At 33.1% G+C, this 115,343-nt stretch carries 122 protein-coding genes (1 of these 122 running past the window's edge); 39 read left to right on the top strand and 83 right to left on the bottom strand.

Annotation, left to right across the window (positions count from 1 at the left end; genetic code table 11):
* Positions 1-243, bottom strand: the start of a protein-coding gene (locus MXE27_RS07470; protein ID WP_248611788.1) for a TrmB family transcriptional regulator. The gene continues 555 nt to the left of window position 1, outside the view; the window shows 243 of its 798 coding nt (coding positions 1-243); its start codon is at positions 241-243; the stop codon falls past the left edge of the window.
* Positions 244-442: 199 nt separating this feature from the next.
* A complete protein-coding gene (locus tag MXE27_RS07465; protein WP_248611787.1) occupies positions 443-994 on the bottom strand; it encodes an Hsp20/alpha crystallin family protein in 552 nt (183 codons plus the stop codon).
* 215 nt (positions 995-1,209) lie between these two features.
* Between MXE27_RS07465 and MXE27_RS07460 the strand changes: the two genes are divergently transcribed.
* A complete protein-coding gene (locus tag MXE27_RS07460) occupies positions 1,210-1,377 on the top strand; it encodes a DUF362 domain-containing protein (RefSeq protein WP_248611786.1) in 168 nt (55 codons plus the stop codon).
* 9 nt (positions 1,378-1,386) lie between these two features.
* Positions 1,387-2,571: an NAD(P)/FAD-dependent oxidoreductase gene (locus tag MXE27_RS07455; RefSeq protein ID WP_248611785.1), complete on the top strand. Its 1,185-nt coding sequence runs from the start codon at positions 1,387-1,389 to the stop codon at positions 2,569-2,571.
* Positions 2,572-2,680: 109 nt separating this feature from the next.
* Here MXE27_RS07455 and MXE27_RS07450 read toward each other — a convergent pair whose 3' ends face one another.
* Together MXE27_RS07450 and MXE27_RS07445 are read right to left on the bottom strand one after the other, a co-directional pair.
* Complete coding sequence (locus tag MXE27_RS07450) at positions 2,681-3,478, bottom strand: UbiA family prenyltransferase (RefSeq protein ID WP_248611784.1); 798 nt, start codon at positions 3,476-3,478, stop codon at positions 2,681-2,683.
* A 57-nt stretch (positions 3,479-3,535) separates the two neighbouring features.
* A complete protein-coding gene (locus MXE27_RS07445) occupies positions 3,536-4,330 on the bottom strand; it encodes an ATP-binding protein (protein WP_248611783.1) in 795 nt (264 codons plus the stop codon).
* Between the two features lie 178 nt (positions 4,331-4,508).
* On the opposite strand from MXE27_RS07445, the gene MXE27_RS07440 reads away from it, so the two are divergent.
* Positions 4,509-6,836, top strand: coding sequence for a glycosyltransferase family 39 protein (locus tag MXE27_RS07440; RefSeq protein WP_248611782.1), 2,328 nt, complete (start codon positions 4,509-4,511; stop codon positions 6,834-6,836).
* Positions 6,836-7,747, top strand: coding sequence for a lysylphosphatidylglycerol synthase transmembrane domain-containing protein (locus MXE27_RS07435; protein ID WP_248611781.1), 912 nt, complete (start codon positions 6,836-6,838; stop codon positions 7,745-7,747). The genes MXE27_RS07440 and MXE27_RS07435 overlap by 1 nt, the downstream gene beginning before the upstream one ends.
* 17 nt (positions 7,748-7,764) lie before the next feature.
* On the opposite strand, the gene MXE27_RS07430 is transcribed toward MXE27_RS07435, so the two are convergent.
* The 6 genes from MXE27_RS07430 to MXE27_RS07405 all read right to left on the bottom strand — a co-directional run bounded on the left by MXE27_RS07430 (position 7,765) and on the right by MXE27_RS07405 (position 13,222).
* Positions 7,765-8,709 carry a glycosyltransferase gene (locus tag MXE27_RS07430; protein ID WP_248611780.1) on the bottom strand — a complete coding sequence of 315 codons (945 nt, stop codon included), beginning with the start codon at positions 8,707-8,709 and terminating at the stop codon, positions 7,765-7,767.
* Between the two features lie 51 nt (positions 8,710-8,760).
* On the bottom strand, positions 8,761-9,699 hold the full coding sequence (locus MXE27_RS07425; protein ID WP_248611779.1) for a glycosyltransferase: 939 nt from the start codon (positions 9,697-9,699) through the stop codon (positions 8,761-8,763).
* 36 nt (positions 9,700-9,735) lie between these two features.
* A complete protein-coding gene (locus tag MXE27_RS07420; protein WP_248611778.1) occupies positions 9,736-10,347 on the bottom strand; it encodes an acyltransferase in 612 nt (203 codons plus the stop codon).
* Positions 10,348-11,862, bottom strand: coding sequence for a glycosyltransferase (locus tag MXE27_RS07415; protein ID WP_248611777.1), 1,515 nt, complete (start codon positions 11,860-11,862; stop codon positions 10,348-10,350).
* A gap of 12 nt (positions 11,863-11,874) precedes the next feature.
* The gene (locus MXE27_RS07410) at positions 11,875-12,480 is read right to left on the bottom strand and encodes an archaeosortase/exosortase family protein (protein ID WP_248611776.1); all 606 of its coding nucleotides are present in this window, start codon (positions 12,478-12,480) and stop codon (positions 11,875-11,877) included.
* A gap of 187 nt (positions 12,481-12,667) precedes the next feature.
* Positions 12,668-13,222, bottom strand: coding sequence for a hypothetical protein (locus MXE27_RS07405; protein ID WP_248611775.1), 555 nt, complete (start codon positions 13,220-13,222; stop codon positions 12,668-12,670).
* Between the two features lie 257 nt (positions 13,223-13,479).
* Between MXE27_RS07405 and MXE27_RS07400 the strand changes: the two genes are divergently transcribed.
* On the top strand, positions 13,480-14,526 hold the full coding sequence (locus tag MXE27_RS07400) for an ATPase (protein WP_248611774.1): 1,047 nt from the start codon (positions 13,480-13,482) through the stop codon (positions 14,524-14,526).
* 19 nt (positions 14,527-14,545) lie between these two features.
* Here MXE27_RS07400 and MXE27_RS07395 read toward each other — a convergent pair whose 3' ends face one another.
* Positions 14,546-14,686, bottom strand: a complete 141-nt coding sequence (locus tag MXE27_RS07395; RefSeq protein ID WP_248611773.1) for a hypothetical protein — start codon at positions 14,684-14,686, stop codon at positions 14,546-14,548.
* Positions 14,687-14,721: 35 nt separating this feature from the next.
* On the opposite strand from MXE27_RS07395, the gene MXE27_RS07390 reads away from it, so the two are divergent.
* A complete protein-coding gene (locus MXE27_RS07390) occupies positions 14,722-14,922 on the top strand; it encodes a hypothetical protein (RefSeq protein ID WP_248611772.1) in 201 nt (66 codons plus the stop codon).
* Positions 14,923-14,943: 21 nt separating this feature from the next.
* On the opposite strand, the gene argH is transcribed toward MXE27_RS07390, so the two are convergent.
* The 27 genes from argH to MXE27_RS07255 all read right to left on the bottom strand — a co-directional run bounded on the left by argH (position 14,944) and on the right by MXE27_RS07255 (position 35,775).
* Positions 14,944-16,362 (bottom strand): argininosuccinate lyase, encoded by a 1,419-nt coding sequence (gene argH / locus MXE27_RS07385; RefSeq protein WP_248611771.1) that lies wholly within the window; start codon positions 16,360-16,362, stop codon positions 14,944-14,946.
* Between the two features lie 96 nt (positions 16,363-16,458).
* On the bottom strand, positions 16,459-16,614 hold the full coding sequence (locus MXE27_RS07380) for a 30S ribosomal protein S27ae (protein WP_248611770.1): 156 nt from the start codon (positions 16,612-16,614) through the stop codon (positions 16,459-16,461).
* A gap of 2 nt (positions 16,615-16,616) precedes the next feature.
* Positions 16,617-16,925 (bottom strand): 30S ribosomal protein S24e, encoded by a 309-nt coding sequence (locus MXE27_RS07375; protein ID WP_248611769.1) that lies wholly within the window; start codon positions 16,923-16,925, stop codon positions 16,617-16,619.
* Positions 16,925-17,428 (bottom strand): GTP-dependent dephospho-CoA kinase family protein, encoded by a 504-nt coding sequence (locus tag MXE27_RS07370; protein ID WP_248611768.1) that lies wholly within the window; start codon positions 17,426-17,428, stop codon positions 16,925-16,927. Before MXE27_RS07370 ends, MXE27_RS07375 begins: the two co-directional genes overlap by 1 nt.
* A complete protein-coding gene (gene spt4, locus MXE27_RS07365; protein WP_248611813.1) occupies positions 17,428-17,610 on the bottom strand; it encodes a transcription elongation factor subunit Spt4 in 183 nt (60 codons plus the stop codon). The genes MXE27_RS07370 and spt4 overlap by 1 nt, the downstream gene beginning before the upstream one ends.
* Positions 17,607-18,164: a DNA-directed RNA polymerase gene (locus MXE27_RS07360; RefSeq protein WP_248611767.1), complete on the bottom strand. Its 558-nt coding sequence runs from the start codon at positions 18,162-18,164 to the stop codon at positions 17,607-17,609. Before MXE27_RS07360 ends, spt4 begins: the two co-directional genes overlap by 4 nt.
* A 57-nt stretch (positions 18,165-18,221) precedes the next feature.
* The gene (locus MXE27_RS07355; protein ID WP_248611766.1) at positions 18,222-18,749 is read right to left on the bottom strand and encodes an inorganic diphosphatase; all 528 of its coding nucleotides are present in this window, start codon (positions 18,747-18,749) and stop codon (positions 18,222-18,224) included.
* Positions 18,750-18,842: 93 nt separating this feature from the next.
* Positions 18,843-19,199 (bottom strand): type II toxin-antitoxin system VapC family toxin, encoded by a 357-nt coding sequence (locus MXE27_RS07350; RefSeq protein WP_248611765.1) that lies wholly within the window; start codon positions 19,197-19,199, stop codon positions 18,843-18,845.
* Between the two features lie 36 nt (positions 19,200-19,235).
* The gene (gene eif2g / locus MXE27_RS07345; protein ID WP_248611764.1) at positions 19,236-20,459 is read right to left on the bottom strand and encodes a translation initiation factor IF-2 subunit gamma; all 1,224 of its coding nucleotides are present in this window, start codon (positions 20,457-20,459) and stop codon (positions 19,236-19,238) included.
* Between the two features lie 90 nt (positions 20,460-20,549).
* Positions 20,550-20,930 carry a 30S ribosomal protein S6e gene (locus MXE27_RS07340; protein ID WP_248611763.1) on the bottom strand — a complete coding sequence of 127 codons (381 nt, stop codon included), beginning with the start codon at positions 20,928-20,930 and terminating at the stop codon, positions 20,550-20,552.
* A 70-nt stretch (positions 20,931-21,000) separates the two neighbouring features.
* Entirely contained in the window at positions 21,001-22,788 is a 1,788-nt protein-coding gene (infB, locus tag MXE27_RS07335; protein WP_248611762.1) for a translation initiation factor IF-2, read from the bottom strand.
* A gap of 154 nt (positions 22,789-22,942) precedes the next feature.
* On the bottom strand, positions 22,943-23,395 hold the full coding sequence (gene ndk, locus MXE27_RS07330) for a nucleoside-diphosphate kinase (protein ID WP_248611761.1): 453 nt from the start codon (positions 23,393-23,395) through the stop codon (positions 22,943-22,945).
* Complete coding sequence (locus MXE27_RS07325) at positions 23,392-23,553, bottom strand: 50S ribosomal protein L24e (protein WP_248611760.1); 162 nt, start codon at positions 23,551-23,553, stop codon at positions 23,392-23,394. The genes ndk and MXE27_RS07325 overlap by 4 nt, the downstream gene beginning before the upstream one ends.
* A gap of 21 nt (positions 23,554-23,574) precedes the next feature.
* The gene (locus tag MXE27_RS07320) at positions 23,575-23,781 is read right to left on the bottom strand and encodes a 30S ribosomal protein S28e (protein WP_248611759.1); all 207 of its coding nucleotides are present in this window, start codon (positions 23,779-23,781) and stop codon (positions 23,575-23,577) included.
* Between the two features lie 69 nt (positions 23,782-23,850).
* Positions 23,851-24,222 carry a 50S ribosomal protein L7Ae gene (gene rpl7ae / locus MXE27_RS07315; protein WP_248611812.1) on the bottom strand — a complete coding sequence of 124 codons (372 nt, stop codon included), beginning with the start codon at positions 24,220-24,222 and terminating at the stop codon, positions 23,851-23,853.
* A 490-nt stretch (positions 24,223-24,712) separates the two neighbouring features.
* Entirely contained in the window at positions 24,713-24,916 is a 204-nt protein-coding gene (locus MXE27_RS07310; protein ID WP_248611758.1) for a histone family protein, read from the bottom strand.
* A 228-nt stretch (positions 24,917-25,144) separates the two neighbouring features.
* Positions 25,145-26,341 (bottom strand): threonine synthase, encoded by a 1,197-nt coding sequence (thrC, locus tag MXE27_RS07305; RefSeq protein ID WP_248611757.1) that lies wholly within the window; start codon positions 26,339-26,341, stop codon positions 25,145-25,147.
* 135 nt (positions 26,342-26,476) lie between these two features.
* Positions 26,477-27,109 carry a stage II sporulation protein M gene (locus MXE27_RS07300; protein ID WP_248611756.1) on the bottom strand — a complete coding sequence of 211 codons (633 nt, stop codon included), beginning with the start codon at positions 27,107-27,109 and terminating at the stop codon, positions 26,477-26,479.
* Between the two features lie 144 nt (positions 27,110-27,253).
* Positions 27,254-28,348 (bottom strand): tryptophan--tRNA ligase, encoded by a 1,095-nt coding sequence (locus MXE27_RS07295; RefSeq protein ID WP_248611755.1) that lies wholly within the window; start codon positions 28,346-28,348, stop codon positions 27,254-27,256.
* Positions 28,349-28,458: 110 nt separating this feature from the next.
* Complete coding sequence (gene endA, locus MXE27_RS07290; RefSeq protein ID WP_248611754.1) at positions 28,459-28,962, bottom strand: tRNA-intron lyase; 504 nt, start codon at positions 28,960-28,962, stop codon at positions 28,459-28,461.
* A 77-nt stretch (positions 28,963-29,039) separates the two neighbouring features.
* Positions 29,040-29,624, bottom strand: a complete 585-nt coding sequence (hxlB, locus tag MXE27_RS07285) for a 6-phospho-3-hexuloisomerase (protein ID WP_248611753.1) — start codon at positions 29,622-29,624, stop codon at positions 29,040-29,042.
* Between the two features lie 54 nt (positions 29,625-29,678).
* Complete coding sequence (gene npdG, locus MXE27_RS07280; RefSeq protein ID WP_248611752.1) at positions 29,679-30,350, bottom strand: NADPH-dependent F420 reductase; 672 nt, start codon at positions 30,348-30,350, stop codon at positions 29,679-29,681.
* A 166-nt stretch (positions 30,351-30,516) separates the two neighbouring features.
* Positions 30,517-31,266, bottom strand: a complete 750-nt coding sequence (locus MXE27_RS07275) for a sugar phosphate isomerase/epimerase family protein (protein WP_248611751.1) — start codon at positions 31,264-31,266, stop codon at positions 30,517-30,519.
* 80 nt (positions 31,267-31,346) lie between these two features.
* On the bottom strand, positions 31,347-33,173 hold the full coding sequence (locus tag MXE27_RS07270; protein ID WP_248611750.1) for a PINc/VapC family ATPase: 1,827 nt from the start codon (positions 33,171-33,173) through the stop codon (positions 31,347-31,349).
* The gene (gene hisI, locus MXE27_RS07265) at positions 33,174-33,575 is read right to left on the bottom strand and encodes a phosphoribosyl-AMP cyclohydrolase (RefSeq protein WP_248611811.1); all 402 of its coding nucleotides are present in this window, start codon (positions 33,573-33,575) and stop codon (positions 33,174-33,176) included.
* A gap of 14 nt (positions 33,576-33,589) precedes the next feature.
* Positions 33,590-34,879 carry a histidine--tRNA ligase gene (gene hisS, locus MXE27_RS07260; RefSeq protein ID WP_248611749.1) on the bottom strand — a complete coding sequence of 430 codons (1,290 nt, stop codon included), beginning with the start codon at positions 34,877-34,879 and terminating at the stop codon, positions 33,590-33,592.
* A gap of 233 nt (positions 34,880-35,112) precedes the next feature.
* Positions 35,113-35,775: an RNA ligase partner protein gene (locus tag MXE27_RS07255; RefSeq protein ID WP_248611748.1), complete on the bottom strand. Its 663-nt coding sequence runs from the start codon at positions 35,773-35,775 to the stop codon at positions 35,113-35,115.
* A 331-nt stretch (positions 35,776-36,106) separates the two neighbouring features.
* Between MXE27_RS07255 and aroE the strand changes: the two genes are divergently transcribed.
* Positions 36,107-36,949, top strand: a complete 843-nt coding sequence (gene aroE, locus MXE27_RS07250; RefSeq protein WP_248611747.1) for a shikimate dehydrogenase — start codon at positions 36,107-36,109, stop codon at positions 36,947-36,949.
* Positions 36,950-36,974: 25 nt separating this feature from the next.
* Here the strand turns inward: aroE and MXE27_RS07245 are convergent, their stop codons facing one another.
* A complete protein-coding gene (locus MXE27_RS07245) occupies positions 36,975-37,451 on the bottom strand; it encodes a GNAT family N-acetyltransferase (protein ID WP_248611746.1) in 477 nt (158 codons plus the stop codon).
* Between the two features lie 90 nt (positions 37,452-37,541).
* Positions 37,542-38,252: a HEAT repeat domain-containing protein gene (locus tag MXE27_RS07240; protein WP_248611745.1), complete on the bottom strand. Its 711-nt coding sequence runs from the start codon at positions 38,250-38,252 to the stop codon at positions 37,542-37,544.
* Positions 38,253-38,542: 290 nt separating this feature from the next.
* Here MXE27_RS07240 and MXE27_RS07235 point away from each other — a divergent pair, with 290 nt between their 5' ends.
* Together MXE27_RS07235 and MXE27_RS07230 are read left to right on the top strand one after the other, a co-directional pair.
* Positions 38,543-39,505, top strand: a complete 963-nt coding sequence (locus tag MXE27_RS07235; RefSeq protein ID WP_248611744.1) for a replication factor C small subunit — start codon at positions 38,543-38,545, stop codon at positions 39,503-39,505.
* A gap of 34 nt (positions 39,506-39,539) precedes the next feature.
* Positions 39,540-40,985: a replication factor C large subunit gene (locus tag MXE27_RS07230; RefSeq protein WP_248611810.1), complete on the top strand. Its 1,446-nt coding sequence runs from the start codon at positions 39,540-39,542 to the stop codon at positions 40,983-40,985.
* Positions 40,986-40,993: 8 nt separating this feature from the next.
* Here the strand turns inward: MXE27_RS07230 and MXE27_RS07225 are convergent, their stop codons facing one another.
* The 4 genes from MXE27_RS07225 to MXE27_RS07210 form a co-directional block, all read right to left on the bottom strand.
* On the bottom strand, positions 40,994-42,121 hold the full coding sequence (locus tag MXE27_RS07225; RefSeq protein ID WP_248611743.1) for a sensor histidine kinase: 1,128 nt from the start codon (positions 42,119-42,121) through the stop codon (positions 40,994-40,996).
* The gene (locus MXE27_RS07220) at positions 42,114-42,533 is read right to left on the bottom strand and encodes a hypothetical protein (RefSeq protein ID WP_248611742.1); all 420 of its coding nucleotides are present in this window, start codon (positions 42,531-42,533) and stop codon (positions 42,114-42,116) included. The genes MXE27_RS07225 and MXE27_RS07220 overlap by 8 nt, the downstream gene beginning before the upstream one ends.
* An 11-nt stretch (positions 42,534-42,544) precedes the next feature.
* Positions 42,545-43,216 (bottom strand): cobalamin B12-binding domain-containing protein, encoded by a 672-nt coding sequence (locus MXE27_RS07215; protein ID WP_248611741.1) that lies wholly within the window; start codon positions 43,214-43,216, stop codon positions 42,545-42,547.
* Between the two features lie 87 nt (positions 43,217-43,303).
* Entirely contained in the window at positions 43,304-44,008 is a 705-nt protein-coding gene (locus MXE27_RS07210; protein ID WP_248611740.1) for an ATPase, read from the bottom strand.
* A gap of 332 nt (positions 44,009-44,340) precedes the next feature.
* On the opposite strand from MXE27_RS07210, the gene MXE27_RS07205 reads away from it, so the two are divergent.
* Entirely contained in the window at positions 44,341-45,267 is a 927-nt protein-coding gene (locus MXE27_RS07205) for a hypothetical protein (RefSeq protein ID WP_248611739.1), read from the top strand.
* A 174-nt stretch (positions 45,268-45,441) separates the two neighbouring features.
* Positions 45,442-46,404, top strand: coding sequence for a zinc metalloprotease HtpX (locus MXE27_RS07200; protein WP_248611738.1), 963 nt, complete (start codon positions 45,442-45,444; stop codon positions 46,402-46,404).
* A gap of 194 nt (positions 46,405-46,598) precedes the next feature.
* Here the strand turns inward: MXE27_RS07200 and MXE27_RS07195 are convergent, their stop codons facing one another.
* The gene (locus MXE27_RS07195) at positions 46,599-47,219 is read right to left on the bottom strand and encodes a S24/S26 family peptidase (protein WP_248611737.1); all 621 of its coding nucleotides are present in this window, start codon (positions 47,217-47,219) and stop codon (positions 46,599-46,601) included.
* A 123-nt stretch (positions 47,220-47,342) separates the two neighbouring features.
* The gene (gene aroD / locus MXE27_RS07190) at positions 47,343-48,020 is read right to left on the bottom strand and encodes a type I 3-dehydroquinate dehydratase (RefSeq protein ID WP_425438279.1); all 678 of its coding nucleotides are present in this window, start codon (positions 48,018-48,020) and stop codon (positions 47,343-47,345) included.
* 296 nt (positions 48,021-48,316) lie between these two features.
* Here aroD and MXE27_RS07185 point away from each other — a divergent pair, with 296 nt between their 5' ends.
* The 5 genes from MXE27_RS07185 to MXE27_RS07165 all read left to right on the top strand — a co-directional run bounded on the left by MXE27_RS07185 (position 48,317) and on the right by MXE27_RS07165 (position 52,673).
* On the top strand, positions 48,317-48,706 hold the full coding sequence (locus MXE27_RS07185) for a DUF5518 domain-containing protein (protein ID WP_248611735.1): 390 nt from the start codon (positions 48,317-48,319) through the stop codon (positions 48,704-48,706).
* A gap of 200 nt (positions 48,707-48,906) precedes the next feature.
* Complete coding sequence (locus MXE27_RS07180) at positions 48,907-49,635, top strand: hypothetical protein (RefSeq protein ID WP_248611734.1); 729 nt, start codon at positions 48,907-48,909, stop codon at positions 49,633-49,635.
* Between the two features lie 239 nt (positions 49,636-49,874).
* Positions 49,875-50,738, top strand: a complete 864-nt coding sequence (sucD, locus tag MXE27_RS07175) for a succinate--CoA ligase subunit alpha (RefSeq protein ID WP_248611733.1) — start codon at positions 49,875-49,877, stop codon at positions 50,736-50,738.
* A gap of 86 nt (positions 50,739-50,824) precedes the next feature.
* Complete coding sequence (gene hmgA / locus MXE27_RS07170; protein WP_248611809.1) at positions 50,825-52,030, top strand: hydroxymethylglutaryl-CoA reductase (NADPH); 1,206 nt, start codon at positions 50,825-50,827, stop codon at positions 52,028-52,030.
* A gap of 64 nt (positions 52,031-52,094) precedes the next feature.
* Entirely contained in the window at positions 52,095-52,673 is a 579-nt protein-coding gene (locus MXE27_RS07165; protein ID WP_248611732.1) for a TIGR00267 family protein, read from the top strand.
* 83 nt (positions 52,674-52,756) lie between these two features.
* Here the strand turns inward: MXE27_RS07165 and MXE27_RS07160 are convergent, their stop codons facing one another.
* The 5 genes from MXE27_RS07160 to MXE27_RS07140 form a co-directional block, all read right to left on the bottom strand.
* On the bottom strand, positions 52,757-53,593 hold the full coding sequence (locus MXE27_RS07160) for a TatD family hydrolase (protein ID WP_248611731.1): 837 nt from the start codon (positions 53,591-53,593) through the stop codon (positions 52,757-52,759).
* Positions 53,594-53,804: 211 nt separating this feature from the next.
* On the bottom strand, positions 53,805-54,512 hold the full coding sequence (locus tag MXE27_RS07155; protein ID WP_248611730.1) for a DUF116 domain-containing protein: 708 nt from the start codon (positions 54,510-54,512) through the stop codon (positions 53,805-53,807).
* A gap of 204 nt (positions 54,513-54,716) precedes the next feature.
* Positions 54,717-55,172 carry a HEAT repeat domain-containing protein gene (locus tag MXE27_RS07150; RefSeq protein WP_248611729.1) on the bottom strand — a complete coding sequence of 152 codons (456 nt, stop codon included), beginning with the start codon at positions 55,170-55,172 and terminating at the stop codon, positions 54,717-54,719.
* A gap of 105 nt (positions 55,173-55,277) precedes the next feature.
* On the bottom strand, positions 55,278-55,754 hold the full coding sequence (locus MXE27_RS07145; protein WP_248611728.1) for a hypothetical protein: 477 nt from the start codon (positions 55,752-55,754) through the stop codon (positions 55,278-55,280).
* The gene (locus MXE27_RS07140) at positions 55,721-55,876 is read right to left on the bottom strand and encodes a hydrogenase maturation nickel metallochaperone HypA (RefSeq protein WP_248611727.1); all 156 of its coding nucleotides are present in this window, start codon (positions 55,874-55,876) and stop codon (positions 55,721-55,723) included. The genes MXE27_RS07145 and MXE27_RS07140 overlap by 34 nt, the downstream gene beginning before the upstream one ends.
* A gap of 287 nt (positions 55,877-56,163) precedes the next feature.
* Between MXE27_RS07140 and MXE27_RS07135 the strand changes: the two genes are divergently transcribed.
* Positions 56,164-58,302 carry a VWA domain-containing protein gene (locus tag MXE27_RS07135; RefSeq protein WP_248611726.1) on the top strand — a complete coding sequence of 713 codons (2,139 nt, stop codon included), beginning with the start codon at positions 56,164-56,166 and terminating at the stop codon, positions 58,300-58,302.
* Positions 58,303-58,352: 50 nt separating this feature from the next.
* On the opposite strand, the gene MXE27_RS07130 is transcribed toward MXE27_RS07135, so the two are convergent.
* Positions 58,353-58,859, bottom strand: coding sequence for a hypothetical protein (locus tag MXE27_RS07130; RefSeq protein WP_248611725.1), 507 nt, complete (start codon positions 58,857-58,859; stop codon positions 58,353-58,355).
* Positions 58,860-59,009: 150 nt separating this feature from the next.
* Positions 59,010-59,387 carry a roadblock/LC7 domain-containing protein gene (locus MXE27_RS07125; RefSeq protein ID WP_248611724.1) on the bottom strand — a complete coding sequence of 126 codons (378 nt, stop codon included), beginning with the start codon at positions 59,385-59,387 and terminating at the stop codon, positions 59,010-59,012.
* 802 nt (positions 59,388-60,189) lie between these two features.
* Here MXE27_RS07125 and MXE27_RS07120 point away from each other — a divergent pair.
* The 4 genes from MXE27_RS07120 to polX all read left to right on the top strand — a co-directional run bounded on the left by MXE27_RS07120 (position 60,190) and on the right by polX (position 63,568).
* A complete protein-coding gene (locus tag MXE27_RS07120; protein ID WP_248611723.1) occupies positions 60,190-60,702 on the top strand; it encodes a DUF367 family protein in 513 nt (170 codons plus the stop codon).
* Positions 60,703-60,849, top strand: a complete 147-nt coding sequence (locus tag MXE27_RS07115; protein ID WP_248611722.1) for a 50S ribosomal protein L40e — start codon at positions 60,703-60,705, stop codon at positions 60,847-60,849.
* A 112-nt stretch (positions 60,850-60,961) separates the two neighbouring features.
* On the top strand, positions 60,962-61,699 hold the full coding sequence (locus tag MXE27_RS07110) for a phosphoglycerol geranylgeranyltransferase (RefSeq protein WP_248611721.1): 738 nt from the start codon (positions 60,962-60,964) through the stop codon (positions 61,697-61,699).
* Between the two features lie 162 nt (positions 61,700-61,861).
* On the top strand, positions 61,862-63,568 hold the full coding sequence (gene polX / locus MXE27_RS07105; protein ID WP_248611720.1) for a DNA polymerase/3'-5' exonuclease PolX: 1,707 nt from the start codon (positions 61,862-61,864) through the stop codon (positions 63,566-63,568).
* 23 nt (positions 63,569-63,591) lie between these two features.
* Here polX and MXE27_RS07100 read toward each other — a convergent pair whose 3' ends face one another.
* Together MXE27_RS07100 and MXE27_RS07095 are read right to left on the bottom strand one after the other, a co-directional pair.
* Positions 63,592-63,843 carry a cytochrome b/b6 domain-containing protein gene (locus tag MXE27_RS07100; protein WP_248611719.1) on the bottom strand — a complete coding sequence of 84 codons (252 nt, stop codon included), beginning with the start codon at positions 63,841-63,843 and terminating at the stop codon, positions 63,592-63,594.
* 21 nt (positions 63,844-63,864) lie between these two features.
* On the bottom strand, positions 63,865-64,527 hold the full coding sequence (locus MXE27_RS07095) for a molybdopterin-dependent oxidoreductase (protein ID WP_248611718.1): 663 nt from the start codon (positions 64,525-64,527) through the stop codon (positions 63,865-63,867).
* Positions 64,528-65,158: 631 nt separating this feature from the next.
* Between MXE27_RS07095 and MXE27_RS07090 the strand changes: the two genes are divergently transcribed.
* From MXE27_RS07090 to MXE27_RS07065, 6 genes are all read left to right on the top strand, one after another.
* Complete coding sequence (locus MXE27_RS07090) at positions 65,159-65,485, top strand: heavy metal-binding domain-containing protein (protein WP_248611808.1); 327 nt, start codon at positions 65,159-65,161, stop codon at positions 65,483-65,485.
* A 160-nt stretch (positions 65,486-65,645) separates the two neighbouring features.
* Entirely contained in the window at positions 65,646-66,719 is a 1,074-nt protein-coding gene (locus MXE27_RS07085; protein ID WP_248611717.1) for a DNA double-strand break repair nuclease NurA, read from the top strand.
* A complete protein-coding gene (locus MXE27_RS07080) occupies positions 66,688-68,244 on the top strand; it encodes a helicase HerA-like domain-containing protein (RefSeq protein ID WP_248611716.1) in 1,557 nt (518 codons plus the stop codon). The genes MXE27_RS07085 and MXE27_RS07080 overlap by 32 nt, the downstream gene beginning before the upstream one ends.
* Positions 68,245-69,384 carry a metallophosphoesterase family protein gene (locus MXE27_RS07075; RefSeq protein ID WP_248611715.1) on the top strand — a complete coding sequence of 380 codons (1,140 nt, stop codon included), beginning with the start codon at positions 68,245-68,247 and terminating at the stop codon, positions 69,382-69,384. It abuts the gene before it with no gap.
* Positions 69,371-72,085, top strand: a complete 2,715-nt coding sequence (locus MXE27_RS07070) for an AAA family ATPase (protein ID WP_248611714.1) — start codon at positions 69,371-69,373, stop codon at positions 72,083-72,085. Before MXE27_RS07075 ends, MXE27_RS07070 begins: the two co-directional genes overlap by 14 nt.
* A 346-nt stretch (positions 72,086-72,431) precedes the next feature.
* Entirely contained in the window at positions 72,432-72,884 is a 453-nt protein-coding gene (locus MXE27_RS07065; protein ID WP_248611713.1) for a hypothetical protein, read from the top strand.
* Positions 72,885-72,978: 94 nt separating this feature from the next.
* Here MXE27_RS07065 and MXE27_RS07060 read toward each other — a convergent pair whose 3' ends face one another.
* The 7 genes from MXE27_RS07060 to msrA all read right to left on the bottom strand — a co-directional run bounded on the left by MXE27_RS07060 (position 72,979) and on the right by msrA (position 79,129).
* A complete protein-coding gene (locus tag MXE27_RS07060) occupies positions 72,979-73,407 on the bottom strand; it encodes a TIR domain-containing protein (RefSeq protein ID WP_248611712.1) in 429 nt (142 codons plus the stop codon).
* Between the two features lie 96 nt (positions 73,408-73,503).
* Positions 73,504-74,139 (bottom strand): class I SAM-dependent methyltransferase, encoded by a 636-nt coding sequence (locus MXE27_RS07055; protein WP_248611711.1) that lies wholly within the window; start codon positions 74,137-74,139, stop codon positions 73,504-73,506.
* A gap of 74 nt (positions 74,140-74,213) precedes the next feature.
* Positions 74,214-74,984, bottom strand: coding sequence for an ATP-binding protein (locus MXE27_RS07050; RefSeq protein WP_248611710.1), 771 nt, complete (start codon positions 74,982-74,984; stop codon positions 74,214-74,216).
* A 406-nt stretch (positions 74,985-75,390) separates the two neighbouring features.
* Complete coding sequence (locus MXE27_RS07045; protein ID WP_248611709.1) at positions 75,391-75,870, bottom strand: PadR family transcriptional regulator; 480 nt, start codon at positions 75,868-75,870, stop codon at positions 75,391-75,393.
* Between the two features lie 101 nt (positions 75,871-75,971).
* Positions 75,972-76,850, bottom strand: coding sequence for a thiamine pyrophosphate-dependent enzyme (locus MXE27_RS07040; protein ID WP_248611708.1), 879 nt, complete (start codon positions 76,848-76,850; stop codon positions 75,972-75,974).
* Positions 76,851-78,581 (bottom strand): 2-oxoacid:acceptor oxidoreductase subunit alpha, encoded by a 1,731-nt coding sequence (locus tag MXE27_RS07035; protein ID WP_248611707.1) that lies wholly within the window; start codon positions 78,579-78,581, stop codon positions 76,851-76,853.
* Positions 78,582-78,658: 77 nt separating this feature from the next.
* Positions 78,659-79,129: a peptide-methionine (S)-S-oxide reductase MsrA gene (gene msrA, locus MXE27_RS07030; RefSeq protein ID WP_282731283.1), complete on the bottom strand. Its 471-nt coding sequence runs from the start codon at positions 79,127-79,129 to the stop codon at positions 78,659-78,661.
* 325 nt (positions 79,130-79,454) lie between these two features.
* Here msrA and MXE27_RS07025 point away from each other — a divergent pair, with 325 nt between their 5' ends.
* The 6 genes from MXE27_RS07025 (at position 79,455) to MXE27_RS07000 (ending at position 88,834) form a co-directional block, all read left to right on the top strand.
* A complete protein-coding gene (locus MXE27_RS07025; protein ID WP_248611705.1) occupies positions 79,455-79,934 on the top strand; it encodes a DUF308 domain-containing protein in 480 nt (159 codons plus the stop codon).
* A gap of 212 nt (positions 79,935-80,146) precedes the next feature.
* Positions 80,147-82,411 carry a phospholipase D-like domain-containing protein gene (locus MXE27_RS07020; protein ID WP_248611704.1) on the top strand — a complete coding sequence of 755 codons (2,265 nt, stop codon included), beginning with the start codon at positions 80,147-80,149 and terminating at the stop codon, positions 82,409-82,411.
* Positions 82,412-82,629: 218 nt separating this feature from the next.
* Entirely contained in the window at positions 82,630-83,853 is a 1,224-nt protein-coding gene (murD2, locus tag MXE27_RS07015; protein WP_248611703.1) for a pseudomurein biosynthesis peptide ligase pMurD2, read from the top strand.
* A 66-nt stretch (positions 83,854-83,919) separates the two neighbouring features.
* The gene (locus tag MXE27_RS07010) at positions 83,920-86,976 is read left to right on the top strand and encodes a Mur ligase family protein (protein WP_248611702.1); all 3,057 of its coding nucleotides are present in this window, start codon (positions 83,920-83,922) and stop codon (positions 86,974-86,976) included.
* A 19-nt stretch (positions 86,977-86,995) separates the two neighbouring features.
* On the top strand, positions 86,996-88,120 hold the full coding sequence (locus MXE27_RS07005; protein WP_248611701.1) for an Mfer335 family protein: 1,125 nt from the start codon (positions 86,996-86,998) through the stop codon (positions 88,118-88,120).
* Positions 88,121-88,153: 33 nt separating this feature from the next.
* Complete coding sequence (locus MXE27_RS07000; protein ID WP_248611700.1) at positions 88,154-88,834, top strand: Mfer334 family nucleotidyltransferase; 681 nt, start codon at positions 88,154-88,156, stop codon at positions 88,832-88,834.
* A 281-nt stretch (positions 88,835-89,115) separates the two neighbouring features.
* Here the strand turns inward: MXE27_RS07000 and MXE27_RS06995 are convergent, their stop codons facing one another.
* The 5 genes from MXE27_RS06995 to MXE27_RS06975 form a co-directional block, all read right to left on the bottom strand.
* On the bottom strand, positions 89,116-89,307 hold the full coding sequence (locus MXE27_RS06995) for a hypothetical protein (RefSeq protein WP_248611699.1): 192 nt from the start codon (positions 89,305-89,307) through the stop codon (positions 89,116-89,118).
* A gap of 410 nt (positions 89,308-89,717) precedes the next feature.
* Positions 89,718-90,401 (bottom strand): DUF169 domain-containing protein, encoded by a 684-nt coding sequence (locus MXE27_RS06990; RefSeq protein ID WP_248611698.1) that lies wholly within the window; start codon positions 90,399-90,401, stop codon positions 89,718-89,720.
* 120 nt (positions 90,402-90,521) lie between these two features.
* Positions 90,522-90,695 (bottom strand): hypothetical protein, encoded by a 174-nt coding sequence (locus MXE27_RS06985; protein WP_248611697.1) that lies wholly within the window; start codon positions 90,693-90,695, stop codon positions 90,522-90,524.
* 58 nt (positions 90,696-90,753) lie between these two features.
* On the bottom strand, positions 90,754-90,939 hold the full coding sequence (locus tag MXE27_RS06980; RefSeq protein WP_248611696.1) for a hypothetical protein: 186 nt from the start codon (positions 90,937-90,939) through the stop codon (positions 90,754-90,756).
* A 57-nt stretch (positions 90,940-90,996) separates the two neighbouring features.
* Positions 90,997-91,215: a hypothetical protein gene (locus MXE27_RS06975; protein ID WP_248611695.1), complete on the bottom strand. Its 219-nt coding sequence runs from the start codon at positions 91,213-91,215 to the stop codon at positions 90,997-90,999.
* Positions 91,216-91,308: 93 nt separating this feature from the next.
* On the opposite strand from MXE27_RS06975, the gene MXE27_RS06970 reads away from it, so the two are divergent.
* Positions 91,309-92,091: an alpha/beta fold hydrolase gene (locus MXE27_RS06970; protein ID WP_248611694.1), complete on the top strand. Its 783-nt coding sequence runs from the start codon at positions 91,309-91,311 to the stop codon at positions 92,089-92,091.
* A gap of 119 nt (positions 92,092-92,210) precedes the next feature.
* Here MXE27_RS06970 and MXE27_RS06965 read toward each other — a convergent pair whose 3' ends face one another.
* A complete protein-coding gene (locus MXE27_RS06965; protein WP_248611693.1) occupies positions 92,211-92,915 on the bottom strand; it encodes a hypothetical protein in 705 nt (234 codons plus the stop codon).
* A 90-nt stretch (positions 92,916-93,005) separates the two neighbouring features.
* Between MXE27_RS06965 and MXE27_RS06960 the strand changes: the two genes are divergently transcribed.
* Positions 93,006-93,266 (top strand): SemiSWEET family sugar transporter, encoded by a 261-nt coding sequence (locus tag MXE27_RS06960; protein WP_248611692.1) that lies wholly within the window; start codon positions 93,006-93,008, stop codon positions 93,264-93,266.
* A 121-nt stretch (positions 93,267-93,387) separates the two neighbouring features.
* On the opposite strand, the gene MXE27_RS06955 is transcribed toward MXE27_RS06960, so the two are convergent.
* Positions 93,388-94,095 (bottom strand): hypothetical protein, encoded by a 708-nt coding sequence (locus MXE27_RS06955; RefSeq protein ID WP_248611691.1) that lies wholly within the window; start codon positions 94,093-94,095, stop codon positions 93,388-93,390.
* A 700-nt stretch (positions 94,096-94,795) separates the two neighbouring features.
* On the opposite strand from MXE27_RS06955, the gene csa3 reads away from it, so the two are divergent.
* Positions 94,796-95,389, top strand: a complete 594-nt coding sequence (gene csa3, locus MXE27_RS06950; protein WP_248611690.1) for a CRISPR-associated CARF protein Csa3 — start codon at positions 94,796-94,798, stop codon at positions 95,387-95,389.
* Positions 95,390-95,628: 239 nt separating this feature from the next.
* Here the strand turns inward: csa3 and MXE27_RS06945 are convergent, their stop codons facing one another.
* From MXE27_RS06945 to MXE27_RS06925, 5 genes are read right to left on the bottom strand one after another with little or no spacing between them, the layout of a single operon-like run.
* Positions 95,629-96,012, bottom strand: a complete 384-nt coding sequence (locus tag MXE27_RS06945; RefSeq protein WP_248611689.1) for a roadblock/LC7 domain-containing protein — start codon at positions 96,010-96,012, stop codon at positions 95,629-95,631.
* Positions 96,013-96,060: 48 nt separating this feature from the next.
* Complete coding sequence (locus tag MXE27_RS06940; protein WP_248611688.1) at positions 96,061-96,396, bottom strand: roadblock/LC7 domain-containing protein; 336 nt, start codon at positions 96,394-96,396, stop codon at positions 96,061-96,063.
* A gap of 21 nt (positions 96,397-96,417) precedes the next feature.
* Positions 96,418-96,963, bottom strand: coding sequence for a GTP-binding protein (locus MXE27_RS06935; protein WP_248611687.1), 546 nt, complete (start codon positions 96,961-96,963; stop codon positions 96,418-96,420).
* Positions 96,964-97,000: 37 nt separating this feature from the next.
* Positions 97,001-97,507 carry a hypothetical protein gene (locus MXE27_RS06930; RefSeq protein WP_248611686.1) on the bottom strand — a complete coding sequence of 169 codons (507 nt, stop codon included), beginning with the start codon at positions 97,505-97,507 and terminating at the stop codon, positions 97,001-97,003.
* A gap of 14 nt (positions 97,508-97,521) precedes the next feature.
* Positions 97,522-97,896, bottom strand: a complete 375-nt coding sequence (locus MXE27_RS06925) for a roadblock/LC7 domain-containing protein (RefSeq protein ID WP_248611685.1) — start codon at positions 97,894-97,896, stop codon at positions 97,522-97,524.
* A 298-nt stretch (positions 97,897-98,194) separates the two neighbouring features.
* On the opposite strand from MXE27_RS06925, the gene MXE27_RS06920 reads away from it, so the two are divergent.
* Positions 98,195-98,743: a hypothetical protein gene (locus MXE27_RS06920; RefSeq protein ID WP_248611684.1), complete on the top strand. Its 549-nt coding sequence runs from the start codon at positions 98,195-98,197 to the stop codon at positions 98,741-98,743.
* A gap of 9 nt (positions 98,744-98,752) precedes the next feature.
* On the opposite strand, the gene MXE27_RS06915 is transcribed toward MXE27_RS06920, so the two are convergent.
* The 4 genes from MXE27_RS06915 to MXE27_RS06900 all read right to left on the bottom strand — a co-directional run bounded on the left by MXE27_RS06915 (position 98,753) and on the right by MXE27_RS06900 (position 105,653).
* Complete coding sequence (locus MXE27_RS06915) at positions 98,753-99,139, bottom strand: protease inhibitor I42 family protein (protein ID WP_248611683.1); 387 nt, start codon at positions 99,137-99,139, stop codon at positions 98,753-98,755.
* 384 nt (positions 99,140-99,523) lie between these two features.
* On the bottom strand, positions 99,524-100,810 hold the full coding sequence (locus tag MXE27_RS06910; RefSeq protein ID WP_248611682.1) for an ADP-ribosylglycohydrolase family protein: 1,287 nt from the start codon (positions 100,808-100,810) through the stop codon (positions 99,524-99,526).
* Positions 100,811-100,822: 12 nt separating this feature from the next.
* A complete protein-coding gene (locus MXE27_RS06905) occupies positions 100,823-102,895 on the bottom strand; it encodes a tetratricopeptide repeat protein (RefSeq protein WP_248611681.1) in 2,073 nt (690 codons plus the stop codon).
* 28 nt (positions 102,896-102,923) lie between these two features.
* Positions 102,924-105,653: an ATP-dependent DNA helicase gene (locus MXE27_RS06900; RefSeq protein ID WP_248611680.1), complete on the bottom strand. Its 2,730-nt coding sequence runs from the start codon at positions 105,651-105,653 to the stop codon at positions 102,924-102,926.
* A gap of 252 nt (positions 105,654-105,905) precedes the next feature.
* Here MXE27_RS06900 and MXE27_RS06895 point away from each other — a divergent pair, with 252 nt between their 5' ends.
* Positions 105,906-106,835, top strand: a complete 930-nt coding sequence (locus MXE27_RS06895; RefSeq protein ID WP_248611679.1) for a hypothetical protein — start codon at positions 105,906-105,908, stop codon at positions 106,833-106,835.
* A 125-nt stretch (positions 106,836-106,960) separates the two neighbouring features.
* On the top strand, positions 106,961-108,460 hold the full coding sequence (locus MXE27_RS06890; protein ID WP_248611678.1) for an MBL fold metallo-hydrolase: 1,500 nt from the start codon (positions 106,961-106,963) through the stop codon (positions 108,458-108,460).
* Between the two features lie 359 nt (positions 108,461-108,819).
* Here MXE27_RS06890 and MXE27_RS06885 read toward each other — a convergent pair whose 3' ends face one another.
* The 5 genes from MXE27_RS06885 to MXE27_RS06865 all read right to left on the bottom strand — a co-directional run bounded on the left by MXE27_RS06885 (position 108,820) and on the right by MXE27_RS06865 (position 114,682).
* Complete coding sequence (locus MXE27_RS06885; protein WP_248611677.1) at positions 108,820-112,326, bottom strand: beta strand repeat-containing protein; 3,507 nt, start codon at positions 112,324-112,326, stop codon at positions 108,820-108,822.
* A gap of 646 nt (positions 112,327-112,972) precedes the next feature.
* On the bottom strand, positions 112,973-113,413 hold the full coding sequence (locus MXE27_RS06880) for a hypothetical protein (protein WP_248611676.1): 441 nt from the start codon (positions 113,411-113,413) through the stop codon (positions 112,973-112,975).
* 11 nt (positions 113,414-113,424) lie between these two features.
* Positions 113,425-113,748 carry a DUF4064 domain-containing protein gene (locus MXE27_RS06875; RefSeq protein ID WP_248611675.1) on the bottom strand — a complete coding sequence of 108 codons (324 nt, stop codon included), beginning with the start codon at positions 113,746-113,748 and terminating at the stop codon, positions 113,425-113,427.
* 416 nt (positions 113,749-114,164) lie between these two features.
* On the bottom strand, positions 114,165-114,383 hold the full coding sequence (locus MXE27_RS06870) for an exonuclease/endonuclease/phosphatase family protein (protein WP_248611674.1): 219 nt from the start codon (positions 114,381-114,383) through the stop codon (positions 114,165-114,167).
* Positions 114,335-114,682 (bottom strand): endonuclease/exonuclease/phosphatase family protein, encoded by a 348-nt coding sequence (locus tag MXE27_RS06865; RefSeq protein ID WP_248611673.1) that lies wholly within the window; start codon positions 114,680-114,682, stop codon positions 114,335-114,337. The genes MXE27_RS06870 and MXE27_RS06865 overlap by 49 nt, the downstream gene beginning before the upstream one ends.
* Between the last annotated feature and the right edge of the window lie 661 nt (positions 114,683-115,343).

Here is a 115,343-nt window from a genome sequence, read left to right as displayed (position 1 = left end):
GGCAATCTTGGGAGGGATAGCTCTATAAATTGCTGGTTTTGAACTAACTCTCATTACCAGGCCTTTATCCATCAAACTTTTAAGACTCTGGTAAACGCTGGGTTTAGGAACATTTAAATATTCATAGATCTTTTTAACTTCAGCTCTTTCAAATAATACTAAAGTAGAATAAACTTTTGCTTCATATTCGGCAAGACCCATCGTCTTCAATGATTCAATTAAATCGTTTGATATTTCATTCATAAGAAAACCTACTTTGTAGTTTAAAACAAAACTAATGAAGATATACACTAAAATATAAATTTTCTCACTTAAATAAACGACAGCCAAAATCCATTGAAATAGGCAGGTTTAAGTTGATAGTTTAAGAAAAACTATTTAAAAGCACACCTCAAACTAAAAGGATTCAGATAGCAAACTTGATTTAAAAAATAATAGATAATTAATTTATATTAACTTTATGAACTTCCTTTTCTATTTTAGGCATATCAACAGTTAAAATACCGTCTTTAAAATCTGCTTTGGATTGTTCTGCGTTGATCATGGTGGGTAAAGTTAAAGATCTAATTATTTTTCCATGACTTCTCTCTTTTTGTAGGTATGTACTAGTTTCTTCTGCTATTTCATCTTCAAAAAGGGCTTTAATTTCAATACTATCCTCAGCTATTTCTAAATCAATGTCTTCTTTTTTAACACCAGGAAGATCAATTTTTATAACGATACTATATTCAGTTTCAAAAACATCAGTCAATGGTTTTTGAAGGGATCTTTTATAATCATTTATGGCTTTACCAAATTCTTCTGATTTGTCCTGAATACCAATAATTATATCATTGATTAACTTTTCTGCCTGGATCTTCGTTTTAGTAAAATCTTTAGAAGTATCTTCGGACTGATTTTCTGTTTTATAATTAGATTCAGTTTTTTCACTATCTACTCCCTGATTTATCTCTTCTTCAGCCGTTTTTTTCATATCTTCTTTTTTTTCTACCATTTTCAATAACTCCTAAAACCAATTAAACTTTTATACCACTTCAATAAATATTATACTAATTCTATAAAATTATATATTATATTTTAATACTTAATTAGTTATTTAAGCCACTTTTTTATACTAATATAAAAATAGTAAATATAATATATAAAAACACTTAAAGACTTATAATCTATGATATTAAACTTATTATTAATTCTAAAAAGGTAAGAAACATGAAAGTAAAGGAATGGTGTATGTATTGTGGGGAATGCGCTGGAGTTTGCCCCCGTAATTTAATCGAAGTAAGGGAACTCACACTGAATTTCAATGAAGATCAATGTAAAGAATGCAGCCTGTGTGTCCAGGTTTGCCCAGTAAACGCACTGGAAAATGAGGAATAGGGTGTAATAATGTTAATTGAAACTGATGTATTAGTTATAGGTGCTGGACCCGCTGGTTCTACAGCTGCAAAACACGCTGCTTTAGGAGGAGCAAAAGTACTCATCATGGATAAAAAATCAGAAATAGGAGCACCAAAAAGATGTGCAGAAGGAGTATCCAATGGGGGACTGGAATCATTAGGGATTGAACCAAGCCCTAGATGGATCACTAAAGAATTAGATGGCGTACGTTTAATAGCCCCTGATGGTACCAATGTATGGTTGACTTCGGATAAAGTTGACTTACCTGAAGCAGGATGTATCTTAGAGAGAAAAGTGTTCGACAAACACATGGCTATGGATGCAGCCAGAGCAGGTGCTAAAATTAAAATTAAAACTCTAGCAACTGGAATGGAACGTGTAGAAGATGGTTTTCTTGTTGACTGTGAATCAATGGACGAAAAATTCCAGATTAAAGCAAAACTAATTATTGCTGCAGATGGGCCTGAATCAAGAGTTGCTCGATGGGGTGGACTAAAAACTGCAGTAAAACCAAAAGATATGGAATCTGCAGCCCAATTTGAGATGGCGGGTGTGGAAATGGAAGATAACAACTGCATTGAATTCTACTTTGGCAGTGTTGCACCAGGCGGTTATGCATGGATATTCCCTAAAGGAGACGATATTGCAAATGTAGGATTAGGGGTTTTGACTACTAATACTGATAAAACTGCATATCAACATTTATTGGAATTCGTCAAAAACTGCCCAGCTACCCAAAATGCTCAACCAGTGGAATTAAATATTGGTGGGGATCCTGTTGGTGGAATGCCTAAAAAATTAGTCACTGATAATTTAATGGTTGTAGGAGACGCTGCGGGGCAGGTAAATCCTTTAACTGGTGGGGGAATAATCAGTGGAATGACTGGTGGTATGATTGCAGGTAAAGTTGCTGCTGAATCCATACAGGAAGGAGATTTTTCTGAGAAAAAACTTAAAAAGTATGAAAAAGATTGCAGGGCTGAAATTGGAGATTCTATAGACAAGTACCTTAAAGTTAAAGATTACATGATGACCTTAAATGATGATGAACTAAATTCTATAGCTGATGCTTTTAAAGACAGTGATTTTGAAAAAATCAGCACTGCAGAATTAGTTAAAAAGTTAGTTAAAGTATCTCCAAAAGCATTGTTGAAATTAGGAAAATTATTCTAATTCAATAATTTTTTTTATTTTAATTTTATTAGTTGGCTTTAGTTTTTATATTTTTTATAAAGAATAATCTTTTTTTTTACTGTTGATGATTTTAAGGAATTTTCTTTTTTTATAATAAAAGTAGTAATAAAATACAAGCTATATAAAAAATAAGGACCACTTTATGGTATAAAAAATCTGCAAGATTGACCATTTTTTCTTTTTCGAAGAAATTAGACAAATATAATGGTATGGTTGCTAAAAATGGAGGTACAATAACAATTAAAACCTGCATCATATTCATATCTCCTACCATTAAAATATAAGCTAATAATAAACAGAATATAACTGCTAATCCATTCATTGACCGGGATTTTTCTTTATACATTAAATAAGTACCCATACCTGCAATAAACATTAATAAATAAACACTTATGGGAACTAAAAGCACATTATTGAGCAACACACAACAAGAAGCAATCCTTAATACATTATTAGTAGATGTGCTTGCAAAAGGAGCTAAACCAGTATCTTTCAGTCTAACTGGGGGTAAAGTGTATAATAACTGGTTTATAACCATTAAAAGTATTATAATTGTAAATAATGGGGGGAGTGTTATTATAGAAATTGCAAAAACAATTATAAGAATAGTAGCAACAAATAAAATAACAATTTTAGGATCTATATATTGCTGGATAAATGCCCTATTATATTTTGTTTTATCTTTTCTATCCACTTCTAAGTCAGTTAAGTCATTCAAAGAATATAATGCTCCCCATAGCAATGAAACTATAATTAATCCTTCTAAAATTTGTAGTGGATTTAAAATTATTTCAGCAAAATAAGCATAAGTCAATGCCAGAAGATACATATGAACATTTTTAGCAGCCCATATTAATCTAGTGGACTTCAAAAGGGTTAAAAGCATCATATTCTCCTTAATTTTAAAATAAGAGTATAATACAGGTACAGTTAATGATAATGACTATTTTTCATTTTCTAATTCTTGAAGTATGAATCGAGGTTTACATCCATATTTCTTGATGTATTTTCTTATTTTTTTTTCATCAACATCTTTAAAGTGGGCTTTAACAATACTTATAGTTTCTGAAGTATTGTATTTGATTTCCACAACATGAGATAGTTTGCCTAAAATTTTTAAAATAATTCGTGAAAAAACTCCGAAATCGGTGAAAAGATCGTATTTTTTACCTCTAAAACGGACTCTCCAAGCAGTTTGAAAAACAATATTAATCTTTCTAAATTCTTTTTGATGTTTTATGAACTCTCTGATGCATATTAAATAAAAATGCATGGATTTGAATCCAACATTACGGGTCCATAGACTGAACCCTATCACATCTTTTTTTAATAAATGTTTATCATGGAATTGATCAGCAAAAAGCACAACATCATATTTTGAAAGCTTTTTATAAGCTTCTTCTTTTGTAGCAACTCCCAATGATTCTTTTAAATCTTTTATAAGTGCGCAAAAAACTTCCTTTGATCTGGCTTGGGGGTTGGACAGAGAAGTACTAATTTCATATACATTTAAGTTTAATTCATCTAAAGCTTTGAAAATATTGGTTGACTTTCCTGTTCCAGGAGCACCCACTATATGGACGATTTTGCCTCGGGATTTTTCTAGATTTTCCAGAGACGTTTTAATTTTTTTATAAGATTGAGTTGGCAAAAATATTGAATTATCTACTGATGAATTTACTTTATGGGTATTATTGGATGAGGAATATAGGGAATAATTCATTTTTTTTTGAACCATATATTTAGATATTAGTGTTTGAATATATAACAAATAGGGGTAATTGAAAATTAAGCACGGCCCTTGACATGTATTGACAAAGGCTTGAACTGCAACATTTTAATCTAAAAATGATTTAGATAATGGATGTAAGTATTTAATGACCATTCATCCTGAATAATTTAAGTTCGGTGATTCATTGAAAGATCAAATAAATGATTCAAAAACAGACATTTCTAATTCTCGTGATATTAAATCTAATTGGAGGTTGGCTGGTTTTTTAATATCACTTACTGTTATTGTTAGTTTAATTGCATTTTATAGAGTTAAAATGCAGTTTTTTATTGGGCCTCCATGGGATACTTATGCATTTTTATCTAATGCTCTTTATTTTGCTGGAAAAAGCATTGGGTATGTAGAAATAGAACGGCCTCCTTTCTTATCTGTTTTAGTTTCATTAGTTTTTAGATTTAATTATATTTCTGAGTCTGTAATATATTATGTTGATGCAGTAATATTCGTTTTTGGTGTAATAGGTTTGTTTTTATTATTAAATCTAAGATTCGACAAGTTAAAAAGTTTTTTCGGGGCTATGTTTTATGCATGTTCGCCGGTGGTGCTTCTTTGGGTAGGAACAGGTTATACTGATATCGCAGGAGTTTCTTTCACTATTTGGGCTGTATTTTTAACAGTGCTTGCCACTAATAAAAATTCTAAATTTTTTTATTTAGCATTTCCTCTACTCATGATCTCATTTTTAACAAGATATAATATGGCATTTATTATATTACCTCTAATATTTTGCATCATTTCAACCAAAAACCTATTAAAACATCTAAAAAATATTATAATCTCGGCTTTACTATCATTATTAATATTAACTCCATTTTTAATTTTATATTATATTACTTATGGAGATCCATTTTTCCCTTTTATTTCTACGCTAAGCTTAACAGAATCGTTACAAGCCGAAAAAGTTGCTTATATTGCAGATAATCTTTATTATCTAAAAAATATTCCAAACTTTGCACTTTATTATGCAAAAATAATGCCTAATTTAACATATACTTTATTTATTATCCCTATTGCTGGCATTTTGTTTTATGTCTACAATATCATTAAAAGAAATTTTAAAAGAGTTAAAACTCAAAATAAAGTATTAAATGCCTTTGATTTAGGTAAAAAAAGGAACAGAATAAAATATATATTGTTAACTATTCTTGTGATTGCTTTTGTAGTTAGTTTCAATAAATTTTCTTATATAACCACAGACTTAATCTTCTTTTTATTATGCATACTAATTTATAATATTTTTAGAGATTCTGAAAGATTTTTGGCTTTAGATTTAACAATTGCCATATGGTTAGTTGCTTTCTTAGCATTCCACAGTTCTTATGGGGTCAAAGTGGATAGATATTTTTTAACCATGATTGCCCCACTATCCTATTTTTTAGTATTGGGATTCAGTGAAATTACAGATAAATTAATATTTAATGTTAAAAATGTTAATGTCACTAACTTAATTGTTTATCCTCTCTTAATTTTACTCTTAATTTCTTCTTCATTCACATATGTGCAGGAAATCCCTTCTAATGATGAGTTCACTGAAACCATGAATGTAAATAAAGATATTAATAATTTAGCGTCTTGGTATGTGAAAAATGTTAAAGATGATGGGAATAAAAAAATTGTTTCTGATTATTGGCCTGCTTTAAGTTGGATTTTAAAAAGGAATGTTCATATTATGTCTTCGTATACAAATCAAAGTTATATTATAAATGATCTGGAAAAAAATGGGTATGATTATTATTTCTCTTCAAAAGATATTGATTCGCCCTATTATGATGTAGTAAAAGAAATTGGAATGTTCAAGCTTTATGGCTTAAATTCTACAATTCCGCCCAAAACTGAAATTTTTTATATTGGTGCATCTTGGCATAGATATGTTGAAGATGTTTTAGATTTTAAGGCATATCTTCGCTTTGATCTTAGGAGTGCCGGACGATTTGGCATTGGTAGGTCTGTTTATATCGATAACTATTCTCCAGATGAACTTCGACAATATCCTTATCTGTTTTTATATAATTTTAAGTGGCATGATCGGAATAATGCAGAAAGAATCATCAGCGAATATACTAAAAACGGAGGAACAGTAGTAATCGATGCATCAGGAAATTTAAATGGTGTGATGTATAATCTGGATAATTCAGTTTTTATTAATACTACTATTACTCGAAGCGCGCTTCCAACTAACCCCACTTTATGGATTAATCCTGTTTTTTCTAATGAATCCTATAAATTTGCACCGTTTGTTTCTGAAGATGGAATTTGGTATGGGGCTACTTACAGTGCTCTATCTCCAAATAAATTAGAGAGTATAGCAACATTAGATGATAAATTACTTATTGGAGTTCAAAGGATAGGTAAAGGTAAAATTATATGGGTTGGCTATAACTTCATTTGGCATAGCTTTTTCTATGAGAATGAAGATGAAAAACAATTTATTCAAAGAATTATAGGATTATAATGTCAAATTACAATATTAAAACAAAAAATAACATTATTAAGATAGTAATATCTTTAATTCTTCTTTTGTTTTTGTTCAAAACGGTAAATTTTAATCTTTTCATAGAAAGTATATTGGAAATCAATGCAATATTTATTTTAGCTTTAATAATTCTACCATTCAGCATTTTTCTAAGAGCGTGGAGATGGAAAATATTAATAAATAAAGATAAAGCTCATGTTTCATATAAGGAAGCTTATGACCTCACCTTAGTTGGGGTGGCACTAAATATATTTTTGCCTGCCAGTATGGGTGATGTGGCCAAATCGTATTATGGATACAAATGGCATGGTCTTAAGGAAGAAATGCTTTCAAGTAGTATTTTGGATAAATTTCTTGCATTATTATCCATTTTTATAATTGGATTTTTTAGCTCTTTATGGATGGGTTTTTATATTTACGCTATTATATCACTGGTTCTGTGTATACTAATTGGAACTTTAATATTTATTCCTAAAATTATCCCATGGAGTTTTATTAGTAAAATATTCAAAATATTTACAAAAATTAATTTAGATCATCAAAAAATGAACAGTTTCTTTTTGGTTTCTTTAAATTTAAAAACAAAAGCTGTATTAATATCATTTTTAGGGTGGATTTTATCTTATATTCAGTTTTATCTGGTTTGTCTTTCTTTTAATGTTGATGTAAATTTTTTATATGTTTTATCTATTGCCCCCATTATCAATTTGGCTTTAATCTTCCCTTTAACCTTAAATGGATTAGGGTCTGGTGATGTGGTGGTGGTTTATTTATTGGGGTTAGCGGGTATTTCTGGGGGAACTGCTTTAGCAATATCACTATTCTATTCCCAATTTTTAACCACATTAATACCGGGATTTTTTGGATTTATAAAAATAATAAGAAAATAAAGTTTAGAAAAGCCATATTATTTATCTAATTTATTTTTAATTAGTTTAAGCTCTTTTTGAATCAAATATACTTCTTTTTTTATCAACGCAATTTGAGTTGATACAAAACCAAATATTAATATCTGTATTCCAGATAAAAGTAGAAGAGCAGTAAAAATCATTAAAGGTCGGGTAGGATTTAATGTACCTGTTAAAAATTCAAATATAAGATATAATCCAGATAAAAATCCAATTAATATCATTAAGAATCCAACCATTCCAAATAATATCATTGGCTTTTCTTGAAAAGTAAATAACAAATGAGAAATTGTAGTGGATCTAAATTTCATTTTTGATTTCCCATACTCCCTATTTCTTAGAATTACTGGAATTTCTTTTATATTGAGGCCTATTGAAGAAGATTTGGATATAATCTCTAAATGTATTTCTTTATCTTCGGACTGCAAGTCCAAATAATCGAAAACTTCCTTTCTATAAGCTCTGAATACTCCAGTTACAGTATTTAAGTTTTCTTTAAGTGCAAATCCCACAATTTTGTTGGCTGCTTTGCTTATGAATAATCTATGAAAAGGAATTCCCTCAGTAATCCCTCCTTTCATATATTGCGAACCAATCACAATATCTAATGTTTGGTCATTTAAAAGTTCATCAATCATTTTGGGTATGAAAATTGGATCAAAACTCAAGTCTGCATCTAAAGTAACAAAAATATCTCCCTCTGCATTTTCAAAACCGGTTCTTAAAGCGCGACCACGACCGATATTAATTTTATGTTTATAAACATGGATATTATTGTTATTCTGTGCATAATCATTAGCAATCTTATAAGTTTTATCAGAACTTCCATCGTCAATAATTAATATTTCATAATCATAATTTTGTAGAATATCTTGCAATGTTTTAATGGTGCGAATAACATTTTCTTCTTCATTAAACATAGGTATTATTATAGAGATTGGCATGGTTTAACCTCAAAATTGAAAAAAATTGAAAAATTTTAATTGAAAATTCACTTATTTTAATTTTTTACGAATAAGTTTGTTTTCTTTTTGAATAATATAAATCTCTCTTTTTAAAAGATTTATTTGTGTGGATACAAATCCAAAAATAAGAATTTGAATACCGGAAAGTATCGTTAGAACCATAAATAACATCAATGGCCTGGTTGGATCCAGGGTGTTATTTAAATATTCAATAAACAAGTATATTGCGCTAAAAATTCCAATTAAACATAAAATGATTCCGATAATGCCAAATAATATCATGGGTCTTTCATAAAATGTAAATAATATATGGGTCATTGTTGTGGCTTTTATTTTGATTTTAGATTTGCCTAATACTCTGCCTTTAAGTTTCACTGGAACTTCCTTTATTTTATAACCAAGGGCATTTGCTTTTGATAAAATTTCAGGGTTAATTTCTGTACCATTTGATTCCATTTCAATTGAATCAAGGATTTCTTTTTTATAAGCTCGAAATATTCCTGTAACCGTACTTAAATTCCCATTCATAGAATATCCTACTATCTTATTAGCCATTCTACTTAAAAATAATCTAAAAAAAGGTATATTTTCGGTTTCACCACCAGGCATATACTGTGATCCTACAACTATATCTATACTATCACCGAGTTCTTTCACCAGTAGAGGTATATCTCTAGGATCATAACTTAAATCTGCATCAAGTGTTACAATAATATCTCCGGAAGCTTCCTTAAAACCACTTCGAAGAGCTTTACCCATGCCTTGGTTAATGCTATGTTTAATTATTTTGATGGATGGGCTTTTGGTAATAATTTCGCTGACAAGCTCGAATGTTCTATCTGAACTACCATCATCAACTACTATTATTTCATATTTATCAAAAAAATTATCTAAAATAGAATTAACTTGAGAAAGAGTATTGCCTACATTTTCTTCCTCGTCATACATGGGAATAATAACAGATATCATATTATAACGTTCTAATTAGTTATATAAGATATGGGGTTAAATATTATTTGAAACTTTTAGTTTTTCTGGAAGTGGTTTTATTTTAGCAGGTGCTCCTATTGCTAAATACCATGGTGGAATACTTCTAGTGACAATTGCTCCTGCAGCAACCATGGCTCCCTCACCTACTTCGATATTGGATAAAAATGTAGAATTTGCACCAATTGATGCACCTTTTCGAATAATAGGTCCTTTTAGGCGATAATCAACACGTATAGGATATCTATCATTAGTAAAACAAGCGCATGGACCAATAAATACGTTATCTTCAATATAACTTTTAGTGGGTATGTATACATTTGATTGAATACTGACATTACTTCCAATTTTGGAATTACCTTCAATGACAGTATTTGTTCCAATGAGAACTTCATCACCGATAGTGGTTTTTTCTCGGATTAGGACATTGTGTCCTGTTCTTAAATTGTCACCTATGGTAACATCGTTATAGATAATTGTGTTGTCTCTAATTAATGGGTTTCTCCCAATAACTGGTGGTTTACTGAATCTTTTGTAATCGTAACCAATTACAACATTATCACTACGTAATTTATTTTTCCATAATTCTTCTTCATCATCTCCAAAGATAAGGCGTTTAATATTAGCCATTTACTTACCTCTTCTTCTCATTAACCTCTGCAAATTAAATAAATGTCCAAGCTGGAAAATTGCTAAGGTCACGCTTTCACCGAATCCTTCTTTTGCACCTTTAAACCCATTTTTGAATCCATTGACCGGGCCTTCAACTTTCCACCCGGCTGGTTCATTTAATATATGTAAGAATGCAGATACTCTGAAACAGAATATAATCATGCGGTAGAGCGGGAGCAATGCAGTATAATGGAAACATTCTTCAATCTTTGCTCTGGTTGAATCATTTGCATAATGATAAGAAAATAAAATGACTGCTACATCAATTAATGCATAAAAACCATACATAAATGCCATGATAATGGGTAATAAGTATGTATAAAGCCCCATAATTGGGAATAAGAATAGTACGAAAATCCATATTAACCGTGGAAATGCTATGGTGTGATCTATAAATAGAATTCTCTGCATGCCTAATAAATCGTAATTCCTGAAGTTTCTACCTCTTAATCTATCTGCACGGGCTGAAACTGCACTTTTAATATAATCCCCTACTAATGAAAATAGCTTTGGGTCTCTTTGATCCTTAATAATGCCAAATATTTCTCTAAGTGAAGTTTCTTCTTCTACTTCAGAGTCTTCATGACGCATAGCAGCTACTTCTAATTGTCCACGTGCCCATCTCACTCTCTGAGAGTAAAGGGTATCATAATCTGTAATTGATTCTGCATAGGCTACTGCAGTAGGTACATTAACAATATCAATCTTTTTTTCATGCATCATCATGGTGATATGCATATCTTCTGAAACAGTTACAGGCCAGTAACCACCCATTCCTCCAATAACATCTCTTCTAAATGCAGAAAATGCTCCTGACATTGTGTATATGGAGTCTATAACTGATTGGTAACTACGTTCAAAATTGAAAGAGCTTAAATACTCTAAAAATTCGCATTTTGAGAAAAACATGGATTTAAAGTCTTTATTTTTACTTTTATCCCATTCTATTTCGATATATCCTGTAGCAGCTCCAATATTTTTATCTTCCTGAAATGCTTTAACAATATTTACTAAAGCTTTAGAATCCAGTGTAATGTCTGCATCAATAGTGAATATTATCTCTCCTTTGGTGGCTTTAAGTCCACTATTAAGTGTATTGACTTTACCTGTGTGTCCTTTCTCAATTAATTTTAATTCTACATGATGCATTATGGCATGAACTTTAGTTTTTTTAATAATATTCACGGTTTGGTCCTTTGAACCATCATCTACAACGATAATTTCGATTTTATCAGGGGGATATTCGCTTTGTATTATGGAAACCAAACAATTCTGAATAGTTTTTTCTTCGTTATGGGCAGGTATTACAACGCTAATTTTAGGCAGGTCCGTAATTTCAATTTGGGTTTTTACTTTTCTAATTGTTTTACGAGAAAAGTACATTTTTATAGGGACCATGACTCCGTCTATTATAATAGCTATCAGTAGCCAAGTTGTCCATACAAATAAACTTACCCATATTGGATCTTCCATTAGATCACCATTTTAAAATTCAAACTTTCCGCCTTTAATATTCTTGCGCACGATGCTTAAAGTGGGTCTGGTTAATAAATACCAGTAAAGCAAGACTACAAATATAAAAAATATTAATTTACCAATAAATGCATGTGCAAAGTAAAGGTATTGTTTGCCAAATATATTAACAATATATACTATGCTCAACATTCTTAATAAGTTTGCGGCATAAGTTAGAATAATGCCTATAATGGCGTATTTCACTTTCTTTTTTCTTGAATAACCTGGATAAAATATCAATAATCCAATTAATACTCCTATTTCAATTATAGATGAACATTCAAAGCCTATCCCAAATATACTCCATCCAGTAGGGTCGGGAAATATAAATGCATTTGGTGGGAGAAATGTGGAGGGTATCCCTAAGAATGATGCTATGGCTGCAATATTTTGAGCTTCAATACCCATTATAATAACATCTAAACCAGTAATGAGAGAAATTGCTACAGTAAAAGCCATGAATGCAACTGCCCCTGTTAAATAATAGGTTAACCACCATCTTCTTCTATGGGCAATAGCGGATATGGTTATTAATAATCCGGCTACAATTACAATAAACCAGGGAGTTTGTATCAAAATATCCCCCATTTTGTTTTGAGTATAGAGTTTTTAGATGAAGGAATATTATGTATTATAATTATAAATTTCATAGGACACCGCATATCAAGATAATATTGAAACTAATTTTAAAAATAATATCTAATTGTATGTATAAATGATTTTAGTATTTTTAGTAATTAATTATTTAGAATATATTTTCATGTTATAATAGTGATTTCTTTTTTAAACCTACTGCGATAATAGCAATTACAATCCCTACTAAGAAAATAGGTAGCCATGGGCTGGGAACAGAGTAAAAAGATGTAGTTTTAGTGGCTGAACCCCCTGGATAATTCCAAACTGCTGTAATCTCATAAGATCCTCCTGTTTGGAAAGAATTATATGGGAAATTAACATTGGTAGTGTTCCAAGTATAAGTGTGCGATTCTCCAAGAGAAAGATCAGGTACGGTGTAAGTTGTACTATCAATATATTCATTGTTTGGACCATATCGTATAGTAAGAGTACATGTTCGGGATGGTATTTTATTTCTGGAGCCCTGATTCATGGTAACACATTCAAATTGTATGGGTCCTAAATTAGAGTAAGGTGCACCAACTACTGTTAAACGGGTTATGACGCCTGCAGTTGATTCTGTAACAACAGCATCATTTGTAGTGTTATTTGTAACATTAGTGGTATTATTGTCTGCTGCAAATGATATTCCACAGATTAAAACTGCAGCCAGAAACGTAATAATTATATTTTTATATTTCATAAGGCACCTTATTATTCTCATTCTTATTTTGTAACTATGAACTAATAAATGTTAGATTTTTATAGGTGTCATTTATAGAAGAGGGGGTATAAATTATCCTTGTTTTTATTAATTTTATAAGTTTTTCTAAAAGATTAAACTATTCTAAATATTTTTGATTCTAAGTTTAGAAAAAAATTTCATTAATTCCAATCCTAATTTTATATATTAATTGATATTATCATTTATTATAAAAACTCATTATAGTGGTGTTATATTTGGAGATCACAAGAGATATTTTAATCAATAAAATAGAAAAAATAAGAGCAGATATTGCCCATGATTCGTCTGAAGTAAATATAAAAGAATTTATATTAAACCCTAATAAAAAAGAACTCCTTATTATCACCCCCGATCGTCCAGATAAATCAGCAGTTATAGGAAAAGGGGGCTGGGTTGTGGGCAGACTAAAAGAATCATTAAATCTAAATAAAGTCCATGTGGATGCTTATTCGGATTTAATCGTGAAAAAATACCGTATGGAACTGGCCCTTGAAAAAATTGATAAAATCATATCTGATGATTTAATAAGTGATTTAGAACCTTTACTAAATTTAAAAGATTTACTTTTAGCAAAAAAAGAATATTTGTCATTATTTGATTTTTCGGAGTATTTTGATTTTGAAAAATTTTCAAAAAATGAAACAAAAAAAGATGATTTTAAAGCAGTGGTGGCATTATCTGGTGGTGTGGACAGTAGTTTTTCTTTAATAATTGCTCACCAGTTGGGTTTTAATCCTATTGCTGTAACTGCTGATCCAGGCACAATAGTTCTCCCCGGACATTTTAAGAATAATATCAATAATTTATGCAGCATTTTGGGAGTAAAACATGAATATTTGAATCTTGATTTTTCAGAGTTTATAGGGGAGAGTTTCAAGGGGAGGTTTCATCCATGTGGTCGATGTTCTAAAATGATACATGAATCATTGATGAAATATGCTCAGGATAATAATATTAAGATAATCATTTTTGGAGATTTACTTTCCACTGGATCTCAATCTCTAAATTATAAAGATGAGATTCTTAGAATCAATTTACCCGCATTTTTAGGGGTTTCAAAACAGGAATTGAAAAAAATAACTGAAAAATATAATATTCAAAAATCAAATTATTTTGGATGTCCTCTATTGGGGGAAGTACAGAAAAAATTTCCACATATGAGAAGATATTCTATTCAGAGGGTTCTAAGAGAAACTCGATCTGGAGTATTAGAGCCGGGTGAAGCTCTGGATTTAATCTGGAGCTTATGCAAGAATTTATAAATAATATTTTAAGTTAAGTTTATGAAAAAACTTTAAGCAATCCATATCCTACTAAAAATATTCCCACCAGATAACCTACCAAGAAAGGGTATATTATCATTAACAATCCAATCAATACAGCTAGAAGTCCTAATATTTTCGGGTCAGTTTTAGTGTCCATAATAAGTATATTACATACAAACATATATATAAGTTATGAAAGAATTAAAGAGAAAATTCTGTCCTAACTGCGGCTCTGAGGACATTAAGTGGACTATACCTCAGAACTGGTCAATATGGGAATGTTTTAATTGTGGATATATGGGTCCTGTAGTGGTTGAAGATTTTGAAATTGCAGAAGAAATAAAAAAGAAGTATAAATCAAAACATCCCCATAAAAATGAGGATTATTATTAAATTAAGAGTAAATAAAAGATTTTATAGATTAAATTTATTGATTTCTGTTTTTAGATATTCGTTTAAGTTTTCAATTGCCATATTCACCATTTCCGGTGAAGGCCCGCCTGGGACTTTCCTCATTTTAACATTTTCTAATGGATTTAATGATTTTTTAATTAAATCTTCGTCAATATCCAGTTTTTTCCCAGTTAAATCCATACAAATATTATCTAAAAATTTACTATCAATATCTTCTGCTTTAAGATTTAAATCAATAGCGTCTGTAACCATCCTACCCACTATTTTATGGGCAATCCTGAAGGGCATGTTCTTTTCTCTTACTATTACATCTGCGAGATCAGTTGCTGTTGCAAAATTAGCTCTTGCTAATTCTAGACCTCTATCTGAATTGATTTTTATAGTTAAAAGCATATCTTTAACAATATCTAACATAGCATGGGCAGTTTCAACCGAATTCCACAGATGAGGAGTAATCTCCTGTAAGTCCCGGTTGTAGGTGTATGGAATTGCCTTTAAAATGGTTAATATAGTCATAAGTTCCCCATATAAAACCCCTGTTTTTCCCCGTGAAATCTCAGCAACGTCCGGGTTTTTCTTCTGAGGCATAATAGATGAAGTTGATGAAAATTCATCCGATATTTCAATCAAGTTAAATTCATGGGTACTCCATAAAACCATTTCTTCACATATTTTCCCTAAACTGGTAACCATCAAGGAAAGATCAAAAACAGTCTCTGCAATAAAATCACGTGAACAAACGGCATCCATAGAATTTTCCATGTAACTATCAAATCCAAGAATCTCAGTGGTGATTTCTCTATTAATTGGGAAACTTGTGGTTGTCATGGCTGCTGATCCCAAAGGGTTTAAATTAACTCTATTATATGTATCATCAAGTCTTTCATAATCCCTTTTTAATGATTGAGCATAAGCCATTAAATGATGAGCAAAAGTAGTTGGTTGTGCATGCTGGAGATGGGTATAACCAATTATAACTGTTTTTGTGTGTTCCTGTGCCATTTCAATGATGCCCTGAATAAAATCAAGTATATCTCTTTGAATCTCCCTTATTTTAACCTTCAGCACAATTCGAAGATCCGTGGCAACCTGGTCGTTACGTGATTTAGCAGTGTGCATGAAACCTGCTTCTTCCCCAATTTGATCTGTCACATAGTTTTCCACAGCCATATGGATATCCTCTACAGAAGGATCAAGATTAAGAGATTCAATACCTTCAATCTTTAATTTCTTTAAAACAGTAATTATATTATCTGCAATAGAAGAATCAATAATTTTCTCCTGTTTTAGCATGGTGGTGTGAGCTATGTTAAGATCCACATCTGCTTCAAATATGTATTTATCAAATTCTAAGGATGAAGTAAAGTCTGCTGCTTTTTCAGTCATCTTTTTACCTAATCTTCCAGCCCTTAAATTCAAATTAAATCTCCTTTTTAAAAATCCTTAAGATTTTTTTAGTATATTAAAAAAAATGAATAGTTATAATAAAATAATTAAAAAATAGAATTAAATGGATTATCCTTTATTTTTCCATTCAGTGTATCCACATTTACCACAAGCATATCTGTCGCCGTGGTCTGCCATGAATACTCCGCTGGAACATCTAGGACAAAAAGGGTTTTTCCTTTTTAGTTTTCCATCTTTAACTTCGTAAACATCACTTTTTTTCATGATTATTCCTCCTGGGATTCCTCTTCAGCTTTAGCTTCTTGGTTTTTTACCATGACGTGTTCAGTTTCAATATCTTTTAAGCTATCTTCAGATCCGTATATTTTAGCGTAACCTTCTGCTTTACCTTCACCAAAATGTGGCTTTACTTTGTCCACCACTAAAAGGTTTTTATCAGCATCTAACATAGCTACTAGTTTATTTTTAACATTTGAAATTTTAGGAGTTGCTTCTCCTTGGTATAAGCATTCAAAAGTTATTTCGGTTCTATTTAAAAGGGGATTTTCGTTTTGTTTAATAATATTAATTTCCATTAATCTGCCTCCTCAAATTTATTGATTAGCTCTTCAGCTTTTTTCTTAACAGCACCTACTTTAACAACAACTACTCCTTCGTTGGGTTGCCCATAAAGGATAATTGAATCCTCAGGGGCTAATAAAATGCATGGAAGAACCGCTAAATCTTCCTCTCCATCCACCACAATCAAATAATTTTGTTCACTTTCAAGTGAGGAATTTAGAGCTTGATCTATGGTTTCCCATAGATTTTTGGTTATAGTGCCTGGAGGATTTTTTGCATTTAAAATGGTTGTCTTGTAGTCTATTTCATGATTTGAATCTTTTCTTTGTATCTTGTTATCAATTATTCCTAATTGGGGATACTTCTTTGATTCAATAAGATTTTTAGTAGTTACATCCCCCACAGAAATGATAAATTTATCGTCAGGTAAATCTTTCACTGCTTCTTGGAATGATGTATGGAGATCCCCTAATGGTTTTTTAAACTCGGATCTCAACTCTTTTTTCAGTAATAACACTATCTGACCCTCAGTGCATATTCCCCTGGAATATTAATGTTTAACTCATGGGCTATGTCTGATTGTTCAGGGTCGATGATTATTAGAAGACCACTCCAATTAGTGGATGTGGGTAATTCACAGATAGGGCAACGTTCTTCTGTGGTTATGCGATTACATTTAGTACATGATTTTAAGCTCATTTTTTCTTCTTCCTTTTCTCTTTTTCTATCCATTCAAATCTTCCTAAACCCGGCTGTCGCATGGTAAGTCCGATTTTAATTTCTTTGGAAGAACGACCTTTTAAACTTAGGGCAACTACTCTGGCACGTACCTTATTACCCTCTTCCAGGGTTTTTTTGGATTCTTTGCCAAGAAGTGCTCCTCTTTTACCGTCATAAGTAATATAATCATCAGTAACTTGAGAAACATGGACTAATCCGTCCATAGGTCCAATTCTAACAAATGCACCAAATTCTGCTATTTCAATTACTTCTCCATCTATAACTTCGTGTAGTTCTGGTTTAAAAAAGAGAGCATTGAATGTTACAGTATGGTATGCAGCACCGTCTCCCATAATGACTCTGCCTACTCCAAGGTCTTCTATATCTTTAACAGTAACCATGAGTCCCATTTTTTTGTCAATTTTACCCACGTAAGCATCGTTTAGTTCTTCAATAGCCACTTCTTCAACTGGCTCATCGAAACGATGTGGGGGAATTCTCACGGTATCCTCAATTTTGGATGTGTAGTACAAATAAATCCCTCAGTAAATTTTTTTGAGTTTTTAATTAATTAATAAGTGCAATGAATTTTATTCGCCGTCTTTTTTATACAACTTTATAGAATATTCTACGGCTTCAAATGCTTTTTCAGCATTTTCCCAACCAATAACTTCAGTTTTTTTACCTTCAAGGTTTTTATATTCCTTGAAAAATTGCGCAATCTCTTTCAATAAATGAGAAGGGACGTCGCTTATGTCTTTAATATCTTTGAATCGAGGATCTTCTACAGGAACCCCCAGTATTTTATCGTCGTTATCTCCACCATCAATCATTCTCATAATACCTATTGGTCGTGTCTCGATGATACAACCCGGGAATGTGGGTTGGTCCATTAATACCATAATATCCATAGGATCTCCATCGTCGTATAGAGTTTGAGGTATAAAGCCATATTCTCCAGGGTAAATGAAAGGAGAGTACAAAACTCTATCCAGTGCAAATGATTCTAAATCTTTGTCATATTCATACTTATTTCTTGATCCTTTAGGTATTTCTACTACTGAGTATACCACTTCAGGTACTGATGGTCCAGGGACAATATCTTTCCAGAGATTCATTAAAGATTCCTCCTTATTCATTGGAATTGAATAATGATAATAAAATTATTAATATTTATTTTATTTAATATTTTTTAATTAAATATATATGATTCAATTTATATGCCCGTCAATAGCCATATATCTTTTTTGCCGTAAATAAATAACACTTATTCCTTTTTTACGAGCTCTTTCTCTTAATTCTATATCATTAGTGCATAGAACTTTTGATATTCGAAGAAGTGCATCGTCTGCAGTTTCACCTTCTTTTAGAGAGGCTTTAATAATTTTTAATGGAGGGGATGTTGAAATTTTTAGTGCGATTGATGCAGCTATTTTATCTTTCCCTTTTGCTGCTTTTTTTATTCCCTCTAACTCATTTATAATGAACGATGGCACTAAAAGTTGATATGAAGGTAATATGATTTCCAGTTCAGAGATAATATCCACATTGAACTGGAAGGGCATCATAAAAAATTTGCGTCTAAGACTGCCTCCTTATGAGTCTTATTTAATGATACCATATCCAATTAACCTCCACCTTGCACCTACTCTACGAGATAAAGCAACTCTTTGCCCTTCTTCAGCAGCAACTGGTAACTTCAAAGTAACCTTTGCATTATTTCCAGCAGTAGTTACCACTCCAATAGTGGTAGTAGTACCTGCATTTATCATAAGTGGCTCTTTTGCTTTAATTGGTTCTACTTTTCGTTCTTCTTTAGTACCTACTACTCTCTCTAAAAGATGAACATCCATACTTAGCTCATGTAGAACCGGCGGTAAAGTTCCAGGTACTCCTGCTACAGATCCAGAAAGAGAATCTGCTTTAGTAAGAGCCGGGTCGAGATTGGTTCCAATACCTATTAGACCACCTGGCCCGATTTCTTCTACTTCTTCGCCTCCCGCAATAAGGCCGGTTATCTTAGAATGAAGACTAATCCATTTAGCTTTACCATCTTTTTGGGCCTGAATTCCGGGTTTTATTTCCAGTTCATCTCCTACTTTAAGTACTCCTTGAACCAAAGAACCACCAATAACCCCACCTACAATATTACGTGGATTACTTCCTGGTTTATTAATATCAAAGGAACGAGCAACGAATAGTTTCGCTGGTTTATCCATGTGTCTTTCAGGAGTTTTGATTTTTTTCTCAATGAGGTCAATTAGAATATCAATATTTGCGCCTTGTTGAGCTGATACTGGTATTATAGGTGCATCTTCTGCACAGGTACCCTTCACAAACTCCTTTATTTCATTGTAGCTTTCTATTGCTCTTTCTTTAGAAACAATATCAATTTTATTTTGGACTACTATTACCTCTTTAACACCAATAACATCTAATGCCATGAGGTGTTCTTTGGTTTGGGGTTGAGGGCAGGGTTCGTTGGCAGCTATTACTAAAACGGCACCATCCATTATGGCTGCACCAGAAAGCATGGTTGCCATAAGGGTTTCGTGTCCAGGAGCATCCACAAATGATACTTTCCTTAACATTTCTGTTTCTTTCCCACATTGATCACAGATCATTGCAGTAGTATAACACTGAGGTTCAGCACATTCGCTGCATTTTCTAAAAGTAATGTCTGCATATCCTAAACGGATAGAGATACCTCTTTTTGTTTCTTCACTGTGGGTATCCGTCCAAATTCCGGATAATGCCTTGGTAAGAGTAGTCTTACCGTGGTCTACGTGCCCCACCAGCCCTATGTTGATTTCAGACTGTATTTTCACAGATTACACCTATAAGTTTATATAAATAAAATATCGTTTTAAAATTATTAATAGATACACTTAGGTATATCTATTTACTAAAGAATATATTTATTCTTCTTCAGCATTTATTATTTCTTCCAGGGTTTTCGCACCAGTCTCGATTACGATAGTGTTTATTTGAACAATATCGTCAGATATGGTATTGCCCCTGATAGTTTTCCGCCTTCTTTCTCCATCACGTGTTGGTTTGTATCCTAAACCTCCAGATAATAAACTTCTGATTCTTCGTGGACCACTAATGTCTTTTTTCATTGGAAAACCGTTTTTATCGCTTCCACCAGTTATCTTTAGTTTGTATCCTTTTAGACCAATTAGAGAACCATCAAACTCTTCTCCAAGGGTGAGACCTACTAATTTTTTGGATTCAGCAGCTTCAACTTCCATCTGAATACTTTTTTCTTTTTCTGAAATTACTACTTTAAATGCCAAAGTATTTCCTCCTTATCGTTCTTTCTTCTCGATTTCCTTTATAAGGTTATTATATATTTATGGTTTTCGATTAGAAAGCCGGTTGCTTTCCCCAATCCGGCTCTTCTTTTCTTTTTATATCTAATGTTTCGTGAAGAGTCTCAAATTCATCTTCACTTAATTTATCCTTTAGTTCAGTTTCCAGCAGCCGGAAATGTTTTTCAGGGATGTCCACATAAAGTTCATCTCCCTCTTCAAAGTGTTTTCCGAAAATAGCATCTTTAATAGCCATAGCTACTTTTTGACCTCTTGAAACAGATTTTTTATTATCTCCCTTATCCTGCATACTTTCTACAGTGCCAACTTTAGTTCCATCAGCTCTCATAAGAAAAGAACCCTGTTTAATAGTTCCGCTAATGACTTCAATCCCTGCTATTGCGGGTTTGCTCTGTCTGAACACTAATTTAGGTATAATTCTAATTTTTCCAGGTTTGATAATGGCATCAAGCCATTCTTTTTTCCTTTTCTCTTCTGTATTTTTGATCCATTCATAGTAATCCTCAGTAATCTGATAAATTACATTACCTGAAAATAATTTAATATCTGAGTTTTTTAATTCTTCAACTGCAGATGGCAACATTTTCACATTAAATGCGATAATTACTCCATGAAGTGGGTCTTCATTTTGAACAACACTGGCATCAACAACATCTCTACGAGATACATCACCAATATCAGCTACTCTTATGGGTATATCCATATCTCTTAATAGATTTACCAGAGCTTCTAGTGATCCTACTGTGTCTGCTTTAACCAGCACTCCTACTTCGTCGGTATCAATTTTTATATCTTCAATTTCCTTTAACATTTCTTCGCGTACGGTTTCTATGTCTCCTCGAGTAACTCTAAGAGGTGATCCCGAAACAACGTTTTCAATATTCGGAGCAACAATTTTAATACCTGCTGCAGCAACTACTTCGTCCACTTTTTTAAACTTTTTTTTAGATTCTCTGATTTCTTCTAATGGTCTTGGTTTCAAAAGAGATCTAATTTTCGTGGATAAAACATCGTCTGATGTCATGAGGGAGATATTATCGTTTTTCTTCAATATTCCATCATATATTACTGCATCTATAGTCAATCCAAGGCCGGTTTCTTCTTTAACTTCCAGAATGGTTCCTTTAGCTGGAGCATTTGTTTCAATTTGCAACTGTTCCTGCAAGTATTGTTGTGCTAATCCCATAAGCATGGTTAATAATTCAGCTATACCCTCACCACTGAGTGCGCTGATGGGTATTATACTTACCTGAGATGCGAAATTGGTCACTCGATCATAACGTTCTGACTCAAATCCTTCTCGATGTAATATTCCAACTAACTCGTACAAATGAGTGTCTAAAGTTTGTTGAACATTAACAGCTTGTTTCGAAAAACTTTCCATGAATGAAGAATTTTCATTAGTTTGCCAACCATATATTTTGTCTATTTTGTTGGCAGCTACAATAAAAGGAGTTTTGTACATTTTAAGAATGTTAAGAGCTTCATAAGTTTGTGGTTTGAACCCTTCCTTAACATCCACTATTAATATGGCTAAATCCGCGAGGGCCCCTCCTCTTTTTCGAAGAGTAGTAAAAGCCTCATGGCCCGGTGTGTCAATAAAAAATAGTCCAGGTAAAGTATCTTTTATAGTGAGCTTTTTCAGGAAATCTCCGCAGATGTTTTCAATAATTTCCATGGGAATTTCTGTAGCACCTATATGTTGGGTTATGCCACCTGCTTCTTTGGATGCAATAGCACTGCCTCTAATAAAATCTAGAAGTGTGGTTTTGCCGTGGTCTACATGACCCAGCACAGATACAATAGGGGATCTGATCTTCATTGTAATCTCCAATCATTTTTCCAAATTGAATTTTTGTTTAATAATTAATCAAAGTTAAATTAAAATTCTTTGGAATAGTTTTAATTGTCATTCTCTGATTAATTGTTAATTTAATGTCGCTTAAATTAAGAAGAGAAAAGTATGGGGAATTTTTTTATTCGTAAATAATGTCTTGATCAGGCATATCATAATCGCAGATTTCAGATTCTTTAAAAAATAGAGAAATCTCTCTTTTTGCAGAATCTGGTGAATCAGAAGCGTGGATGATATTTCTCCCCATATCAAGAGCAAAATCTCCGCGTATAGTTCCTAAATCAGCTTCTTTTGGGTTAGTTGCCCCTACCATTTTCCTGATGAGACTAATTGAGTCGTCACCTTGAATTACCATGGCTAGAACTGCGGATGATGTGATGTATTCCACTAAATCTTTAAAAAAAGGTTTTTCAGAGTGTTCACCATAATGCTCTTTAGCGAGTTCTTCACTAATTTGCATCATTTTAACGGCTATTATCTGAAGTCCTTTTTCTTCGAATCTGCTTAACACTTTTCCCATTAACCGCCTTTGCACGGTATCAGGTTTCATCATAACGAAGCTTTTTTCCATCATTTTTTAACCCATTTAACTTTTCTTGGAACTCTTTTGAGTTTTATCATATTCTTTTCGCATTTACTGCCGCAAAAGAAGTAAACAGTACCATCTTTTTTAATGTACATGGTTCCAGTTCCTTCCTGTATATCTTCGTTACAAAATGAACATACTCTCATGTCCAACACCTTTCCTTAGTATTAAGGAGTTCGAATCTCCTTGGCTTCTCGAATGGTGTCCAGTAACATCAAAATGTCACCTTCGCGAATAGGTCCCATGACATTTCGGGTTAATATCCGGCCCTTATCTCTTCCATCCAGAATCCTGCATTTAATTTGCATGACTTCTCCAGTCATTCCAGTTCTTTTTAGAACCTCAATAACTTCTGCTGGAGTTCCTTCTTCCATATAATCACCTGTTATATTAAATTGAAAGGCCAATAACCTTTCGGTAAAAATAGTTTTGGAATTCTAATATTATTTTTTAAGTTCTTCGACTTTTTCCACAACGTCTTTTACCAATTCTTCAGCTTCTCCAGCGTCAACAATACAAGCTGATGCGGTACCGACGTTTAAGCCAGCTGCTCCTCCTACTTCATCTTTAGTGGATAAGTAGACGTAAGGAATTTCTTTTTCCTCAGCAAGAACTGGTATATGGGCTACTATTTCTGCAGGATCTACGTCCTCAGCTACTAATACTAACTCAGCGTTTCCTCTTTCTATGGCTTTGGTAACCTCGTTGGTTCCTTTAGCCACCTTTCCAGTATCTCTTGCTATTTCTAATGCTTCTGCAGCTTTGTCTGCTATTTCTTGTGGTACATCGAATTTTACATAAATTGCTTTTGCCATTGTATTTACCTCCTTTTTCATCTGGTATTTACCATCCATCGGCAAATATCGCAACTAATCTTGTTTTTTGATTTTAGCTACGATTTACAAATCGGTGATTTGTAATTTGTACTTTTATATAATTAACCTATATAAAAGTTGCTGAATAACAGCTTAATCATGGATTTTATGGTTTTATAAAGAAATCGTATGCCGATTTAAATTATTAAAAATCTAATTATCCATAATTAATAAAAAGTTCCCAAACAATAATCTCATGTTTGGAGAATTAGACTATTTTAAATTAGTTGTTATCACTTATAAACTTTGTCCATATATTAAATTCGAATTTAAATTTGATTTTATAAGAATTAAATTATTCATTGTGAGTAAATCACTTTATTAAAATATATGTTTTAGGTGTAAAATAAATAGTATGCAGTCAATTATAATCAGTTAAAAAATTAAGTTAAAAAAAGATAAAATAAGAAATGGCAGTTATTTTACTCACTTAGAGTCTTTTAACTGCTAATTCTATGTCAGAAGCTTTTACAGTTTTTCTTCCTGCGTGTTTAGCGAGTTTGACGGCTTCTGATGCGATAGCTTCACCTTTAGCTTCTAAAGCTTTGGCTAATTCTTCTCTAGCGTCGTCACTAACTCTTTCTGCACCTGCATTTTTTATTATTCTTCCGATTGGAGCAATTGGTAATTCCATAATTAATCACCTCATTTTATGTAATATAATCTGTATTTTTACTCCTATATAAATATATCGTTAATTAGTGGGATTTTTAGCAAAATTATATGGTATTTGCTCATGGATTTCTAATCTATTTCATTATGAGACACTTATTGGGTAACCATATGATATTGTAGCACTCTTGAAAAAAAAGAAAGATAAAATTGGTCAAATAAGTATAAAAAGAATTAAAAAATTAGAGGTTTAGTTTTTCTTTATTACTTCTCTAAGATTTTTTATATCTGCTTCAACTTCTAAAGGTTCTACACAAGCATTTATAGCAGTATTGGGATCTTTTAATAAGTGACCTGTTACAATACAAACTACTTGTTCTCCTTTATCAACTACGCATTCATCCACTAACTTTAAAAGGCCTGCAATGGATGCTGCAGACGCGGGTTCTACACCAATTCCTTCTTTTCTAGCAAGTAATTTTTGAGCATTAAGAATCTCCTCATCACTTACAGTTTCGGCATATCCTTTGGAATCATAGATAGCCCGAAGGGCTTTAAGTGAACTTACTGGTGCACCAATACGTATGGCTGTGGCAACAGTTTCAGGGTTATCCACGGTTTCGATTTCCATTTTATTTTTTCGAACCGCGTTAACAATAGGACAAGCCCCTTCTGCTTGTATACCTGTCATCATGGGTTTATTTTCAATGAAACCTGCATCGTAGAATTCAGATATTCCTTTCCATATGGCAGATATATTACCTGCATTTCCTACCGGCAGTATTACACGATCAGGAGATTTCCATCCTAAATCATCTACAATTTCAAATCCTATTGTTTTTTGACCTTCTAAACGGAAGGGGTTAACTGAATTTAAGAGGTATAATTCACCTTCCAATGCTAAAGCAGTGACTGCTTCCAATGCTTCGTCAAAATTTCCTTTTATTGATAAAACTTCGGCTCCATGGAACATGGCCTGGGCTAGTTTCCCTAAAGCAACTTTTCCAGAAGGAAGTAGCACAACACATCTCAAACCTGCACGGGCAGCATATGCTGCTAGTGAAGCGGATGTATTCCCAGTTGATGCACAGCCCACAGTACTCACACCAAGTTCCATGGCTTTGGTAATTCCTACACTCATACCTCTGTCCTTAAAACTTCCTGTTGGATTGGAACCTTCTACTTTAACATATAAATCAATGCCTAATTCCCCTCCTAATTTATCGCATTTAACAAAGGGTGTTCCTCCCTCTTCTAAACTTACTATTTTAGATTCGTCAACTGGCATGAACTCTTTATACTTCCACATGGTTTGTTTTCTACAACTAAAAATATCTTTGGATACATCCACATCTTTTATCACTTCTAAAACAGACCCACATTTTTCACACGTGTAAATAATCTCGTTTAAGCTGTATTCTTCACCACAAGATATGCATTTAATCATTTTATCACCATAATCATTGATTTAATAATTTATTCAGTATTTTCTTTATCAAATAATCTTGATTATTGATTTTAATAAATAAAAGATAATTAATTTAGAATAAATATAAATTTAATTGTTGGAATGGAACTGTGATTATAAACCTGTTAGATATTGATACAATCCCAAAGTAAAATTAGCCTCAATAATTGCTGCAATAAATAAAAACACGATAGAAATACCTAATAACATTAAGGATTCTTGGAATTCGTCTCGGTTTTCATTGAATATGTGTTTAATTTTACTAAATATTGAGCCATACCATGTTTGAGATAACATATTATTCACAAAGCGGTAGGTGAAACTGGCCAGTCTAAAACCGGCAGCCCCTGCAATGATCAGGCCAATTATTTCAAAAATTCCATGAGGCAATATCAGAAGAATCATGTTCCCAATAGGGCCTTTTGTCATGACATAGCCTAAAAATGACCCATTTATAAATAAAAATAGGATGGTGAATGCACCTAAAAGAAAACCTCCACCATATATCAAAAATATTGTTTGAAGGTTATGGGTGAAAATAGATAATGTTGTTAATTTGATTCTACCATTTTGTATACTGCGCTTGAATTCATCAAAAATACTTTTTAAAAAGAAATCAAATACACCAGATAAAAAGTAACCTAAAAATAGTGATGTGAAAAATATGGCGGCAGAAATAAATAAAAATTTTTCATTTCTTCTGTAAAGAGCGTGAATTGTACTTTCGTATTTTTCTTTTATTACCATGGTCCCCACCAGTATAAATTATATGCGTAATAATATTAAAACTTCTTATAGATATATTAATTCATTTTTTCCTATTTATTAATAGTTTCCATGGAATTAATGGGCCGATTCATATTCAATTTAATCTTGAATGATGGATACTATTTATTTATCAAGAATATTAACTGCAATTTTCTTTGCTTTTTCCCTCTTTTTTGAGAATTCTTCAAAGAATTTTAGAAGATGTTCAGCAGTACTATTTTTACATTCACCACACATAATGGTTCCGTTTTTGCAGTTATGGTAAATTTCAGTTAATTCTTTATCAGAATCTATTAAGTGATATAACAACATTTCGTAAATTACACAGTCTTCAGGAACACCACCTAACTCTTTTTGCTCCTGCAAACTTTCTCTTCCGCCTGTTTTAGCAGTTTTAATTTTATTTTTAGCTACTTCCGGACTATCACTTAAAAATATTGCTGTTTTTGGTTTGCTACTTGACATTTTGCCGCCGGTTAGTCCGGTGATAAAACGGTGATATGTGGAAGATGGTGATATAAAATGAAATTGGGATTTAAATCTATCTGAAATATCTCTGGTTAAGCGAATATGCGGATCCTGATCAACTCCAACTGGAACTACAGTAGGCTTTGGCCCTCCAAATTCTTCTAATTGAGGGTGCAATATGTCTGCGACCTGGATAAGTGGCGCATACATATGAGCAATATTGGTAGAACCATTAAACCCATATATGGCTTTCATCTCATTAAAATTAACTCTTTTACCTAAAATATAAGCCAAATCTTCAACTGCAGGGTTCTTGGATTGCAGATAAACATGGATATTTTTTTTCTCTAAATTAAGGCCCAGAGCCAGATAATTAGTAATATATTCGTTGATAGCCAGTTCTTTAGCTGTTTCAAAGTCCACTCCCCTGGCAGAATACGACTCCATATCTGCTATTGGTATATAAATATCTGCCCCATGATCATCGTACCAAACTAATTGATCCACAATCATTTTATGGCCAATATGCATTTTTCCACTGGGCATCATACCAGTTACCACAGCAAAATCTTTTTTCTCTCTTATGGCTTTTAATATCCTTCCATAATCTCTTTGACCGAAGATTATTCCCCTGCGCATTAACCAGTGTGGGGTTTCTAAATCATTGACCATATCTTTAAATGGCTTTATACCAAATTGTTGTACTAATCGTTCATAATCTAAACTGGATGAGCCCCAGGGGTCTATCAAAAAAATCACCTTAAATTTATTATTAATTAGTTATTGTTGTTAACTTCAAATAAAGAGCTTAGTTCAAATGGCGTTTTCATTTTCTAATTTTAGTTTATATTAGAATTAGTTCATGGTCTGATCCATTCTATATTGTAATAGGTTATGTCTCCTTCTTCATCTACTACTGCCAGGAGGAGTTTCTTTTTAACACCGTGAGCAACTCTCACATAACTGGAAAAGTCCATTATATTAAGATCGTAATTTTCAGAGATTACTCTTACTACAAATTCGGAGTGACCATCGCCTGGAGATTTTCCACGTTCATATAGTCTAAATTCCGACCCATACTTGAAACCGGTTTTAACAATATATCCTCTGTTCCGTAAGTCTCTGTAAACCGAGTATTTGCTGTATAATTCTTTTTTCTTTAATATGGATATTATCTGATTCAGTGAAAGTTTTTCCTTTTCTTTATGAATGGAAATTTTTCCTTTCTCCATTAAGTAAGAAGCCTCTATTAAAGATAGTTCTAGACGATCTTCTTCTAACTTTCCGTAATGGCTTTTTTGATTTAATTTAGTTGACTTAGGATTTACTATTGTAACCAGGTCTTGGTATAGATCTGCGTGCATGAATTCACCAAAATTTAACTAACATTTCTATGTTTATTCTAAAAAATGTAAAATGTATGAAAAAGTATTTACTTATATTATTCAATAAGTGCGTGCCTTTTCTTTAAATCCTGCTCTTTTTTGCCTAAAAGAGCCATAAACTCGGCAATTAGGCCGTCCAAGAATAATTGTGTACTGTCTTCAAATAAAGTTCCCATAGGAGTTAAATCATCGTAATTACCTTTCAATACATTGGAGGTATAATATTTCCACGGTTCTTTAGTTTTACTCTCAAGGAGAATAGTAACATCAAGAAGTTTTCCTAATGTGGAATCGGTGTTTGCAGTTATCCCAATTACATTAGCACCCACATCTTTAGCAGTCTTAGCAGCAAGAGTAACGGTTTTAGTTTCTCCAGAACCAGAGATTGCAAATAGAGAGTCACCATTTTTAATTGCGGGAGTGGTAACATCGCCCACTACATAAACTGTAAAACCTAAATGCATCAACCTCATGGCAAATGACTTTCCCACCAGCTCAGACCTACCTGTCCCTACAATAAATATACTGTTGGTGTTTATGATAGTTTCTATCATTTTAGAAACTTCTTTTTCATCTATTTTTCCAATTACTTCCAGGGCATGTCTTGTAATTTCTTCAGTTGTTTTTTTTATAATTTCCATATTCTTCACGTGTAAATGATTTATTGAAATAATAATTAAAAATAAAATTTTTATTTATAGTCCAGTGATTCTTATACCTGCTAAGCGAATTTTATTTCTAATATTTAAATTGATAAGTAAGGGGGTGATTTTTTCCACAATACGGGCATTCTCAAGTGGACCACAGTCAATTGCTCGTACTCCGGGTATTTTTTCAGCTAAGGCCATAACTATTTCTTTGGATTCAACATCGTCACCAGAGATAAGGCAATCACATTTAATTTCTTCTTTTATATTGGTTAGACTGGATGCACTGATATTATTGAATGCAGATACAACTCTTGTTTCTTTATCTTTCAACATTTCTGCACTTCTCTCAGCAGCAGAACCTTCCCATAAGTCCACATAACGGGTGCTAGAACCACCTAAACATGTTTCAAGAGGCACGGTCGCATCCACCAATATTTTTCCATTTAAATGATCTTTGATACTGTTTAAAGTAATTTTTTGGGCCTGTAAAGGTACGGTAAGTATCACCACATCACCTTCACTGGCGGCATCTTCATTGGTCATGGCTTGAATGCATTCCAGTTCTTCACCTTTGAGCATGTTATGAATAACATTAGTCGTGTTTTCTGCCTTTTTAATATCTCTTGATCCTAAAAGAACTTTTTCACCTGCACTTGCAAGTCTTAAAGCCAGTCCAAAACCCTGGTCTCCAGTTCCACCTATTATTGCCACTTTCACTATATCTACCCCACTATTTTTTAATACTATTGTAGATTAATTTCAAACAATTAACTATAAATTTATGCTTATCCTTTCAAATTTAAGTTTAATCTTAAACTATTATAATTATTTCCGGTTATTGATCAAATTACTTTTTTATCAATTTTATTAGTTGTAAAAGTTATTAAATGATTTTATTAAGAAAATTAAGGCTTTCTAACACTTCTGCCTTGTTTTTAACTTCAATGGTTAAAATTTCATTGTAGTTCTTTTTATTCAAGTGTTTTAATAGTTCTTCAAAGTCAATATTGCCCTGACCCAATGCTTCGTGATGGTCAAAGGAACCATCATTGTCTGAAAGATGGATGTGCTGTAAATGATTGGATTTAACCATATCTTCTGCTTCAATCCCCATTGTATTGGCATGCCCTGCATCTAATGTCATATACACGTTCAATTCGTCAACTAAATGGTGTAATTCATCTAAATCTTTAAATAAATATCCTTCCATATCAGGCATATTTTCAATACACATCTTAATTCCCAGATCATCACTATATCTTGAACATTCTTGCATAGAACTAAAATTATTCTTTAAAATCTTATCCATGAAAATACGGGCTAAAAATGGCACCTGTCCTGGATGCACTACCACCACATTGGCATTAATTTCCATAGCTAGATCCATAGATTCCTTAACTTGAGCTATTGATGATTTACGTATGGATTCATTGGGTGATGCCAGGTTAATATCAGATATGGGTGAGTGAATAGTGAAACTGACATTATAAGAATCTAAAATATCACTATCTGCTATCTTCATAGGATACTCATTGATTAATTCACAGTAATCAACCTTATATTCTTCTAAAAAGGATAATATTTCTTCTAAAGGAGCAGGATAAAGTGCCAGGGTGGATACTCCGATTTTCATGATCATCGCCTGTTTTAATTAAGTAATTTTAATGTTGTTGTTGATTGAAAAAAATAAAATATTTTAATGTTTTATAGTTATTATTCCATTCTTAAACGAGCACTCACTGGCAAATTCTTTTTAAGAGCATTAATTATTATGTCTGCCAGTTCAATATCTTTTTTAATTTTTATAGATCCTTTTTTACCTACGGTAGCGGTGAATAAATACTCATTGTTTACTATAATATCAAAACCAATTCCCACAGAATCTTTTCCAAAATTCAAGACCACATAGTTACCCACCATTTCCACGGGTACTTCAATTTGATCATCAATCTTTTGTGATTCTAAGGGTTCCACACCAATACTTATGCCAATTATTCTCTCTAACTCATCAATAGTACGTCCTTTTTTCCCAATGATTTTAGGGATGTGTTTTTCCTCAACCCATACATTAGCACGTTTATCTGATTTAACATCAACTTTTATAGTTGCTCCAGGTATTTTCTTTTTAAATTCCCTTTCTATTTCCCTAGCAGCTATTTTCTGCACTGGACTTTTATCTGCAACTATCTGAGGTCCAACATCCATAACAATAGTCTGTTCACCATAGGTGTAAATTTCGTTTACCAGTTCTCCAGTTTCAAAATCACGTACTTCAATGACTGGTCGAGATAGATCTGCTTCAATCATTCCTGTTGGAACTTTCACAGTTAGTTTAATATCGTAAATAGCTTTGACTTTTCCTTCATCAATAAATATGGTGGTGTCTACAACAGAAGGAATCACACCTAGTTCCACTCTACCAATGATTCTTTGAATGGCATCAATAGGTCTGGTTGCATGTACTACACCAATCATTCCCACTCCTGCTAAACGCATATCTGCAAAAATGCGGAAATCCTTGGTTTTTCTCAATTCATCATATATCGTATAATCCGGCCTTACCAATAATAGTATATCCGCTGTTTTTTGCATGTCTCTCTCAATAGGAGCATACTGGGTAATTTCATCACCCACTTGCAAATCACGGGGAGATTCCATGGTTTTAACAATGGATTTCAATGTATTGCTGTAAAAGTCAGCGACAGCTTGGGCAAATGTACTTTTACCTGCTCCAGGGGACCCTGAAATTAGAATACCTTTAGCAGTATCTCGAAGGCGAGCCATTAGTTTATCAGGGAGTTTATAATCCTCCAGTGAAACACGGGCTACAGGTCTTACTGCGGTAATTTCAAATCCATCTGAAAATGGAGGACGAGCGATGGATATACGGTATTCCCTAAATTGAATAACTGTAGCACCTTCAAGTTCGATTTCAATAAAACTTTTAAAATCACTTTTAGCCCTTTCTACAATTTCACGAGCCATGGCCTGAATTTGAGCATGTTTCAGCGGTCTTTTTCTAATTTTAACCAGTTCGATATTGCCTGGTTTTCCTTTTTTGGCCATGGGAACTACATTTTCTTTTAAATGAATGGACATGGTGTTTTTATCAAAATATTTAGCAATTGCTAATTCTTCATATTCAAGAATTTCCTGCTTTATAAAAACTACATCTAAGCCCTGAGCTTTTCCAACTTCTGATTGCACCCTATCACTTGTTACTAAAACTGCATCATGGTCTTTGGCAGTTCCCCTAATCATGGCATCGATTTCTCCACCTCTTGATAGCGATATCTCTTCTAAGGTAGGGCGTCTGCCTACAAATGTTAATGTAATGGCATCTGATTTATGAAGATCCTGTAAATTTTTTAGTTCTTCTAAACCATTAAAACCGGTTTCTCTTCCGCGATTGGCCTGATATTCTAACTCAGATACAACTGCTTCGGGTACTATCACCTCACTTCCCCTAAACTCTTCTTCCTGTACAATATTGGTGATACGTCCGTCCACAATAACACTTGTATCTGGTACAATTTTCATTTAACTCTCCCCATATATTTCATTCACATCAAAAACTTTTTTACCTACTTCTTCAAGTTTAACTGAATCATTTAGATCATCTAAGTCTATTTTCCGGTAAAAACAAGAGTAGTAACCGGTGTGACAGGCTCCACCTTCTTGTTTAACTTTCATAACCACAGCATCTTCATCACAATCAACAAAGATTTCTTCTACACTTTGAATGTGACCTGAACTTTCACCTTTTAACCAGAGCTTATTTCTGGAAGTACTCCAGTAATGGGCTTTTTTGGTTTCAAGTGTTTTTTGAAGCGCTTCCTTGTTCATATAAGCAACCATAAGCACTTGTGATGTTTCAACATCTTGAGATATAGCAATAATCAAATCCTCGCCATTTATATTATGTCTGAAATTTAATGAAATGGTAACATCTCCTTTTACGTTAAAGAGTTTTTAATATAATTTACAACATCTTCGATTGATATTAACTCTTGATCTCTACTTTTCATGTCCTTTACCGTTAATTTACCTTCTAAAAGATCTTTTTCACCAATTAAAATTACTTTTTTAACTCCTAAATTATCAGCATAAGTTAAAATCTTTTTCAGCTTTTTACGGGCCAGGTCTACTTCAGTGCTAATACCGGCGTTTCTCAAATTCTGGGCAATTTCAAATGATTTACCTCGGGTTGAATTGGATATAGGTGCCACAAAAACTTCACTTGATGTGGAAATACCTAAATCTGTATTTTCATGTAACAATGCATTCATCAACCGATCAAATCCAAAAGCAAACCCAGTTGATTCTATTTTTTCTCCACCAAAAGTTTCCACCAGATTGTAGGTTCCCCCACCGCAGATTTGCTTTTGAGCACCCAGCTTAGGAACATAAATCTCAAAAACCATACCGGAGTAATAGTCCAGCCCCCGGGCAATACCAAGATTTACTATATAATTATCCATCCCAAAATCATCAAGTGTTTCTAAAAGATCACTGAATTCATGCAGGGCTTTTAAAGCTAATTCATGCCCCTGAATTTCTTCTTTAACAGCATCTAAAATGTTGCTGTTACCTTTCATTTCAATGACCATTAGCAGAATATTTTTGGTCGCATTATCTATTTGAGTATTATTAAGATAGATTTCCAGTTCTTCAACATTTCCCTTATCAATTAATCCCATAATGTGGTCCTGGGTACTTTCATCAACTTCTGCTTCTTTTAAAAGACCACGGAGAAGTCCAAGGTGGCCAATATGTATCTCAAATCCTTCAAGTCCCAGTTCATTCAGGGCGTGATGAGCCATAGTAATCACTTCAGCGTCGGCTTCTGGAAATTTCCCACCAATCATTTCGCATCCAAACTGCCAAAACTGCCGGAATCTGCCTTTTTGAGGTCTTTCATATCTAAAACAACTCCCATAATAATACATTTTAATGGGCTTTGCGTTTTTCTGCATCTCATTCATATAAAGGCGGGCCACTGGAGCTGTAAGTTCAGGTCGTAGGGCTAAATCTCTTTCTCCTTTATCTTTAAAATTGTAAAGCTGGTCTACAATTTCTTCTCCAGATTTAGTGGTGAAAAGAGATAAATTTTCAAATATAGGAGTTTTAATTTCCTGATAAGCATAAATTTCAAATATTCTTTTTAGAGTTGATTCGACTTGTTTTCGTTGTTTCATTTCTTCAAAAAGAAAATCTCTGGTTCCTCGAGGTCGTGTTAATTCCATTAAATGTTCCTCCAGATGATGATGATTATTAATATAAAATCATTTTTTGTAATTGGATTCAATTAATTAAGATTTATATTTTGAATCTATTAATAATAGTGAATTTTGAGAATGGAATAATTGGTTCTATTAAACATATATAATATAATATGAGGTTCTTTAGAATAATTTTTGCCTTTGCACTTTACAATTGAAAAATAATAGGATAAATCGTGTTTGTATCAAAAATTGATCTAATCATAATATTTTAAGTATTCTTTTAGCATTTTAGGAAATGAATTTGCATTTAAAAATCTTAAACCCAATCTCTCTGCCCAGACTTTTATACCTTCATCTGCAGCGACCACTCCTGCTCCTAGTTCTTTGGCCAAAAGCAGCACATCTAAATCAGGGGCACTGTCCAGAGTACCTTTTCGAAGAGCAGCCCGGTATTTTTTACGGAAATCTTTGATAGCTTTACCAATAATCTCTATTTCTACTTTGCTTTTCTTTTCCCCGCGAGAAGTCATAACCATTGATTCAACAGAAGCCTCCCATATAGCAGTCTCTGAAATCTTCATACCTTTATTCATCCTCTCTCTCATATCATGGACATATTCATAAAATATTTCAGAAGGTATCTGGGTATCATATCGGTTAGGTGTTTTCTTAACAATCCATGTTTCTGCTTTAACCATAACTGATTCAGGGCACTCATAACGAGACATGTAATCTGAAAACTCTTTATACGTGATCGGGGGCATATGACAACTAATATTCAGCTTGATTCTGGAACGAGCAATCAGGTCCAGCATGGAATCCACTGACTTGTTGAGTTCACCATCACCTAACTTATCCCTTAACTGATTATCTGTAAAAGCAGTTGTATCCAGCACAAACCTCTGTTTAGCAAGCATAGTATCACTTTCCCCTCAAATATTCATTATTGATTAGACACGATTATCTTTTTTAAGATAAATCCAACCCCTTCGAAATAGATTCCATTTTTTAATTCATGGTCAAATATAAAATTTTTAACACTAGATTTTATCTAAAAATAGATTTATATAATTATTGATGTTATCTTCACTTATTTCTTAAAATATGCTAAAAATTTATTTTACAGTTTTAATATATTATGAAATATAGATCAATTTATAAAAATTTTGATCAAAAGAGGATTCTTTAATTAATTAACAAAAAAATAAGTATTTAATTAGAATTTAGAGTTTATAAACGGGTGAAATTTTGATTACAGGGAAAACAAAACTTTTAGGTTTAATTGGCGACCCAGTAGAACATAGCTTATCATCTCCAATGCATAATGCTGCCTTTGATTTTTTGGATATGGACTACGTTTATGTCCCCTTTCATGTTAAAAAAGAATATTTGGGCGAGGCCATAGTAGGGGCTCAAGCTTTAAATATTAAAGGTATGAATGTGACTATCCCTCACAAAAGGGAAATAATGAATCACCTGACCAAAATTGATAAAGCAGCTGAGTTAATTGGGGCAGTAAATACTATTAAATTTGATAGTGATGAAATCATTGGTTACAATACTGATGGTATTGGTGCAGTCAGGGCTTTAGAAGACATCGCTCCTGTAAAAGAAAAAAAAGTTGTCATCTTGGGTGCTGGAGGTGCGGCACGCGCAGTTGCCTTTCAATTAATATTATCCAAAGTCGACAAAATATCCATTCTGAATAGATCATTAGAAAAAGCAGAATCATTAAAGAAAGATATTGATGGTAAAATCACAAGCAATATAATTGCTGGTGGTTTAAATCTACTGGAAAAAGAGATTTCAAATGCAGACATTCTGATTGATACAACCCCCGTAGGTATGTATCCACATCATAATGATTCCCCAATTGTTTCTTTTGATATGATGCATAGTGATTTACTGGTTAATGATTTAGTCTATAATCCACTGGACACGGTTTTATTAAAAGAGGCAAAAAAAGCAGAAGCAAAAACAGTATCTGGTATAAAGATGTTGATATACCAGGGTGTTGAATCATTTAAAATATGGACTGGACAGGAACCACCAGTGGAAATCATGGAAAAAGCCGTACTCACATTATTATAATCAAAATCTTGAGTTAAAGTCGAACTCATAAATACATTTTCAATCGAATAACATCTTTGCACTGGATGTTGTTCTCAAGTATTTCTTCTTTATAAAATTCTTTATAATATTTGGTAAAATAATTAGGTTCAATGGCCACGATGCGAAAACCACATTTTTGATATAAGGCTATCTGATTTATACCACAATTCCCGGTTCCTATTTCAATAACCTTTTTTTTCCATTTATGAGCCAGAGAGATAACATATTTTATTAGCTGTGTACCAATTCCCTGTTTTTGAAATTCTTCCTTAACTGATATATTTAGAATTTCTAAAGTGAGAGGTCGTGTTGGGGTTGCGACAATTATTCCCACTACCTCTTTATTTAACTTTGCCACATATTTACGGCTACGATGTATATAATCTTCTAACATCTCTTTAGAGGAATCACCTAATAATAATAACTCGTAAATATTTTCATCGATTTCATTAATCTCTTCAATCTCTATTTTCAGGGTCATGGATAATACTTTTAATTAAAACAATATAAAACTTATTAATTTAATTTATAATTAATTATAAAAAGATTATTTGCAATTTCAATGTAATAATCATCTATTTTTACTTTTAATAGATTCAATAGCTTTTTTAAGGGCAATTTCAAATTCATGAGATTCTCCTTTTGAATTATTTAAGGCATTTTCGAGATAAGGAATAGTATCTTCATTTCCAATAGTTGCCAGAGCATTGGTGGCATTGACCCGGACAAAATAACTATCATCCTGCAGGGAATTTACCAGTGACTTTAAAGCTATATCATCCCCAATTTTACCCAGCGAGGTTACAGTACATGCTCTAAGGAGAAAATCATCTTCATTTAAAATTTTACTCAGGTGTTCAGATGCTTTACTATCTCCTAAATTACCTAACGCATCCACCACTTCACACTTAACATTCAAAGAACCATCTTTCAATGATTCTATTATGGGATCAATGGCTCTTTTATCACCAATAGCCCCTAATGCCAGAGCAGCATTTTCTCGAACATGCCAATATTCATCATTTAACAATTTGATTAATGAAGGAACTGCTTCAGGGTTTCGAATTCTCCCCAGGGATAAGATAGCTGCTTTGCGAATAGGCCAATAATCATCATTCAAACTATTGATTAAATTACCCACGCAACTGTCCACACGAAGATCTCCCAAAATATAAGCTGCCTTTTCACGTATTTTTTTATCTGCGCTATTGTCTAATGCATTAATAAGACCTGTAATATTCTGCTTTTCCTTCATTTCTTCTAAATCATTCATGGAAATCATTATTAATCGCCTTTTAATTAATTTGAAAAATTCTACTTTATTAACACCATTAATATAATAATGGTTCATTTTGTAAATAAATTTTTAATAATAAAGTTAATTTAATAAGGTGCAATGACAAAATAAAAATACTGTTAAAATCATTTTAAAAATAAGTTTTTTTAATAAATAAGCAGGATTTACTTTTAATTAAGAATACTCAACCTTAAATATTAATTTGGAAGTTAAAATTTTAAAAGATTAAAAATCCTCTAGGGATTAATATAATAGTTACTAACAACGGTGATTACATGAGCGGACCATGGGTAGAAAAATACAGGCCAAGTTCTCTGGATGAAGTAGTAGGCCAGGAACATATTATTCAAAGACTAAAAAAATATGTTGAAGAAGAAAGTATGCCTAACCTTATGTTTACAGGGCCTGCGGGTGTGGGAAAGACTACCACCTCTTTAGCTTTGGCTAAATCTGTTTTAGGGGAGTACTGGAGACAAAATTTCCTAGAACTAAATGCTTCAGATGCCCGGGGTATTGATACGGTAAGAACCAATATCAAGAGTTTCTGTAGATTAAAGCCAGTTGGCGCGCCTTTCAGGATAATTTTCTTGGATGAAGTTGACAACATGACCAAAGACGCCCAACATGCCCTTCGAAGGGAAATGGAAATGTACACCAAAACATCTTCTTTTATTCTATCATGTAATTATTCTTCGAAGATAATCGATCCTATTCAGTCACGTTGCGCGATATTTAGATTTGCACCAGTTAAAGGTCATCAAATTATAAAAAGATTGGAATATATAGCCAACGAAGAAAACTTAGCCTATGAATCTCAAGCCATTGAAACTATGGTTTACTTTGCAGAAGGAGATGTACGTAAAGCCATTAACATACTGCAGTCTTCATCATCTGTTGGGGAAAAAATAACAGAAGAAAGCGTATATGATGTGGTTTCCAAAGCCAGACCCAAAGATGTACGTAAAATGATATCTCTTTCATTAAATGGAGATTTCATGGGTGCGCGTGATACTTTAAGGGAAATAATGGTTTTGCAGGGTACCAGTGGAGAGGATATGGTTAACCAAATATATCAAGATGTTTCCCGTATGGCTATGGATGATGTGCTGGATGAAAAAGTTTATATAGAACTTATAGGTGCAATTGGAGAATCTGATTTCAGAATAAGGGAAGGAGCAAATCCTAGAATACAATTAGAAGCACTTCTAACTAAATTCTTATCAAGGGGTCGAAAATAGATAAGAAATGGTAACTCTTAAGAGGAAAGATTCGATGTTGTGGACGGAAAAATACAGGCCTAAAAGTTTTGATCAAATCATTGGCAATGCCAAGGTCATAAAAGAAATCAAAACCTGGGTAAAAAACTGGCAGTTGGGAAAACCTCAACAGTGTCTTTTATTAGTTGGTCCGCCAGGTACTGGAAAAACTACTTTGGCCCATGTGATAGCACAGGAATTTGCAGATTATGTAGAATTAAATGCCAGTGATAAACGTTCTTATGATATAATTATGAATACTGTGGGAGAAGCTTCAGCCACCAGATCCTTATTCAACCAGGGACTTAAGCTAATTATCCTTGACGAAGTTGATGGTATTCATGGCAATGATGACCGAGGTGGAACCAGGGCTATTGGAAAAATTATAAAGGAAGGAAAACATCCCATAATACTAGCAGCCAATGATCCATACAGCAAACGCCTTAAAACCATCAAAACAAAATGTAATGTTATTAAACTCCGTAAAGTACATACTAACTCCATAACAGCTCTTTTGAAAAGAATATGTGTAAAAGAAGGAGTTAAATTTGATGATACTGTACTTAAAGAACTGGCCAAGCGATCTAATGGTGATTTGCGTTCTGCTATAAATGACCTGGAAGTAATGGCTCAGGGTAAGGAAAATATTGATTCAAATGATCTTGTAGTGGTAGGTCAAAAAGATCAAATATCTAATATTTTTGATTCCGTTCGAAGGGTATTAAAAAGTAAAGATCTTAAAAAAATAAAACAGGCTATGCACTTAGATGAAGACCCTACACTTGTAATGGAAATAATTGCTGAGAATATCCCTAGGGAATATGAAAAACCTCATGAGATTGAACAGGCTTATGAAATGATTTCACAGGCCGATTTATATTTTGGAAGAGCAGTTTCCAGTAGAAACTATACTTACTGGAGATATGCCTCGGAATTTATGGGTTTAGGGGTGGCGCTTTCTAAGGATGAAACTTATCGTAAATTCGCCAGATACACTGGTTCATCATCATTTGCTTTACTTGGCCGTACAAGATCTAAAAGAGATTTGAGGGATAGAGTTACTTCTAAAATGTCAGAAAAACTCCATATATCTCGTCAAGTTGCCATAAGCCAGTTTCCATTCATGAATATAATGTTTGAAAATGATGAAATGGCCTATGAAATAGCCAGTTATCTGGGATTAGAAGACGACGAAATAAAATTATTTAGAACACGGAAAATCCCTAAAAAGATTATTAAAAAAATGACTGAAAAGAAAATACCTGATGCCGTGGCTTCTGAAGGCGGAGAATCGTCGTTGTTTTCATCTAATTCTCCTAAAAAAAGTGCAAAGTCTAAAACAGAAGTTTCTTCTAAAAAATCAAAAGCTAAAAAAGAAACTTCTAAAAGTAAAGAGGATACTTCTAAATCCCAACCTAATGAAGAGGAAAAAGAAAAGCAGACTTCCCTTTTCCAGTTCTAATTTTTCTATCAATAGAATTTCATTTCTCTGAAAGTGATTTTAAATTCAGTTCCATTCGTTGAATTGATTTTTAATTCACCATTTATTTGTTCAGTAAGGCTTCTTACTAACTGTAATCCTAATGACTGAGTATTTTCAATATCCAACTCTATGGGAATACCCACACCATCATCTAAAACTTTTAAAATATAATAATCATCTCTTTTATAAAAATCAATTTCTATGCTACCTGATCTACCCTCTGGAAAAGCATGTTTCATACTGTTGGTAATTAATTCATTAACAATAAGCCCTAGTGGTATGGATGTGTTTATATCCAGCATAACTGATTCTACATTCAATACAAGTTTTATTTTACTAGGATCTGGTACAATTGAATGATAAAGTTCAAGAGAAAATGCGCGAATGTATTCCCCAAAATCAATATTCTTAAGATCAGTTGATTTATATAATTTTTCGTGGATAAGGGCCATGGACTTTGCACGGTTTTGACTTTCTTTAAATCCTGCAAGTGCTTCTTTATCTTTTATATGGTATGATTGCAGGTTTAAAAGGCTGGATATTACCATTAAATTATTTTTCACCCGATGGTATATCTCTTTAAGAAGCATATCTTTTTCTTCTAGAGCTTTTTCTAATTGTAGGTTCTTTTTTACAAGTTCCCTTTGAGTATTAGTCAGTTCATTATTTAAGCGGGTTAATTCATCATATTCTGTTTCTTTAACCTTTGCCTGTGTTTCATAGAGGCATGTTTTTTTCAGTAATTTCCTTAAAATATTGGACTGTTCACTATTAATTTTATATATTTCTTCCCAGAATTTCTCTATATCCCCCCTTGACTTTACGGCAAAAATAAGTAAATCATCCTGGAATAAAAAACCTGAAAAAAGAAGTGTTATAATTTTATTATCAATATTTATATTCAATTCCCAATCAAACACTACTTTTTCACTTTGAAGTGTTTTAATAAAATCACATGCTTTTTCACGACTTTCTGCATCGACTAAATCAATAAGAGAGTCTCCTTTATTAAAATATTCTCGCAGGTGAATATCTTCATATATTAATTCATTAATCTCCCCTTCTGGATTACAGGATAATGCCATGGCTTCTATATTATTTTTATCTTTATTCATTTAATTCCTCTTTTAAATGAGTTTCCTGCCATTCAATCATCCAATCAATAAACGGTACTATTTCAATTGCACATTCTTCTGGAAGTGTTTTCATTATCTGTGTTCGATAGATTTTTAGACGAACCAATACATGTTTCATGGTCACATCATCATGTGGGAGCCGATCTTTTGCCCATTTAAGTTCATCTTCTAGTAAAGATATTTCACCTGTGATTAAGGCAGATTCTAACATTTTAGTCGTAAATTGCATCCCTAAAATCAGCAGTTTTTGGGCCTGATTTCCATGTTGAATTACTTCTTCTTTCCGCTTCATTGAAATTTGTACGGTTTTTTCTATGATTTCAGGGGCATGTTTTTTAAAACAATTCATGGTTTCTAAAGAAACAGGTGAAAACTGGTTATTGTCTGGCATAAAATAACCCATTAACTTTTTATTAATTGGTTAGCTTTTTTCACGGCTTCTAATGCATTAGGAGCATATGTATCAGCTCCAACTTTTCTCCATAATTCTGGAGCTGTAGAGAAGCTACGTCCACCTACCATAATTATTAAATCATCTCTTTCAGGAATTACTTTGATTTTAGATATTAAATCAATTACTGAGGGGATATTGTAATGAATGGAACAAGATATGGCTATTAAATCTGGTTTAAGTTGAGAAATAGATTCTAAAATGCTTGATGATGGAGTGTTTGCACCAAGGTAATAAGAATCCCAACCATTTAATTCAAAGATGTCTGCAACCATTCGCACTCCTATTTCATGCATTTCTTCTGCTGCACAGCTTGCAATAATCATGTGTCCATTTTTAGGAGTATTAAAAATTAGGGGGTATAATTCGGACATGATCTGCTGGGTAACAGCTGTACAATAATGTTCTTGAGCCACGTTGATTCTATTTTTCTGCCATAATCTTCCAATTTCATGTTGTGAGGCTTCAAAAACATGTAGGTATATATCTGTTAGAGAGATGCCTTTATTTACAGCATCATGTATCATTTTACTTGCCCTGTGCCGGTCAACATTCAAAAGAGCATTAAGATAATTTTTAGCAAGTTTGGTTAAATATCCAGATTCCTCTTGAAATTTATCCATCTAAACCCTTCTTTTAGAAATTTATGAAAATAAAATTACTTATAATTATTATTAAATACTTATAGGATTTAAAAAATAAATAGTTTATTATGAAATTATATTTTTTTTATTAAGAAAAGTGCTGGCTTTAAAAATATTTTCCCTGACTTGAGGAACAACATCCTCTAAAAATATTAAAAATTCATGAGATATCTCGTTTTCCATTTCAACTTCGTGTGTGTCTTTTAGTTTTAACCAGGAATATATCCATTCCAGAGGCACGTTGATTAAGGGATAGATTAATTGTTTGCTGCCTTTTTTATCTTGAAAACTTAGTAAATCGATTTTTTCCCCATGAAATATCTTGTATAAAATAGATGCAACTTCGTGATCTAAGGTTAAGGGAACTACTAGTGCATCAAAATCATATTCTTCAATATCTTTTAAATTGAATTCTCTTTCAATTATTTCGATTCCATATTTTCGTGAGTATGGTTCTAGAATCACAGAGACTGCCTTATTGCAGGGGTCATTATTGGAATTTATTAAAACTTTTGTTCTTGGTTTAAGGGCTTCTCCTAAAACCCGGGAAGATCTGAGGCATATTTTTTGTAAAATAGTGGATCTAACAACTTTTATGGCTGGATATTTTTTTTTAAATAACTCCTCTTTTTTTCGGGAAAACTTAGAAAACCGCAGGTTATTGATATAAATATCGGGCGGAATTACACTTATAAATCTACTGTCAACCCCAATCTGCTTTAAAAAGCGCAGTATTTCTTTTTTATTATAATTTGAGTTCTCAGCGGACATTAATTTCCTCTTACTATCTGTCTTGATTATAATTTACTATTTTGAATAATATTTATAAAAATTCAGGGGGATTGATATTATGGTTATAGTTTATATTAATTATTTATTTTCTTATGGATTTTCACTGTTTTGGATAATAAAATATTTTTAGATTTTACAGTTTTTTAGGGTGTATAATTATTTACAACTCTATTGGTTGTATATTAGAATACTTTTTAATTCCTATAATTAATTTAGGAGAAAAATTTTTTTAATTTAAAATAAAAATATTATTTAAAGTTATTTTCAGGGATCAAATCTACGTTATCAAAGGGATGTTATGGGGGAAGTTTATGCTTAACATTTTTGGCCGAAAAAAAGATGAGGATGAAAATTTTCTAGAAATTGTTCTGGATGAAGCCGTCGATTGCCTTTGTGATTTCACCTATAATTTTTACTGGCAACATCAAGGAGAAAAAATGGATCCTGATGAAAAAATACCTGGTAATGATTACAGCTACCGGGAAATAGTGGAAAAACTAAAAAATGGACAGAATATCAAAATTATTGGTGATGTAGGTCATAGATTGTGTTCAAGCATGGGAGTAGACCTTCAATACTTCGGTGGAAGTGGAGGGGAAGTTGAAGTGGGAAATATAATTGTGGATGGTGATGTGGATACGCGCATGGGAATAAGCATGGTCAAAGGGATTATTTATGTCAAAGGAGAACTAAAAGAACCATTTGGTAATCTAATAGAATTAAAATCAGATAAAAAAGGATATCAAAAATATAAATCCATCACTGATATCATGATGCATGGATTAAATGGCGAAAAATTAATTGACTCTGAGCTAATAGGAAACAAATTGATAATTGAACCGGGTCATATTAGAGATACTGTGGGCGCCCGACTAAATAGGGATGCTGAAATAATTCATAATGGGAATGTTGATCTTTCAACAGGAATATTGATGCGCCAGGGGATAGTAAGGGTGAATGGGGATGCTGGTAAAAATACAGGAGCTCTTTTAAATGGGGGGACAGTTATCATTAATGGAGATTGTGACGATTTTTCTGCTATTGATATGATTAATGGTGCACTGGTTGTTAATGGAGATGCTGGAAAATTTATGGGTGCTCAGCGAAAAAACGGGGTTATATTCGCCAAAAAAGGAAGCCCCATACCACCAACAACCAAAAAAAAAATGGACGACGTGGATAATGATAATTTACTGCGTTGGGGATTAAACCCATCCCATTTCAAGAAATTCGGTTGATTTAATATATTTTTTCTCACCATAATTTTTTTTTAAACAATATTAATTTTTAAGTTAATATTTTTTTCATAATTTATATGTTATAATAACCAAAAGTTAATATATTAGATGCACTGTATATTATATGAAATTTAATAATAAATTAAGTTAGAGACTATGGAGGAAAAATCCAAAATGAAAAAAGTAAGTACATGGAAGCTAAAACTCAGAATGACTTTAGCTATGATGCTTTTCGGAATCCTTCTTGCAGTTTTAGTAACTGTTGTAGGGGTTGCAGTGGGAATAACTACACCTGCATTTTATGCTGGATTCTTTTTATTAATCCTATTATGTCAATATCTGGCAGGACCAAAACTAGTTGAAATGTCCATGAAGGTTCATTATGTTTCACCTGAAGAAGCACCAAATCTCCACAGGATGATTGATGAACTTTCCATGAATGCGGGAATACCAAAACCAAAAGTTGGAATATCAGAATTCCCAATTCCAAATGCGTTTGCCTTTGGAAGAAGACAAAAAGACGGCCGTGTCTGTGTAACCAGGGGGCTTATCAATAAATTAAATGAAGGCGAATTAAAAGCAGTTTTAGGTCATGAAATTTCTCACATTAAACACCGTGACATGATTGTAATGACCTTAATTAGTGCTGTTCCTGTAATTTGTTACTGGTTGGCATGGAGTACTATATTCAGCAGTGGCGATAACGATAGCTACTCAGCGATAGTAGGTATTGCTGCATTTGTAGCTTACATCATCGGACAGTTAATAGTACTATTTGTCTCCCGTGTCAGGGAATACTATGCTGACAGTGGTAGTGTAGCCATTGGGGGAGAACCCCATCACTTGGCCAGTGCACTTTACAAATTGACTTATGAGTCTGCATCTGCTGATAAAGAACAGCTAAAAGAAGTTCAAGGTTTCAAAGCATTTTTCGTCAATGACATTTCAGATGCCCGAAATGAAATTCAGGATTTAAGTCAACTTGATCTGGATATGGATGGAACATTATCTCCAGCAGAGCTTGAGAGACTCAAATACGACAGAATCAATTTAAAAACATCCAGTAAAGTATTTGAACTATTATCAACTCACCCTAATATGGTCAAAAGAGTTAAAAGATTGGCTGAAATGAGCTAATCTAAATTTTTTTTATTTTTACAAGTTGATAAGCTCATGAGCTAAAATATTAATTGATATATTTTTCTAGAAATTAGATGCTGCGTTTTCCTATTATTATTAACCAATTAAACCTAATTGAAGTAGTTTTATCTAAATAATGAGAAAATCACATAGATAATTTCTATTTTTTAAAATAAAAAGAATGAGGATATTTAATAATCCTCCACAACACCCACAATGTAACTTTTAGGGACCCAAGTATTGAGGGGGGTCTCAGTAATTATATAATTACCTTCATAAGTGGTCTTAACTTCTTTATTATCACTAATGAGGTATACTTTGTCGCCCTGAATTTTACCCACTCTTTTTACAATTAAATCATATTCAGGGTGTTTGGAAATAACGATATCCCCTACTTTGAAATTATCTGTTTTAAGTACCATGAGTTCCTGCCCATCTTTTAAAGTGGGATACATTGAATTTCCACTTACAACAGCAGGCATAGGGAGCTGATTTTCTCCAAACTGGGATTTTATATTAACTTTCACGTTATTATAGTTATATTCTTGGGTTATGTCGGTTACCTTATTTTTTATACTTTCAACAGTACTGTCGGGGTCTTTTATAACTTCACTACAGTACTGTACTATTTTTTCTTCCATTGCAGTGGGGGCATGTCCAAAAAGTCCAGTAGAAGTGGAAACAGTTACCTCTGAACCATTAGTTTTAATGTCTACTGTTACAGCATTAGATAATTGCCCAATAGCTACAACAGACCCTGCTACTATTAGAACCAAAATTAAACCAAGGATTATCAAGGAATTCTTACTCAATATATCATCTCCAGGTTACTGATTGACCTGTAATTTAATAATAAAAAAATTTTACTGATTTTTTTAATTATATATAAAATGCATATAATCTTATAATATTATATATTCGTTATTCAATCTTAGTTAAATACTCTTATTTTCTAATAGTTTATCCAGTATAAACCTAGTGCTTTCTAAGTCAAGTTGCCCTGGGGCAGTTTTTGATCCTGCAGATGCAAATGTGAATGGTGAACCAAAAAGTGGCGCCACTAATCTGGTGTATTTTCCTATTTCTCCCATAGAAATACCCACAGTATTATCTTCTTGAGATAAAATATTTAAAACGGATAAAGTATCCTCTATTTTAAGAGGCATAACTGCAAATTTAGCAATATCTCCAATTTCTTTCTCATGTTTAACAATATTCAAAAGTTCACTTTGTGGTGGAGTTTTTTCAAAATCATGGAACGAAACTATAGTTTTGGTATTTAATTCTAATATTCGCGAAAGGTTTTCTTCATCTGTTTGAAGTTCGATATCGACATATTCTGCCTTTGAGCTGGCAGATATAAGGATATTTATTCTCTCTTCCTCGGTTCCTTTGAAAAAACCTCCCTCTTTCAGGGTTCTATTGGTCACAATAAGTGGAAAGTTTATTTCACCCACAAGTTTTTTAATATTTTCAGGAGTAGGATTTTGAATAGCATCGATTCTAAGCTCTAGAATATCTGCACCCTTTTTTATGCACGATTTTGAAACTTTCAAAGCATTTTCTATGCTTTTTTCGAAAATTGGAACACATATTTTAGGATTGTCACTCACTTTCTGCACTAACCTTCAATTGTTAATTAATAATTACTTGATTAAATTTTCCTATATCTAAGGGTATAATTTGATTTTAGAGGATTATATTTTTCTCCATATCTGTTATATTATTATTTGAATTTTAGGGGATTATAATTTCCCTATTTAAAAATTTTTTATCTAGCTACTTGAATAAATGGATGGTAATCTTTTTGGGCCAATTTGTAAAAATTTGGGTATGATTTTGGCAAAACTATTAAATACTGCTTATATAATCTAAATGTGGTAAGAACCTATTTTAGGATGTGAAAATTATGAAAGAAATGATCCAAAAAAGACCAGTGATCCTTGGAATTGCTATAATAATAGTGCTTTATTTAGTATCTTTAGTTTCTGGTCAAAGTTTACTATTCCCCTCATTTTTAATGACAGGAATAATTGTGGGGTTCATGGTTGGTGGAAGTTATAAACATGGAGCTATTAATGGAACAATATTTGGTATAAAATCTGCATTAATAGTCACTTTATTAATGATTCTAATACTGTACTTGCAGGGTGCTGCAGCTTATTTAGGTTTGATTGCCTCCACAATTCTACTTTACTTCATTGTTGAAGTTGTTGTATCAGTAGTTGGTGGAGTCATAGGATCTTTAATAAGATCTGAGGTCGAATTAGACCGTGATTATTCAGAGGATGAAGAATAAAAATTCTATTTAATTATTTTTTATTTTATTTTCTAAAACTAACTTTATCATCAAAAATATATTATCCTTAAGACTAAGATAATTCTAATGTTTTAATAATGAATGATTGCAATTTAAATCATTAGTTATAAACTATGAAATCTGTGATTTTACATAGACTCATAAAAATAACAGTTAAATTAATTGGATGGGTGATTTTAGTGAAGATAACTGCCATAGGTGCGGATATATCAAATAACGATACTTCGTGCAGTAAAAATTTAATAAAAAATCTTGAAGGACAAATACATGCTTTAATAGATATGGGAGCCGAAAAAGCAGCTTTAACTAACATCACTGGAGACGACGTGGTTATAAGTGCTTTTGTTGAAGACGATTTACTGGAGGAAATTAACCGAGGTATCGTGGATATCCTGATAGATAAATCAGAAGATTTAGGTGATGTCAAGGGAATATCACCCACACCAGAAGGGGCAGGTGAAGGTATATCATATGCCGAAGCAAAAATCCGCCAGGATAGATTTCCGGATGCAGTTATACTTGCTTTTGATACATATGGTGGTGAAGGATTCGTTGGAAATGTAGCAAACTCTGCAATAAGGGCAGCCTCTGGAATGGCAGGGGTAACCGATGTCAGTGCAGAAATAAAGCCTAGGATTAATAAAATTCCTGGAGTGGGTTATGTCTCTGATAAAACTGATGATCCCGTAGTGGTTGCATCTATAGAAGATCTTGAAAGTGTAGGGAGTGCTGCAAGTGCAATGCTAGGGGCAGCATTAGGAAATAAAAATGTTTACCTTGTAAAAAGAGGGGCGCCTTCTTATGTAATTCCCGGAAGTGTTATAGTCTCTGCTACAGCTTTTATGAATGGTAATATAATTGATCTGGCAGTTCCTTTTGAAGAGAGAACCCGGATTCTAAGAATTTAGCAAATCTTTTTTTTTTATATTGTGGGCTAAATATTAATTTTATTTAGCATTAACCATCTAAAAAATTAATTAATATGATAGACAATAATTATACTAGTTAATAGAATAATAATGTAAGATATTGTTATTTAATATATTACACTCAAAAACTATTCAAAAAACCATTATTAATATGTTAATTTAAGAAATGAAAAATCAAATACATATTAGATATACTATTGATAATCAAGGGGTTTAAAATGATACTACTGGATAAGGATACTAAATGTTTAGTACAGGGAATAACAGGTAAGCAGGGTTCTTTTCACGCCCAGCAGATGCTGGATTACGGGACTAACATTATTGCAGGCACCTCGCCGGGTAAAAACAGAATGAACTTTGGCCCTATAACTGTTTATGATTCTGTTGAAGAAGTAAAAGAAGAAATGGATGTTAATTCTTCCATAATTTTTGTACCAGCACCATTCGCCAAAGACGCAGCATTTGAAGCTATCAAACACCTTGATCTGGTGGTAATCATTACAGAACATATACCTGTCCATGACTCCATGCAGATAATGGAATATGCCTCTAAAAATAATACCACTATAATTGGCCCTAATACTCCTGGAATCATTTCTCCAGGTGTGGGAAAACTGGGAATCATGCCCACTCATATATTTCGGGAAGGAAATGTGGGTATAGTTTCCCGTAGTGGCACATTAACTTATGAATTCGCTAACCAACTAACAAATGCTGGAATGGGACAGAGTACGTGTATTGGAATCGGTGGAGACCCTGTGGTAGGGCTGGACTTTGCCACAGTATTGGAAAAATTTGAAAATGACCCTCAAACTGATTACATGGTTATGATTGGGGAAATAGGGGGCAATGCGGAAGAGCAAGCGGCAAAATACATCGAAAAAAATATCTCCAAACCAGTATTCGCTTTTATATCTGGAATCACAGCCCCCCCGGGGAAGAAAATGGGGCATGCTGGAGCAATAATTGAAGGTGAAAGTGGTACAGCAAAAAGTAAAATTGAAGCTCTTGAAGCAGCAGGGGTTAAAGTTGCTGAGAGGCCATCCCAGATAGTAAACTTGATAAATGAAATTAAATATTAAAATAAGATATAGATGGATACTAAATACATCATTAAAGATTATTAATGGTTGTTAATCATTTATAAACTCCAATAGTGAGACATATGATAAATGAAAATGAAATAATTAATAAACTCGCATCAGGCGAAATTAAACTTCATGAAATTGAAAAATACGTAGAATCTGTTACTCAGGCAGTGGATATCCGGCGTAAATTTATTGAAACTGTTTCTGAAGGTAATTTGGAACATGTATCGCAATATACCCTTGATATGGGGGAGGCTATGAAGAAAAATATTGAAAACCCCATTGGTACTATTCAAATACCTGTAGGCGTGGCCGGACCTTTAAAAATGAAGGGAGAATATGCTAAAGGCGACTTTTATGTTCCATTAGCCACTTCCGAAGGTGCACTGGTAGCATCAGTCAACAGAGGATGTTCTACTATCAAAGAATCAGGAGGAGCCATAGTTAGAATAATTGGTGATAAAATGACCAGGGCTCCTGTTATTAAAACAGAATCTGTTGTTGAGGCCTTAAAAATAAAAAAATGGATTGAAGAAAACTTTAAAGATCTCAAAGAAGCTGCAGAATCCACTACTCGGCATGGAAAACTATTAAAAATTGATCCAGTAATTGTAGTGGGGCGATATGTGTACCCTCGATTTGTATACAGCACTGGCGACAGTATGGGTATGAATATGGTCACCATAGCCACAGAAACAGCATTAAACTTATTAAATCAAAAAACAGGCGCTCATGCAGTGGCACTAAGTGGAAATGTTTGTGTTGATAAAAAACCCGCTGCTATAAATTTGATTGAGGGAAGGGGAAAAAGTATTGTGGCAGAAATTGTGGTGCCTAAAAATATAGTGGTTAAAAAATTAAAAACCACACCTAAGGCCATAGAGGAAGTTAATATATCAAAAAACTTTGTTGGATCAGCCATATCTGGTAGTATGGGATTCAATGCTCAGTATGCTAATATGATTGGGGCACTGTTTTTAGCCACGGGTCAAGACGAAGCCCATATTGTGGAAGGAAGTCTGGGAATAACCACAGCTGAGGATAAAAATGGTGATCTATATTTTTCAGTTACCCTACCTGACGTACCTTTGGCTACATTTGGAGGAGGCACTCGCCTAGAAACTGCCAGAGAATGTTTAGAGATTATGGGAGTTATGGGTGATGGGAAAGTTCTAAAATTTGCAGAAATCGTGGCAGGGATAGTCCTTGCAGGTGAATTATCATTGCTGGGGGCACTTGCTGCAGGACATCTGGCAAGGGCACATAAAGATCTGGGTAGAGGATGAATAAACACTTTATTTATTTTGAAACGTTGAACAAAAGTATCTTTATTCCAGGAGAAAAACTTCAATGAACATAAGAGAATTTATTCATGAATATTTTAAAATGAGCCGGTATGTTGCTTTGGGAACAATGGATGGCATACTTGCAGTTATGGGGGTTACTCTTACGGCAAGTGGAGTTGCAGGTATGGGTGGTGCCGAAATCTCTAACTATTTGATAGGGCTTACTGGATTAAGTGGAGGAATAGCTTTGGCCATGTCCAATGCATTTGGTTCATTCATTGGCGAACGTGCCGAAGAGACCCGTACCATGAGAGACCTGGAAAAGAAGATGGTATTGGAAGAAGGCCAGCTTGATGATACTATCATACACAAAGAAGCCAAAAGAAGAATTTATATGAGTATGTTCACTCATGGATTTTCCAGCTTTATAGGGGCATTTGTACCAGTTCTTCCGTTTTTATTAATTGCCAGTAGGATGACCGCTACATGGGTAACTGTAATACTCTGTTTCATTGCACTGATTTTATTAGGAATATACCTGGGAAAAGTTTCCCGTGAAAGTTTATTCAAAACTAGTGTAGAAATAGTAGCAATAGGTGTTTTAATTAGTCTGGTGAGTTTCTTAATTGGTGGATCTCACTAAAAACTTTCATTTAATCAGGTAATGATGATTAAGGGAGTAATTTTTTATCAAAGATCTGCAAAGGTACATTTTTTAAATCACTACTATTCTATTCCATAAACCTTTTTTATATTTTCTGAGTGAATTTTATATGCATCATCCTCGCTTATCAAACCTTTTTTAATAAATTCCAGTGTTCTGCGAGGGACGGTTTTTGGCCCTAAAACTGCGCCTGGACGGCTGGCATCATCTAAATAATCAGTTTCCATTAAAAAATAATTACTTTTTTTTATACCTTTACTAACCACGTCTCTTGTAGCAATAAGAGATGGTGTAAGGCCATGGTTTTCTATTTCATCAGTATAGGGGCCTGAGAAGTGTTTAATTAATTTGTATCTTTTAAGGCCAGCTTTATCTGCCATTAAGGCAAATTCCTTAAATTGGGGTTCTTGCGAGGTTTCTGTGTGTAATTGTACTGGACAACCGGCATCCCTGGCCAGTTTCATGGTGTAAATCATTATTTCATTCTGCAAATCCCATTCTTCAGGGGATACTTCATAATGTGGTCTGCCGATTTCACCTATAGCCACGGCTTCTCCTTCTAAAACCAGTTTTTGCGCATAATCCAGGCCTTTTTTAACCATGTCTCTGGCGGTATTAATATTTTTACCACTCTCAAGTAACCTGGAAAGCTCAGCAGGGTGCAAACCAACCACGGCATAGGCTTCAACTTCACTCTCTGTATTGATTTTTTTAACATAATCTAAAACAAGGTGCATTGCTTTTTGAAAATTGAAGGGTTCTCCAAATGTCCAGGATGGTTTGTTAGGAATTATCATTCTTTTTCCTCCTGAACGGTGGAATGTTTGAGCAATCTTCAAAGGCCCTTCTCCATTATAGGGATCTACGTGTATGTGATTATCAGTAATGGGGATATCCATAATATCAACCTGAAAACAATTTCTTAAATAATATATTGATTTGTATTTATTTAAAATGGTTTGATTATTTAGATTTTAATATAAGAAATCTTATGGATTTTTTAATATTTCTAATTTATTGATAAGACTTTGAATTAGATTTAAAAGGAATAAATCATATTATAATTAAAATAAAAAAAGATTAAATTAATGCATTCTTTAAAAAATAATCTTATATGGATCTTTTTTCGTGTTTTTCCTGACTGCATGGGCTTATATTTGCAATTGATGAAGTATCATTAAGTTTTTCCACATATCCCATTTTTTCTAAAACTGCTTTTGTATCTACTTTAGTCTTGAAACAACCGTCTCTAGATAAAGGAACACCTTGAGGTGAGAATTTAGATAGTTTCATCATAGCTATATTTAGGTCTTGGTAACAGGCCACACCTAGCACGGCTTTAAAGTTGTTTTGTTCTATAATTTTTTTAAGGAACGTGGATCCGGGTATAATAAATACTTTATATCCTTTATTTTCTGCTTTTTCTTTTAAAAATCCAATAACACATTTGTTGCAGTGTGTACAAATCAAACCTGAAGATTCTAGTTTTGCTTCGCATTCAGGATGCCTTAAACAGTGAGGTAAAACCAGAAGTCTATCTTCGCCATCTATGGACTCATAGCTTTTCTTATTCACTTTGTTACGTACTTCCACACCCATATGGTCGACCAGTTGTTCATCAAAACCCATGCTTTCTGAAAATTTTTTAAATGGGCCGTAAAATAGGTCAATGGTAAAAAGCATGACTTTTGGAAAGATTAATTTATCCTGTTTAATAAGGACTTTACCTAAAACAAGGCTTATTAAAAGCAATGCAAGTACAATTACTCCTGCTAAAAATACCATTTGTCCAAATATTTGATAAAATTCGCTGAACATTTAATCCCTTTAATTTTTAATAGTTTGTTGATAAATAATTTTTAAGAATATTAATCAAAAAAATAGCTAAACATAATTATAATCAGTATTATTTATTCATTGTATCTGGCATTATATAAACTTGATGATGGGATCACTTTTTCTCAGATGATTAATACTAATATTTAGTTTATTAAACAAAGAAGTAACAATAATTTTGTGAAATTAATAAATCAGGGATTCTTCTTTGTCATCCTTCTTTTTAAATTCTTCTAATATTTTAAAGGCCATTTTTTGGACATGCGGATCTTTATCTAATAATGCCTTTGACACTTCATCTATAGAATTAATTCCCTCAATATGGGCAAGTGCTTCTAAAGCAGTGCACCGGACCGACCAGTTTTTATCCTGGATGGCTTTTGTAATTTTTTCTTTCACTTCGCTCTGACGATAGTCTGCTAAATTTCCCAGAGCCTGAGCTGCAACAGCCCTAACACCCCAATTATCATCTTCAAGAGCATTTAAAAGGTATTTGATGCAGTTTTCCGTCCCAATTTGACCCAGTGCCCGGGCTGCTTCCTTTCGGGCATATTCATCTTTACTTTTTAAGGTTTGAACAAGTTCCTTAAAATCATGATCCAGACGCATATGGTCTATTTTTGATCCAGAAACATTAGTCATATTTGGTTTCACCCGAGATTTATTTACGCAGGAATTTATTTTCAATCCAATTTTTACTTTCTCTCTTTTTTTTAAATATAATCTATTAAATTATAATCTTGGAATCTAAACATTTTCTATCTTTAATTTTTCAACGTTGCCTTCAATTAGAACTCCATCATCTGTCGCGGTCAATTTAACACCGGATAAATCTTCACAGGAACAGAGAATATCTTGCTCTGGATGGGTCCCAGGTATAATATTACAATCTAATCTAATCTCGGGACCCACTGCAACCACCATTTTAAGGCGCTGGGATGTGGGATGGTCGTCATCAAGTACTATTATAGGCGAACCAATTTCTCGCAATAGGTAAGCCATGCTTTTAATACCCTTTTCGATAATCTCCCCTTCTCCAAATGCAGATATAACTAGTAAATCTTCTTTTTCTAGGTATACCACAACCTCATCATCGTCAGGAGTCCCTATAAATACCATTCTAGGTGCACCGGATTTTACAATACCCAGGGTCCCTGATTTTCCTAATAAAAATAAAATTTGTGTGGAGTCTATTGGGAGCATTCCACGTTGTCGGATTGGCATGAGGGACATATTACTCGTTTACCTATTCCTTTAAACTCATTTCCACAATCTAAGCATTTACAACGTTTAGTTTTTAATTTTTTCATTTTAATGTCCGCCATGGGACCACCCACAGTACACATAATATCACCAGATTTGCCTATGTATTTGTTATTATTTATTTTTTTTTATCTTATTTTATGCGTTTTTTGAGTATATTTTATATTATTATAGAGGAACTAATTATAAAAATAAAAATAGAATATTAAATAATAAAAAATGTTTTATCCATTATTTTTTTATCTTAAAACTGTTATAACTAAATAAATCCAAGTCATAATAATATATATTCTAGAAAATTACAAAAAAGACAGCCATATAGATATGAGAAAATTGGGATATGCCCTATATTTACTATTACGGTGAATTGGTGAGACAATTGAAAAATCTTATTTTTCCATTTACAGCTATTGTAGGTCAAGAAGACGTTAAAAAAGCCCTTATATTAAATGCAATTAACCCCGGTATTGGTGGGGTATTAATAAAAGGGGACAAAGGAACTGGTAAAACCACCTCTGTGAGGGCGCTAGCAGATTTATTGCCCTTGATATCAGTAGTTAAGGGATGTTCATTTAACTGTGATCCCAATAATAAGGATTCTCTCTGTGAAATCTGCCAATCTCGTGACATGGAAATTGAAGAGCAGAAAATGAGAGTAGTAGAACTTCCATTAGGATCTACTGAAGATCGTGTGGTGGGATCTATTGATATTCAGAAAGCATTAAAAGAAGGTGTGAAAGCATTAGAGCCGGGTATTCTCGCTGAGGCCAATAGAAACATCCTTTATGTGGATGAAATTAATTTACTGGATGATCATCTGGTTGATGTTCTTTTAGATGCTGCTGCATATGGGGTTAATAATGTGGAGCGTGAGGGGATTTCCATATCACACCCATCCGAATTTATATTAGTGGGAACCATGAACCCTGCTGAAGGAGAACTAAGACCTCAACTTTCAGATCGGATTGGTTTACATATCATAGTTCATAGTATACATGATATAACTCATAGAGTGGCGATTATGCAGAGAAGGGAACAATTTGAAAAAGACCCTGAGTCCTTTAAAAAATCATTTGAAAAAGATCAACAAGAGCTGTTGGATAAAATTATTCAGGCCCGAAAAATAATAGGTGAAATACAAATTGACAATCATTCACTGGAATTAATAGCCAGAATATGCGTGGAAGCCGGGGTTGATGGCCATAGGGCGGATATTGCTATCTTGAAAACTTCTAAAGCCATAGCTGCTTATCAAGGCCGAATGAAGGTAACTGAGGACGACTTAAAAGAAGCTATTACTCTTGTTTTAGGAGATAGGATGCCTGGTAACTTTTATGATCCTGATAGAGTCCAGAAACAAATTGAAAAAGCAAAAAGTGACATGGAAAAGGAAACTCAAGAAGAAAATGATTCGGATCAAGGGCCTGAAGATGAAGATAATTCAGATAAAACACCTCAAACTTTGGATGAAGATTCTGAAGAAGAAAAAGGAGATGAAAATAATCAACCATCTGAAAATCCGGACAATCAAAATCAAAATGAAAACTCTAATAATGATACTTCACAAGAAGAAGTTACTCTTGAAATAAATATGCAGGAATATGATGAAAAAGAGGATGAAGATCAAAAGGAATCTCAGGGAAAATTAAAGGGACAATCCTTAGATAATGATAAATTTAGAGACGATGAAATTGAAGCCGATGAAGAGGAGGTTGATATAAAAAAATTGCTTAAAATGAAAGGAAAGAAGAAGGAGAGGCTTTATGGTAAAAGAGTATCATCTAAAACTGAAAAGGGTAAATATGTGAAAAGTAAGATGGCATCCCCTAAACCTGGGGATATAGCGATAGATGCTACTTTGCGTGCTGCAGCTTTAAGATCGCGTGGGGAAATAAAGGTTGAAAGTGATGATCTAAGGGAAAAAATTAGAAAACATGGGGCTAGAGCTTCAATAGCCCTAGTAGTTGATATAAGTGGATCCATGTTTTCTGAGAGAAAGGCCCACAAAATAAAGGGAATATTAAACCAGATAATGAAAGACGCAGATCGCCACAAAGATAAAATAAGTGTAATTGGATTTAAAGGTAAGGATGCAGAAGTAATCATCCCTACAACTAAAAGGGCCATTTCATTCCAACAGAAAGTGGATCAAATCAGGGTCGGTGGAACCACACCAATGTCTTCCGGCCTAAAAAAAGGTTTAGCTATATTAAAAAATGAAAAAAAAAGCAATGAATTCATTCCGATGCTGGTTTTACTCACTGATGGGATGCCTAATGTGGGAATTGATGGGAGCCCTAGTAAGGAAGTAATGGAGATCGCTTTAGAATTAAATGAAAATGAGATTCACACTGTAGTTGTTAATTTTGAAAAATCAGTTTCATTTGGCCGTAATTTTAACATGGAAATAGCAATGGCTTCTGGGGGTCGTTACTATGAATTAGAAGAGCTTAAAAATCCAGGTAAGGTTATGGGCAAAATTTTAGATTATGAAAGGGGTTTATTTTAATTCTAATTCTAAATACTTATTATCTATTTTCCATATAATAAGAGAATCAATTATATGACTTCTTTCAGATAGTTGATGCATTTTCCTTGTGGTTGAGATTCAGGATCTGCATTAAGTTTATATGTAAATTCTTTTTCAGTGATTTTTTCCAGCAAGCTAACCAGAATAAATGATCGCAAACATACTTGGGGCGTTATTTCTTTTTTTAAGAAATCATTACAAGCCTCTGCTCTACATCCCGCAATGGAAATAGATAGCACTCCTTTATCATAACTGGCACTGACGGTATCTTCTTTAAAAAAACCCACATTTTCCAAACATCTTATTATGGATTTCATTATTTCTAATAGATCCTCATCTTGTGGTGAAGTTTGTATATCACACGTAATTTTTAAATGATTTACCAGATAATCTGCAGCATTCCATCCAACTCTCCGTGTGTAAACTATATTATTACCTAACAATTCGTTGCTGGTTTTTCCAATACCATAAAGCCAGCTACTCATGAGAAGATAATATAATTCTTCTAAATCTATTTTGGCATTATTGTCCTGCATTTTCAATCTCCTTTTAAAAATCCTGAATAATTTGCACGGTTTCTGATATTATTTCATATTAAGACCTCAGGAATTACTTTCCGTTATTTAAAAAATAGTCTATTTTCATTTAGTTATGAGTTTGTAAAATTAGATGCAAAATATATGTATTTACATATTGTTCATAATTTTATTGACTCGTGATGCAATAGATTCCATTTCAAAAAGGATAAGGCCTAATTGTGCATCAGGTTCAGTTAAAGCGTTTAAAATAGCTTTTTGTCCTGCAGGAATCAATACAATAGTTCCTTTATCTGTTTTAACTGAAATTTGACTAACTATTCCTGTGGTCATCTGGTTGGATGCAGCTTCTGCTGCCCCCATAATGGTAGAACATAAGGCTGAGAATATGCGGGCATCCACATCTGGGGGCGTTCTGGAATTTATTAACAGCCCTTCTTTTGAAACAATTCCACTTGCTTTTATTTGTCCCACTTGCATAAGGCTGCTAAGTGCATCATCAAGTTCTTCTTTTTTAGTTTTACCCATTTATTCCCCGCCATTTATTATTAATATTATATTAAAATATCTCTATTTTCTGTCTGATTAATATTTTACAATTCATGAACCTTAAATTTTTATAACTTTGATTAATGGAAAGTAGAAGGTAAGGTCTCAACTTTAATTATGATATGGATTGAGTTTAAAATTTGACTCGTAAATAATCAATGTACTTTATAATAACTTCTTATAAAATTGCTTTAATAATAAAATCTTCTAAATAAGACTGAAATGTGATTATTACATATAACTAGTAATTTCAGTACTTCTAATCATTTCTCCTTACTTATTATTTGATACTTGTATTTTATATATGTTACTTCATTTATTACTTAAATAATTTATAAAAAGGAGGGTGCCTCTAAAAATAAAAAAATATCAATATTTTTTTACTAAAAAATTTTAAAATCTAAACTTTTTATTTTAAAGTGATTATTATTTCTTCAAAATAGGGTCTGGCTTGAGTCCCATTTCTTGGAAAATCATTATTATTATCCGGTATATAGTTTATGCAGTAATATTTGTTATTTTTCAAACCAAATCACTGGGGGTGGTTTAACGTTGCATCTGCAGATTGTACAAATTTATATTTTTTCATGTTAATAGTTTAAATCTAACTATAATAATAGTAAGATAATGGGCGATATATTTTATAAGTAAAAAAGGATTAATGTTAATGTTAATAGTGAATACCCTCTTAAAAGAGAACATATATCTAACTATTAATTATATTCTATACTCTAATTATGGATGTTAAAAATAGTAAAAGACTCATATTACTAGTGATACAATGAAAGTAACGGTCTATCATGCTGAAGAGTGCGATCGTAAAAAATGCACCACTTTTAAAATGGCAAAAAAGGGAAAGTTTAAAATAGTATATCATCTTAACCAGATACCTAGAGGCGCAATTCTTTTAAATCCTTTTGCTAAAAAATCTGTATCTCGTGAAGACCGAGAAATAGTAAATAAAAGAGGAGTAAGTGCTTTGGACTGTTCTTGGAAGAAAGTAAAAGGCTCTTCTGTGATGTTTAAAACTTCTAAATACCATAGATCCCTTCCATTTCTAGTTGCAGCTAATCCAACTAATTATGGTAAGCCTTGTATTTTATCTACTGCTGAGGCAATTGCAGCAACCTTTTATATAGTTGGATTGAGAGATATAGCAGAAGATATTATGTCCCATTTCAAGTGGGGACCTCATTTTCTAACCCTCAATGAAGAGTTGTTAGAAGCTTATTCCCGCGCTTCCAATAGTGCGGATGTTGTTAATGTTCAAAACGAATTTATAGGAGGACAATAAATGGCTAGATTTGAAGAAGCAGAAAAACGATTATTCAATATCAAAATATGCTTAAAATGTAATGCTCGAAACCCACCAAGCGCTAAAGCGTGCCGAAAGTGCGGGTACAAAGGTTTGAGATATAAAGCAAAAGAACCGAGAGGTTAATTGTATTATCTATAATGAATAAAAGGAGTATCCGCTCCCTTTAACTCATTATCAATTTTTTATATCATATTATTTATTGTAATTATTTGTATTAATTTTTCAGGGTATAAAAATGAAAGTTGAAGCTTATTTTAATGATATTCTAAAAGAACGCAAGATTCACTTGACCCTACTCGATCCTCAAGAGCAAACACCGCAGGACGCTGTTGAAATTGCAAAAGCTGCAGTGGCTGGAGGATCAGACGGTATTATGTTAGGAGGTTCCACAACTGATGCTTCTGAGCTGGATGCAACAGCTAAAGCCCTACAAGAAAACATTGATGTGCCCATAGTTCTTTTCCCAGGCAATACCAATGGTGTAAGCAAATATGCAGATGCTATTTTTTTCATGAGTCTTTTAAATTCCGCTAATCCTTATTGGATTATTGGAGCACAGGCATTGGGTGCACTGACAGTTAAAAAAGCAGGTATTGAAACCATACCTATGGGATATGTTGTGGTTGAACCAGGAGGCACAGTAGGATGGGTGGGAGATGCCAAATTGATTCCCCGCCAAAAACCAGACATTGCCGCGGCCTATGCTATGGCTGCAGAATTCATGGGAATGAGGCTTTTTTATTTGGAAGCCGGATCTGGAGCAGATCAGCACGTGGATCCTAAAATGATTGGAGCAGTTAAGAAATTTACCAACCATCTGGTAATTGTGGGTGGAGGAATACGCTCTGGTCAGGATGCCATGGAAGTAGCTGCTGCTGGTGCAGATATTATTGTAACTGGTACTGTGGTTGAAGACAGTGATGACGTTGAAGAAAAAATTAAAGAGATTGTAAGTGGAATTCTAAGTATATAAACCTTAAATTCCATCTTTCTTAACTTTTTTATTTTTGAATATTTTTTTTTAAATGTTAATTGAATGCAGGTTCTTTTTTCTGTTCTGTTTTAATTTTTATACTATCAAAGACAGAACTATTAATAACTAATTGATTATTAGGGCTGTAGTTTTGGTGTATTTATGCAGAATGAAAAAGTGGCTAAAATATTAAATAGGATAGCTGATTTCATGGAAATGAAAGGTGACGTCTATCGAATGAAAGCATATCGAAATGCAGCACATTCGGTAGAAACACTATCAAAAGACATTGAAGATATTGCTTTCCATGACCAGCTAAAAGATCTTCCAGGTATTGGTACTGCCATTGCAGCTAAAATAACGGAAATTATAGAAACAGGGTCTCTTCAATATTTTGAAAAACTAAAAAAAGAGTATCCTGTTGACTTTGATGCATTAATGGCCGTAGAAGGATTAGGCCCAAAAACTATTAAACTATTTTATGAAGAACTGGGAATTAAAAATCTGGATGATCTAGAACGCTATGCCAAACGTCATCATTTAAGGCGGCTTAAAGGAATGGGTGATAAAAAAGAACGTAAAATTTTGGATAGTATTGAATTCGCCCGGAAACATTCCTCTCGAAAACTTTTAGGATATATAATGCCTCTTGCAGAGTCATTGAAGAAACAGATTGAAGAAACAGGCCTTGCAGAACAGGTAGAAATAGCGGGTTCTATAAGAAGACGCAAAGAAAGTGTTGGAGATATTGATATTCTGGTTATAAGTGAAAAAACTGCACAGATAATGGATTTTTTTATTTCTATGGGTGAAGTAGCGGAAATAGTGATTAATGGTCCTTTAAAATCCACGGTAAGATTAAAATCAGGGATTGAATGTGATTTAAGGGTATTTGGAAGAGAAGTTTTTGGTGCGGCTTTAATGTATTTCACAGGTTCTAAAGAACTCAATGTAGAACTTCGTAAACTTTCCATATCAAAGGGACTGAAATTAAGTGAATACGGATTATTTGAGGGTAAAGAGAGAGTGGCAGGTCAAAGTGAAAAAGAAATATTCAATTATTTGGGATTGGAATATATCGCACCAGAAATGCGTGAAAATAGGGGAGAGGTCGAAGCAGCAATTAATGGTAGGTTGCCTGATTTAATATCCTATTCTGATATTAATGGGGATCTAGAAACCCATTCAAATTGGAGTGATGGTAAAAATACTATAGGGGAGATGGGCAGGGCAGCTTATAAAATGGGTTATGAGTACATGGCCATAACCGACCATACTGGCACTGATAGAATTGCTGGGGGTCTTGGAGAGGATGAATTAATAAAGCAGATGAGGATGATAGATGATTTAAATGATGAATTTGAAAATTTTACTATTTTAAAGGGCCTGGAAGTTAATATAGATTTCAATGGAAACTTGGATATTAGCAATGATATTTTAAAGGATATGGATATAGTGGTGGGCAGTGTTCACTCTGGTAAGGGCCTGGATGTTTTTGGTATAAGCCAGCGTATATTAAAAGCAATGGAAAATGAATATGTTAATATAATTGCCCACCCCACTGGTCGCAAGATTCAGGAAGAAAAAGAATATGATTTAAATCTTGATAAAATATTTGAAACATCTGCTGGTACTGACACATTTTTAGAAATCAATTCACACCCTAATAGACTTGATTTAAGGGATATCTACATAAAAAAAGCAGTTGATTTTGGATGTAAACTGGTTATAAATAGTGATGCTCATTCTATTAATGATTTAGGGCGTATTGATTTGGGAGTTGCCACAGCGCGCAGAGGCTGGGCAGAAAAAAAGGATGTAATCAATACTATGAATTTAAAGAAACTGCAAAAATTGTTATCTGTTTAATGTGGGTTATACAAACAGAAAATCTATTGTTTAATTTTAGGTTTAAGGGCGGGTAAAATAGTGTGCAATGCAAAAACTAAAACCAGAGGAATAAAAATCCATACATGTATATTGAAAGATAAACCTTTACTTAAAATCCCTGCCGTAATAAATTCCATGGTGCGGTGATAATTTATTCCCAGACCACTGATTATCATTACTATCATAAGCACGTAGAGAATATAAGCAACGCTTTTTTTAAGTTTAAATATACTTTTTGGATCTAGTTCTATCATGTTATCTTTAAATTTAATAATTTATCCAGTAAAACTTTCATTTAAATTACCTGAATTGGAAAAACCTCTACTTTCCCAATACCCTTTATAATTAGTATCATTCGATAGCTCAATTTTATTTATCCATTTTATCCATTTATATCCCCATTTACTTTCTGCTACCAATTGGAAAGGAAATCCTCGCTCTGGAAGTAGAGTTGCATTATTCATTTTATATGCCAATAAAATATTGTTATCGTGGATATAATTTAATGGAAAAGATGTGGAATAACCATCCACGGCATAAAATATTACTGTATTAGCATTAGGTGAGGGATCTGTTTCATTAATTAAATCTTTAACCAAAACACCTCTCCACAATATTGTGGCAGACCATCCTTCAACACAATTCAAGGTAACCACTTTTTCATAATTTTTATGTTGAATAATTTGGTTATAAGTGAAATTTTTTGGATTTTTAACCATTCCCGTAATTTGCAAAGTATAATTAGAAATGGTTACATTTTGAGGCCCCTTAATAGAATTTTCCCTAAAATCATTAACTGAAGAAAGTTTTTGACCATCATATTCTTTTACTTGAACAGAATCAAGGGTAGTAACATTTGGATTTATTAAAGCGTTCACTGAGAAAAATAATACCAGTCCTATGAGCAGCAAAATAGAAAATAGCGCCGTCTTATACATTCAATCCCTCTGGGATTATAGTTTATTAAAGCTGATTTATAATTTTTCAGCGCATGATTATACTATAATCTTTCATGAATCATTCATATAACAACTCGTTAGATTACATTCTCTTTAAAAAACTATTTAGATTTTTCTAAGGTGGAATAGTTACAACCCTATTTTTTTAAGTTGAAAAGGAAATAGTAAACCTAAATTAGTATATTATCTAAATAATTATTATAATTCTTATAGTGGAGGTCTTTTAATGGTTACAAGTGATGAAATTAAACAAAAATTAGAAGAAAAAAGAAGGCAAAAAAAAGGAATGAGTTCTCAACCAGTTAGCACTCCTTCAAATAAACGGCCACCTATTCAAAAAAAACGACCGCCTATTCAAAAGTCAACTTTCTCAGAGAGAGAAGTTGTTGAAAAGGTACCAGAAGAAGTTCAAGTGGAAGTTTCCGAAGAAGAAATCAAGTATTGTTCCAGCTGTGATGTGGAATATACTGGGGATACCAATTTCTGTCCTGACTGTGGATCTAAATTAGAAATTTACGAACCTCCTGTTGAGGAAACCATTAGTGAAGAATTTATTGAAGAACCCACTGGTCAAACAGAATCCACACCTTTCGGGCATGCTCCTGATATTATGGTGGTTAGTTCTAATTATGTCCCAGGATATAAGGCAGTTAAAACATTAGGATTTGTATATGGGTTAACTGTTAGAAGTAGAGGTTTAGGGGGACAAATTGGGGCAGGAATCCGATCTGCTTTTGGTGGAGAAATCAAAGAATATGTTAAAATGATGGAACATGCTAGAGAAGAAGCATTAAATCGTATGGTTGATCATGCACGTTCAATGGGAGCTAATGCCATTATAAGCAGCCGATTTGATTCAGATGAGATTTCAGATATCATGCAAGAAATTTTAGCTTACGGTACCGCTGTAATTATTGAGGAAGATGCAAAAGAATAGCTTTTTAATTATTCTTAAGCGGTGCGATGGTTCACCCTAATCTTTTCTTTTTATTTATTTTAATTTTTAGTAGAAATGTATATGAAAACTATTTATATGTAATGTCATAATCATCATATAGGAATATTTTTATCAAATGTTTTTAGGTAAATATGATTAAATGGGTGTATTAATGTTAGAATCATTACTGGAATTGGCTCTTGTAAAGAGAGATAACTTGAGGGATAAACTGGAAGAATTGTATGCTAGTGCTCCTGATACTTCCCAAAAGTGGGTGGAACATACTTTTAATGAAAATAAAGAGGATTTAATACTTTCAGCAGGAGACGGAAGTATCCATAAAAAAAAGTTTTTGAGCTTTGTTTTTTATGTCATCAGCGCAGAAACTTTAATCTATAAAAATAAATTAGAAACCATAGAAAACTCCAATATAGATATAATGCCTCATCATCGATTTGTCGAGGATCGTTTAAGGAATCATATGAGCCTTTTCGAATTAAAAAATGCTCTAAAATCATTAAAAGACCATAAAGTTGATTATTATTTATTTGATGGTTCAATACTTGGGAATTTAATAAGACCCATCCCTATGGATAGGGAACTTTCAGCAGAGATTAAAGATCAGATAAGATCTCGATATCTTAATTCGCTGGAAGGTGAACTTAACCTGGAACAGGTAGATATTTCATCTAATAAATTTGAAGACCATATCGCAGAGAAGTTTAATAACAAAACAGAAGCAATGGTTTATCTGGAGAGTCTAGAAAATCTTTTGGTTATAAGCAAACTGCTTAAATATGATAAAAAAATCGTGGGGATATCAAAAACCTCAACTAGCAATGAGCTATTTGAATTGGACATACCAGATATGGCACTTTTTGATCGTAACCATAGAAAACAGGGTTATTCCCTACCTAAAACACAAGAAGTATCCAAAAAAGTTAAACATGATTTTCCAGTGGAAAATGATTTTTTTAGAGGTTTGACATTCACCACATTTTATGCCCGTTTGGAGGACAATAAAAATCTTCTTAAATTTGAACTGCCCTATAAGGCAGAGGAAGAAGAAATAGAAAACTTATTAAATATTATTAAAACTAACTGCACAGAAGGATATCCATATCTTCTAAAAAAAGCCCATAACGACGTAGTTATTAAAAAAAGAGACATGTTACATTTACTGAGAATAATGGGATTAGATAATGAAATCACAGGGAGGGAATCAGTTGAATGACGTAATTGGGAGATGCGTGGGGGAGACTTCTCTAATTGAAGTCAACTTCATATCCAAAAAAATGCCTAAAGTAGGAGAATACGTTTCTCTAAAATACGATGGTAAAAATGTTTTAGGGATGATAGAATCACTGGTAAGGGGTAGCGTATCCATCAATGATGAAATATTTGACCCTAAAACCATAGAAAAGATTAAAGAAATTGAGGGTGATGATCATTACATCAAAGGATCTGTCCGCATATTAGGTGATATTGAAGATAATCTCCGTATACCCCGCACTCCAGCCCCTCCTGGAACAGAAATAATCCCTGCTGCAGAAAAAGACCTGCAGAAAATATTCCAAAAACAGAATAGTTTAAGCCTAGGTACTTTAATCAGCCAGGAAAATGTGGAAGTAAAAGTTGATCTGGAGAAAATGTTCTCCAGGCATATGGCCATTCTGGCCATGACCGGAGCGGGAAAATCAAATACCGTTGCCATTGTAGTAGACGGCATATTGGAATACAATGGATGTGTGGTAATATTTGACATGCACTCGGAATATAATATTAATTTCAATAATGGTGCTTCAAAAGTAATAAATCCTGAAATTAATCCTTTATATATGTCTTTTTCGGAGATGAAGAGATTAGCCCGTATCAGTGAAAGCGCCTATATTCAGGAAAGATATTTTTACGAATCATATAAAATAGCATCAATAGAAATGCGAAACGGGGATTCTAAAAACAAAGGATTTATACGGACAATGAGGGAAATTTTGGAAGGCTGGGAAAGTGGGAAAACGGATTTCCGTGGACAAAATGTGGAAGGAACCACTCAGATTGTAGATGTCATAAATAAAATAGGTGATCTAGAAAGACGATACCATTCTATCATAAATACCAGTGCTGGGAATATTTTGAGTAAATTGGAAATGGGCAAAGCTAATATTATTGACTTGGGATCTGTTGACGAATCAGCTGCAGAGGTTATAGTCAGTCACATTCTTAGAAACGCTCTTCAAAATAATAAAAAATGGTTAAAAGGTGGAGATATAGATGAACTCCCCCTAAAACACCCTGTGTTCTTTGTCTTAGAAGAGGCCCATATTTTAGCTCCTAATAATCGCTCCACTAAATCGAAATTATGGATAAGTAGAATTGCCCGTGAGGGAAGAAAGTTTGGATTGGGGCTATGTCTGGTTAGCCAGAGCCCAAAATCAATTGACCCAGATTCACTTTCTCAGGCCAATAATATGATTATTTTAAGACTGGTTGAACCCAAAGACCAGAGACATGTTCAATCTGCCAGTGAAAGCTTAAGCGAAGACTTGGTAACACAGTTACCCTCTTTGAATATTGGGGAAGCAGTGGTTTTGGGGTTAATGACCAAAGTTCCTGCTCTTGTTAAAATCCACGAACACAAGAACAAAGAATTCGGTCAGGATTTAGCAGTAATTAAAATGTGGAAAAAATCAAGAGAGGACGTAAAAAAGAAATTTGAATCTGAGAAAAAAGAACTTTTTGATATGGGGGGAGATTATTAAATGCAATTTGCGCATCTAGCAGATACTCACCTTGGTTACAGACAGTATGGTCTATTTGAGAGAGAAAAAGATTTTTACAATATATTTACGGATATTGTGGAAAAAATTATTGAAATACGACCAGACTTCGTAATCCATTCGGGGGATTTGTTTGAATTTTCAAGACCCCCTACAAACGCCCTTTTAACAGCTCAAAAAGGACTTTTAACATTAAAAGAAGCCGAAATCCCTGTTTATGCTATTGCAGGAAATCATGATATTATAATGCGTAAAAACGCCATACCTCCACATGTCCTATTTAAAGAACTTGGATTAAAAGTAATAAGTCCAAATAACCCTTATTTTGTAGAAAAAGACGTTTTTATAGGTGGATTGCCATATATGCCTAAACACCAGTCCACATATCTAACTGAAAGCTTAAAAAACCTGGAATCTCTCTCTAGAGGTTATGATAAACGATTAATTGTCTTACATCAAGGTATAGATAAATACCTGCCCTACGAATATGAACTGGAATTGGCTAACCTACCCGAATCATTTAATTATTATGCATTGGGACATATCCACAGTAGAATCACCGATGATTTTGGTGAAGGAAAGCTGGTCTACCCGGGTTCAACTGAGATCTGGAAATTTGATGAGTTGGGAAATTATTTAAAAAATGGAAAAGGGTTTTCTCTGGTTGATTTAGGAGCGGATTTACCTGATGTTCAATATGTTAATATGGAACTACCACGTGAATTTATTAAAACCAATATGGAGTTTTTTAAACTTGAAGAAGAAATAGCAAAACTCAAAGAACATATTTTAACATTGAAAGAAAAACCACTTCTTTCAATTACAGTTGAAGGGGGTAATTTCAGCCGTTTAGAAGTATTTGAAGAGTTGCATGATGCATTTTCAGAAATATGTTTGAGTTTAAGACCCAACTTCAAATCCAGTGACGTCATGGAAAAAACGGAACTCAGCGGAAGCGCATTAAATCCCAAAAAATTGATTGAAGAACGTTTAAATGAATTTGAAAACAATAAGGTCACAGATTTAGCCATTTCCCTATTTGATTTAACATCAGAAGGTAACTTGGAGCAGGCAGAATCTGTATCTAAAAAATTCTATGGGGAATTTTATGATAATCAATAATCTTCGCATTGAAAACTTCAAATCTCACTCAAAAACTAGTATTGATTTTAATACAGGTATTTCTATTATTATGGGTGAAAATGGTGCAGGTAAATCCACCATATTGGAAGCTATAAGTTTTGCACTTTTTAAACAGCATTCCAGTAGGAGTCTTCAGAATCTGGTGCATTCCGGATCCACTAAAATGAAGGCACAGCTTGATTTTATGGTAAATAATAGATTATATCGCGTTATTAGGGAGAGAGGTAAAACTACTTCTCAGGCCAGTCTGTATTTAAAAGAAGGGGATAATTTCCATAAAATTGTTTCTGGTGATAAATTAGTTAATATGGAAATACAAAATATTCTGGAAATGGATGGAGATTTATTTTTAAATGCAGTTTATGTAAGACAGGGCGAAATAGCAGATCTCATTGAAAAAACTCAGTCAGAAAAAAAACAGTTAATAGGAAAACTTTTAGGCATTGAATCCCTGGAAAAGGCCTGGAAAAATATGGCCTCTTTAATCAAAGATTACGAAGCCCAAAAAGAAAATTTCAAAGGGCGATTAGAATCTATGGGTAATTTACAAGATAAAATTAAGGAAAATAATGTGAAAAAGAATAAAATTCAGGGGCAAATTGGGGATATTCAATCTAAAATTAAAGAAATCATCACGCAACTGGAAAAAATCAAAAAAGAAAAGGATGAGATGGATAATCAATATGTTATTTATAATCAGATTCAATCCGAAATTTCTATTAAAAAAGGCCTTTTAACCAGTGCTGAATCTCGTCAAATAGAACTTAAATCTGAAATTAATAAAATCATTGATCAGGAAAAACAGATGGAAAAAATAGAACCACAGTTGAATCGTTTGCCTGATTTAAATAGATTCAAAGATTTAATTTCAGATACTTATACATTGAAAAAGGATAAAAACAGAATTGAAGAATTAGTTACAAAAATTAAATCATTTGAAAGTATTTTATCAAATAATCAACCTTATTTTGAGGAGTATAAGGTTATACAGGATAAAATTCTTGATATTTCTAAAGAAAGATCTCATTTTGCTGGTGCTCATGATTTAATGGAAAGTAAAAAAAGCACTCAAAAAAATCTCCAGAAAAAGATTACCAAACTTAAATCTGAAATTGAATCTTCGTTTGATACTGCAAATAATGCATTAGATTCAGATTTCAATAAATGGGAGGATCTGGAAAAACACCTATTGAAAATAAAAAAAGCAGTTGATCTTAAAATCAAATCACTGGACCTTGAGATTACAGATATCCACCGGCAGATTTCCAGTTTAGAAGGTCTAAATCAGAGTATTAAAAAACCTTTAAAAGAATTGGAATCTGTAGAAGGCCAGTGCCCAGTGTGTAAATCTGATATTGATGAATCTAAAAAAAATGAATTATTAACAGGATATCTTGGAGAAATGGATGATAATACAGGGAAAATAAATAAATTAAAATTTTCACTGCAGGGAATGGAAAAAGAAAAAGAGATCATGGAATCTAAATCTAAAATAATTCAAGCAATAAATGTGGATGTTCTTAAAGAAAAATCTAAATTAATCGACTTATCCATTAAAGAATTAGATGAAATAGAAATGGAAATGGAAAAATTATCATCCAATGTTTCAAAATTAGAAGAGATAGATGCAAATTTAAGCTCAAAAAATAGCCGATTAAAAGAGATAACGGATCAATATAATCAATACATCAAAGCTCAAGGAGCATTAGATTCAGCTGAAGATTCTAAAATATTACAAGAATCTCTGAATAGTATTTTAAAACAAATTGATTTCAATAATAATGAAATATTAAAATTAAAATCCTCATCTGGTGTTCATTCGGAGGATATTCATAAAATTGAGGAAGAGATTAAACGAATCACTGAACTGAATAACCAGTACCAACAGATGAAGGGTTCAATTGACCAAAAAGAATCTAAAATCGAAACTCTTAAAAAAGTTGATTCTTCTATTAAAGAAAGTAAGAAGTGCATCGAAACATTCACCCAGTCTTTAGAAAATTTACCCTACAATGCAGAAATCCATCAAAAACTGATTAAATCTTTTGAAACCAAGAACCAGGAATTTTTAGAAGAAAACGGCAATGAAAAAGAATTAAATGGGATCCTTAAAGGCATTATAGAAAATATTAATCAATTTCAAGAAGAACTGGATAAATACCAGCAGTACAAAGCCGAACTTTCTTCCACTAATGATTTTATAAAGCTCTTGAATATATTCCGAGATCTTTATGGCAAAGACGGAATTCAAAAAGATCTGCGGAACATGTCCCGGCCTATTATTGAAGAGAACACTAGAGATTTCTTTGAAAAATTCAACTTTGATTATTCTGATATCACACTTGACGAAGATTACAATATCGATGTATATGGGCCACTGGGAAACACCAGTCTTGATATGATCAGTGGTGGAGAACGAATTGCTGTTGCATTAGCATTAAGATTAGGTATCACCCGGGCACTTTCTGGAGGCAATCTTGAGCTTATAATGCTGGATGAACCAACCATACATTTAGATAGTTACCGTCGCCAGGAACTTATTGAGATTTTAAAGAAAATGTCAATCATACCGCAGATGATAATTGTAACCCACGATTCAGACTTAGAGGAAGCAGCAGATAACATAATAAAAGTTCAAAAAGAAAAAGGAAATTCACAAATCTTTATTGAAACAGCTTAAAAACATTTATATTAAATTAATATTATTATTTTTTCTTATAACCTATTATTAAGTTTTTAATTTAATTTTAAATAGTTATGTCTGCTTTAGATAAGATATATAGGTGATACGGCTGCCTAAATTATTTCTAAATAAGCTTATTTTGTTAAAATACCCCTCATCTGTGTCTTATCTAATAAAAAAAGCTCTCAAATAATTTAATGCCTATACGCTCAATTCAATATTTGCTCAGAGGGTCTTATTTTTAAAAAAAGGTTCTGAATATCTTTATTTTCTGATTTTTGACCAAAACATTTATATATGATATTAATCTAAGTCTATTTTTCAAATGTGTCCTATCTCTTTTTTGGAGAATGGACATGGAGGCGATACAATTACGCGAAAATCAATCATATCAGTGTTTTTCGCACTGTGCTTTGTGGTAGGTATTGTACCTGCTTCAGAAGCTATTAATAACCAAGAATCAGTTAATGAAAAAGTTAAAACTAAAAATAATGAAGTTGAACAATCAAATTCCGTTAATAATACAAATGTTGCCAAAGCAGAAGCTGGATATAAATACCGATACAGCAAAATCGGGGACTGCTGGGCAATGAGTAATCACCTGTACAAAAAATTTACAAAATCCGGAAAGAAAGTTCGGATAATACAGTACAGAACTAAAATGTCATCTAGACATAGGTCAATCCAGTTATACTCTAATGGTAAATGGAAAGATTACAGCTACAAAGGCCTTAATAGAATATACAAGGCCACTAAAAGTAAGCCGGGTAAGAAAGTAATAAAATCTAGTGTCTAGAACTAATGAAGAGATAAGTAAAAATCCTTATTCTCTTTTATCCTTTTTATTTTGAATAATTCATGAAATTTAATTTAATATTCATATTTTATTATTAATCAATCTCACCTAACTCTTCATCATCTCCTAAACCCAGAACACCTTTAATAGCCCCTACAATACAATGAGCATTCCAACCAATCACTGCATCGGATTTTTCTTCTAGTTCTAAAGGTACATTTTCCATACCATACGGCCGAATAAGGACAATAGGTTTATCTTGTTTTAGGGCTATGGAGAATATATTTTCAATTAGCTCTTTTTTGATGGAGTATATTCCTGATAAAATCACTACTACTTCTGATTTTTCTATTTGTTCAAATAAAATTTCTGGATCAACTTTTTCTTTTTGAGAGTTATTTTCCCATATAAAGTCATGAGAACTTTCTAATCTTTCTAAAAATTGGGAAAATTCTTTAGTATCTTGTGGAGTTTGACTGATAAATAACCGATACGTCTTTTTATCCATTTCATCTTCAAACATGAAAGACCGACCTCTTATTCAAATAATTATATTCGATTGTCTTTTTATTAATTATGTTTGGTGGGATATTTTTTGTTTTTTAAGTTTCTATTTTAACTAATGTATTCCCATTTTGTCATTTTTTTTTAATTTAAACTGAATCATATAATTGAATCCAAGATCCATTAAATTTATAGTCTGAAAACCATTTGGATTAATCATATCTTCAAGTTCTTCAGGTGAAATGCGCATGTTTTGTGGTGGACCAAATGAGCAATCTCCCTTTTTACATTCTATAATGAATAAATGACCATTATCTTTTAATACACGACGAATCTCAGAGAATAATTTATTTCCATATTTTTTTAAATCTAAGGAATGGAGAACTGTGGATATAAAACATACATCTATACTCTTATTTTCTAAATTTAATGGTGTTGTTATGTCATAAACTTCTGCGGTTATATTAGTTAATCCATTAGAATTTGCTTTTTTATTGATATTTCCGATTAATTCTTCCTGTATATCTAATGCATAGATTTTACCTACATCTTTAACTAATGAAGATGCATGAAGTGAATAATCACCTTTCCCACACCCTATATCCAGAAAATAATTCCCCTCTTTAAGGTTTAATGCACTGAATATTTTTTCTGGCTCATGCATCCAGAAACTACTGGGTCCTTTTTCAGGTTTGTGAGATCGTGAATTAGTTGAGTTAATATGCTCTTTACATATATTATTATAATCCATAATATCACCTCAAACTTATATTAAACTCTTCTTTTTAGAAATAAAAATTAATTAAAGTTTTTTTTTCAATATTTTTACTTTACGCAATGTCTTTCTTTTAAAAATTGTTCTATTTTCTGAATTTCACTGAATTCAGTCATGATCTCATTTCCTTTAAGTCCGGAGATGGTTAGATTAGTATTGGATGGAATGGCTGCAATAATAATGTCTTCATTATTTATGGTGTTCCTAAGGAACTTTTCATTCAATTCATCTATTTTATTGAGTACAAAATAAACGGGTTTATCTAAGTTTTTACTTAATTTTACCACTTTTTCAGATAGTTTCATTGATTCATAGGATGGATCTATTATCATGATAATCACATCAACGTCTTTTTCCATAGACCTTCCGAAGTGTTCGATGCCTGCTTCAGTGTCAATGATGACTATTTCATCTGATTTTAATTTTAGATTACTAATAAATTCCTGGGCTACCATACCCATTGTACAGGCACATCCTTCACCTACTTCATGGATTTTTCCAATAGCCATTAATCTGATTTTTTCTTTTTGAGAATAATATTCAGATGGAATGTCATCTATCTGCCATGATTTTTCAAAAAAGGAAATTGAATCCCAATTTGGGCTGGCGTTCATTATTTTTTCTAGAACAATATTTTTACCTCCTAAATAATTTATAAAATCTTGAGGAAGTTCAACACCGAGTTGCCTATGTAGGCCAAAATTAGATTCGTCGGTATCAATGACCAGAACTGAATTTGCATTTTTTTCAAAAGATTTTGCAAGTAGGGAGGCAATTGTACTTTTACCACTTCCTCCTTTTCCACATATGACTATTTTCATCTTTTTTTCTCCATTTTATTTTTTTACATTATTGAAATTTCATATCTAAATCATAATTAGTGATACGTAATAACCATATAAATATTCTGATTCCGAACCGTTCAATATTGAAACATTAAATGTATTGTATATGCAAAAGGATTTAATAACCTTTAAATAGTATTAAAATACCTAATAAATATTAAAATATAAAAAAAATGGAAATATATTTTTTAATATTAAATATACGGACTCTTAATTCGAAATTCTGAAAAAATAAGGATTACTAACACTTCAAATTCAAAAATAAAAAATATTTAATTGGTCAAATCTAATTATGGGTCAATCCCCAAACATAGCAAAAAAAATCAAAATACATCGATATAAAAAAGAGAATTTTATACAATTAAAATTGTATATGATATATTCAGAGATTTTTTAATTCTAAAATACATTTTTCTAATATCACAACAATGTCTTCCTCTTTTTCAGGAGGAATATCCTTGATTAATGTTTGTATCTTAAAAAATATCTCATTTAATTTTGTTTCTTCTTCTCCAAACATTTCATTAAATAAATCTCTAAATTGAGAAAACTTTTTTCTGGATTCTTTTCGGGTTTTGCGAATATTATATAATAATTTTTTTCCTTGAGGGGTAATTTCAAAGATGGTTCTTGAGCGTTTTCCAATTTCAGAAACTTTTATTAATTTTTCTTCCTGTAATTGTTTTAATAGGGGATAAATAGTACCTTTACTGGGAGTCCAACCACCAGAAGTTTTTTCCTGCATGGCTTTTATTAAATCATAACCAGAACATGGTTTGTCATTCAAAGTATGTAAAATGAATAAAGTTAATAATCTTACTTCTTTCCCATCTATTGATGTGAATCTCAATAATCCAACCATATTATTAGTTTATAAAATCCAGATATAAATATCTAGTTTTTAATATCACATAATTCCGTTAATTTTTTAATGTAGTTTAAAAAAGAAATATAGAATCAAATTTAAATAATTCTCTTTGATTCTACCAGTGCCTTTAATTTTTCCCTATCAACTTTTCGACTATAAAGTGGAGAACTATCTCTCTCATATACAGGAAGGTTTTCTTCAAAGGTCTTTTTGCCTTCGTTTATATAGAAAATACCCAGTGGAAATTTTTGGTTATAAGTAGGACATTCCATACTTCTTTTTAGAGCATCTAAACGATTAAATGGATTGTGATCATCCTCAAGGTAATAAGTATTCTCTTTAAACCACTGGAATGTATTGATTTTGTTAAAACTCACACATGGTTGGAATATGTCAACCAATGCATAACCTTTATGCATTATAGCTTTTTTTATTACTTCTTTGGTCTCAGAAATATCTCCTGCAAAAGCCCGGGCCACAAAACTCGCACCTAATGTTATGGCTGTAGAAATTGGGTTAAATGGTTCTTCAAAAACACCATCTACTTGGAAAGGTGTTTTAAAATGCTTTTGACTGGTGGGTGATGCCTGCCCTTTGGTTAAACCATAGACCATATTGTTGTGCACAATATTAGTTATATTGGGGTTTCTGCGAATGGTGTGCATGAAATGGTTTCCCCCTTCACCATACATACAACCATCCCCACTAACATCTATAACAGTCATTTCAGTATTTGAAGCTTTTATGCCTGTAGCTGGTGATAAAGAACGTCCATGAAGGCCGTTAAACATATTGGATTTAATATAATGGGGCAATTTTCCGGCCTGGCCAATACCGGACACCATAACCAAATCTTCTGGTTTTATTTCTAGATCTCCCAGTGCCATTTTCAGTGACTGTAATATGGAAAAATTACCACACCCTGGACACCATGCAATATCTGCACCATCTACTTTATAATCTTCAAGATCCATTTAAATACCCCCTAAATTATCTTTAAGAATCTTAACTACTTCTTCTACAGAATAAGGCATCCCATTATATTTTAAAAATTTATCATGAATCTCAAAACCAGTCTCTAATTTAATAAGGTTGGCGAATTGTCCTTTGGCATTGTTTTCCAAAATAATGGTTTTTTCAGCCATTGCCAAGAGATTGGGGGTGTTTTTAGTTAAAGGATATATCTGCTTAAAGTGGAGAAAAGCAATATCTTCTCTATTTAGTTCTTCCAAAGCCTCTTTTATAGGTCCATAGGTTGAACCCCACCCAACAACCATTAATTTGAAATTATCTGATTTAGAAGCACTGATTAATTCAGGGGCGAATGCATCCTCTTTTATTTTGTCCATCTTTTTCAAACGCTTTTGAACCATTAGTGTACGGACATTCAAATCTTCACTGATATGTCCTTCCGCATCGTGTTCATCAGAATCAGCCAGTACCAGACCGTTACCATAACCCGGTATTCCTCGTGGAGATATTCCATCAGGGGTTAACTCGTATCTATTATAATCCGAAGGGGTTTCTATAATGTGATTGTCCACTTCCAGCCCATCCAAATCCAGATTTTCTATATTGTAATAGATATCAGCAAAATACTGGTCGGAGAGAATGAAAACAGGGATCTGGTATTTATCTGCAAGGTTAAATGCATGGTGTGATAATTCAAGGGCGTCCTGAAAATTTCCAGGTGCTAGAATAATTCTTGGGAATTCTCCGGGACTTCCATAAAGTGCAAGGTCCAGGTCTTCTTGAGCAGTACGCGTGGGAAGCCCCACTGCAGGCCCCGGTCTTTGAGCCAGGTAGATCACTATTGGTGTTTCAATCATACCCGCTAGCCCCACACCTTCCACCATAAGGGCGAATCCACTTCCAGATGTGGCCACTATTGATCGGGCACCAGCATAAGATGCCCCCAGGGCCATGTTTATTGCTGCAATTTCGTCTTCCGCTTGTTCAAATACCATATCAAATTCGTGAGCATTACTGGCTATGAAAACCTGAAGAGGACTAGATGGAGTCATGGGGTAAGACGACATAAAGCGGCAGCCTCCAGATATACAGCCCAGACCAACAGCTTCTGTACCATTAATTAAAATATCATTTTTAAGGTGAGAGTTTTTATTAACATTAACTGAAATCTCACCAGAATTTATTAGTGTTTGTCCGAGACTGTATCCTTCACGACCTGCTTTAAGATCTCCGGATAATATTTTTTCACCCTTACTCTCAAACATGGCAGTTATACATTCGTCAAAATCATCTTTATCAATACCTAGTATGCAAGATAATGCTCCAGCAGCAATGACATTAGAAAAAATGGGCCCCCCTAATTCACTGGCCTTGTCTAAAAATGGGACTCTGATTATATTATAATAATCATCAAGGTCATGAAGTAGGTTTTGATCACATATTATCCATGTATCATCGGATATTCTATCTTTTAAATGTTCAACTGCTCTTTCACTTAATGCCACCAGGATATCAATTCTATCTACGTAAGCCCTAACTTTATTAGAGGAAACTCTAATCTGTGTGGAATTTTGACCCCCTCTAACACGTGACATGTACTCTTTTGTAGAAAAAACATTGTATCCTCCAGTTTTAATTGATTTAACCAGTATATTTTCCACAGTTTGAATTCCTTGACCTGCTTCTCCACAGAGAACAATAGAAACATCACCATCTAAATTCAGACTATTCATTGATTCACCCCTCAATTTCAATTTAATTAATCAAAAAAGAATTTTTAATTTAATTAAATTTTATACAATTTATTTTATTAAAATCTACAGCTTTTAAGCCCTCTCTTTTCAAGATACTGCTGGTGGTATTCTTCAGCACGATAAAAAGTCATGGCTTCTTCAATAGTAGTCACAATATCATTTTTATATTTTCCAGATTTTTGGAGAGTTTTTTTAGATTTTTCTGCAAGCTCTTTTTGCTCCAGGTTATGATAAAAAATAACTGATCTATACTGAGTACCTATATCCGGGCCTTGCCGATTTAAAGTGGTTGGGTCATGGATCTTCCAAAAAACATTCAACAAGTCTTTATAAGATATTATCTTTGGATTGAATTCAATCTCCAAAACCTCAGCATGCAGGGTATTTCCAGTGCAAACCTCACTGTAACTAGGATTATCCTTCACTCCTCCTTCATAACCAACTGCTGTTGATACTACACCCTTCAAATTTCTAAAAGTATCTTCCACACTCCAAAAACACCCGGCACCAAAGGTAGCTTTTTCCAGATTTTTCGCAAATTTAGATTTTGAATTTTGAATAAAGTAACCCCCATTTTTGTATTTTATAATTTTTAATTAAGAATGATATCATACAGTTATATGTTATTTATAGTACAAGTTTTTTTAGAAAAAATAATTTTAAAGAAACAAAACTGGGCTGATCATTTTATTTTGCTTTTATTTTCAGTTAATTAATTAAAACTTGTAATTGAATTTTATTTTTAATAAAAAATTATTATTAATCATATCCGATGATTTAATGGAAAAATATAATGTACATAAAAGGACAATATATTATTAATTATGGTTTCAAAAAGGGAGGTTACGGAAAATGGAAAAAAATACAACAGCATTGATTCTGATTATCTTAGGTCTGATTGTCCTGTTTTTTCCGCTTTTAGGTGTAATTCCATTAAGCCTGATCACGGGATTCGTAGTTTTGTTCCTGGGTATAGGTCTTATATTTGCAGGAATAGATGATATGAGTGAAAGTGTAGGAATGGGGATACTTGCCATTATATTGGGAATAATAGCTTTGATTCTTGGGTTTGGATTCATATTAGTACCAGGACTATTCAGCTGGTTAGTTGGTTTTGTTATATGGATAGTGGGTATATTGCTGATTATAGCCGGTATAGTAGGTATAATATCAAAAACAGGGGGTAGTAGATGGAACGGAGTAGTGGCCCTGATAATTGGGTTATTATATATTATAATAGGTAATCTCGTTTCAGATCCTAGAATATTAGGTGCCCTGATTGGATTGTGGCTATTAGTAACTGGGATAATCATGTTATTCATAAAAGAATAATTCAGTAAAACTCAAAAAAAACAATATTTATTTTTTTTATTTTAAATGCACAATAATATTATATTCACTATTCCGGGGATAATAAAATCAAAATATATCTAGTTGGCTTTATTTAATGAAAATTCCCGGAGGATTATGATTTAGAGAGTGTTCCTTACTTAAACTATTTTGGCCTGTAATGATTAATTGCATAAAAATAAAGAGGCATATCTATGGAAAAAATCAAGGTTTCCGGAAAACTGGTAGATGATAAAGAAAAACCCCTCTTTAATATAAAATTAAATATAACGGCGGATCATTCATCTCTTTTTGATATTGACCCTGTGCTGGCAGAAACTGTCACAGATAATCAGGGCAAGTTCTCTATGGAGTTTATACCCACCAAAGAATTTATGGAAAATAAGAAAAACCAGATAAAGATTGAATTTTTCATAGATGATAAAAACATAATGGAACTTTCTAAAGACATTAAAGAAGAAATTATTGATTTTGGTATTATAAATTTCCATGAAGCCAATATTGGAATAGAAGGTAGGATAATAGATGATAAAGGAGATCCCATAGAAGGTTTAACAGTAATTGCTGAAGATGTGGATTATGGTAAATTAGAATTAAATGCCCTGGAACTTTTAGGATCCAAAGTCAAATCATTATTCAGTGAGAACATCAGCTCTGATGATGGATTTTTAGGCCAATACTTGGGGTTCATAAAAAATAAATATGATCTATTATTCTCTATACGGGACGATTATTTAGGATCATCAGTTACAGACGAGAATGGATATTATCGAATAATTTACCATCCGGATAAATACCGGGAAATTCTGGATAAAGAACCAGATATAAGAATAATAGTCAAGGATAGGTTCGGTGTATTTGAACTTCGAAAGACGGGAATTTACCAGGACATTAAATGTGTCATTGAAAAAATAGATGATCTCATCATTAACCGTGCAGAAATTGAAGGTTGGGAATCTACCTTAAAAACTGATACTTCTTCAAGGGTCACTAATGGTAACAACATTGAAATATTAATCGACAACCAGCAGGCCTGGGAAAAAATGGTGCAGGTTATTGATAAAGCAGAATCTTATATTTACCTGACTCAGTTTGTATTTTACCCGGAATTCATACCTCGATTTTTCACATCATCCCAGGACCCTTCCACTTTCCAGGAAGATGAAACTTTAGCCTACAAACTCCTGCAAGCTCAAAAAAAGGGAGTTGATGTTAAAATAATTATAAATGAAAATAGAGTGGTTCCAGATAACTACGATGAATTATATGATTATTTTAAAGATAGTGGTGTCGAGGTTCGCAGATTCCCAGCTAAAGGTCCTTTTTCAATGCATGCCAAAGTAATTGTCGCCGACGGTAAACGAAGTTTTATAATTGGCTCGCCATTCACCCAAAGCTACTGGGACACCAGTAAACATGATATAAATGAACCCCGACGATTAGAAAAAAACGAAGGCCCTTACCACGATGTTTCTACTTATTTCGAAGGCCCAGTGATTCATCATATTGAAGAATTTTTCATAGAATTATGGAACTATCTCTCTGATTTACATTTTGATGGGCAAAATAAAATCATGGAAAACAAATCTAAAAACCAGAAAATCAATAATAGTTTCATGGAGAGCGGCCCTGACATTAATCCACTTTTACAAATAGAGAATGAAACTGTTCAAATTGTTAGATCAATTACTCCACAAACATTAAGTAAAAAAGGAGAGTTAGGAGTACTGGAATCTTATAGAAAAGCCATAAATAATGCCCAGGAATTTATATACCTTGAAAACCAGTACTTCACTAATAAATATATTGTCGGGGCATTAAAAAGAGCAGTTGAATTAAACCCTCATTTGCAGGTTATTCTCTTAATCAATGAAGTTCCAGATGTTCCTACTTACCGCAGCTGGCAGCACTATGGATTTGAAGTTATGGGTATCGATTTAAAGAAGCTCATAATTGAACACCCTCAAATCGGAGTTTTTGCAAAATGGTCTGGGAAATTTCAAAATGGGAAAAACAAATTAAGTAACTGTTACATCCACAGTAAAGTGGCTATTGTTGATGATAAATGGGCAACTATAGGAACTGCTAACTTGGATGGGTCTTCTTTAAGTTGTGCCGAGGAATTTGGGAGTAGCGAAACATCAACTAAACACCGGAACATGGAGATGAATGCAGTTCTATTTGATAAGGACTCGTCTGGAAAAGGTAATATTGAAAATTTCAGGAGAATTCTTTGGAGCGAACATATGGGGATGGATATTATTGATTTTAAGCGTCCTAGGGGAGGATGGTTAGATTTATGGAAAGATAAAGGTTTTGAAAATATAAGTCACTTATCCAAAGAAGAAATTATTCTCCACGGTGGTATATTACCTTATAGTACTAAAAATAATCCTAAAGAACAAATAAAAGACCTCGTGGAACAGTACAGAAGACTGAAAGCAAGATTTAATCGTTAAAGCTAAATTTTTTAATCATTACCCTATTTTTTTATTTTTATTATATAAAACGAAAATTTAAATAGTGTCAGTAATACACATTAGATAAACTTTTTTTAAAAATGATAAAAAATTTATAAAGTTGAAATTCCAATAAACTAGTTTAATAATTAATTATAATACAAATTTTATATCTGAAGTTTGATTATCTTAAATTTCAGAGTTATACGGGTGAATTAATGAAAGTTGCCGTTATCGGTTTGGGTGTTGAAGGAAAAAAAGCAGTTAAATCTCTTCAAGAACATAAATGCGAGGTTTATGCCACGGATTTAAATGAAAATATTCAGCTTGAATCAGGAGATGAACTGGATCTGGATCTGGATCTGGGTAGACATGACTTTGATAAAATATTCTCTTCAGATGCAGTGGTCCTGAGCCCTAGTTTATGGGAAAGTGACTTGGCCCAAAAATTAATAGAATCAAAAAAACTCTTATCTGATGTTATTGGGGGAAATAGATCTATTTTTACCATAGCAGTCACAGGTACCAATGGCAAAACCACAACCTCATTTATGATAAGGGATATCCTTAAAAATGCGGGATTAAATGTGCTTCTAGGTGGAAATGCTGGTGGCGGATTTGATGGTTACACGGAGATGATTTTAGAATCTGAAGTAAATTCATATGATGTTCTGGTTGTGGAAGTATGTGATATGACTATGGGATTCTGCGACTACAACTTCCAATTTGATCTGGTAGTGGTGACTAATCTAGGCCGTGATCACCTTGATTACCATGGTTCTCTGGATGAATACCTCCAGAGGGTAGGTAAATTCTTAAAAGGTAAAAGAGCCATACTTAATAAAACAGATAATCTATTACAAAAAGTATCTAAAAACGCTGAAATCTGTGAATTCTACGGGGAATGTGATTATTCCACACATTTGTTCGGTAAATTTAATAAATACAATGCTGGAGCTGCTGAAGCTGTAAGTAAGGCGCTTCAGATTGATGATCAAATAATTAAAGATACTTTAGAAAACTTCAATGCCATTGAAGGCCGTATAAAATCTTATAATATATATGGGAGTAAAGTAGTAATTGGTAAAACAGACAATGCTGATGCCATCTCATCTGTACTAAATGAAATGGATTTCCCAGTGATTTTTATTGGAACCCCCCGCCCTAATGAAACATGGCGCTTAGAAATTTTAGAAGAAGCATTAAAAGCAAACCCTTCATTACTGGTGGTTTTTCCCGGTCTTGATTCTGATTTAGAGCCTGCAATGCACAAACTAAAGTGTTTAGATTTTCAGGGCCAGCTAAAAATAGCTAAAAATACTGATGAAATACTGACAATCATTTTAAACAGGGCTAAAAATGGAGACAACGTGTTAATTGGAGGCAACGGCCAATCAACAATTTTAAAAATCCAGAAAAAACTCGAAAACACTGATATATAATAATATATGAATAGAGGATATGTAAATTATAATTAACTCGATTTTGATAATATAAAGGTTGATAAAGTGATAACTGGCAAAAAAATACTGGTGGTAGGAGCAGGGAATGCTGGTAGGCCTGCTGCAAACCTTTTAAATTATTTAGGTAATGAAGTTAGAGTTTCTGATAGTTTAAATTATAATTCACTTCCAAAAAAAGCCCGCAAGAAGGTAAAGGAACTGGAAAGAAAAGGAATCATATTTGAATTAGGAACTCATATATTTGATAGTGTATTGTGGGCTGATGCTATATTTGTTTCTCCGAACATACCTGAAAATGCAGATATTCGTAAATTTATTGAAGAATCAAGCCAGAAAAAAGAAATAACTAACATTACTACCTCTGACATTGGTAAAATATTGAATTCTCAAATAAAAATCCCTATGATTGGAATAGCCGGTACCGATGGGAAGACTACAACCACCAATATGATTAACTTTGCCTTGGATGAATCATTCAATACACTTATATTTTCTTCCCTGCAGGATTCTCTGGTAATAGAAGGACTAGTTGACTTAGTGGTTAATAAAAAAACCCAGAGCAAAGATTTTGCAGTATTTGAATTACCTCATGGTACTATACGCATGGCAGATGGTTTAGAATTATGTTCTGGTGTTTTAACCAACCTTACCCCGGATCACATGGATGAGTTTGCAAGTTATGATGAATATATTCAGAGAAATTATTCTGTAACTGATTTACTACATGATAACGGAGTTCTAATATTAAATGGCGATGATCCTATCATCACTCACCAGGCACAAAAACTGGACAAAGAACACATATTTTATGGTATGGGAACACCACAAATAGTGGAATTTGAAGGAGTAACTTATACTCCTCTGGATGTGGAGTTGGATATAACTGCCAATGATGTGGAACTAAAAGGATTAGATGGTTCTTCTTTTGACTTAAAAATAGCATCGATTCCTACAGCAATCTGTGATAACTGTGGGGAAATTAATTGTAAATGTGGAAACTTCCAGAGAAAATATGTGGGCCCATATGATTGCCGCATGGAATTGAAAATACCTGGAACATTCAATATCGAAAACGCCCTAGCCACCATTGCCATAGGAATGATAATAGGATTGGAATTTGATTATTTAAAAGATAGGATAGAATCATTTAATGGTGTAAAGGGCCGATTAGAGAAAATAGATAATGTGAATGGAATCAATATATTCATGGACGCGGCCCATAACCCTGAGAGCATGGAAAAACTTCTAGATGGACTTACCTTAAAAGGAAGACTAATCATCAGTCTGGACAATCCGGATACTCTCACAACTAGAGATAAATTCAAGATAGGGAAAATCTTAAGCAGAAAAACCGATGTGATAATAACCAGTGCCAAAAACGAAACCACAGAACTTATTGATTGGGAAGCAGCCAAAGAAGTAGCCTTAGGAAGTGAAGGTACTGAAATTTATCTCACTGAAACTGTGGAAAGATCCATTGACAAGGCCCTGGAGATCTCAGCACCAGGTGACACTATATTACATATAGGGCCAGGTGTGGTTAATGCTTATCAAAATGTTAAAAATGATATAATTAAATCGATTTCTTCTTTTAAAGCATCACAAACCAATATTGTGGTTATTGGTGGTTGTGGAACGGTAGGTAGTTTAATGGCCCGTATTTTAAAACAAAAAGGGGCCGATGTCACAGTCTCTGATATGGCTAAAGACACTCCGCTAAAGGAAATATTCCAGAAAGAAGGTATTAAATTGGATTTAGGTGGCCACAGTGAAGCAGTAGTTAAAGAAGCTGATCTAATTGCTGTCGCTCCCAGTCTTATGGTAAATGATAAACTCCTGGAAAAAATTAAAAACCTCACGGATGCAGATATTATCAGTGTAGATGAAGTATTAAATTCATATACTATTAATAAACCTGTAATTGGAATCACGGGAACCAATGGAAAGACCACAACTACTCAGATGTTAAAAAATATTTTAAATCTGGCGGGTAAACACGTTCCAGAACATTATATGGATATACAGGGGAACACAGAACTCATACCGGCATTACAATCTCGATTAAAAGGGGACCTGGCTGTTGTGGAAATTGGAACATTTGGAAACCCCTTGGAGATAAAAAAGTCTGCCCTTGATAGTGAAGTGATGGTGGGCATAATTACCAATATCTCTCGAGATCATATGGGTTACGGGAGTGATTTTGCTAAATATATCAACTGTAAAAAGGAAATTGTAGATGTGGCAGATATCTTAATTCTAAATGCAAACGACCCCATTGTAGCCAGTTTCTCTAAAGACATTGACCCAGATAATGTGATATTTTATGGAATAAAAAATTTTAATTCCAATTATAATACTTTAGGTGAGGGAAGAGAATGCCCTCAGTGTGAAAATACAATCAGATATCAGGAACATTACCTGGGGCATCTGGGCAATTACAACTGCATCTGTGGCCATAAAACTCCCGAAGCAGATGTTTTAGCAGTTGATGTTAGCAATAATAGTTTTACTTTAATGATTGGTTCCCATAAAGCCCGTGTTAACCTTAAAACAGGAGGCACATGTAATATTTACAATGCCCTAACTGCTGCCAGTGGGGCATTGGTAATGGGAATTGAATTTGATGATATAGTTCGAGGATTAGAAGAGTTTGAAGGGGTGGAAGGAAGATTCCAGCAGATTAATGAAAACCCTAAAATTATCATGGACTATGCTCATAATCCTGCTGGTGTTAAAGCATCGTTACAAACTATTTCTACCTTAAAAAAACAAGATTCCCGTCTAATAGTAATAAATACCATTTCCTCAGAAAGCGGTCTTCAAGGGGACCGTGAAATTGCATTAGTACTGAATGATGCAGATATTGTCGTCCCTGCTTCTTTTGCAGCGAGAGCGTCTTGTGAAAATATTAACAGGACAATTATTGAAACAGAAGCCAGCCATGATATGGTTAAGGTAGGGACTTTAGGTGCCAGTAAAAATCAAGTACAAGAAGCAATAGAAAAAGTGCTAAATATATCCACTGGAAGTGATATTGTATTAATTATAGGTGAAGGGGGAGTTAAGTATTCAAAAGAAATTCTGGAAAAGATCAACATTTAAAGCAATAATAGCGTTAGTTGTGCTTGCAATAGTATTTATCCCTTTGGGAGTATATTTAGAATCCCAATACCCTCAACAAAAACCTGCTGAAATTGCAGGTTTAAAACTGGGCGATACTGTAATGCCTGGAACTGATGTGATAGATGAAAATAAAATTCGTAAAGTCCCGGTAGTGAGTAATATTCATTATATTATTGATTATGCAGAGGAAGGTCGCTTTGGTGAGCTCTTAGAAGCCCTACTTACAGGTATAGTTAGAACACCTATTGCTAAGATTACTGGGGACAATATATCTCGTTATGGGATTTCCACTAATTACACTGGTCCGGGTATGCTGGCTGTAAAAGCAAATAAACTCATTGTTAAAGCACCAGACAATTTTATCTGGGGATATAAGACTACTTACACTTATGGGGTAAAAACTGATAATGGTTTAGAAATTTTAGAAAATAATAAAACTGTTAAAACAGTTTCTTATGATGATATCAATAATAATAGTGTTCCAACTCAATACAAATCTGCCGATGTAATCAAAAAATGGTATAAAGATGCAAGAAAAAATGAAACCATTGGACTTGAATATTCATTAACTTCATTTAACGACGGCCGCAATACTGTGGTTCCTTCAAAGATTAAGGAATACTTTGGACAGGAAGTTGTTGATTATATGGGCGATTACCAGGTATCATCTCCCATAATGGTTTACATGCATTCCTACACTGAGAGTACTATTTCAAAATCTTATACTAATCTGGGATCTTTCCCGGAACTCAATGATGCAGCACGTTCATATAATGCCCGAGCATTTGCTCAAGCATGGAATGGAACAATTGTGCCCCCACATACAACTATATCGGGTAAAGAAACTGTAGGGTTCACATCATCAAGAGATCCAGAAGCTCCGGGTGGATCTGCTTCTCATGGAATGTGTCCTCCATCTAGGGTACTGCGTGGAATCGTTACCAGCGCCGGACTGCCAAGACCTTATGGAATAACCTGGGCCCACAATGCTATTCCATTTGGAATATACTTCTCTGATATTAGTGTTACCAACACTGCAGATTACCCGGTAAGAGTAGAAATGTGGACTACTAATTCTGGATACCAAATCTATGGTAAGTTAGTTAAATACTCCCCTAACTAACTTTTCTTTTTTTAAAATTCGAGGCTTTTTTTTATGAATTATTCTATTTCTGCTATAGTTACTGCAGCTGGCCAGAATAGAAGGATGCAACGAGATTTAGCCCGGCTTAAACTTCCCCTTAAAAATAAACTGCTCTTAGATATCCAGGGCAAAGCAGTGATATCACATACCATTATGCGTCTTCTCAAAGCCAATATCGATGAATGTATCATTGTACTTGGACACTACACCGATCAAATTATGCCGACTATAAATGATTTAAATGACTCAAGGATAAAAATTGTACAAAATGATCCGGTTGATGTTGACCTTTCACAATCATTACTTCATGGGGTACAGTTATCAAATAGTGATATTTGCCTCTGTGCCGCAGGTGATCAACCTTCAGTTACCAGTAGAACATTTAAAAATTTAATTGACGCAGTGGAAAATTATAAGTCTCCTGAGAGAATTCTGTCTGTTTTGTCCAGAGGACGTTGTGGTTATATAAAATCAGCGGAAGGTCTGGGAATGCCCTTTGCTTGCTGCAGGGATTTGCTATTAAAATACCTCCCTGGAAAAAATAGTAATTTAAATCCTATATTAAGAGAAATGGTTAAAGATGATATTGTTTTTTATGCAGCACCTCATTTAAACTCATTGGAACTTTTAAACATCAATAAATATGATGATTATATGTTTTTAAGTGAAAAATTTCAGGACAATACAGAATAAATCATAAAACTCTTTTAAATTTTCTGTTTCCAGCAAACTAGAATTTTAATTTTTCATTAAATAATGGATATTATTGGAGGAAGCACTTAAAGTCGATAGTGGTTCTCAAGAAAGTATTAATGGTCGAAAAACATTTCATTTAACTCATAAAGCACGACCCTATGCATAAATCCTCCTTGGTCTAATGGTAGTGGGTTTTATCCATTGAATCTTGGAATACAATAATTTAATGCAGAATAAATATTCTGGAATGTTATGTTAAACTAATTTTATTTTATTTTTTAATATCTATTTAAATCACAAATATGCAGTTCATCTACGTCCATATAGAAGTAATAACATTTAGTTATTAGCATTCCTGTAGGGGAGCGGATAGGATTCTCCTCGCTGTAGTAACAATGAGTACAGTTTAGCTGGTTTTTGGTACTTTTTCTATAATTTGCTTCATCTGGTGTTAACCGATATTTAGTCATTTTATCTCACCTTATTAATTCAATTTTACTTTATTTTTTTTAAAGTCTTCTTTAATTTTTATCATATGTAAACTTTTACAAATTATGAAGAAAAGAAATAGGATTATTAACCCTGAAACTGATTTTCAGGTAAATATGCGATTATTTAGATAGATTTTTCTAAAATAAGCTTATTTTAGACATTTTAAACACATCCCGTTCTAATAAAGAGTATTAGTAAAAATCTAATATAATTGCTTGAATTAATTATCGATCCTTAGAAGAAAAAAATAATCCTTTAATTGATTAAATGATGCAAAATTCTTAAAAGAAGCCAATTTTCTATTAAAAAAGTTCAATTCAGTACAGTAACCAAAATTAATAATTGTGGGAAAAAACAGTAATAAATAAATAAGTAAAAATATTATGCATTATCCTATTTCATGTAATGCATTTACCACGCAGCCAATATTTTCTCCAGTAAGGCCGACTATAACTTCGTCGTCCTTGATATCTGCGTATTGTCTGGAACCGCTACAACCTAAAGTAATATTAGGTCTTTTCCTCATGAAAGGGCCGGCAACGGCATCAGCACATATGGATTGGATTCCAGAAAAATCGGCTTCTACACGCCCACCTAAGGTGTAAACCAGGGCCTGGGATAATTTCATGGCCTGAGCAGGGTTAGCAATGATCACTATTACATCAGGATCAAAATTAGATTTTTCTAAAGGAGAATATAAAATAGCATAAACATCCATGTCTATTTTTGGAATGGAATCAATGGTTCTTTTTCCAGACCCTAAACTGGAAAACCGCCCTAGATCATAATAAAATTCACCAGTTTTTAATTTGGCAGGTGCTTCACCAATACCAATTGCAGCAGCTCCACCTTTACAGGCTTGTGCACTGGCGGTTGCATAAAAAATATTTCCCTGAGAAGCGGCTTGAACCATCTCACAATGTCTCATAGGGCTTTCAATTTTATCTATCCCTTCAGGTAAGTCTTTTTCCCTTAAAACAAACTTTATAGCAACAGGAGATTTTTCAAGATTCAGTGATTCTTTAATTTTTTGAGAAACAACATCATATCCATTTACTTCGCAAATTTCCATTTTATCACCTAATTTCTAACTTGAATAGTTCAATTAAAATAATTTTGCTTAACAGTGTGATTATTAGATTATTAATTTAAACCTGATATCTATTCATACTAAAACAGAGATTAGTGCTTTTCAGGTCCATCCTACTTCAAAATGAGCTCCACAGTTAGGGCAGATAAGAACTATGGTGTAAATTTCATCTTTCCTTAAAAAAGATGTTTTAAAACCCAGATCATAACCACAGGATGGGCATTCTCTAAACTCTTCATACAATTCTACGCTTTCCAAGGTATCAAATTCTTCCATTATACCACGTTTATCTCCTAATTTTTAATTTATTCCCCAAAGAAAATTTTAAGATGTATTAATCTATGATATCCACTGGTCTTCCGCACTGTAATTTTTCTATATTTCCACAATCAGGGCATTTATAGCTTATTAAAACAAATCTTGTGGTCTGTTGGTAACTGCCCTCTACTTCTTCAGCTTGTTTTCCACATTTTGAACATTTTACTTCGTCTGGAATTTCATCAAGTTGATAATGGACCACTTTTAGACCCCCATATATTTCCTGATTATCCAATTTTTTGCCGAATTATCACTAATATTAACGTATTCTCCTTTGATTAGAACAATCTGAAGATTCTGAATCCCTATCCGTTGACTCTTGATCTTTAAGATCCTGAGCATCGTTGTCATCTTGATTAGTGTAATCATCAATTGAACCGGGGTCTGAATCGGATTCAGAATCAGAAGATGTGCAGCCAAAAGTTAAACCAACAACTAAGAATAATGCTAAAATTAAAAGCAGCTGATTTTTCCTCATATTATGCCCTCTCTTCTACAGTTAATTATGTCTTTAGGGAAGTATAAAATTTTTTAATTATCACACCTATAATTATACTAGTGGAGAATTTTCATGAAAATTAATGTAAATGGAATAAAAATAAACTATCTTGATGAAGGTGCAGGCGAACCTTTAATATTAATCCATGGAATGTCTGATAACTCCAATCTATGGCTAACATTCATCCCTTATTTATTTTCAGATTTCCGGGTTTTTGCAATTGACTTAAGGGGGCATGGCCAAAGCTCAAAACCACCACAGGGATACTCTCTTGAAATATTTAACCAGGACCTTGTGGACTTTCTGGACAACATGAAACTGGAGAAAGTAAATTTAATAGGCCATTCATTGGGAGCAGCTATTTGTCAAGAGTTCGCTCTTAAAAATAGTGAAAGAGTAAAAAAACTTATTTTGCTATCTCCTTTTTTTTATGTGGATGAAATTCTCTTCCACGCCCTATCGGGATTAAAAAAGGCATTAATAGAAGAAGGATATTATAAATTCTTTGATGAAGCTGTGAAACTGGTCAACACACCAGATTTTATAGTGAAAAATGTGGAAATCATAGAACAAATAAAAATGGAATCTCAAAGGACAAACCCTCCTGAAATCATAGAAGAAATCATAAATGCATGTTTGATGGTGGATATGAGTGATGAAATTTCCAATATATCTCCAGAAACTCTGATTATCACTGGAAGTGAAGATAATATGATTCCCATGTCACAATCTCAAATGATCCACGAACAGATAAAGAATTCTGAACTGGTTATTATGAAAGGAGTAGGGCACAACCTCTTTGTTTCAGAAAATCTGGAGAGACTAAGCACAGTCATCCTAAAATTTTTAGGGTAAACAATTTTCATGTTTATAACCATATTAAAAGAATTTATAAAAAACTTGTTTCTGTATTATTAGAAAAAAATGGGCAGGGATTAAAAGAATTTATAAAAAACTGTAATTATACCTTAATCTTAAAACTCTAAGGTATCAACAGCTTTTATAAACTCAACGTACTGCGGTTTACTAACAGAATACTCCTGGTACTTGTAATTTTCAAATACTATGGTTCTAGTACCTGATTTGAGGATGGGTATAGTAACATAAGGCGGACTTTTTTGTCCAGGTGGGGAATAATATTTCAACCAGCTTATATTAGATACCAGTTTATTGGCTATTGATTTAGATTTCTTATCATCAATAGGGACAAAAACAAAGCGGTTATCACTCCAGAATGAATGTATATCAATTACCAGGTCATAGTCCTGTTTTTTAACATCTTCCACCACGAATTCTCTGGCTAATTTTTGACCATTCAAACGTCCGCTGGAATAATCTTCTGCATTTTTAGTCACATTAATCCGGTAAACATAGTAACAGTATTTTAATGAAGCACTGTTATTGGTCATGGCATCATACATGGCATTATGGGCTTTATATTCTAAAGGATGCACTCCAATAATGTAGGCAATTTTGGTCTTGGAAGAAGCATTTCCAAAAGGCCCTATTTTCTCAGCATAGCCTAAATCATTACCCCCCAGATGCACTGTTTTAACTACACTGGTATTATTTTTAGCAGTTTCCTGGGATTGAACCGGGTTGTTAAATGCAATCACAGCACCTAATATTAATAAAATCACTATTAATCCAATTATTATATATTTCTTAGATAAAGACAAATTATCAGCTCATTTATATTTATTAAAATCAATTAATGTATCTAATATAATAGTAGATATATTTAGTATATAATTGTAAAACCAGATAACATGTCAATTGAAGCTGTAGGATTAATGGCAAGTATAGCGGCATTAATAGTATTTATAAGCCCCCTTGATCAGATCAGAACCATATTGAAATTTAAAAAATCCGATGAAGTTTCACCAGCCCTTTACATGGCCATGATTGTGAATTGTTCACTGTGGACTATTTATGGAATGGGAATAAACAACTGGTTTATATTGGTTCCTAATGCAGTGGGCATGGTTCTGGGAGCAGTTACGTTGTTTTTTATTTTTAAATACAGGTAACAAATAGATTTTTTAGATTTCCTTGGGCAATTGCATATTTGAGCATCTTAAAAATAGTTTAAATAAAATTAGAAAAATTAATTAGAATTATTAAAGTATTTTTTTGGGGTTTTAAAATTAATTAGAGTTTTAAAGTATCTACAACTCTAACTAATCTCAGGGCATTTTTTTTACTTAAGGCATACTTCTGATACATGTAGTCTTCATAGACCAGTGTTTTTATCCCGGATTTAACAATAGGGATGGTAACATATTGTGGGCTTGTCTGTTTTTTAGGGTTATGATAGGACAACCAACTGATCTTGCTGATAATTTTCCCGGCTATTTTTTTAGAGTATTTATAATTCTTTGGAGCGAATAAAAACCTCTTTTTTGCATAATATCCTCGGTTAGAGTGGACATCAATCACTAGATCATATTTCTGCTTCTTAATATCATTTACCACATATTTATTGGCTAATATCTGGCCATTCATACGGCCTTTACTATAATTTTTAGCATCTTTAGTCACCGTGACTTTGTAAATATAGTAACGGTATTTTAAAGATTTATCTTTACTTTTTATAGCCGAATATACTGCGCTGTGAGTATTTTTCTCCAGTGGATGAACACCTACTATGTAGGCAATTTTGGTCTTGGAAGATGCATTTCCATATGGACCAATTTTTTCCACTTTGCCTAGATTATTTTCACCTAAGAGAACTTTAGTGGCACTATCAGTTGCAAAGGACATGGAAGAATCGCAGCTTAAACTGGATAAAACAAGGACCCCTGCAAATAATAAGAAACCAATTAAACCGATTTTGAGAGATGTATGAAATGAGTTCATAGTATCATTTGAGTAACTTTTTTAGTACTATAAGATTATGATTAATTCCATAATACTTTTACTATTTCTAGAACTTTAATAATCTACCTTAATAAATAGACGGCCTTTTAGATAATCCTGTAAAATAAGTTAATTCGAGTTTTTTTCCCATGCAAAAACTTTTGCCAGGTAGTAATTTGAAAATTTTCCAGTGTCATTCCTATTTTTATAAAAAAGGCAAGTATGTAAGATTTTTTTCATGCTGATGCACATAATTTATTGGAGAGGGTTCAGATAATTTTAGTTTTTCTAATGACAACAAATCTTTTTAATCATGATATTGTTATCAACTCATTGAACTAGAAATTTATATTAAATTAGCAAAATAATGAATTAATTAACATTTTTTATTAACAATTTAGTTTTTTTTATAGTCATTTAGTTAAGATGGGGAACAATAACATAATTCCAGAACAATAAGATAGTCTATATTTTCAATTAAAGAAAAATGTGAAGTTGATTAATTACAAACATTAATATGAATAGTATTTGGGCAAAATATATATGATATAGATACAACATAAACAATCACAGTAAAAAGCATGGTTCAACAATACAAAATGTGTGTTTTAAGACAATTTCCATTTGTCTTCACATTTTTAATATCTGGTATAAATACCGATATGGGGCTAGTTTAAAAAAATTTTTAGGAAGTGATATAATGGATACTACTTTAATATCCACTATCTACTCCATTGAGCCGGTGATGATATGCATTACCCAGTTTTCCCCTAAAAAAGTTATATTATTAAGGGAAGATAAAGCTCCTGATGAAAAAAATAAAGTGGAGCAGATCTTAGCAGATACAGTGGGTAAATTCATAGACATAGTACCTCATGAAACCAGCCTATATGATGTGGTTCGTGTGGCACGCGATACGGCAGATGTTATTGATGAAGAAAAAAGTCACGGACGCCGGGTTATGGTTAATATTAGTGGGGGAAGAAAACCACAAGCCCTTGGTGCTCTTTTCGGATGTTATGCTCGCCACAGAGATGTGGAAAGAATAGTCTATGTCACAGAAGAAGATAGTGAATTGATTGATTTACCAATCTTAAACTTTGGTATTTCAAGAACCAAGAAAGAAGTTCTCGAGGAATTAAAAAAAGGAGAAACTTCTGTAAAAAACCTTGCAGTTAAAATAGGCATAAGCCGGGGAATGACCTACAACCACATTCGAGAATTAAGAGAAATGGGATTCATTGCTCAGGACAAATTAGAAATTACTTCAGCTGGAGAACTAGCAGTAATTTAAATACAATTTTTTTTACTTCAGTAGGGGGACTGAAGGTATTTTTTATTTATACGAGTTTTATCAAAAAGAAAAACTTGAGAATTCTAACTATTCACGGATAAATAATCAGATATTAAATAGGGATGATTATATCAATGACAGATTTCTAATTCTAAAATAAAAATTAAATTAAAACGATATTAATATTAAAATAGCAATACATGTATATCTAGGCTAAAAAAGCATAAGAAGTTAATCTATTATTCTTCTTCATTATATGCGTTGTTTATTATCCAGAATATTTTCTCTACGGCTCTTTTCATTTTTAGAAATACCATTCCGATGTTGGCATCGGATCCTACGACGCATACCAGGGCCACTGTTGATGATCCCATAATGATAATTTGCAGTTCTTCTCCGGTGATTAATAGGCGTTTTAGTTTATCTTCTCCTACATCACTCAGGGTTTTTTCACCGAGGGTCATTAGTGATGCGGCCATGGCAGCAATCCGATGATTTTTCACGTGAGGATTGCTGGAAGTCATAATTAATCCGTCTTTTCGGATTACATATGACTCCTTAATCTCGCTCTTGTGCTGTAATGCCTCAAGCACTCTCTGGATCTGTTCTGAGATAGGTAGCATATTTGATCAATTTCTTTTAAGTTTAATTCACTTATCGTCTTGTTGAGGTTAATTTGCGAAATTTTTAACGATCTTTTTTAACATTACTCTGATCATACCGATATTAACACTGTTTTCTGTTAAGACGATTATTACGTGGTTTGAAGTGAATTCTTCGATTATTATTTTGCCAAAATCTGTTTCCACTATTAACTGTTCTAATGCACCATAACGTACTGTTTTTGTAAGTTCTTTTATGGCGCCTAATGCTGCTACTGTACTGGCACTTAAGATGGATGTTTCTTTATTTACTTTACCCACGGGAATACCATCTAAACCAGCGACCACGGAATCTTTAACACCATTTATACGATTAATTTCTATTATAACATTTTCAAAATTCATTATATTCTCCACACCCTATTTCTATTTACTTGATTTTCCCTTGGATATATTATTCAATTTTTCTTGTGATTGAATCGATTTTCCATTGGATATATCTTGGATTAAGCCGTCCATTAATTTGTTAAGGTTATAGTCGTTTAATGCTGAGGTATTCCATATTTCAATGTTTTTGCTGATTTCCATTTCTTTGCGTATTTGATCTACTCCAATGTTGGAAATGTCGTTTTTATTGGCAGCTATGGAAAAGGGGACGTTATGATTTTGAATGAAGTTTATTAGTTCTATATCAACTGGTGTTACTCCTACGGTGGAGTCAATGACTAGGATCGCTCCGTCCATTCCAAAGGCTAGTGTGTCCCACATAAAAGAGAATCGCCTGTGCCCTGGACTGGCAAATAAATGTATTAAAAACCCTTTTCGTTCGATTTGGACAAAATCGAAACTGGTGGTTATGTTTTCATAATCTCCTTTTAGGAAGAGTTCTTGACCGCTTAATCTCTCTACGATGCTGGTTTTTCCCGCATTTAATGCTCCGAAAACCACGATTTTGAGAGTTTTTTCTGACATTTATTATTAGTCTCCTTTAAAAAATTAAATTAAACCCTTAGAATGATTTAAGGGTTATTTGACTGTTTCCGTCTGCAGAATCAATTTCTTCTATGATGAATGTTTCCCCAGTCACGGCCTCCATCATAGCAGCATAAACTAATGCCACAGGACAACCAATATGACGAGGAACTTCTTTAGCCTCTAAATAATCAGTGAAATGATGGAATTTACAGTTATTTACTTTGAGGTTCAAGGTGTCACCATTTAAATCACAATCAATACTATCTGCCAGTTGAAAATTGTTTATGAGGTGGTTGGTTAAAAAGGATATGGCATCTTCTGTTGTATCCGTTTTTGGTTCTATTCCCAGTGCTGTGGATCCTACTATTGATAGTCTCCATAGGTCTTCTCCGTAAGCTCGGGTTACTCCTCCGGATCCTTCTCCGGATACTTTCCATAGGCCGTTGGTTAGTCCCATAAGAGTGGCCATGGTCAATATTCTCATAGTGTCTGTTTCTTCACTCAACCATTTTGCTACAACTGCATCAGCGGTATTTTTCATATTAGATTCCTCTCTTATTGGTTCATGACGTCTTTGACTTTTTCTGCGGTTCTTTCTAGTTCTAGTAGGGCTAGTCCTAGGTTTACTTCTGCGGGTGATAGTGCGGCTAGTACGGCTTTGGATCCGGCGTTGGTGAGTATGGCTTTTCCCACGCTTCCATCAATTATTACTTGGCTGAGGTCTCCTCTTTCCAGTTCGTCGCAGGTACGTTGTGATGTACCAATCATGGCTGCAGCCATGGCGGCTACTCTTTTTTCATCTGCATTGTTAGATAGTACAGATGAAATCATCAGACCGTCAGGTCTTAAAACAGCCACACCATTCACATCTCCAGGCGCACGTTCTAAAAGCTCAGTTAATAAACTACCAATATCTTCTCTTAAACCCATTATTAATCCTCCTCTTAATATTTCAAGATATTTTTTTAGGGGCCTTGTTCCAGGAAGAAGTGTATGTATTAAAATATAATCTACGTTTAAATTAAATACTAATCCTTTCCTGAACTTTAATTACTAATTTAACAGATATATGTTCGATTAATAATAATATGAAGATCTTACTATCTTAAAAACGTTAGTTAAATACTACGATAGGTATATGCACACTTGCGATAATTTTATAAAGAGTTAAATAGCTAGGTAGCTAATTTATATGATAACTTACTATTACTATATTGAAGGGCTTGTTATGGATAGAAGAAAAGAAATTAAGTCATTTAAAAAGACTTCCGTTATTGTTGATTCTGAACTTGATCTCGAATTTAAAAGAATAGCATCAAGAAAGTATCAATTTCAAAAAGGATGGTACAGTAATGCCCTAGCTGAAGCCATGGAACTCTGGATTAAGGCTAATGAGATGATATTTTTAAAAAATGGGGTTACACCCATGACCCGGTTTATAGGTTCCAAAATGTGGGGTTATTTTAATAATGATCCCGGCATGAATAATGATTCAAAAGTTGAAGCAATGGATACTATATTTGATTTTTTTAATGATAATCATTCTATTAAAGATGTTGATTATAAATATTCAGATGGTAAATTCACCTGCAATGTAGCCATGAATAAAGATTCTATTGAAAGTGATTTTGAACGATTAGTAGATACCCAAATAATTCCTATTTCCATGGTTGCCCGGGCAGGCCTGGAAGATATTACAGGCAGTGAATATCAAATCAACAAAATCAAAGTTGATGATAAAAAAGGTAAAATAGAACTTTCTAAGTCCTCTGAATAAAAAGAATGATTATTTAATTTTTATAATGTACGTTATGATTTTAGCAGGCATTTCATTGGACCATGGCCTTGATTGAACCAAAGTAATTTTAGTTTTGCCTTTTTTCAATGCCTTAAAAATGTAAACTTTGGTACCGCACTGAATATAACCCGCTTTTTCTTTTGGAAAAACTATTTTTTCGCTACATAATTTTATAAATTTATTATTATACTGGCTATCCCAGACATACCCGCTGCTTCCAGAGGTATCCATCAATTTGATATTAAATTTTTCATTCACATGCACAGTCAACTGTTTTTGTTCATATGATATATCTGAAACAGCTGCCGCTGCAGATATTGCATTAAATGACATTGCAGCAATTAAAAGTACTGAAATTAATTTTAAATTTTTCATTTTAACCCTCTTAAAGCCCTCAGTAAACACTAATACTTTAAATGTGATGTGATCTTTTTCATAATGTCTTCAGGGCTTTTTTTCCAATTTCCATTATTTAATTAATTACTCTTCATTTAAATCGCTATTTTGTATGATTATCCATCACTATCATTAATTTCTGTATTCTACTGGATATTATAGATTGATTGAAGTCACCATACAAAACATCTTGGTTATTTCCATGGTTTTTAATTTTCCCATTACTTTTAGCACTGGTTTATAATAAGTAATCCAAGTGATTTCTTACTTTTAACATTAAGATATTTAAAGTTTTCTACTAATACTGAATGAATATTCAGAAGTAACTTAAATTAAGAGTTACTTAACTTGAGAAAAAATCATTCAATAAGGGATGGAATCAATTAATATAGAAACAGTAGTTGTGATTAATTCTTTTGCCGCCAGATTATTCAACCATTTATCTGGAATTCCACTTTTCCCATAATGTGCTCCGGCTAACTGACCATAAATAGCCCCAGTGGTATCTGCATCCTCCCCCAGGTTAACTGCTAAAAGACAACCGTCTTTAAAATTATCAGAGTTATAAAAAGCCCAAAGAGCGGCTTCTAAAGAGTTAATCACGTATCCGGAACCTCTAATTTCTGGAGGATTTTTCTCTTTAAAAGAACCGTCTGCCACTTCTTTAAGTTCAACCCGCATGGGATGTTCTTCCCAGTAACTGGGTATGGGGCAATATGATGGCGACAATAACTCTTCTTTATCAACTCCCATTAATGCCCCTAATATTAACCCTGTGAAATATTGGCATGTTTCCAGGACCAAAGGGTGTTGATGGGTTGTTCTTGAACTCAAATCAGCATATCTTAAGGCATCTTCGGCACTAGAAAAATAAAATAAGGGTATGGGTGCCATACGCATCAAAGACCCATTACCTGCAGACATCTCATGGAACGGGCCAGAATATGGATTTTGAGTAGTTTTGTAAGTTTCCAGGGCCTCACGGGTCGTGTTGCCGATATCAAAACAGTAACCCTTAATAGAGAGACATCCCTTATCATACCACCGACAGTAGCGATACATTTGGTCTTGTGGGTTGAAACCCTGACATTTACTGAGGCTTTCGGCAAGAGCCAGTGCCATAGATGTATCGTCAGTCCATTCCCCTTTATTTAAATTGTGAGGTCCTCCGCTTTGAAAATTTTCCACTCTCTTAAATGTACCCGGATCTTTAAACTCCACCGGTGCGCCCAAAGCATCGCCTACAGCCAGACCCAACATGGCGCCATAATAACCATCTTCAATTTCAAAACAAATCTCTTTTAAACGTTTAAATATTGGTAAAAAGTTCCCTCTTTCTATAAAATTAGATATTCCTCCACTGCAGAACCTATCGGCCTGGATATGTCCGGTTAAGATTTGTATAATATCCGACAAAACAAAATCATTTAAGGTTTCTGAACTTAATTTTATTCCTGATGGAGAAAAATCTGACCAATCAGAGGGTTGAATAAAATTTTCTTCATATAGGCTATTTATAAATTGAGCTACGGTCTCGGGATAATAATGGGGAACTTTAACTGGGTTTTCACTAGAAAAATCATCATCTGATTCAAAATAAGAATGATTTTCTAGAACCACTTTAATATTAGTGAGGGATGGTATGACCATAGGAATCAACATCTATTCTTCCAGAAAACTTAAAATATCCTTTTTAAGTGCAAGTGCATCTTCATTTTCTTCGTCCAATTCTAATGATTTATTCACCATTTCCAAAGCTTCATCAAATCGTCGGGATATAGTTAAACTGACAGATAGTGAGGTATATGCCCATTCAAATTCAGGGTTAATAGATATTGCCTTTTTAAATGCTTCAATAGCTTCAGTGTGATTGGTCATGTTCTGGTGGGTTATACCTATCTCGTACCAGGCTCCAGTATGCTCGCTATTTATTTCCACGATTTGATAAAAGTTTTCTAAGGATTCCTCCAGCAAATCCATTCGACGATAAGCTTCGCCTTTGAGATAAAGAGCATCTAGATTTTCAGGATTAAATTCAAGCAGCAAGTCCAATTCCAAAATGGATTCCTGGAAATCTCCTTTTTGACCCAGGGTGATGGCTTTTTTAATTATAATCTCTTCATTTGCACTGTCGAGTTCAAGAATGCGGTCAAATGCTTCAATAGCCCTATCAAATTCTTTCATATCATCCAGAACCACGCCCTTAAAGAAGAATGCAGATAAATTATCATTATCCAGTTCAGTGGCCATCTCAAAATGCTGAAGTGCCTCTTCATCGTCACCTTCCATTAACAATAACTTACCCTTCTCAAAGTAGGCATCAGAATTATTGGGATTAATTTCCAGAGCTTTATCAAATGATTTTAAAGCTTTTTGATTATATTTAAGTTCCACATAGATCATACCCTTATAGATCCAGGCTAGATCAACTTGAGCATCCTTGTTTAATAAAGATTCAATAGTATGCAGTGCTTCCTGGAATTTGCACATATGCAGCAGTGCCTTAGCATATGATAACTGAGCTATAATCATATTATCATCAATGGATAGTACTTTCTTATAACAATCTGCTGCGTCATGATAATTTTCAGCAGACATTAAAATATTACCTTTATTCAACCAGGCATTCACGTCCAGGGGATTCAAACTCAGGGCACGATTTAAAGATTTCAATCCCTCAACTTCTTCTCCCAGTGCTAGGAGAGTAGCACCCATATTACTCCATGCATCAGAATAATTAGGATTAAGTTTCACAGCTTTATCATAACACTTAATTTCCTCTTCATGTTCGTCCAGTTCGTACAATGAAAGTGCTTTAGCATTCCATGCCTCAGCATAATATTCAAAAACTTCTAAAGCTTTATCATAAGCTTTTATTGATTCTGGATACTTTTCTAGATCATATAATACTACGCCTTTCCGGTACCATGCTTCAGGATTGAGGTCATTCAGATTCAGTGATTTTTCAAAACATTTCAAAGATTGTTCATAATCTCCAAGTTTGTGCAGCAATTTCCCTTTTAAAAAGTAAGGCCTGTAATTTTTCCATTCAAATTTTATTGCATTATCAAAACATTCCAGTGATTGTTCATAGTCTCCGGCAATGGATAGAGCAATTCCTTTAGAAATCAGGGTATCAACTGATTTTTCATCCAGCTTTAATGCATTATCATATAAATCCATGGCCTCTTCTTTTTTACCCATACAAAAGAAAGCATTACCTTTTTGGGTTATAATATAAGGGTCTTCGGGTTCTTTTTTTAGGAGATATTCCATACACTCCAGGGCGGACTCGTATTTGTCTAATTCCATCAGACAGTTTATTTTTTCTTTAATAATCTCAGGATCTTTATCTGATTTTAGAATTCGGTCCAATTTTTCTAGAGCCTCATCATACCGTCCAACAGCTGCCAGTATATAAGCCATGTTTTTTAAAACATCTTTATCATAATTTTTTTGTTCCAATAATAATTCCCAATAAGCTATTGATTCATCATAGTTCCCATTTAAAAACAATGCATGGGCCATGCTTTCCAGTGCAGGTTCATATTGTTCATCAAGGATTAATGCTTCATCAAGACATTCAATGGCTTCGGATGGACGGTTAAGATCTATTAAGGCCCTACCTTTCTGAGCCCATATCTCTGGATTTTCCCTATCTTCTTTTAGAAGGTCATCACAAACATTTAAAATTAGTTTAAGCTCATGGTCGGTTTTCTTATCTTGATCAGGCATATCTTTCGCTTCCTTAATGGGAATTTCTTTAATATTCTTTCAGGTCTTCACAGCAGAAACTGAAAAAGCAATCTCTGCAGTGAGAACTAGGTGCTGGATGGAATATTTCATTATTTATTCCACTGCAAACTGCATCTATTTGAGATCTAATTTCATTATAATCATTATTTTTCGTAAAGTAAGTTTTTTCATTGGTGAAAAAGTGATATGCACATAATTTATCGAAACCATATTTCTCTTTTAGACAGTAATCATAAATCTTAAGCTGCATCTCCACTTGGAGTTTTTCCAGGGCAGATTCTCCCCTGGCCTTAAAGTCGAATAATTCCAGTTGATTATTGGAATTTTTAATAACCAGATCTGTACGGCCACTTATTAAAGTATTTTCTGTAAATAAGGAAAATGATTCTTCAGTGGAAATTACTTCCTGTATATGGTCCTTCATATGATCATAGTAATGCCAAATCTGGGTGATGAGATTGTTTTTATTATCTTCATCGTCTTCCTCATTGTTATGGAGTTTTATCCAGTTCTTATTTACAATATATTCAATTTTATTAATATTAATTTCTTCTCCTTCACGCAGGGATTCATGCATCATATTCAGAGAGTTATGGATAATGATTCCATACTTTTGATCAAAAGTTGGTTGATATTCAAATAAGTAATGATAAATCAATTTATATCTGAAAGGACATGAATTATACGTTTTTATTGATGAGAAAGAAACATGGAGTGGGTTTTTAGCAACATCCCTTTCTTCACATTTTTCTATAATAGTATCCACATCAGAAAATTCTTCAATACCCAGATCATCCTCAATAAACTGAGATTTTTTCCCACCAGGAGATATTATTAAATTATCCTGGGCACGGGTCATGGCCACATAGAATAACCTACGCTCCTCATTTATCTGACCATCTGGAACGAATTTTAAAAGTTCATCTGGTATAGGGAATGGGTCTCTATTTCTATGTTTTAAGGGGAACTGATCTTGAGATACGCCACAAATAAATACCACAGGAAACTCCAAACCCTTGGCCTGATGAACTGTCATTATTTTAACAGAGCGGGGGTCTTCAAGCATCTCCTCATCATATTGCATGGTTTTAGGCAAACTAAAGAGGAATCTTAGAAAATCTTCCAGAGTTGGGTCTTTTGAAAAATCCTGATATCTTTTTATGATTCCAGATAATTTAGAGAGATTAAAAAGTATATCTTCATTCTTCTCAGACTCATTTCGTGTTAGTCTTTTAAGATACTTCGAAATATCTAAAATAGTGTAGAATACATTTAAAACATCCATCTCTTTAGTTTGCAATGCTTTTTTAAACTTATTAATCTCAGATAATATCTGGATATCATTTTTATTAGTGATAGAATATTTTTCAAAATCCTCTTTTTTAGTAATTGATGTGATATCTACTGATAATTCAATTTCTTTTAATTTCATCACTGTTTCAGGGGATATATCCATTAATTCATTCATTAAGAGATTCGTATCCCACCAACGGCCCCAGCGGGTTTTGAATTTCTTACCATAATCCTTATCATCCACATAATGCAGCATGTAGAGTGTAGCCTGTATTTCATCTCTTTTTAGAAATGATTGATCACCACGGATAGTGTATTTAATATTGGCTTTTTTAAGTTCACTTACTAGGGCCCCTGCTTGATTTTTAACACTCCTAAACAATAGGGTGATGTAACCATAATGTGGTATGATATCGTGCTCTTTCATATCATGAATTAACTTAACGATTTGATGGGCTTCCTCACCACGGGCACTATTATTTAAGAGTACCATTTCATTCCCTTTACTACGCCATGGTTCTATCTCTTTTTTAATCATCCGATGCTTACTCATGAACTTCTCTGAGGCCCTAATGATATTAGTAGTGGATCTGAAATTCTTATTTAAGACTACTTTTGTTGTTTCAGGATATTTCTCAGGGAATTTTATGAAATTCCGCATATTAGCTCCTCTGAAAGAATAAATACTCTGATCCTCATCACCCACTACACAAATATTATTTTGAGGATAAGCTATTAATTGAAAAATCCTATCTTGAATAGGACTGGTATCCTGATATTCATCAATTAAAAGAAAAAGGTATTTATCTCGCAATTGATCCAGTATATGTGGATTATTTTCTAGGATATCTCGAACAGCCACCTGTAAACCACAAAAATCAATTAATTGGTATTCATTTAATAATTCAAGATATCTTTTATATGCTTGGCAGCTTTTGAGATTGGTCTTATTATTAGGGTATTTTTCTTTGATTTTTTTAATCAAATCATTAGGGTCAATCTCATTTTCCCCACACTTATTGTAAAAGCCCATGAGGTCGCCTAAACGGCTTTCATTAAAATTAAATTCTTCTAAGTTATTTCTAAGAAATAATAATTGTGAATCTTCGTCTAAAACATCAAAACCACTGCCTAGATTATGATATTCTGGATACTTTCTAAGAATATATTTACAAAATGAGTGAATAGTTGATATATGAATATATTCAGCCTTCTCACCAATTTCTCTACTTAACCTGGACTTTAATTCATCAGCAGCTTTATTGGTAAATGTGGTTAAAAGAATAGAGGATGGATCCACATTTTTTTCTTGTATGAGGTGAAGAACTCTCTGGATTAGTACCCATGTTTTGCCTGCCCCTGGACCGGCCACAATCATGAGAGGGCCCTCATAGTGATAAATGGCCTCTTTTTGTGATTTGGTCAAAGTTTTTTTATTTGACATGGGTCTTCTAACCTTTATGGTCAATATAAAGAGTATTATTGAACTAAGACAATATAATTTTATCTATTATATGGACAGTTGATTGATTTTTCTTATATGAGGTGCGATAAAGTTCAATCGGTTTATAAAATATAATATTTGATAGTTTAAAATCGAAACTTAGTAGAGCACTTTGTATTACTATTTAATAGTAAATAACATATAATATTAATAATATAAATTATTTATAGATTTTTTAAGGGGGCTTTTAATTTGGTTAACGGTTCTACAACACAATGGGCTGGATTCAATGCTTTTCTATTAATATTTTTGTTTTTTGCAACAGGAATTTTGTATTATAAAGGATTAATCACTGTATTTGAAACTGAAATAATCTTAGGAATTATTCTTATTTTTGCACTAATAACAATTTATTGTAAAATAGGGGATAAACTCACTCCCAATGGATGGGCTTCAATCAGTGCAATTCTTCTAATAATATTCATGGTCATATCAGGATTTTTTGCCCCAAAAGGAGTAAATTATTTTCTGGTGTTCATTATTATGCTAGTGTTTTTCGCTGTTTTGGGAAGTTTAGTAAGTGGAAGAATAGCAGGTATATTAATAGATGAACGTAACCAGATGAGTCTTTCAAGATTTCAAATAGTAGTCTGGACAGGAATAATTTTATCTGCCTATCTTGCAATGGCCTTGGTAAGGATTGCAGCAAATGTACCTAATCCTCTGGAGATTGGGATGGAATGGCAGATCTGGGCACTTCTTGGTATAAGTACCGTATCACTGGTGGGAAGTCCACTGCTTTTAAGTGAAAAGAAGAAGAAAAAATCTGATCCAACAGAAAAAATTAATTTGAAAACTGAGGTAGCTAAGGGAGATATAAAGATTGTTGGTTTGATACCAGTTAATACAAGTCCCGATGCTGCAGAATTTGCTGATATTTTCAGAGGTGATGAAACTGCTACACTAAAGAACATTAACATGGCCAAAGTCCAGATGTTCTTTTTCACGATAATTATAGCATTATCTTATGGTTTGATGATTTATCTTATGATAGCAACAAATACGGACCCTGCTACAATGGATAGTTTCCCTGCATTGGATGATAGTTTAGTGGCTCTTTTAGCCATAAGTCATGCAGGATACCTCACTAACAAATCTATTGACCAAACTGCCAAAGAATAAAACTTAATTTTTTTCTTTTTTTAAATCTTCTTTTTAAATAAAATTAATCCATCTATTTAATCAAATGAAATAATAATATGTTATAGTTTTATCGAATTTATTCTATTATTAAATCAGGTGGTTAAATGGCACAAATAGATTTCTACGGTGGAGTAGATGAAATAGGTGGAAATAAAATACAAGTATCATCTAATGATTCTTCAATATTCTTTGATTTTGGAAAAAGTTTCAAACAAGAAAACCTATATTTTTCAGAATTCTTAAAGCCCCGAAAACTAAATGGGATACTAGATTTGGTGGAATTTGATTTATTACCTCAAGTAAAGGGCTTATACCGGGAAGATTATTTAAAACATTCTGGTTTAAACCATCACGAAAATCCTGCAGCTCAGGGGATATTGATATCACACGCCCACCTGGACCATATGGGGTACCTGCACCATATACGAGAAGACATTCCATTTTATATGAGTAAAGAAAGTTATCTGATAATTAAGGCACTGGAGATGACTGGCGCGGCTGGATTTAATAATTACACTACTTATTCGCCTGATTTTTTACTTTTAGAGAAAAAAAGAATGAGTAAAAACTCTACAACCCATAAAAGGGCCAGTGCACGTGATGTTAAAAAAGCCAGAGAGATTGAACTCATAAAACCATATAAATCATTTGAAATAGGGGACTTTAAAATCACATCAGCCCCAGTAGACCATTCTCTTCCAGGCTCCTGTGCATTTTTAACGGAAAGCAGTGAAGAATCTATGGTATATACGGGGGATTTCCGTTTTCATGGGAAAAGAGAAGATGAAACGAAAAAATTTATTAAAGAAGCTCGGAAGTTTTCACCAACTGTTTTGATTAGTGAGGGTACACGGATTGACCGGGACAAAAATGTTTTAGAATCTGATATTCAAAAGAAAGCTGCAAATTTGGCACTCTCTCATGGGGACCTTATCATAGTTAATTATCCAATTCGGGATCTCGATAGATTTAATACATTTTATGAAGTAGCAAAAGACTCAGATCGGACATTGGTTGTAAATACTAAACAAGCATTTCTATTAAATGAGTTCTATGGGATGGGGTATCCTCAACTTGATGATGTGGCAGTGTATGTACCTCGAAGAAGCTGGGGATTATATGGTGGAGAATCATATGCCTGTTTTGAAGATGATTGGATTAGAAGTGATAAATTAGATGGGGAATATGTTCTATCTGATTATAAAGGATGGGAAAAAGACTATATCTCATGGGATAACTGTGTAAACTATAAAGATTTGCAGGAAAACCCAGGCGACTACCTATTCCAGTGCGATTTCTTTGAATTTAAAGAATTAATTGATATAAAACCAGAAAATGCGATTTATATTAAATCCAAAACAGAACCTTTCAATGAAGAAATGGAGATTGACGCTGCACGGGAGAGAAACTGGTTAGAACACTTTGGAATAACTATCCATGACGGATACCATGCATCAGGACATGCCAATGGGGTGGAGATTCTGGACATGATACAGGAAATCCAGCCAGATAAAATATATCCTGTACACACCATGGGAAAAGAAGAATTTAAGATTTTAGAAGATGAAGGTGTAAAAGTAGTTTATCCAAATTTGGGGAAATAATTAATTATTTTACTCACTGGAAAAGTAAAAATAAGAGGCCTATTGTCCGACAGCATCTTAAAATTCATAAAAAATGGAAGTTTATGACAAAAACAACCACTACTATTTACAAGGCTTCTAAAACCAAATTGAATATATCATAGAAACTGAAAATTGCAAATAGGTACTCTATGAACAAACCAAATTAAACACCAGAGATTATTACTGGAAAGTCATGAGGCCTCATATGACTCATCCTGATGATTATCCTCCAGAATAATTTCGTTTAAGAAGATATAAATGCTAATTTGATGAAATCTTGAATTATCTGATAAAATGTATTGATTTAAAAATAAATAAAAAGTAGATAACCCATTTAGTTATCTTCTTTTAATGTTTCCTTTTTTATTGCCTTTGGCATTGTTGGTGCCCCATTTGGATTTTTTACCTATAGAATAAATACCAAACCATCTATTCTTTTTAACTGTATTTTTTCCAATCTGGGCCTTAGATCCAGAGGAATAGACACCGTTTTTCCTATTGGAAGAAGCTGTATTAGCAGCAAGAAGAGCAGAAGCCCCTTTGGAATATATGCCGCTTCCCCAGTTTGAATTAAATTTATTCTGATAAATCTGGGTTAAGGATCCAATAGAATATACTCCATGTCCCTTGTTGGAATAAGCAATATTTTTAAGTATCCTGGCGTTTTTACTGGCAGAATATATACCATGGATTTTGTTGGAATATACTGTGTTATTGTAAAAGATGGCACCGTACCCTTTAGAGTACAACCCATACTTATTACTGTATACTCTGTTGGACTGCATCACGGGCTGTGATCCATGGGCAACTATTCCATAAAAGGCATTGGAAAAGGATCTACTGCTAACTATCTGGGCCTTAGATCCAGTTAAATAAATTCCATTTAATTTATTTTTTGATACTTGAGAAAGGTATACAGTTGTATTATAACCTGAGGTCTGGATCCCATTTTTATAATTACTTGAAGCAGTCACATTCCTTATAAAGGCACTGTGTCCCGTGGATAAAAGACCTTGCTGCAGGTTCGAAGATAGTACGGAATTGTAAATTTTTAAGTACTTACCTGTGGACTGCACCCCATTTTTCTTATTGGATTTACTGGTGATATTAGCTAGAGTAGCATTATATCCCGTAGTGTATACTCCGTTTTGTGAGTTGGAAGTTGCTATTACTGTGTATATTTGGGCGTTGGCTCCGGTACTGTATACTCCGTTTTGTGAGTTGGAAGTTGCTGTTACTGAGTTTATTTGGGCGTTGGCTCCGGTGGAATAAATACCATGGTTTTTATTTTTATCAATACCCACAGCAGAGTTCAAATAGAAGTTACTTCCTGTGGATAAGATACCGTTTTGGCTATTGTTCTGGGCACTGACGTACCATAAATACGCTGATGCTCCTTTGGTGTAAATACCATTCAGTTTATTGGAATTTGCCTCCATTAAATAGTATAACTGCAGGTTATTCCCTGTGGATAAGATACCGTTTTGACTATTTCCTGTGGCATTGTAGATATAGAAAAAATAAGCATTGTTGCCTGCAACGTAAAACCCATTGTTTCCATTGGATTTTGCCTCAGAAAATGTTATGGAAGTATTGCTCCCGGAAGAGTACAACCCATTTAAACTATTATAACTCATTGTACAGGACGATAAGCTGTTGTTATTACCGAATATGCTTATACCGTTCTTATAATTATAATAAGATGTGACACCACTAATAACATTTTTAAAGCCTGTGGAGTTAACTCCAGAGAGAGTGTTGTAATAGGTGTAAGAACTGCTTACAGTGGTGTTACTACCAGAAACGTAAATCCCATTCAATGAATTGTAATGGGCATAACCCTGATTTATGGTGGCATTATTACCTTTGGAGTGAATACCATTTTCTTTATTATAATTAGCATCATTTAAGGTGATATTGGCTTTATAACCTTCACTGTAGATACCTGATTTCTGGTTGTATTTAGCTGAGTTGTTGTAAATTGTAGCATTTTCTCCGGTGGTACTGATACCATGACCATCGTTCCAGGTCACATTATTTTTTTCAATAAGGGCATCATTGCCTGTGGAGTCCACACCATTTTTGGTATTGAAATAAACCAGGTTATTGTTAATATTGGCCTTATCTCCAGTGGAGTTTACACCATGGACGCCATTGGAGTAAATATTGTTACTGTCAATTGATGCGTTTTCACCAGTGGATGTGACCCCGTTTTTTGTATTGTAATATATATTATTGTTTTTAATAGTGGCGTTATCTCCAGTACTGCTAACTCCATTATTCTCATTAGATGAGATGTTGTTGTTTTCAATACTAGCTTGATATCCAGAGGAGGTCACACCGTCCTGGCCACTGGATATAATCTTGTTATTGCTAATATTAATTTTATCTCCCGTGGAGTCTATTCCCGATAAGTTACTGGCGTTAATGATGTTGTTCCCAATGCTGGCATTTTCTCCAGTGGATAGTACTCCGTTAGCTCCACTTGAGAATATATTATTGAGTATTATAGTTGCTTCATCTCCAATACTGTTTATTCCCTGATTGTTACTGGATGAGATGTTATTGTTTTCAATATGGACTAATAAACCGCTGCTAATAATTCCATCCTCACCACTATCTGATATGAGATTGCCAATGATATTGGTGTTATCTCCAGTTGAGTTTATACCAGACATAGCACTGGAATTTATGGTATTATTTATTATGGTGGCATTGGCCCCTGTTATGAGGATCCCGTCTCTGGAAGACCCATTAATGCTGTTATTGTTTACAGTAACATTATCTGCAGATATATTTAATGATCCATTTATATTGAATCCACTTATATTGGTACTTGTTGCGGTGTTTAAGACATTAATAATATCTTCGGCGCCGTTATTGGTGAGGTTAACACTTCCTTGGGATAGTATGGTCACTGATTTATCTAAAATCAATTTAACATCTTCATATAATCCTTCAAGGAAAGTGAAAGTGTCTCCCTCCTGGAAGGTGTAAATAATACCATTTAATGTAAATTCGGTGTTAATTCCATTATCAGTAAATACGTTCCCGTAAGTGGTGTTGTCCAGGTAATAATTATTGCGAACTGTGTTGTTTTCCACAGTTGTATCTTCCCCAGAAGAGCTAATACTCTTATTGTAATTAGCAAACAAGAAATTGTTCACTATACTGGCATTGTCACCTGTTGAATTTATACAATAATTAGCGCTGTTGGAGATGTTATTTCCTTCAATAGAAACATTATCTCCAGTACTGGTCACTCCGTCATGTTCATTGGATAATATATTATTGGAAGTGACGTTCGCGTTTTCTCCAGTGATGCTTATACCGGATAACAAGTTACTGCTAATAATGTTATTTGCAATAACGGTGTTGTTTCCACCGGTTTTTATACCAGATAATTCACTGCCTTTGATTATATTATTTAATATTTGAGTATTGTCTCCTGATGTGAAGATTCCATCTCTGCTGGATCCATTAATGGTATTGTTTTCGACTGTGATATTATCTGCTGAGATCTTTAAAGAACCGTTTATATTGAATCCGGTGATGTTGGTTCCTGTGGCGGTGTTTAAAACTTGGATGACATCTTCCAAACCGTCATTAGTTAAATATACACTACCTTCAGTGATGATATTCACTGTTTTATCCAGTATGAGAACCACATTCTCATATAATCCTTCGAGGAAAGTGAAAGTGTCTCCCTCCTGGAATATATAACTTATATTATTCAGTTCAAAAGTGTCTGCTATTCCATTTTCCGTGAATACATTTTGATACGTCGTATTTGTTACATTATAATTAGCTGCAGATGCAGTACTGGCCATTGATAAAAGGACCATACTCATCGCTATTGAAAATAATATTCTTTTTGAAAACTTTATTATATTGCCCCCGATTTGTTGACATACATAGGTTGTACCTAATGCTGAAGGTACTAATTTGTTTATAATGTTATCTTAATTATTCAGACATTATATTTAAATTTTATTACTTCCGTCGAAGTAATACTCCCTTAGAATGAATTTTTTAAAAAAATAAGGAAGCTTCTATGGTAGTATTACTATTTTAAAAAAATAATGAGTAAAATTAATAAAAACTGTTAAATGGATCTGCTATTAGTAAATTGCTTAATAATTATGGAATTAAATAATTTGATAAAAATAACTACAAAATTAACATATCTAACTTGGGATAACTTACAAAACCTTCCATTGATATTTTTATTTATTTTAGTCAGGTGAATTTCATTTAAAAGATTATAGTCAATATTTGAAAATATCCTGTTAATGGTGTTTCAGGTCTTATAATTTACGACTCTAGGTGATATGGGCATGTTCATGTCTTTTTTTTAGCCGAGGGTTTTATCTACACCAGCAAGATCTACTGCAAGAATAAAATTAATAATTTTGAGGGTAATCATGTATTAATTTAGTTTTATGGGGATAAAAAAAAGTTAAGTGGTGTTACTAAAATAAAAAAAGAAGTTTAAACTTCAATAGTTTCTTTGTAAATAGCGTCAGATTCATCTCCACCAGAGAAAACACTGTCAAAGATTAATACATCCACTTTTGCTGGTTTTTCACTTCCAGAAATGTAACCATTGCCAGTGACTTTCAGTTTTTGCCCAGCTTTAACATCATTAATATTCCAGGCCAAGGGGCTTTTATCTATCACTGCACCTTCGCTGTCATAGAATATTAAAACCATTTCCAGGTAACTGTAGTCTTTATCTGGGGTGACAGTTGCTTTAACAGCATAGGTACCATAACCTTGAGAGACCACTTTTAAATCAGTAACATTTAATGATGAAGATTCTTCGGCGGCACTGCTATTTTGGCTGTTACTATTATCAGTACAACCGCTAATAGCCACCACACTTGCAATTAAAAACACTGCTAAAATTATAACCAGTTTATTTTTTATCATTTTATTTACCTCTATTTTCTTATAAGTGCCAGTATTCCAGATAGACCTAAAAGGAAAGATCCTAAAACTCCAAATAATGATATGCTGATGAGCAGCCACACGGCACTTACTATTAATATTATTCCGCCGATTTTAGCGTTTCTTGTTACGTATATGGTAGCTAGTGTCCCGACAATTGATGCTAAAATAGCACTCATGCCCAGCATCATGATTTCACTTGATCCAATAGCCCCAAATAAAACCGCGAATATTCCACCTAAAAGTCCGAAAATTCCTCCAACTATACCTAAAACAAGTTCAATTGTTCTGGAAGTTTCATTAATCTCATTGGTCAATTATATTCCTCCATAGTTATACTATAAAGTAGTATATATTTAATATATAATAGTTAGTTTTGAAGTGATAATAGTAAAATATAAATGTTGATTATGTATTAAAAAATAAAATGTATATAAAAATTATGTACAATTTAATTAAAAAGTATAATTATGAATAGTTTGTTAACTTAGTTTGAGATAAGTAAATATTAAAAAATAGTTTAATCATTTTAATTCCAATTCAATAGGGCTATGATCAGACCCAATAATATCCGACATTATTTTAGTATTTTTATATTAGTTTTAAGGTCATTTGATGCAGAAATAATCTAACCTCATCCCAATATTATTTCCCTGGAGTTACGACCATAACTCCATCAAGTGTAATTATGGGGTGTTGAATAGTCTAAAAGAATCAATAAATCCATTATTTATTAAATAGTCAATTTTTTCTCTTTCTTCTTTAAGAATCCTACATATCTTTTTGCTGTTGAGGATTTATGAATATCTGATGGTTGATGGGCAATATTAAAATCACCACATATGATTACTTTGGATTTATTTTCTATAGATTTTAAGAATTTATTGTAAAAGAGTTTGTATTCTAATTTTTCTGCTGATCCTGCACCATCTGGAAAATAAATATTGTACAATGTGAATTCATCAAATTCTGCTTTAATACACGCCCTTCTTCAAGGTTTTCAAAACCCCTCTCTATATTAATGGGTTCTTCTTTGGTGAATATTCCAACACCAGTGTATGAGTTAGATTTATTGTGGTTAAGGTAGAAGTGGTAATCATCCAGTTCTAATAATTGTGATGGTATTTGTTCTGGGTTGGCTTTGACTTCTTGAAGACATATGATATCTGGAGATTGGTCAAAGACTTGTTGTATGTGGTTGTTGTTATATCTGGCTCTAATTCCATTGACGTTCCAAGATAGAAGTTTCATTTTTTTATTTCCTTCTGTAGTTTAATATGGGATAACATAAAATTAAATAAATAATACCTCGTTTAATTAAAAAGAAGCGATTAATCAAGATCAAATGATTTTAATCAAATAAATAACATTAAACCTTTTTATGATTGAAATAATTTGTGATGTAATAAAAGAATTTTGTTACTAATATTTTTAATGCTTAATCTTTAATTTTATATAGGCTTCTTTTGCATTTTTTTAACAATTATCCTAATCATCATTTAATAAATTAGTTAAAAGTTTAAAGCTCTTTGATTCCCATTCACTAAGGTGAAAGCAGAATAAGCCCTAATATTATAATCATAATGTCTTAAAAGTTTTATTAAATGGTTTAATGATTTTAAATCTCATATTAATCCTAGTGAAAATGCAATATATTTAATAACAAATTATTCATTATTATTCAATATAAAAATCAAAGATCGACTGTTTTGGGATTGCATAACAGCCATAAGCAATTGCTGCAGATTTTTTAACATGTTCATTTAATAGATGATCCCCTTAATTTTTCTATTTCTGCCTTGAAAATTGATGATCTATTTATTCATTTATTTTATAAATATAAAATTGATAAAAACTTCATAATATTCTCTTAAAATAATGATTAAACATATTTTCCTGAACATTATAATTC

It is taken from the genome of Methanobacterium alcaliphilum, assembly GCF_023227715.1.
In the GTDB taxonomy this organism is placed as follows: Archaea; Methanobacteriota; Methanobacteria; order Methanobacteriales; family Methanobacteriaceae; genus Methanobacterium_E; species Methanobacterium_E alcaliphilum.
Note: the sequence above shows the minus strand (reverse complement) of the source record. Positions and strands in the feature narration are given on the sequence as shown.

Excerpts from the sequence above, each read along its gene's own strand:
- MXE27_RS07450 (WP_248611784.1), bottom strand. The coding sequence starts at position 3,478 with ATGCTTTTAACCCTTTTGAAGTCCACTAGATTAATATGGGCTGCTAAA.
- MXE27_RS06935 (WP_248611687.1), bottom strand. The coding sequence starts at position 96,963 with ATGTCAGAAAAAACTCTCAAAATCGTGGTTTTCGGAGCATTAAATGCG.
- MXE27_RS06910 (WP_248611682.1), bottom strand. The coding sequence starts at position 100,810 with ATGGTCATACCATCCCTCACTAATATTAAAGTGGTTCTAGAAAATCAT.
- MXE27_RS07455 (WP_248611785.1), top strand. The coding sequence starts at position 1,387 with ATGTTAATTGAAACTGATGTATTAGTTATAGGTGCTGGACCCGCTGGT.
- MXE27_RS07240 (WP_248611745.1), bottom strand. The coding sequence starts at position 38,252 with ATGATTTCCATGAATGATTTAGAAGAAATGAAGGAAAAGCAGAATATT.
- MXE27_RS07185 (WP_248611735.1), top strand. The coding sequence starts at position 48,317 with ATGAAAGAAATGATCCAAAAAAGACCAGTGATCCTTGGAATTGCTATA.
- MXE27_RS07095 (WP_248611718.1), bottom strand. The coding sequence starts at position 64,527 with ATGTATAAGACGGCGCTATTTTCTATTTTGCTGCTCATAGGACTGGTA.
- MXE27_RS07380 (WP_248611770.1), bottom strand. The coding sequence starts at position 16,614 with ATGAAAAAAAGTGATGTTTACGAAGTTAAAGATGGAAAACTAAAAAGG.
- MXE27_RS07200 (WP_248611738.1), top strand. The coding sequence starts at position 45,442 with ATGAAAAAAGTAAGTACATGGAAGCTAAAACTCAGAATGACTTTAGCT.
- MXE27_RS07080 (WP_248611716.1), top strand. The coding sequence starts at position 66,688 with ATGAAATCACAGGGAGGGAATCAGTTGAATGACGTAATTGGGAGATGC.
- MXE27_RS07390 (WP_248611772.1), top strand. The coding sequence starts at position 14,722 with ATGAAAGAATTAAAGAGAAAATTCTGTCCTAACTGCGGCTCTGAGGAC.
- ndk (WP_248611761.1), bottom strand. The coding sequence starts at position 23,395 with ATGATGGAAAAAAGCTTCGTTATGATGAAACCTGATACCGTGCAAAGG.
- MXE27_RS07220 (WP_248611742.1), bottom strand. The coding sequence starts at position 42,533 with ATGCCAGACAATAACCAGTTTTCACCTGTTTCTTTAGAAACCATGAAT.
- MXE27_RS06885 (WP_248611677.1), bottom strand. The coding sequence starts at position 112,326 with ATGGTCCTTTTATCAATGGCCAGTACTGCATCTGCAGCTAATTATAAT.
- MXE27_RS07140 (WP_248611727.1), bottom strand. The coding sequence starts at position 55,876 with ATGTGTACTGTGGGTGGTCCCATGGCGGACATTAAAATGAAAAAATTA.
- MXE27_RS07255 (WP_248611748.1), bottom strand. The coding sequence starts at position 35,775 with ATGCTTGCTAAACAGAGGTTTGTGCTGGATACAACTGCTTTTACAGAT.
- MXE27_RS07460 (WP_248611786.1), top strand. The coding sequence starts at position 1,210 with ATGAAAGTAAAGGAATGGTGTATGTATTGTGGGGAATGCGCTGGAGTT.
- MXE27_RS06930 (WP_248611686.1), bottom strand. The coding sequence starts at position 97,507 with ATGAAAAATACCGCTGATGCAGTTGTAGCAAAATGGTTGAGTGAAGAA.
- MXE27_RS07350 (WP_248611765.1), bottom strand. The coding sequence starts at position 19,199 with ATGATGCCCTTCCAGTTCAATGTGGATATTATCTCTGAACTGGAAATC.
- MXE27_RS06995 (WP_248611699.1), bottom strand. The coding sequence starts at position 89,307 with ATGACTAAATATCGGTTAACACCAGATGAAGCAAATTATAGAAAAAGT.
- MXE27_RS07070 (WP_248611714.1), top strand. The coding sequence starts at position 69,371 with ATGATAATCAATAATCTTCGCATTGAAAACTTCAAATCTCACTCAAAA.
- MXE27_RS07165 (WP_248611732.1), top strand. The coding sequence starts at position 52,095 with ATGAACATAAGAGAATTTATTCATGAATATTTTAAAATGAGCCGGTAT.
- MXE27_RS07210 (WP_248611740.1), bottom strand. The coding sequence starts at position 44,008 with ATGTCCGCTGAGAACTCAAATTATAATAAAAAAGAAATACTGCGCTTT.
- MXE27_RS07000 (WP_248611700.1), top strand. The coding sequence starts at position 88,154 with ATGAATTATTCTATTTCTGCTATAGTTACTGCAGCTGGCCAGAATAGA.
- MXE27_RS07270 (WP_248611750.1), bottom strand. The coding sequence starts at position 33,173 with ATGAAAATTGTACCAGATACAAGTGTTATTGTGGACGGACGTATCACC.
- MXE27_RS07110 (WP_248611721.1), top strand. The coding sequence starts at position 60,962 with ATGAAAGTTGAAGCTTATTTTAATGATATTCTAAAAGAACGCAAGATT.
- MXE27_RS07415 (WP_248611777.1), bottom strand. The coding sequence starts at position 11,862 with ATGGAAGATCCAATATGGGTAAGTTTATTTGTATGGACAACTTGGCTA.
- MXE27_RS07235 (WP_248611744.1), top strand. The coding sequence starts at position 38,543 with ATGAGCGGACCATGGGTAGAAAAATACAGGCCAAGTTCTCTGGATGAA.
- MXE27_RS07025 (WP_248611705.1), top strand. The coding sequence starts at position 79,455 with ATGGAAAAAAATACAACAGCATTGATTCTGATTATCTTAGGTCTGATT.
- MXE27_RS06865 (WP_248611673.1), bottom strand. The coding sequence starts at position 114,682 with ATGAAACTTCTATCTTGGAACGTCAATGGAATTAGAGCCAGATATAAC.
- MXE27_RS07420 (WP_248611778.1), bottom strand. The coding sequence starts at position 10,347 with ATGGCTAATATTAAACGCCTTATCTTTGGAGATGATGAAGAAGAATTA.
- polX (WP_248611720.1), top strand. The coding sequence starts at position 61,862 with ATGCAGAATGAAAAAGTGGCTAAAATATTAAATAGGATAGCTGATTTC.
- MXE27_RS07245 (WP_248611746.1), bottom strand. The coding sequence starts at position 37,451 with ATGACCCTGAAAATAGAGATTGAAGAGATTAATGAAATCGATGAAAAT.
- MXE27_RS07020 (WP_248611704.1), top strand. The coding sequence starts at position 80,147 with ATGGAAAAAATCAAGGTTTCCGGAAAACTGGTAGATGATAAAGAAAAA.
- MXE27_RS06880 (WP_248611676.1), bottom strand. The coding sequence starts at position 113,413 with ATGATAAAAAATAAACTGGTTATAATTTTAGCAGTGTTTTTAATTGCA.
- MXE27_RS06905 (WP_248611681.1), bottom strand. The coding sequence starts at position 102,895 with ATGCCTGATCAAGATAAGAAAACCGACCATGAGCTTAAACTAATTTTA.
- MXE27_RS07445 (WP_248611783.1), bottom strand. The coding sequence starts at position 4,330 with ATGGTTCAAAAAAAAATGAATTATTCCCTATATTCCTCATCCAATAAT.
- MXE27_RS07395 (WP_248611773.1), bottom strand. The coding sequence starts at position 14,686 with ATGGACACTAAAACTGACCCGAAAATATTAGGACTTCTAGCTGTATTG.
- MXE27_RS07205 (WP_248611739.1), top strand. The coding sequence starts at position 44,341 with ATGCTTAACATTTTTGGCCGAAAAAAAGATGAGGATGAAAATTTTCTA.
- MXE27_RS07310 (WP_248611758.1), bottom strand. The coding sequence starts at position 24,916 with ATGGAATTACCAATTGCTCCAATCGGAAGAATAATAAAAAATGCAGGT.
- rpl7ae (WP_248611812.1), bottom strand. The coding sequence starts at position 24,222 with ATGGCAAAAGCAATTTATGTAAAATTCGATGTACCACAAGAAATAGCA.
- MXE27_RS06925 (WP_248611685.1), bottom strand. The coding sequence starts at position 97,896 with ATGGGTTTAAGAGAAGATATTGGTAGTTTATTAACTGAGCTTTTAGAA.
- MXE27_RS07125 (WP_248611724.1), bottom strand. The coding sequence starts at position 59,387 with ATGGGTAAAACTAAAAAAGAAGAACTTGATGATGCACTTAGCAGCCTT.
- MXE27_RS06985 (WP_248611697.1), bottom strand. The coding sequence starts at position 90,695 with ATGGAAGAATTTGATACCTTGGAAAGCGTAGAATTGTATGAAGAGTTT.
- hisS (WP_248611749.1), bottom strand. The coding sequence starts at position 34,879 with ATGGAATTAACACGACCTCGAGGAACCAGAGATTTTCTTTTTGAAGAA.
- MXE27_RS06990 (WP_248611698.1), bottom strand. The coding sequence starts at position 90,401 with ATGGAAATTTGCGAAGTAAATGGATATGATGTTGTTTCTCAAAAAATT.
- MXE27_RS07050 (WP_248611710.1), bottom strand. The coding sequence starts at position 74,984 with ATGAAAATAGTCATATGTGGAAAAGGAGGAAGTGGTAAAAGTACAATT.
- MXE27_RS06920 (WP_248611684.1), top strand. The coding sequence starts at position 98,195 with ATGGATAGAAGAAAAGAAATTAAGTCATTTAAAAAGACTTCCGTTATT.
- MXE27_RS07055 (WP_248611711.1), bottom strand. The coding sequence starts at position 74,139 with ATGGATTATAATAATATATGTAAAGAGCATATTAACTCAACTAATTCA.
- MXE27_RS07045 (WP_248611709.1), bottom strand. The coding sequence starts at position 75,870 with ATGGTTGGATTATTGAGATTCACATCAATAGATGGGAAAGAAGTAAGA.
- murD2 (WP_248611703.1), top strand. The coding sequence starts at position 82,630 with ATGAAAGTTGCCGTTATCGGTTTGGGTGTTGAAGGAAAAAAAGCAGTT.
- MXE27_RS07325 (WP_248611760.1), bottom strand. The coding sequence starts at position 23,553 with ATGAGAGTATGTTCATTTTGTAACGAAGATATACAGGAAGGAACTGGA.
- MXE27_RS07320 (WP_248611759.1), bottom strand. The coding sequence starts at position 23,781 with ATGGAAGAAGGAACTCCAGCAGAAGTTATTGAGGTTCTAAAAAGAACT.
- MXE27_RS07090 (WP_248611808.1), top strand. The coding sequence starts at position 65,159 with ATGGTGGTTAGTTCTAATTATGTCCCAGGATATAAGGCAGTTAAAACA.
- endA (WP_248611754.1), bottom strand. The coding sequence starts at position 28,962 with ATGCACGCAGATCTATACCAAGACCTGGTTACAATAGTAAATCCTAAG.
- spt4 (WP_248611813.1), bottom strand. The coding sequence starts at position 17,610 with ATGAGCTTAAAATCATGTACTAAATGTAATCGCATAACCACAGAAGAA.
- MXE27_RS07115 (WP_248611722.1), top strand. The coding sequence starts at position 60,703 with ATGGCTAGATTTGAAGAAGCAGAAAAACGATTATTCAATATCAAAATA.
- MXE27_RS07355 (WP_248611766.1), bottom strand. The coding sequence starts at position 18,749 with ATGAATCTCTGGAAAGATATTGTCCCTGGACCATCAGTACCTGAAGTG.
- MXE27_RS07435 (WP_248611781.1), top strand. The coding sequence starts at position 6,836 with ATGTCAAATTACAATATTAAAACAAAAAATAACATTATTAAGATAGTA.
- MXE27_RS07085 (WP_248611717.1), top strand. The coding sequence starts at position 65,646 with ATGGGTGTATTAATGTTAGAATCATTACTGGAATTGGCTCTTGTAAAG.
- infB (WP_248611762.1), bottom strand. The coding sequence starts at position 22,788 with ATGAAGATCAGATCCCCTATTGTATCTGTGCTGGGTCATGTAGACCAC.
- MXE27_RS06890 (WP_248611678.1), top strand. The coding sequence starts at position 106,961 with ATGGCACAAATAGATTTCTACGGTGGAGTAGATGAAATAGGTGGAAAT.
- MXE27_RS07145 (WP_248611728.1), bottom strand. The coding sequence starts at position 55,754 with ATGCCAATCCGACAACGTGGAATGCTCCCAATAGACTCCACACAAATT.
- MXE27_RS07130 (WP_248611725.1), bottom strand. The coding sequence starts at position 58,859 with ATGCAGGACAATAATGCCAAAATAGATTTAGAAGAATTATATTATCTT.
- sucD (WP_248611733.1), top strand. The coding sequence starts at position 49,875 with ATGATACTACTGGATAAGGATACTAAATGTTTAGTACAGGGAATAACA.
- MXE27_RS07035 (WP_248611707.1), bottom strand. The coding sequence starts at position 78,581 with ATGAATAGTCTGAATTTAGATGGTGATGTTTCTATTGTTCTCTGTGGA.
- MXE27_RS07465 (WP_248611787.1), bottom strand. The coding sequence starts at position 994 with ATGGTAGAAAAAAAAGAAGATATGAAAAAAACGGCTGAAGAAGAGATA.
- MXE27_RS07120 (WP_248611723.1), top strand. The coding sequence starts at position 60,190 with ATGAAAGTAACGGTCTATCATGCTGAAGAGTGCGATCGTAAAAAATGC.
- thrC (WP_248611757.1), bottom strand. The coding sequence starts at position 26,341 with ATGATTAAATGCATATCTTGTGGTGAAGAATACAGCTTAAACGAGATT.
- MXE27_RS06915 (WP_248611683.1), bottom strand. The coding sequence starts at position 99,139 with ATGAAAAATTTAAAATTAATTTCAGTACTTTTAATTGCTGCAATGTCA.
- MXE27_RS07425 (WP_248611779.1), bottom strand. The coding sequence starts at position 9,699 with ATGATATCTGTTATTATTCCCATGTATGACGAGGAAGAAAATGTAGGC.
- MXE27_RS07430 (WP_248611780.1), bottom strand. The coding sequence starts at position 8,709 with ATGCCAATCTCTATAATAATACCTATGTTTAATGAAGAAGAAAATGTT.
- MXE27_RS07040 (WP_248611708.1), bottom strand. The coding sequence starts at position 76,850 with ATGGATCTTGAAGATTATAAAGTAGATGGTGCAGATATTGCATGGTGT.
- MXE27_RS06975 (WP_248611695.1), bottom strand. The coding sequence starts at position 91,215 with ATGAGGAAAAATCAGCTGCTTTTAATTTTAGCATTATTCTTAGTTGTT.
- MXE27_RS07375 (WP_248611769.1), bottom strand. The coding sequence starts at position 16,925 with ATGGAAATTAATATTATTAAACAAAACGAAAATCCCCTTTTAAATAGA.
- MXE27_RS07300 (WP_248611756.1), bottom strand. The coding sequence starts at position 27,109 with ATGGTAATAAAAGAAAAATACGAAAGTACAATTCACGCTCTTTACAGA.
- MXE27_RS06960 (WP_248611692.1), top strand. The coding sequence starts at position 93,006 with ATGTCAATTGAAGCTGTAGGATTAATGGCAAGTATAGCGGCATTAATA.
- MXE27_RS07150 (WP_248611729.1), bottom strand. The coding sequence starts at position 55,172 with ATGACTAATGTTTCTGGATCAAAAATAGACCATATGCGTCTGGATCAT.
- MXE27_RS07225 (WP_248611743.1), bottom strand. The coding sequence starts at position 42,121 with ATGAATAAAGATAAAAATAATATAGAAGCCATGGCATTATCCTGTAAT.
- MXE27_RS06945 (WP_248611689.1), bottom strand. The coding sequence starts at position 96,012 with ATGCTACCTATCTCAGAACAGATCCAGAGAGTGCTTGAGGCATTACAG.
- hxlB (WP_248611753.1), bottom strand. The coding sequence starts at position 29,624 with ATGGAAATTATAAAAAAAACAACTGAAGAAATTACAAGACATGCCCTG.
- csa3 (WP_248611690.1), top strand. The coding sequence starts at position 94,796 with ATGGATACTACTTTAATATCCACTATCTACTCCATTGAGCCGGTGATG.
- MXE27_RS07075 (WP_248611715.1), top strand. The coding sequence starts at position 68,245 with ATGCAATTTGCGCATCTAGCAGATACTCACCTTGGTTACAGACAGTAT.
- MXE27_RS07155 (WP_248611730.1), bottom strand. The coding sequence starts at position 54,512 with ATGTTCAGCGAATTTTATCAAATATTTGGACAAATGGTATTTTTAGCA.
- MXE27_RS07275 (WP_248611751.1), bottom strand. The coding sequence starts at position 31,266 with ATGAAAATCGGAGTATCCACCCTGGCACTTTATCCTGCTCCTTTAGAA.
- MXE27_RS07100 (WP_248611719.1), bottom strand. The coding sequence starts at position 63,843 with ATGATAGAACTAGATCCAAAAAGTATATTTAAACTTAAAAAAAGCGTT.
- MXE27_RS06970 (WP_248611694.1), top strand. The coding sequence starts at position 91,309 with ATGAAAATTAATGTAAATGGAATAAAAATAAACTATCTTGATGAAGGT.
- MXE27_RS07405 (WP_248611775.1), bottom strand. The coding sequence starts at position 13,222 with ATGAAATATAAAAATATAATTATTACGTTTCTGGCTGCAGTTTTAATC.
- MXE27_RS07160 (WP_248611731.1), bottom strand. The coding sequence starts at position 53,593 with ATGGATATCCCCATTACTGATAATCACATACACGTAGATCCCTATAAT.
- MXE27_RS06900 (WP_248611680.1), bottom strand. The coding sequence starts at position 105,653 with ATGTCAAATAAAAAAACTTTGACCAAATCACAAAAAGAGGCCATTTAT.
- MXE27_RS06955 (WP_248611691.1), bottom strand. The coding sequence starts at position 94,095 with ATGAACTCATTTCATACATCTCTCAAAATCGGTTTAATTGGTTTCTTA.
- MXE27_RS07215 (WP_248611741.1), bottom strand. The coding sequence starts at position 43,216 with ATGGATAAATTTCAAGAGGAATCTGGATATTTAACCAAACTTGCTAAA.
- MXE27_RS07230 (WP_248611810.1), top strand. The coding sequence starts at position 39,540 with ATGTTGTGGACGGAAAAATACAGGCCTAAAAGTTTTGATCAAATCATT.
- MXE27_RS07060 (WP_248611712.1), bottom strand. The coding sequence starts at position 73,407 with ATGTTTGAAGATGAAATGGATAAAAAGACGTATCGGTTATTTATCAGT.
- MXE27_RS06940 (WP_248611688.1), bottom strand. The coding sequence starts at position 96,396 with ATGAATTTTGAAAATGTTATAATAGAAATTAATCGTATAAATGGTGTT.